The 80,996-nt window shown below is 56.4% G+C and carries 62 protein-coding genes; 32 read left to right on the top strand and 30 right to left on the bottom strand.

From position 1 onward, the window contains the following. Positions 1-86: 86 nt before the first annotated feature. The 5 genes from H8B15_RS18605 to thrA all read right to left on the bottom strand — a co-directional run bounded on the left by H8B15_RS18605 (position 87) and on the right by thrA (position 6,721). Positions 87-758, bottom strand: coding sequence for a phosphoribosylanthranilate isomerase (locus H8B15_RS18605; RefSeq protein WP_187321158.1), 672 nt, complete (start codon positions 756-758; stop codon positions 87-89). A gap of 219 nt (positions 759-977) precedes the next feature. Further along, positions 978-1,610 carry a c-type heme family protein gene (locus H8B15_RS18610; RefSeq protein ID WP_187321159.1) on the bottom strand — a complete coding sequence of 211 codons (633 nt, stop codon included), beginning with the start codon at positions 1,608-1,610 and terminating at the stop codon, positions 978-980. Positions 1,611-1,667: 57 nt separating this feature from the next. Next, positions 1,668-2,966 (bottom strand): threonine synthase, encoded by a 1,299-nt coding sequence (gene thrC, locus H8B15_RS18615; RefSeq protein ID WP_187321160.1) that lies wholly within the window; start codon positions 2,964-2,966, stop codon positions 1,668-1,670. A gap of 174 nt (positions 2,967-3,140) precedes the next feature. Continuing rightward, a complete protein-coding gene (locus tag H8B15_RS18620) occupies positions 3,141-4,097 on the bottom strand; it encodes a homoserine kinase (RefSeq protein ID WP_187321161.1) in 957 nt (318 codons plus the stop codon). A gap of 179 nt (positions 4,098-4,276) precedes the next feature. Continuing rightward, entirely contained in the window at positions 4,277-6,721 is a 2,445-nt protein-coding gene (thrA, locus tag H8B15_RS18625) for a bifunctional aspartate kinase/homoserine dehydrogenase I (protein WP_187321162.1), read from the bottom strand. A gap of 586 nt (positions 6,722-7,307) precedes the next feature. On the opposite strand from thrA, the gene prfA reads away from it, so the two are divergent. Both prfA and H8B15_RS18635 read left to right on the top strand, forming a co-directional pair. Then, on the top strand, positions 7,308-8,378 hold the full coding sequence (prfA, locus tag H8B15_RS18630) for a peptide chain release factor 1 (RefSeq protein WP_187321163.1): 1,071 nt from the start codon (positions 7,308-7,310) through the stop codon (positions 8,376-8,378). Positions 8,379-8,554: 176 nt separating this feature from the next. Further along, entirely contained in the window at positions 8,555-9,829 is a 1,275-nt protein-coding gene (locus H8B15_RS18635) for a protoporphyrinogen/coproporphyrinogen oxidase (protein ID WP_187321164.1), read from the top strand. Positions 9,830-9,965: 136 nt separating this feature from the next. Here the strand turns inward: H8B15_RS18635 and H8B15_RS18640 are convergent, their stop codons facing one another. Continuing rightward, positions 9,966-11,678: a CotH family protein gene (locus H8B15_RS18640; RefSeq protein ID WP_187321165.1), complete on the bottom strand. Its 1,713-nt coding sequence runs from the start codon at positions 11,676-11,678 to the stop codon at positions 9,966-9,968. Positions 11,679-12,325: 647 nt separating this feature from the next. On the opposite strand from H8B15_RS18640, the gene H8B15_RS18645 reads away from it, so the two are divergent. After that, complete coding sequence (locus H8B15_RS18645; protein ID WP_187321166.1) at positions 12,326-13,414, top strand: metallophosphoesterase; 1,089 nt, start codon at positions 12,326-12,328, stop codon at positions 13,412-13,414. A 38-nt stretch (positions 13,415-13,452) separates the two neighbouring features. Here the strand turns inward: H8B15_RS18645 and H8B15_RS18650 are convergent, their stop codons facing one another. Then, complete coding sequence (locus H8B15_RS18650) at positions 13,453-14,247, bottom strand: SDR family oxidoreductase (protein WP_187321167.1); 795 nt, start codon at positions 14,245-14,247, stop codon at positions 13,453-13,455. Positions 14,248-14,452: 205 nt separating this feature from the next. Here H8B15_RS18650 and H8B15_RS18655 point away from each other — a divergent pair, with 205 nt between their 5' ends. The 4 genes from H8B15_RS18655 to H8B15_RS18670 all read left to right on the top strand — a co-directional run bounded on the left by H8B15_RS18655 (position 14,453) and on the right by H8B15_RS18670 (position 17,744). Continuing rightward, on the top strand, positions 14,453-14,980 hold the full coding sequence (locus H8B15_RS18655; RefSeq protein WP_187321168.1) for a 3-hydroxyanthranilate 3,4-dioxygenase: 528 nt from the start codon (positions 14,453-14,455) through the stop codon (positions 14,978-14,980). A 44-nt stretch (positions 14,981-15,024) separates the two neighbouring features. Next, on the top strand, positions 15,025-16,302 hold the full coding sequence (gene kynU, locus H8B15_RS18660) for a kynureninase (protein ID WP_187321213.1): 1,278 nt from the start codon (positions 15,025-15,027) through the stop codon (positions 16,300-16,302). A 157-nt stretch (positions 16,303-16,459) separates the two neighbouring features. After that, the gene (locus tag H8B15_RS18665) at positions 16,460-17,116 is read left to right on the top strand and encodes a hypothetical protein (RefSeq protein WP_187321169.1); all 657 of its coding nucleotides are present in this window, start codon (positions 16,460-16,462) and stop codon (positions 17,114-17,116) included. A 10-nt stretch (positions 17,117-17,126) separates the two neighbouring features. Beyond that, positions 17,127-17,744, top strand: a complete 618-nt coding sequence (locus tag H8B15_RS18670; RefSeq protein WP_187321170.1) for an alpha-ketoglutarate-dependent dioxygenase AlkB family protein — start codon at positions 17,127-17,129, stop codon at positions 17,742-17,744. Here the strand turns inward: H8B15_RS18670 and H8B15_RS18675 are convergent. Next, the gene (locus H8B15_RS18675) at positions 17,741-17,998 is read right to left on the bottom strand and encodes a hypothetical protein (protein WP_187321171.1); all 258 of its coding nucleotides are present in this window, start codon (positions 17,996-17,998) and stop codon (positions 17,741-17,743) included. The genes H8B15_RS18670 and H8B15_RS18675 overlap by 4 nt on opposite strands. 176 nt (positions 17,999-18,174) lie before the next feature. Between H8B15_RS18675 and H8B15_RS18680 the strand changes: the two genes are divergently transcribed. After that, on the top strand, positions 18,175-19,548 hold the full coding sequence (locus tag H8B15_RS18680) for an FAD-dependent oxidoreductase (protein WP_187321172.1): 1,374 nt from the start codon (positions 18,175-18,177) through the stop codon (positions 19,546-19,548). 264 nt (positions 19,549-19,812) lie between these two features. After that, positions 19,813-20,541 carry a LytR/AlgR family response regulator transcription factor gene (locus H8B15_RS18685; RefSeq protein ID WP_187321173.1) on the top strand — a complete coding sequence of 243 codons (729 nt, stop codon included), beginning with the start codon at positions 19,813-19,815 and terminating at the stop codon, positions 20,539-20,541. A 78-nt stretch (positions 20,542-20,619) separates the two neighbouring features. Here the strand turns inward: H8B15_RS18685 and H8B15_RS18690 are convergent, their stop codons facing one another. From H8B15_RS18690 to rpoN, 3 genes are all read right to left on the bottom strand, one after another. Then, positions 20,620-23,790: a PAS domain-containing hybrid sensor histidine kinase/response regulator gene (locus tag H8B15_RS18690; protein ID WP_187321174.1), complete on the bottom strand. Its 3,171-nt coding sequence runs from the start codon at positions 23,788-23,790 to the stop codon at positions 20,620-20,622. Between the two features lie 180 nt (positions 23,791-23,970). Further along, positions 23,971-24,504 carry a hypothetical protein gene (locus H8B15_RS18695; protein WP_187321175.1) on the bottom strand — a complete coding sequence of 178 codons (534 nt, stop codon included), beginning with the start codon at positions 24,502-24,504 and terminating at the stop codon, positions 23,971-23,973. Positions 24,505-24,791: 287 nt separating this feature from the next. Beyond that, positions 24,792-26,363, bottom strand: a complete 1,572-nt coding sequence (gene rpoN / locus H8B15_RS18700; RefSeq protein ID WP_187321176.1) for an RNA polymerase factor sigma-54 — start codon at positions 26,361-26,363, stop codon at positions 24,792-24,794. 262 nt (positions 26,364-26,625) lie between these two features. On the opposite strand from rpoN, the gene asnS reads away from it, so the two are divergent. The 3 genes from asnS to H8B15_RS18715 all read left to right on the top strand — a co-directional run bounded on the left by asnS (position 26,626) and on the right by H8B15_RS18715 (position 30,808). Continuing rightward, a complete protein-coding gene (gene asnS, locus H8B15_RS18705) occupies positions 26,626-28,023 on the top strand; it encodes an asparagine--tRNA ligase (protein WP_187321177.1) in 1,398 nt (465 codons plus the stop codon). Positions 28,024-28,215: 192 nt separating this feature from the next. Continuing rightward, positions 28,216-29,934 (top strand): DUF8201 family protein, encoded by a 1,719-nt coding sequence (locus H8B15_RS18710; protein WP_187321178.1) that lies wholly within the window; start codon positions 28,216-28,218, stop codon positions 29,932-29,934. Positions 29,935-30,217: 283 nt separating this feature from the next. Beyond that, positions 30,218-30,808 (top strand): arylesterase, encoded by a 591-nt coding sequence (locus H8B15_RS18715; RefSeq protein WP_246455705.1) that lies wholly within the window; start codon positions 30,218-30,220, stop codon positions 30,806-30,808. A gap of 202 nt (positions 30,809-31,010) precedes the next feature. Here H8B15_RS18715 and glgP read toward each other — a convergent pair whose 3' ends face one another. After that, positions 31,011-32,660 (bottom strand): alpha-glucan family phosphorylase, encoded by a 1,650-nt coding sequence (gene glgP, locus H8B15_RS18720; RefSeq protein WP_187321179.1) that lies wholly within the window; start codon positions 32,658-32,660, stop codon positions 31,011-31,013. 295 nt (positions 32,661-32,955) lie between these two features. On the opposite strand from glgP, the gene H8B15_RS18725 reads away from it, so the two are divergent. From H8B15_RS18725 to H8B15_RS18760, 8 genes are all read left to right on the top strand, one after another. Further along, entirely contained in the window at positions 32,956-34,833 is a 1,878-nt protein-coding gene (locus H8B15_RS18725; RefSeq protein WP_187321180.1) for a glycoside hydrolase family 13 protein, read from the top strand. A 60-nt stretch (positions 34,834-34,893) separates the two neighbouring features. After that, positions 34,894-35,271 (top strand): GxxExxY protein, encoded by a 378-nt coding sequence (locus H8B15_RS18730; protein ID WP_187321215.1) that lies wholly within the window; start codon positions 34,894-34,896, stop codon positions 35,269-35,271. Between the two features lie 80 nt (positions 35,272-35,351). After that, the gene (locus tag H8B15_RS18735; protein ID WP_187321181.1) at positions 35,352-37,181 is read left to right on the top strand and encodes an alpha-amylase family glycosyl hydrolase; all 1,830 of its coding nucleotides are present in this window, start codon (positions 35,352-35,354) and stop codon (positions 37,179-37,181) included. Between the two features lie 136 nt (positions 37,182-37,317). Next, positions 37,318-38,946: an MFS transporter gene (locus H8B15_RS18740; protein ID WP_216859210.1), complete on the top strand. Its 1,629-nt coding sequence runs from the start codon at positions 37,318-37,320 to the stop codon at positions 38,944-38,946. A 168-nt stretch (positions 38,947-39,114) separates the two neighbouring features. Further along, on the top strand, positions 39,115-42,189 hold the full coding sequence (locus H8B15_RS18745; RefSeq protein ID WP_187321182.1) for a M16 family metallopeptidase: 3,075 nt from the start codon (positions 39,115-39,117) through the stop codon (positions 42,187-42,189). 194 nt (positions 42,190-42,383) lie between these two features. Continuing rightward, complete coding sequence (locus H8B15_RS18750; protein WP_187321183.1) at positions 42,384-43,376, top strand: glycosyltransferase family 2 protein; 993 nt, start codon at positions 42,384-42,386, stop codon at positions 43,374-43,376. A 148-nt stretch (positions 43,377-43,524) separates the two neighbouring features. Continuing rightward, positions 43,525-45,867 (top strand): DUF6311 domain-containing protein, encoded by a 2,343-nt coding sequence (locus tag H8B15_RS18755; protein ID WP_484496853.1) that lies wholly within the window; start codon positions 43,525-43,527, stop codon positions 45,865-45,867. 186 nt (positions 45,868-46,053) lie between these two features. Continuing rightward, entirely contained in the window at positions 46,054-47,037 is a 984-nt protein-coding gene (locus H8B15_RS18760; protein ID WP_187321185.1) for a glycosyltransferase family 2 protein, read from the top strand. A gap of 19 nt (positions 47,038-47,056) precedes the next feature. Here the strand turns inward: H8B15_RS18760 and H8B15_RS18765 are convergent, their stop codons facing one another. Continuing rightward, positions 47,057-48,499: an energy transducer TonB gene (locus H8B15_RS18765; protein ID WP_187321186.1), complete on the bottom strand. Its 1,443-nt coding sequence runs from the start codon at positions 48,497-48,499 to the stop codon at positions 47,057-47,059. A gap of 235 nt (positions 48,500-48,734) precedes the next feature. On the opposite strand from H8B15_RS18765, the gene H8B15_RS18770 reads away from it, so the two are divergent. The 3 genes from H8B15_RS18770 (at position 48,735) to H8B15_RS18780 (ending at position 51,676) form a co-directional block, all read left to right on the top strand. Further along, positions 48,735-49,127, top strand: a complete 393-nt coding sequence (locus tag H8B15_RS18770; protein ID WP_187321187.1) for a BlaI/MecI/CopY family transcriptional regulator — start codon at positions 48,735-48,737, stop codon at positions 49,125-49,127. Beyond that, a complete protein-coding gene (locus H8B15_RS18775) occupies positions 49,114-50,577 on the top strand; it encodes a POTRA domain-containing protein (RefSeq protein ID WP_187321188.1) in 1,464 nt (487 codons plus the stop codon). The genes H8B15_RS18770 and H8B15_RS18775 overlap by 14 nt, the downstream gene beginning before the upstream one ends. A 109-nt stretch (positions 50,578-50,686) precedes the next feature. Beyond that, entirely contained in the window at positions 50,687-51,676 is a 990-nt protein-coding gene (locus tag H8B15_RS18780) for a hypothetical protein (RefSeq protein WP_187321189.1), read from the top strand. Positions 51,677-51,758: 82 nt separating this feature from the next. On the opposite strand, the gene H8B15_RS18785 is transcribed toward H8B15_RS18780, so the two are convergent. Next, a complete protein-coding gene (locus H8B15_RS18785) occupies positions 51,759-53,270 on the bottom strand; it encodes an OmpP1/FadL family transporter (protein WP_187321190.1) in 1,512 nt (503 codons plus the stop codon). A gap of 58 nt (positions 53,271-53,328) precedes the next feature. Next, positions 53,329-54,522, bottom strand: coding sequence for a hypothetical protein (locus tag H8B15_RS18790; RefSeq protein ID WP_187321191.1), 1,194 nt, complete (start codon positions 54,520-54,522; stop codon positions 53,329-53,331). Positions 54,523-54,720: 198 nt separating this feature from the next. Here H8B15_RS18790 and proS point away from each other — a divergent pair, with 198 nt between their 5' ends. The 3 genes from proS (at position 54,721) to floA (ending at position 57,847) form a co-directional block, all read left to right on the top strand. After that, positions 54,721-56,196 carry a proline--tRNA ligase gene (gene proS / locus H8B15_RS18795; RefSeq protein ID WP_187321192.1) on the top strand — a complete coding sequence of 492 codons (1,476 nt, stop codon included), beginning with the start codon at positions 54,721-54,723 and terminating at the stop codon, positions 56,194-56,196. A gap of 152 nt (positions 56,197-56,348) precedes the next feature. Beyond that, on the top strand, positions 56,349-56,813 hold the full coding sequence (locus H8B15_RS18800; RefSeq protein WP_187321193.1) for an NfeD family protein: 465 nt from the start codon (positions 56,349-56,351) through the stop codon (positions 56,811-56,813). Positions 56,814-56,878: 65 nt separating this feature from the next. Then, the gene (floA, locus tag H8B15_RS18805) at positions 56,879-57,847 is read left to right on the top strand and encodes a flotillin-like protein FloA (RefSeq protein WP_187321194.1); all 969 of its coding nucleotides are present in this window, start codon (positions 56,879-56,881) and stop codon (positions 57,845-57,847) included. A 182-nt stretch (positions 57,848-58,029) separates the two neighbouring features. Here floA and H8B15_RS18810 read toward each other — a convergent pair whose 3' ends face one another. Beyond that, a complete protein-coding gene (locus H8B15_RS18810; RefSeq protein ID WP_187321195.1) occupies positions 58,030-60,072 on the bottom strand; it encodes an OmpA family protein in 2,043 nt (680 codons plus the stop codon). Between the two features lie 278 nt (positions 60,073-60,350). Then, positions 60,351-61,178, bottom strand: a complete 828-nt coding sequence (locus H8B15_RS18815) for a hypothetical protein (RefSeq protein ID WP_187321196.1) — start codon at positions 61,176-61,178, stop codon at positions 60,351-60,353. A 135-nt stretch (positions 61,179-61,313) separates the two neighbouring features. On the opposite strand from H8B15_RS18815, the gene H8B15_RS18820 reads away from it, so the two are divergent. Both H8B15_RS18820 and chrA read left to right on the top strand, forming a co-directional pair. Continuing rightward, positions 61,314-62,291, top strand: coding sequence for an isopenicillin N synthase family dioxygenase (locus H8B15_RS18820; RefSeq protein ID WP_187321197.1), 978 nt, complete (start codon positions 61,314-61,316; stop codon positions 62,289-62,291). Positions 62,292-62,436: 145 nt separating this feature from the next. Next, positions 62,437-63,657, top strand: coding sequence for a chromate efflux transporter (chrA, locus tag H8B15_RS18825; protein WP_246455714.1), 1,221 nt, complete (start codon positions 62,437-62,439; stop codon positions 63,655-63,657). Here the strand turns inward: chrA and H8B15_RS18830 are convergent. The 8 genes from H8B15_RS18830 to prmC all read right to left on the bottom strand — a co-directional run bounded on the left by H8B15_RS18830 (position 63,650) and on the right by prmC (position 71,351). Further along, entirely contained in the window at positions 63,650-64,012 is a 363-nt protein-coding gene (locus H8B15_RS18830; protein ID WP_187321198.1) for a hypothetical protein, read from the bottom strand. The genes chrA and H8B15_RS18830 overlap by 8 nt on opposite strands. A gap of 103 nt (positions 64,013-64,115) precedes the next feature. Next, positions 64,116-64,982: a glucose-1-phosphate thymidylyltransferase RfbA gene (rfbA, locus tag H8B15_RS18835; RefSeq protein ID WP_187321199.1), complete on the bottom strand. Its 867-nt coding sequence runs from the start codon at positions 64,980-64,982 to the stop codon at positions 64,116-64,118. Positions 64,983-65,078: 96 nt separating this feature from the next. Next, positions 65,079-66,086, bottom strand: a complete 1,008-nt coding sequence (locus H8B15_RS18840; RefSeq protein WP_187321200.1) for an SDR family oxidoreductase — start codon at positions 66,084-66,086, stop codon at positions 65,079-65,081. Positions 66,087-66,184: 98 nt separating this feature from the next. Next, entirely contained in the window at positions 66,185-67,237 is a 1,053-nt protein-coding gene (gene rfbB / locus H8B15_RS18845) for a dTDP-glucose 4,6-dehydratase (protein ID WP_187321201.1), read from the bottom strand. Between the two features lie 88 nt (positions 67,238-67,325). Continuing rightward, on the bottom strand, positions 67,326-68,348 hold the full coding sequence (galE, locus tag H8B15_RS18850) for a UDP-glucose 4-epimerase GalE (protein ID WP_187321202.1): 1,023 nt from the start codon (positions 68,346-68,348) through the stop codon (positions 67,326-67,328). Between the two features lie 132 nt (positions 68,349-68,480). Then, positions 68,481-69,776 (bottom strand): nucleotide sugar dehydrogenase, encoded by a 1,296-nt coding sequence (locus tag H8B15_RS18855; protein WP_187321203.1) that lies wholly within the window; start codon positions 69,774-69,776, stop codon positions 68,481-68,483. 24 nt (positions 69,777-69,800) lie between these two features. Continuing rightward, on the bottom strand, positions 69,801-70,406 hold the full coding sequence (locus H8B15_RS18860) for an acyltransferase (protein WP_187321204.1): 606 nt from the start codon (positions 70,404-70,406) through the stop codon (positions 69,801-69,803). A gap of 60 nt (positions 70,407-70,466) precedes the next feature. Further along, positions 70,467-71,351, bottom strand: coding sequence for a peptide chain release factor N(5)-glutamine methyltransferase (gene prmC, locus H8B15_RS18865; RefSeq protein ID WP_343069182.1), 885 nt, complete (start codon positions 71,349-71,351; stop codon positions 70,467-70,469). A 119-nt stretch (positions 71,352-71,470) separates the two neighbouring features. Here prmC and ribD point away from each other — a divergent pair, with 119 nt between their 5' ends. Together ribD and H8B15_RS18875 are read left to right on the top strand one after the other, a co-directional pair. Further along, positions 71,471-72,562: a bifunctional diaminohydroxyphosphoribosylaminopyrimidine deaminase/5-amino-6-(5-phosphoribosylamino)uracil reductase RibD gene (ribD, locus tag H8B15_RS18870; RefSeq protein ID WP_343069183.1), complete on the top strand. Its 1,092-nt coding sequence runs from the start codon at positions 71,471-71,473 to the stop codon at positions 72,560-72,562. Between the two features lie 107 nt (positions 72,563-72,669). Then, positions 72,670-73,152, top strand: coding sequence for a GAF domain-containing protein (locus tag H8B15_RS18875; RefSeq protein ID WP_187321206.1), 483 nt, complete (start codon positions 72,670-72,672; stop codon positions 73,150-73,152). A 57-nt stretch (positions 73,153-73,209) separates the two neighbouring features. Here the strand turns inward: H8B15_RS18875 and H8B15_RS18880 are convergent, their stop codons facing one another. The 5 genes from H8B15_RS18880 to H8B15_RS18900 form a co-directional block, all read right to left on the bottom strand. After that, positions 73,210-73,896, bottom strand: a complete 687-nt coding sequence (locus tag H8B15_RS18880; protein WP_187321207.1) for a hypothetical protein — start codon at positions 73,894-73,896, stop codon at positions 73,210-73,212. Between the two features lie 144 nt (positions 73,897-74,040). After that, positions 74,041-74,724: a phosphatidylserine decarboxylase family protein gene (locus H8B15_RS18885; protein WP_185281929.1), complete on the bottom strand. Its 684-nt coding sequence runs from the start codon at positions 74,722-74,724 to the stop codon at positions 74,041-74,043. A 372-nt stretch (positions 74,725-75,096) separates the two neighbouring features. Further along, positions 75,097-76,386 (bottom strand): Glu/Leu/Phe/Val family dehydrogenase, encoded by a 1,290-nt coding sequence (locus tag H8B15_RS18890; RefSeq protein ID WP_187321208.1) that lies wholly within the window; start codon positions 76,384-76,386, stop codon positions 75,097-75,099. Between the two features lie 184 nt (positions 76,387-76,570). Further along, entirely contained in the window at positions 76,571-77,512 is a 942-nt protein-coding gene (locus H8B15_RS18895) for a phosphatidate cytidylyltransferase (protein WP_187321209.1), read from the bottom strand. Between the two features lie 88 nt (positions 77,513-77,600). Next, positions 77,601-78,650 carry a CPBP family intramembrane glutamic endopeptidase gene (locus tag H8B15_RS18900; RefSeq protein ID WP_187321210.1) on the bottom strand — a complete coding sequence of 350 codons (1,050 nt, stop codon included), beginning with the start codon at positions 78,648-78,650 and terminating at the stop codon, positions 77,601-77,603. Positions 78,651-78,807: 157 nt separating this feature from the next. Here H8B15_RS18900 and dusB point away from each other — a divergent pair, with 157 nt between their 5' ends. After that, complete coding sequence (gene dusB, locus H8B15_RS18905; RefSeq protein WP_187321211.1) at positions 78,808-79,797, top strand: tRNA dihydrouridine synthase DusB; 990 nt, start codon at positions 78,808-78,810, stop codon at positions 79,795-79,797. A 160-nt stretch (positions 79,798-79,957) separates the two neighbouring features. Then, positions 79,958-80,914 carry a DMT family transporter gene (locus tag H8B15_RS18910; RefSeq protein WP_187321212.1) on the top strand — a complete coding sequence of 319 codons (957 nt, stop codon included), beginning with the start codon at positions 79,958-79,960 and terminating at the stop codon, positions 80,912-80,914. The last annotated feature ends 82 nt before the right edge of the window (positions 80,915-80,996 follow it).

Genomic DNA, 80,996 nt, shown 5'->3' on the forward strand with positions numbered 1-80,996 from the left:
ATAAGGTCCTTCGCAAGCTCAGGATGACACACTTCCTACCCTCCTACCCCCACACCCTCCTACCCTAAAAAACACCTCCCTATCCCTTACGGCACATACTGCCGTACCACGTCCACAAATCGGTGCAGCTTCTGGCTATCCAGGTGCCCGTCGGTGCGGACGCCGCTGCACACATCTACCCCAAACGGGCGCACGGTTTCAATGGCTTCGCGCACGTTCTCGGCGTTCAGGCCGCCGGCCAGAAACACCGGAATATCCAGCGCCTCGCGGATGCGGCGGCTGATGTCCCAGTTGTGCACCCGACCGGTACCGCCCAGCTCCTTCACGGGCAGCTTGGGGTTGCCCGAGTCGAGCAGGACGCCATCTACGTGCGGGGCCACGCGCTTGGCTTCGTCAAACGCCTCGGGGCCGTTTACGTGAATCACTTGCACCAGGCTGATGCCGGGTAGGGCCGTGCGTAGGTCTTTATAGGTACCGTCGCTCAGGGCATCCACAATTTGTAGCGTGTCGGCGCCGGTACGGCACTGGTGCGCAATGATGGCCTGGGTGGTCGTTTCGCTGGTCAGTAGGAAAGATGCCACCGAGGGCGGCGTGCGGCGGGCTAGCTCCCGCACTAAGTCATCGGGGATGATGCCGGGGCCGCTGGGCATACGGGCCACCAGCCCCAGGGCATCTACGCCTAGCCCTACGGCTGTTTCCAGTTCCTGCCGCGTGCTGATGCAGCAAATTTTGATGCGCGGACGCAAAGTAGGGTTCATACCCTGAGTTAGCGTATCTATTCGATATTAGAAAGAAACAGGGCTGTTTTTTATGGAAAAGCGGTCCTATTAACCTACTTTCTGTCTGTCATCCTGAGCGCAGCGAAGGACCTTATCACGGTAAGACGACTAACGTTCAGTGATAATCCAGACGTGATAAGGTCCTTCACTGCGCTCAGGATGACAGATAGGGAAACGAATAAAAGACAGATAATTCTTCTAAAACCGCCGTTTAAATATCTTCCGGGTTTTCATGGTGTAAAACTCAGCAATGCCCTGGCGCGTGAACTGCGCACGCCACGTGCCCATGGCCTCGCCTACCCGGTAGCCCAGCGGCACCTGGGGGTAGCGCTGCCGAATAAGAGTTAGATCGGCTGGCGCTACGTCCGTTTCGGTGCCGTGACAGCGCAGGCAAGCCGCGTCCGTGACCAGCAGCGCCCGCTCATAGGTGAATACCTCGCCCGAAGGCCGCTTCACCGTCCGGCTGGTATCGGCGGCCTGGTTGATGCCTCCGGGGGCGCGGCGCGTATGGCTAAGCGTACCCTGAAGCACCCGCGCCACCGAATCGGTAGCGGCAAAGGCGGCAGTGTGGCCGGCTGGGAGAGCCTCAGCCACGGTACCAGCTTGCAGCAAGGCGGCTACTTGCTGGCGCAGGGCGCGGTCGGCGGTGCGGGTGAGCGAGTCGCCGGCCCAGCGGGTGGCGCGCAATAAATCGGCGGGCAGGATGCGCTTTACCTGATGGTTTTCGGCCTCCACGGCTAGTTCTTTCGTGTTCGAGAGGTGCTCTACCTGGTCGGGGCGGCAAGCCGAGAGCAGGAGCAGCCCTACCCCACCCCACATTTGCAAACGCATACGGATTAGGCTAAAAGAATCTACTGCAAGATACGAAGCCACAACCGCTACCCTACCCTATCGGTTCAGTAAGAACTCGCGTAGCGCCGCGTACTCGGCTGGCAACGGTACCCGCTCGATGGGGCGCTGCATCAGCGGCTCCAGGGCAGTAGGCAGCGGCACGGCCTCGCCCAGCAGCGGCTCCACCACTTCCCGAAACTTCACCGGATGGGCCGTTTCGAGTAGGAAGCCGCCCTGGGGCGTGGGGTTTTCGCTGAGATACTGCTCCATAGCCCGGTAGGCCACGGCCCCGTGGGGGTCCAGTAGGTAGCCGGTTTCGGCGTGCACCTGCTGGATAGTTTGCTCCGTTTCGGCATCTGTGATGGAGTAGCCGGTCATCAGGCCCGTGATGCGCGTATGCTCTGCCTCGAACAGCGCCAGAATACGGCCAAAGTTACTGGGGTTGCCCACGTCCATGGCGTTGGAGATAGTGGCCACGGCCGTTTTGGCGGCGTACTCGCCGCTGAGCAGGTAGGCGGGCACGGCGTCGTTGGCGTTGCAAGCGGCCACAAAATGCGCCACCGGCAGCCCCGATACGTGCGCCAGCAGCCCGGCGCACAGGTTGCCGAAGTTGCCGCTGGGCACCGCCACCACCGGCGGCAGCTGGTGCTGCCACTGCTGCCAGGCCAGGCAGTAGTAGATCTGCTGGGGCAGCCAGCGCGCCACGTTGATGGAGTTGGCCGAAGTGAGGCGCTGCTGCTGCATCAAGTCCACATCGGCAAAGGCCTGCTTCACGAGGCGCTGGCAGTCATCGAAATTGCCCTGAATTTCGAGGGCCGTGATGTTCTGGCCCAGCGTGGTGAGCTGGCGCTCCTGCAAGGGGCTCACCTTGCCGGCGGGGTAGAGAATGACCACTTGCACGCCCTCCACACCCAGAAAACCATCGGCCACGGCCCCGCCCGTGTCGCCGGAGGTGGCCACCAGCACCGTAACGGGCGCCGTTTCCTGCCGCGAGAAGTACCCCAGGCACCGGCTCATAAACCGCGCCCCCACGTCCTTAAAGGCAAGGGTAGGCCCATGAAACAGCTCCAGCGCCGCTACCTGCTCCGTGATGGGTGCCAGCGGAAATGGGAAATTGACCGTTTCCGCGCAGATGCGGCGCAGCTCGTCTTCCGGAATCGTGTCACCCACGTAGGGCGCCATCACCTGGTAGGCCACCTCGGCGGCGGGCAGGGTCTTCAGCTGAAGCAGAAAATCGGCTGAGAAACGCGGAATGGTTTCCGGGAAATACAAGCCGCCGTCGGGCGCCTGCCCTTGTATGGTTGCCGTGCGGAAATCAACGGCCGGCGACTGGTGGTTGAGACTATGGTAGAGCATTTTTTAATTCAACGTTCAAAATAGTAGGATTTCTACCTCTGCGATGGACCTCACCCCCCGGCCCCCTCTCCTCGGGGAGAGGGGGAGCCTGACGTTAGAGTAAGAGGTTGTGGGGGAAAGAAGGTAAGAAGGACCATTCCCTCCCTCTCACACTCATACCCTCTTTCCCTCTTTTCATCTGGCTCCCCCTCTCCCCGAGGAGAGGGGGTCGGGGGGTGAGGTCACCACCCGCACGCCTTCGGTGTTCATGCGGGTCACGTAGGTGAACTGCTCGATGCCCAGCCGGTCGTACACATCTTGCATGGCGGCAGCCACGGCGCGGGCGGTGGCTTCTTCCCGGCTCAGCATGAAGATAGACGGCCCCGAGCCCGAGATGCCGCCGCCCAGTGCTCCGGCCTCGTGGCTGGCGGACTTCACCTCAGCAAAGCCCGGAATCAAGATACTGCGCACGGGCTCAATGATGTGGTCTTCCAGGGAGCGGCCGATCAGGTCGTAGTCTTGCAGGCAGAGGCCGGCCACCAGTCCGCCCACGTTGCCCCACTGCCGGATGGCGGCGGGTAGGGCCACCTGACGCTTGAGAATGGCGCGGGCGTCGGCAGTTTTTACCTCAATTTGGGGGTGCACCACCGTTACCCACAAAGGCGGGGTAGGCAGCGGCACAATGTCGAGGGGAGTGGTGCTGCGGATAAGCGTGACGCCCCCGTACAGACACGGCGCGATGTTGTCGGCGTGTTGCACGCCCGAGGCCACTTCCTCCCCAAACATAGCAAATCGCACCAGATCTTCTTTATTGAACCGATTGCCCAACAGCGCGTTAGCGCCTACCACCGCACCCGCCGCGCTGGCTGCGCTGGACCCAATGCCACTCCCCGGCCGGATGGCCTTGTTGATGCGCACCTCTATCCCTACCCCCGGCGCCTCGCGCAGCAAGGCCAGCAGCGCCCCGCCAGCCACGTTGCGCGTGGGCTCGGTAGGCAGGTCGAATTCGTCCTCGTTGATGATGGTGACGCCGGGCGTGTCGGTCAGGCGCAGGTGCATGGTATCGGCGGGCTCGGCCAGCGCAAAGCCCAGCACATCAAACCCACAGACCATATTGGCCACGGTGGCTGGAGCCAGAACGGTAACGGACATCTTTTTGAAGTGTTAAAGGTTGGGTTGTGAGGGTTAGAGTGAATTATGCAGAACGTCATTTCGACCAGCGGGAGAAATCTCGCGTGCAGCGGTAATCTCAATTGATAGAATTAGCGGGAGCACGCGAGATTTCTCCCGCTGGTCGAAATGACGTTCTGCTGTCTCAGTGCTTAAAATTTCTACTGCCGCGTAGCTCGCATAATGTCAGCGAAGACGCCGGAGGCGGTTACGTCGGCGCCGGCGCCTGCTCCCTTCACCACCAGCGGCTGCTCGGGGTAGCGGGCGGTGTAGAACAGCACGGCGTTGTCCTTGCCTTGCAGGGAGTAGAAATCGTGGTCGGGGCCGACGGCTTGCAGGCCCACGGCGGCGGCGGCATCGGCGTAGCGAGCCACGAAGCGCAGTTGCTTGCCGGCATCGGCGGCCTCGCGGTAGAGGCGCTGGAAGTGTGATTCCTGGCGGGCCATTTCCTGGTAGAAATCCTCCACGCTACCCTCCATGCAGGAAGCGGGTAGGAACGCCTCGTTCTCGATGTCGCTCATTTCCAGCTCCTGCCCGGCCTCGCGAGCCAGAATCAGGATTTTGCGGGCCACGTCTACCCCACTCAGGTCGAGGCGCGGGTCGGGCTCGGTGTAGCCCTCGGCCTGGGCCTGGCGCACCACCTCGGCAAAGGGCACGGAGGCGTCGTAGTGGTTGAACACGAAGTTGAGCGTACCCGACAGCACAGCTTCGATGCGGTGCACCTCATCGCCGCTACGCGTGAGGTCATTGAGCGTGCCGATAATGGGTAGGCCCGCGCCCACGTTGGTTTCAAACAGAAACGCCGCCCCAAACTCCCGCGACAACCGCTTGAGCTGCTGGTAGTAGCTCAGCTCGGCCGAGCCGGCAATTTTGTTGCATGCCACTACGGCTGCACCTCGGCTCAGCAACTCGGGGTAGCAGCGGGCTACCTCGCCGCTGGCCGTCACGTCCACAAAAATGGTGTTGCGCAGGTTTTTGCTTTTGATAACCTGTAAGAAATCCGCCAGCGTGCCTTCCTCGCTCTGGGCCAGGGTGCCGCGCCAGTCGCCCAGCTCTAGGCCCTGCTCGGCAAAGGCAAACCGGCGGCTGTTGGCCACACCCACCACCCGCACTTGCAGGCGCAAGTGGCGCAGCAGGTAGGCCCGCTGCCGCGAGAGTTGCTCCAGCAGCTTGCCGCCCACGTTGCCGGCTCCTACCACAAACAGGTTCACCTGCTTGGTTTGCACCTCAAAAAACGACTCATGCAGCACGTTGATGGCCTTGCGCACGTCCTGCGCCCGCACCACCACCGAAATGTTCTTCTCCGACGAGCCCTGCGCAATGGCCCGGATGTTTACCCCATTGTTACCCAGCGCGTTAAACAACCGACCGCTCACGTTGGGGTGGTCCTTCATCTTCTCGCCTACCAGCGCCACAATGGCCAGATCGGCCTCCACCACCAGCGGATCTACCTTACCGGAGCCGATTTCAAAGGCAAATTCGTCGTCGGTGGCGGCTTTGGCGCGCACGGCGTCGGCGGTGCGCACGGCCACGCAGATGCTGTACTCCGAGGAGCTTTGGGTGATGAGAATAACGTTGACTTTCTCCCGCGCCAGCGCGGCAAACAGCCGCATCGAGAAGCCCGGTATGCCTACCATACCGCCGCCTTCCAGCCGCAGCAGCGTCACCTGCCCAATGCTGGACAGGCCGCGCACCACCTCGCCGGTAGCGGGCGGCGCTACTTCCACGCGGGTGCCTTCGTCGGCTGGGGCAAAGGTGTTCTTGATGAGCAGCGGAATGCCGCGCTGCCGAACTGGCTGAATGGTAGGCGGGTACAGCACCTTGGCCCCAAAGTGCGACAACTCCATGGCCTCCTGGTAGCTGATGCGCGGGATGGGCCGGGCCTGGCGCACCAGGCGCGGGTCGGCCGTCATCATACCGCTCACATCGGTCCAGATTTCCAGCACCTCGGCGTCCAGCGCGCCGGCAAAAATGGCGGCGGTGTAGTCAGAGCCGCCGCGGCCGAGGGTAGTGGTGGCGCCCTGCGCATCGGCGGCAATGAAACCCGGCACCACATACACAGCGTGCGGGTGGTTGCGTACATAGGTCTGAATCTGCCGGTTGGTGGTCTGAAAATCCACCAGTGCATTGCCGAAATTGCTGTTGGTACGGATAAGCTCGCGGCTGTCGTGGCAAACGTGGTCGATACCGCGCACCAGCAGATTGGCCGCCAGCAGCCGCGCCGACAGCAGCTCCCCGAAGCTCATGAGGCGGTCCAGCGTCCGCACCGACAGCTCGCCCAGCGCAAACACGCTGTCGCAGAGCGTTTCCAGGTCGTTGCACTCCTGCTTCACCCGGCTTAGCAAGCTGCTTTGGCTGGTGACGGGGGCCAGCTCCTTGGCCGCGTCCAGGTGACGCTGCTCAATGGTTTGCAGCAGCTGCCGGTAGCTTTCCTGCCCGGCCGCGGCCTGCTGCCCAGCCATAATTAGCGCATCGGTAGTGCCGCCCAGCGCCGATACGACTACCACGGTAGGGCCGCGCTGCGCGGCCTGGGCTACCAACTCGCCTACTTGTTGGATGGTCGCCGCCGTGGCTACTGAAGAACCACCAAATTTCAGAATCTGCATGTTGTGTAAGGGTCTTGGGAGCTTGGGGTCTTGGGTTTCTAAGACGGCCGGAGTGGAAGAGTATGAATGCGAAAAAGCAGCGCTTCGGTCTGGTAGCAACCTCTTGTCAGGAGGGTGATACCGGCGAAGGCTGCTCGGAAGATGGTAGAAAATGAGAGGTAGAGCAGCCCCGCTAACCGGTAATAATACCGGTAGTGGCTGTCGGTGTCATGGTAATGACCGTCAGGGTAGGGAAAAGCGGACCGGTAGCGGCAAAGGGGCGCATACGTGCTCTAAGGTTCGGGGCCAAAGCTAGAAAAGATTTGTTACCAACCAAATTCACGATTTGCCCCCGCTACATTTTCCACGCGCCTACCGGTCCGACGCCTGCGGCGTCGGACCGGTATCGTTGCTGAGGTTGAACGAGCTTCGTGCTGATGCCTGCTCCAAACGGCGCGAACACTAGCAACGATACCGGTCGGACGCCTGCGGCGTCCGACCGGCAGGCGCTACATTTTCCAACAAACCACGAAGGGAACGAGCCCGCTGGTTCCGCGTGTTAGTTTATGTACCTTTGTGTATATAAATATAATTCTCTGACAGGCAGATGCTAGATAAACTGGAGGCCATCCAACAGCGCTTCAACGACGTGAGCGAGCAGCTCACGCAACCTGAAGCCATGAGCGACATGAAACGCTTCAAGGCCCTCAATAAAGAATACAAGGACTTGGGCAAAATCGTGACGGAGTACAAAGCCTACCAGCAGGTACTCAGCAACATCGACAATGCCAAGGAGGTGATTTCCACCGAAAAGGACCAGGACTTCCGCGAAATGGCGAAGGCTGAGCTAGATGAGCTAATGCCCGAGCAGGAGCGCCTAGAAGCCGTGATCAAGGAGCTGCTGATTCCAAAAGACCCCAACGACTCCAAGGACGTGATTATGGAAATCCGGGCCGGGGCCGGGGGCGACGAGGCCGCTATCTTTGCCGGCGACTTGCAGCGCATGTACATGCGCTTCGCCGAAAAGCAGGGCCTGCGCATGGACCTGATTGATGCCACCGAGGGCACCTCGGGCGGTTACAAGGAAATTGTGCTTTCGCTGAAAGGCGAGGACGTGTACGGTAAGCTCAAGTTCGAATCGGGCGTGCACCGCGTGCAACGCGTGCCAGCCACCGAAACTCAGGGTCGTATCCACACGTCGGTAGCTTCTATTGTGGTAATGCCGGAAGCTGAGGAATTGGATATTGAACTGGATATGAACGACATCCGCAAGGACTTATTCATGTCGAGCGGCCCCGGTGGACAGTCGGTAAACACTACTTACTCGGCCGTGCGCCTCACCCACTTGCCTACCGGCATTGTGGCTCAGTGCCAAGACCAGAAGTCGCAGCTCAAGAACTTCGATAAGGCGTTGCAGGTACTCCGCTCGCGCATCTATGAGATTGAGCTAGCCAAGAAAAACGAAGCCGAAGGCGCCGCCCGCAAGAGCATGATTGGCGGCGGCGACCGTTCCGATAAGATTCGCACGTATAACTACCCGCAAGGCCGCGTAACCGACCACCGCATTGGTTTTACGGTGTACAACCTGCCCAGCGTAATGGACGGTAATATCGATGATTTCGTGGAGCAGTTGCGTCTGGCCGAAAGTGCCGAGCGCCTGAAAGAAGGCGTGGTGTAGGGTTAACCCCTATTCAGAACGTCATACTGAGCGGAGTCAACGAAGCCGAAGCATCTCTACTGATAGTAATTACTAACGGTAGAGATGCTTCGGCTTCGTTGCACTCCGCTCAGCATGGCGGGCTATTTTTATTATTCAGCGCCAACCTTGCAGCGCCTTTTGGAGTTTGCCGGGATATGGCTACTTCTGCATCCTCCCTACCCGTTATTATTATTGGCGCCGGCATGGCCGGCCTCACCTGCGCCAACTACCTGCACCGGGCCGGCAAACCCGTGCTGGTGCTGGAAGCCGCCGACGCCGTAGGCGGCCGCGTGCGCACCGACGTGACGCCCGAAGGCTTCCGGCTGGACCGCGGCTTTCAGATTCTGCTCACGCGCTACCCCGAGGTGCAGCGCCTCATGGACTACGGCGCCCTCGACTTGCGTGCTTTTCAGTCAGGAGCTGTTATTCAGCTAGCCAATGGCAAGGAAACCACGCTGCAAAACCCGTTGCAGCAACCACTGGCAGCCTTTTCGGCGCTGGCGTCCCCTATCGGCTCCTTCACCGATAAGCTGCGGATTTTGAACCTGGTGCGGCATGTGAGCAAGTACACGGCCGGCCAGCTCCTCAGCCGCAATTCTTCCAATGAAGAAGACACGCTTGCCTACCTGCGTCGCAACGGCTTTAGCGAACGGATTATTGAAACGTTCTTCCGCCCATTCTTCAGCGGCGTCTTCCTGGACCGGCAGCTGCGCACGGCGGCCAATTTCTTCGAATTTGTGTTTCAGCAGTTTGTGGTGGGCGATGCGGCGCTGCCGAACCTGGGCATACAAGCCATTCCAGAGCAGTTGGCCGCCCGCTTGCCAGCCGGCACGGTGCGCCTTGGCTCGCCCGTATCAACTATCGAGGGTAACCGCGTGCGCCTTTGGACGGATGAGGTGCTAGAGGCCGCCGCCGTAGTAGTAGCCACCGATGGCACGACGCAGCAACAGCTGCTACCGGCTCAGTCTCTCAACCCGCCGGCCTCCGAGTGGCGTAAAACCACCTGCACCTATTTTGCAGCCCCCTACTCTCCCGGCCACGGCGATAAGCTTCTGCGCCTCAATGCTATGCCGGGCGCCTTGGCACACAACGTAGTTTTTCCTAGTGATGCTGCCCCCGGCTACGCCCCTGCTGGCCAAACGCTGGTTTCGGTGAATACGCACGGCGCGCACGGCCTCCCGGAAGAAAAACTGACCAACCGGTTACGGGCCGAGTTGGCCACCTGGTTTGGTCCTGCTACCGCCCAGTGGCAGCACTTGCGCACCTACGAAATTGCGCACGCCCTACCCGCCTACCTCGCAGGGCAGCCCTACCGCCAGAGCCTACGCGTAGCAGATGGCCTCTACCGTTGCGGCGACTACACCTCATATCCGTCGCTGAATGCTGCCATGGCTACCGGCCGCGAGGTAGCGGAAATGCTGCTAGTGTAGTGGTTGCACAATTGAGCGCAGTGAATGAGAACTCATTGAAAATAATGACGCACCGTATATAAAGTTATTTCCCTAATCAAAAGCCTATAACGACGAGCTTTTGATTAGGGAAATGATTATCGTCCACACTAACTTACTATCTCAATATAACTTTTTTCTTAATTGTCTCTTTATTATTTTTTAAAGTAGCTATATACATTCCTTTCGGCATATCGCTTACATCCACTGTATTCTCTCTACCTGTTAGTGTATAAGCCTTTACTACTCTGCCATTGATATCTTGCATACAAAGTTCATACGATTGGCTACCGCAATCTACGAGTAAATAGCTGCTGGCCGGATTAGGATATATCTTCAGCAAATCATTCTGGCTAGTTTTCGCGCTTAGCACAGATTCATATTGACCGAAAGTTTTATCCAGATAAGCAAGTCTATTCTTTAACCAAACTTGTATATATAACATTCCGGAATCTTTGTAAGTATATTCATCCCAGGCTATCATTTCTCTTTCATAAGCATTACTATTTTTAAGGTACTCATTATCTCTTTTAAACTTCGCCATAATATATTCTTCTGTAATTACAGAACCACGTAACTCACGCCAACGTGTAGCTAGTTTCGAGCAGAATCCAGTAGCAGATCTATCTTTCAGCAGACGATCGTAAAAACCGTTGCTCAAAATATCTTCTGTATAGCTAGAATTGCCGCCTGTCCAATCGGTTCCAAATACACCATCTAAGTCCCAAGGCACATAATAGTATGGCTCACCTACCTTGTATTTAGCTATATATAGATTTTTCCCAGTATTATCACCAGCTCTTAATAGATTTAATAATATAAAATAGTCAACCGCATTATCAATATTAAACTTCTTCGCGTATTCTTCATTAAATTTTTGGTCGTCACTATTTATTACGAAATCAACAAAGCTGTAAATATTAGACCAATCTGTCTTTTCATCCGGATGCTTATATTCAAAACCACCCCAATCCAGCTTACTATTATTGAAATCATACAGTCCAGAATACACAACCGGCTTATCCCAGTAACTCCCTTTGTATAGCTCACCAGTAATGCTATTAGAATATTTTTTAAGCTTAAGCTGCTTTCTATCAACACGTTCACTCAAGGCATACACTCCTTTATACTCATTATTCACGAATACCTCTGTGTACGCCATGCTGATACCACATTTGGCTTCCGGCTCTTTGTCTTTATAGTATAATGAGTGCATATCCAACCACAGCTCATTCGATACTTTGCTTCTGGTTCGGAGTGGTTCATTATATAATGCCTGCAAATTCCATTTGTTATCGTTGCGCATACCCAGAAAGCTTACATCCCGACTAGCTGCACTGAGCGTATCCGTTAAGAAGCTTAGCTCGTACGACTTTTTAGGTCGACTCTGAGAAGTACCTCCTCTGTACTCAATACCAACAGCATAGTTCGACACATTTCCATTCGTTTCTGAAATAGAGAAATCAGCGAATACGCTTGGCGCATCAACTATAGTATTCCTGGTATTTATATTTATGATAGGCAATTCCGTGAAGTACAGCGTGTAGCTCACATTATCAAACTTAACAATATATGATTTAGTTTGATCAAAATAGTTAGTAGGCTCTCCTAATTCATACGTTTTATCAAGCAATATTTTACTTTTATACTCATTCAATCCCGAGTTTTCATTATTGATTTTTTGATTGACAACAATAATTCGCTTTTTATCATCTATATGATAAAAATTATCGCTCACTTTAATAACTTCATTCGCAAATGATTTACCGGTAACCAATACTAGTAGTAGCATTAGTATAACACTTGACTTCTCTGTAAAAACTTTACTCATATTTTGTTTTTTATTTTTTTGATCAGAATCTATTGGATTTTATATTTATTGCAGTGTGGCTACTGCTTAGCCAGTGACTATTTAATTTACTGACAAGAAATTCTCTTATCTATTGGGCTATTACACACCAGTTCAAGGTAGGCCGTTGTTTTACAGGGCTACTTAAGAGCTTAGACGATAGACTGACATGCACAAGGCAACTCGCTTGCTCTATTTTTCTAATAGCTATTTGCACAGACGCTGCTACCTTAGTAGCACTTGTTTTTTTATCTCAACACTAGTTACTATTCAGCCAAATAAGACCTATATCCCTACTTTACATTATTAAACTATTCCAATACAGCGCACCCAACAAAAACAAGGCCTTTTTTAATAAAAATTGGCTTTTTTAAACCGAGCAAAATTTTACAAAATTAAATTTTGCACCACACCACATATGCATAAAGCTATTTTATCCTTAATTTATTCAAAAAAAATTTATCTTAGAGCGAGCTATTACACCCCATATTATTGTAAATAAGGCACAGTTTTATAGGCACTTACAATATAACTTATCCTTGTGTTCGCAACATTCCAACTGTTCTGCTTCTCACAAAGCCAATCTCATGACATTTCTTTTTCGCTTCTACTTGCGTTGCTTCATAGGTATGCTCTGTTGCCTTGCAGCGCAGCACTTGGCTTATGGGCAGCGCTTTGCAGCCATCGGCGATTATGGCTTTGCAGGGCCAGCAGAGCAGGCAGTGGCAGATTTGGTGAAGAGTTGGAACCCGGAGTTTATCATTACACTGGGCGACAACAACTACGATGTGGGTGACTCAACGACTATCGACCAGAATATTGGCCAGTATTATCACGCTTACATCTATAAATACAAGGGGCATTATGGCCCCAGTGCTTCTACCAACCGCTTCTTTCCCTCCCTCGGCAACCACGATTACTACACCCGCAATGGGCAGGCATACCGAGATTATTTTACCTTACCTGGCAATGGTCGCTACTATGATTTTGTGCGGGGCAATGTTCACTTCTTTGCCCTCAATAGCGACAACGCTGAGCCGGACGGTATAACGGCTACCTCAAAGCAAGCGCAATGGCTGCGCGAGAAGCTGGCATCTTCTACGGCCCGTTGGAAGGTAGTGTACATGCACCATGCTCCCTATTCGTCTGGTAGGCATGGCAATACAAAGGAAATGCAATGGCCTTTTCGCGAGTGGGGCGCCTCGGTGGTGTTGGCAGGGCACGACCACGTATATGAGCGCCTATCGGTAGAGGGCATACCCTACTTTGTTAATGGCTTGGGTGGGCGCAATATCTACACCATTCGGCCACAACTGGCACCAGAGAGTCAGTTCACATATCAGGGAGACTATGGTGCCATGCTGATCGACGCCTTTCCCGATAGCCTGGTACTACAGTTTTTCAACCGTCGTCGCGTACTTATTGATTCATATGTGCTACATAGCCAGCTAAGCCAGGAGCCAAAGCTGTACGCTCCGATGCCGAATCCGTTTCACACAGAAACCGCCATCACCTTTTCTCTACCAAACCAGCGAAGCGTTTCGTTGCGGGTGCTGAATACGCTAGGCCAGGAGGTAGCTACGCTACATGAAGGAATAGCAAACGCAGGCTGGCACCGCTTTCCGCTGAATCGTGGCTCCCTGCCCGCTGGTCTGTATTATGTGCAATTAGTAGGCAAAGGGTTTTCGCAAGTCTCCCGAATGATAGCCTTGGAGTGATTACTGATTCATCTTCTAGTACTTACCAACGTCCAGAATCACAAACTACCTGTGCGGCCACCGTCTACGGCCAAGTTGGTGCCCGTGACGTAACCCGCCGCTGGCGAGGCGAAGAATACAGCTGCGGCGGCTATTTCCTCTGCTTCGCCAAAGCGACGGGCGGGAATTTGCTGTTTGGCGGCAGTTTCTACCTCGGCTAGCGACTTTCCAGCCGTGGCGGCCTGCTTTTCCAACAGGCTTTCTAGGCGCTGGGTTTGCGTCATACCGGGTAGCACATTGTTGACGGTGATACCATCGGCGGCCAGCTCGTTGGCCAGCGTTTTGGACCAGTTGGCCACTGCCGCCCGAATGGTATTGGACACGCCCAGCCCCGGCAATGGCACCTTCACGGAGGTACTGATGATGTTGATGATACGCCCGTACTGTCGCGCCCGCATGGCCGGCACCACGGCTTGCACCAACAGGTGGTTGCACACCACATGCTGCTCAAAAGCTGCCCGAAAGGCATCGACGGACGCCTCAATAATAGGGCCGCCGGGCGGGCCACCCGTGTTGTTGACGAGTACGTGAAAACCCGCCGAGTGCGTTTTGAGGTAGTCGGCCACGCGTGTAGCTACTTGGTCAGGCTGGGTGAAATCAGCTACGATGTAGTCGTGCTGTTGATTAGTGGGCCTGGGTAGGGCAGCGGCGGTTTCGCGCAGCGTGGTTTCGTTGCGGGCCAGCAACGTAACGGTGGCGCCTTGCCGGGCCAATTCTTCTGCAATGGCGTGCCCAATGCCTTGGGTACTGCCGCTCACCAGTGCTTTTTGATCGGAGAAAGGGGTAGGACTCATAGAAGTAGAAACCGGTACGGAAGCCGATGTTTTGAGATATTTGTTGAAATCATGAGTCAATAGCGCACAGGTCGTTATGTTATGCCTAGCCAAAGCATGTTGCTCGCATTGTTGGGTTAGCTACGCAACACCAGCACGCGAGATACATTGGCTGCGCTCAGCATAACGAGCGAACAGTTCCTTCTTTCCTTCAAAACCAACCTCTATGAATCGACCTATCAACTTGCAAAAATGGGTGGATGAGCATCGCCATCTGCTGAAGCCGCCCGTGGGCAACCAACAGATTTTCAAAGACAATAAAGATTTTATTGTGATGGTAGTAGGCGGCCCCAACTCCCGCAAAGACTACCATGTGGACGAAAGCGAGGAGTTGTTCTGGCAGCTGGAAGGCGACATCGTCGTGAAAATTATCGAGAACGGGAAGCCAGTAGATATTGAAATCAAGGCCGGCGAGATGTACCTGCTACCCGCCGGTGTGCCGCACTCGCCGCGCCGGCCGGCCAATACCATTGGGCTGGTGGTGGAACGCTACCGCACGGCCGGCGAGCTAGATGGCTTTCAGTGGTACTGCGAAAACTGCGGCCACAAGCTCTATGAGGAGTTTGCCGAGATTACCGACATCGTGGCGCAGCTGCCGCCCATTATGAGCCGCTTCTGGCAGGACGAGCATAAGCGTACCTGTACCGTGTGCGGCACCGTGATGGCGCCACCCGCCCCGGCCTCTGCTCCGTAAGTACTTCCTGGCGGCCCTCGCCTTCGCCCCCTACCTTTGCCCGCATGACCTTTGAACCCACCCCCGCCTTTGCCGCCCACCTCGATGCCCAGGATCCGCTGCGCGAATTCCGCAGCCGCTTCCTGATTCCGCCCGCACCGGGTGGCGGCGAGAGCCTCTACCTGTGCGGTAACTCGCTGGGCCTGCAACCCCGTGCCGTGCGCGCCGCCCTGGATCAGGAGCTGAATACCTGGGCCGAACTGGCCGTAGATGGGCACTTCGATGGTCCTTCTCCTTGGATGCACTACCACGAAACCCTGGCTGAAACCGAGGCCCTGGTGGTAGGCGCCAAGCCCATAGAAGTGGTGGTGATGAACAACCTGACCACCAACCTGCACCTGCTGCTCACATCGTTCTACCGCCCTACCCCTACCCGCTACAAGGTATTGATGGAAGGCGGAGCGTTTCCTTCGGACCAGTACGCCTTGGAAACCCAAACCAAACTGCATGGTTTTGACCCCGAAGACGCCATTGTGGAGCTAGTGCCCCGCCCCGGTGAGCACACGTTGCGCACCGAGGATATAGAGGCGAAAATTGCTGAGCTAGGCGATTCGTTGGCTACTATCATCATGGGCGGCATCAACTACTACACCGGGCAGGTATTTGATATGCAAGCCATTACGCGAGCCGGACACGCGGTGGGCGCTATGGTAGGCTTCGATTTGGCCCACGCGGCCGGCAACGTGGAGCTGCACCTGCACGACTGGGACGTAGACTTTGCCTGCTGGTGCACCTATAAGTACATGAACTCGGGGCCGGGCAGCGTGGGCGGTGCTTTCGTGCACGAGCGGTTTGCTCATCGCCCCGATTTGCTGCGCCTGGCCGGCTGGTGGGGCCACGATGCCGATGAGCGTTTCAAAATGCAAAAAGGCTTTAAACCTATGGCGGGAGCCGCCGGCTGGCAGCTCGCTAACGGCAACGTGCTGACGCTGGCAGCGCACCGGGCGGCGCTGGCGCTGTTTGCGGAGGTAGGCGGCATGGGCCCGCTGCGCCGCAAGAGCGAGCAGCTCACGGCCTATCTGGAGTTCCTCATCAACCGCTTGGAGCTGCCTGCTTCGCGCCTCGAAATCATTACGCCCGTTGATCCGGCGGCGCGAGGCTGCCAGCTTTCCTTGCTGGTGCACCAGGGCGGGCGCGAGCTGTTCGACCACCTCACGCAGGCTGGCGTAGTGGGCGACTGGCGCGAGCCCAACGTAATTCGGCTGGCGCCGGTGCCCTTCTACAACTCCTTTGCCGACGTGCAACGGGTAGGCGAAGTGCTGGCTGCCTGGGCCGGACAGTAGCACAAGCGCAAGAAAATTTGGGCATTTGTTACCTATTCAGCCCAACTTGCGTTCAGTCTACTAGCAACTTAGCAGCTGCTTTCATGCCTGGTTTGGCTTTGCAACTCAGCTACACCTTTTTGAGTCTAATTTTCAATTACCCGTTTTCACTATCCCAATGGCTGAAGACTACGCGGCCAAGATGGGCCGCAAAACCGACGCCGAACTGCGCCAGTACGTCGACCATTATCCCAATTATCTGGAAGAAGCCGTGTTGGCTGCTCTTGACGAGCTAGAACGCCGGGGCAAGGTAGTGGCTGAAGCCAGTGCTATTCGCACGGACGTGCAGCCCGTGGTGGCGCAGCGTGCCGCCGAAGCGGCCACTGTTCGCGCCGCTGAAGCCGCTGCCGTGGCGGAACCGGAACAAGCGGCTGGCCCTGAGCTCTACTCGCCGGCTACCATTGCCATCTTCTCCGTCATATTTTCTTTTCTGGCGGGTGGCGTGCTGATGGTTATCAACCTGTTCAAGCTGGACAAGCAAAGCAAGGCACTACGCCTGCTGCTGTTTATTGTGCTGTACCTTTTGGGCAGCACCTACCTGCTGCAATGGGCTGTATTGCAGTTTGGCGAGAGTGCCAAATGGATCAGTGCAGCCGTCAACTTGGGGGCTGTGGTGGCGTACTTGTGGTTTTTCTGGCCGCGCTACGTGGGGCAGCGCTCCTATCTCAGCCGGGGCTGGCTGCCGGCCTTAGTGGTCTGTTTGCTGATCTTTGGAATTATGTACTGGCTTATGCTGCCAATGCTGGGGCAAATGGGTGGTGCCGCGCTGCCGTAGCAGTCACTACATGCCGCTCACGCTGCTGCCTCTACCCCACGCCGAAATCTGGCTCGACGAGCACTTCTTGCCGCTTGAGGCTGCCTCTATGCTGCTACACGAGTTGGAGCAAACCATTAGGTGGCGCCAGGAAGCCATCCGGCTCTATGGGCGCGAGGTGCTACAGCCGCGCCTCACAGCCTGGCACGGCGACTCGGCCGCTACTTACCGTTACTCAGGTCTTCAACTCACGCCCCAGCCTTGGACACCCGCGCTGCAAGAATTGCGCAAACAAGTAGAAACCGCTACCGGCGCCGCTTTCAACAGTGTACTACTCAACCTCTACCGCTATGGGCAGGATAGTATGGGATGGCACGCCGACGATGAGCCAGAACTAGGCCCCGCACCCGTTATTGCTTCTCTGAGCCTGGGTGCTACCCGTCGTTTTCGGTTGCGCCCCCGCGATGCCCGCGAAATACCGCACGCTCCTCTTTCGCTCGATTTGCCCTCCGGCAGTTTGCTGGTGATGCGCGGCCCTACCCAACAACACTGGCTGCATGCCGTGCCGAAAACCGCCCGGCCCACGGACGCTCGCCTCAACCTGACCTTCCGGCTGATTGTAGATGCCGCGCAGACTCCGGCGGTTTAGTAGCGGATTTCCGGGTGGCCGAAGAGGTTGACGTCTACATCTTCGCCAATGCTATAGGTGCCAACTTGTAGCTGGTCGCTTGCTAACTGCAAGCGCGCAGATGGCGTTTTTGAGGTGGAAGACTGCTGGTCTTCTGCGAGTAGGGCGGTCCAGATCATAGCTGACCACGTGAGGTACGTAGCAGCCAGCGACGAGTAGCCGTGTTGCACGGGGCGATAAGCAGTCTTGGAAACACAGAGAGTAGAAACGAGCATAGAAGTAGGGCAAGAAGAGCATCGTATAATGCAACCTTACGATGCACCCTAAGAACCTGGATTTTGTGCAAGCCTAAATAAATTGCCCTGCTCGACAGACAGCGTTTCTTAGCCGACGAACAACGCTATTCCGTAACCGTTTACCTTCGCTACTTCATTCTTTTTTTGTCGTGTCTATGTTTGCTCCCGCTCCTGCCACCCCCTCCGAGCCGCTCACCATCATGGGCGGAGGTCTGGTAGGCTCCCTACTTGCCCTCTACCTGGCGCGGCGGGGCCATCAGGTGGCTATTTACGAGCGTCGGCCCGACCCACGCTACCAGGAAGCGGCCGAGGGGCGCTCTATCAACCTGGCTCTCTCAGACCGGGGCTGGCGGGCACTGGAAGGCATCGGCGTACAGGAAGCGGTGCGCCAGGTAGCCCTACCCCTCTACAAACGCGCTATGCACAGCGTGGAGGGCAAGCTCACCTACCAGGCCTACGGGCAGGAAAATCAAGCTATTTACTCCGTTTCGCGCGATGGTCTTAATCGCACCCTGCTCGATCTGGCCGAGGCGCACCCCAATATCAGCCTGCACTTCAACCAGCGGTGCCTGGAGGTAGACCTGCGCCGGCGCCAGCTTACCCTGCGCGATACCACCACCCAACAGACGCACGTGCTCACCTACCATCGCCTGTTTGGCACCGATGGAGCTTTTTCGGCGGTGCGCGGGGCCATGCAGAAAACGGACCGCTTCAATTACGCGCAGAGCTACCTGGAGTACGGCTACAAGGAATTGCAGATTGCGGCCGACGCAGCCGGCAACTGGCAGCTCGATAAAGAAGCACTCCACATCTGGCCGCGCGGGCAGTACATGATGATTGCCCTGCCCAACCTCGACGGCTCATTCAACTGCACTCTATTTTTTCCCTACGAAGGCGAAACTTCCTTTGCTTCCCTGCAAACGCCTACCCAGGTGCAGGACTTTTTTGAGCGTGTATTTCCCGATGCGGTACCGCTTATGCCGGATCTGCTGACCGAGTTTGCCCAGCACCCTACCAGCTCGCTCGTGACGGTGCGCTGCTACCCGTGGTCGTACCAGGGCGAAGTGGTGCTAATCGGGGATGCCTCGCACGCCATTGTGCCGTTTTACGGCCAAGGCATGAACGCCGGTTTCGAGGATTGCACCGTGCTCGACCAATTGCTGACGGAGTTTGAGAGTGACTGGAACACGGTCTTTGCCGAGTTTGAGCGCCGCCGCAAGCCCGATGCCGACGCTATGGCCGACCTGGCGGTGTATAACTTCCAGGAGATGCGCGACCGGGTAGCCGACCCGCGCTTTCTGCTGCAAAAGAAAATCGAGAGCAAAATATCCGCGCAGTACCCCGATCAGTGGCTGCCGCTGTACTCGCAGGTTACGTTCTCGCACACGCCCTATGCCGAGGCCCTGGCCAACGGCACCCGCCAGGAGCGCATCATGCAGCGCCTGATGCCGCTCATTCAAACAGAGGCCGACTACGATACGCCCGCCGTGCAAGCGCTGGTACAGCAGGAAATGGCTCGCTTAGTATAGTCGCTCTTTTTCAGGAGCTGTTCGGAAAATCGTCAGAATCCTGCCAGACCGTTCTATCATCTTCCCAGTAGGCAGCAAAACAAATAGGATTTTTTTCTTCCTAGAAGCTGTACCGCGCCATATAATTTTGGCCGGTTAATTGCAACTATGTTTGTGATTGACAATCAGTTTTCTCGCTGAAACGTCCTCTTTTCTAGGTGAAGCGTACCTTTACCCAGCCAATTGTTTATTGACTGCTACTCCTACGTGTAGTTTATTTGCCATATGCCCACTACCCCCACATTCTCCTGCCTCATTGTGGATGACGACCCCATCAACCGCCTGACGCTGGAGCATTACATTTCCCTCACGGATTCGCTCTCACTCACAGCCTCACTCACTGATGGTCTGGAGGGGCTGACCTTCTTTCGCAATGGTAATCAGGTAGATATTCTATTTCTGGACGTGCAGATGCCCCAGCTTAGTGGCCTGGAGTTGCTGCGCGTGCTCCCCAATCCTCCCTTGGTTATCCTAACCACTGCGCACGAAGATTTTGCCGTCGACGCCTTCAATCTGCAAGTGACCGATTACCTGGTGAAGCCCTTCGACTACGCCCGTTTCAGCCGGGCCGTGCAGCGGGCGCAGCTGCAAGCCGGCGCCCTAGCCCAAGCCACGGCTACGCAGGCACCATCCCTCCCCGATTCCGACCTGTTTGTGAAGGTCAACAACAAGATGGTGCGCATCAATTTCGATGATGTGCTCTACGTAGAAGCGCTATCTGACTACGTTATCATCGTGACCGACAAGCAGAAGCACATTGTATATACCACACTCAAGGCCTTCGTAGAGCGCCTACCCTTCGACCATTTTGTGCGCGTGCACCGCTCCTATATCCTGAATCTACGGCGGGTAGAGGCTATCGAAAACAACATGGCGCTGATGCCCGGCGGCCAGGAAGTGCCCATCAGCAAATCCTATCAGGACATCGTTTTCCGGAAAATCAACCGCATCTAGCACTACAAGGCTATAGCAAAAAGGGCCGTCTCAGTATATTGAGACGGCCCTTTTTGCTAGGTAGTACTCCTTGCTTACCTAATACCCGGCAGCCTGCAACTCGGCTACCACCGCTGCGGTAGTAGTCAGGAGTGTGGTAGCCGCAGCCTGCAAAGTTACTTCTGCGGGGCGGTTGGTGGGAGATGCGTGGGGGTAGGACTCCAGCAAGCGCACCGGTTCCTCGGCGGCTGTCACGGCCAGCAACTTCAGCGTAGGTTTCAGGCGGTGCGCTATCTCGGCGGCCGTGGTCCAGTCGGATACGGTGGCGGCTGTCTGCAGCTGGTCGAGGGCAGGCGGGGTATGTTGCAGGAAAGTTGTGAGGATCTTGCGCACGAAGTTCTCACTGCCGTGCGCCGCTTCCTGCAACTGCGCCAGGTGGTAGAGCGGCGCAACGGGCGCACTGCGCACGGCCGCTACCTCAGCCGCGGCCTCCACCGTACGGCCCAGCTGCGCTGCAATCTTCAAAAATAAGTCGCGCTCCTCGAAGGGCTTGAGCAGGTAGTCGTTGATGCCAGCCTTTTGGTACACCTCGTGGTCGGAGCGCATGGCATTAGCCGTGAGCGCAATAACGGGTAGCACGGCTTTCAGTGGGTCGGCGTGCTGCCGGAGCAGGCGGGTGGCATCCAGGCCACTCATGCCGGGCATCTGAATGTCCATCAGCACCACGTCGTACATGTGCTGGTCCAGGAGTGCCAGGGCTTCTGGGCCACTGTCGGCGGCATCTACCTCGAAGCCCCAGCCTTGCAGAATCAGCAGGGCCAGTTGCTGGTTCACGGGGTGGTCTTCTACCAGCAGCACCCGCGTGCCGCGTAGCGTGGCATAGTCGGGTAGGGCGGGCTCGGCGGCCAGGGCCGTTTGCTGGGCTTTGGGCAGCGTGAGCACCAAAAAGAACGTGCTGCCGCGGCCGGGTGTACTCTCCACCCACAGGCGCCCACCCAGTTGTTCCGACAAGCGCCGGCTGATGGTGAGGCCCAGCCCCGTGCCCCCAAAGCGGCGGGTGGTATCGGTATAGGCCTGCCGGAAGCTCTCAAAAATGGCTTCCTGCTTTTCGGCCGGAATGCCAATACCGGTGTCGGTCACCTGAAACTCAATGCTGAGCTTCTCGGGAGAGTCGTGCAGCACGCGGCCGGTCAGCTCCACAAAGCCCCGGTCCGTGAACTTGATAGCGTTGCTGAGCAGATTCAGCAACACCTGATTCAGACGGAAGGGGTCGCCTATTACCACGGGCTCCGGGAGGGTAGGCGGCTCTATAAAGAAGCGAATGCGCTTTTCCTCGGCCTTGTATGCCAGCGTTTGGGCAGCCCCGCGAATCGACTCGATGATATCAAAGGGAATTTCTTCCAAATGCAGCTGCCCCGACTCAATTTTGGCAATATCCAGCACATCATTGATAACCGCCAGCAAGTGCCGCCCGGAGCTTTGGATGATGTTGAGGTGGTTGCGCTGCGCCTCCTGCAACTCCGTTTTGGCCAGCAGCCCGGCCATACCCAGAATCCCGTTGATAGGCGTGCGAATCTCGTGGCTCATGTTGGCCAGGAAATTTTCCTTGGCCTGCGCCGATTCCTCGGCCGCCTCTTTGGCCCGCTTCAACTCCTTTTCCATCAGGATGCGGTCCGTTACGTCTTGCCCGTAGGCAATTACGTAGGGTTCCTGGCCGGCCTCGTCTACCAAGGAGTTGTTATAGAGAATAAAGCGCCGCTCTCCTGTGCGCGAAACCAGCGTCATCACGCCTCCCAGCTCGCGTTGTTGCGCAATAGTAGTGAGGTAGGCGCCCATATCGGCGTGTAGCTCAGCCGGCGACACCAAGTGCAGCGACTGCCCGATTATCTCCTCGGCCGGGTAGCCCACTACGGCCGCCGCCGTGGGGTTAATGGTCAGAATCCGGCCCTGTAAGTCGTGCGTGCAGATGAGCGCCTGGCTGAACTGCATCAAGTCGCGGTATTGTTTTTCGCTACGTATCAGCGTTTCGCGGGCTGTGCGTGCTTCCGTAATATCCGTACTGACGCCTAAAACGCTCACTGTGCCATCGGCACGGCGCAAAGGACGCTTCACAGAGCGTAGCCAACGGATTTCGCCGTTCCGCAGCGTTACGGATACCTCCACGGTTTGCTCTTGCTCCGTTGTAATAATCTGAAGGTCATCTTGCACCACACGTTGCAGCTCGCGCCAGATGGCTAGGTCTTCGGGGGCTACCTCTGCCTCCGCTAAACCCACCAGCTCAATGTGCTTGGTGTTCTGCACGAAATCCCTCATTGATTGATTCATGAAGGAAATCTTTGTGTTGATATCGCGCACGAAGATGTAGTCGGGCACCGTGTTTACTACCTGTTGCACAAAGGCTTGCTCCTCTTGCAGGCGGGCTTCGCTTTCCCGCAATCGGTTTTCGGCTAGGTAGCGCTCCGTGATATCGAGGCCATAGCCCAGCATGAGGCGCAGAGAACCGTCGGGATTGTATACGGGCAGCATGTTGCGCAGTGCCCGGCGCTGGCCCTGCGGACTCTCCAACGACTCCTCCCACTGCACAGCCTGCCCGGTAGCCAACGCTTGCTCGAAACGAGCGTGGCGCACTTTGGCCAGCTCCACGGGGCGCTGCCGATACTCACAGAACTCGAAGTCGTTGCGGCCAATAATCCATTCGCGCACTTCCTGGCTGGCAATAGCCGCCGGATTCAGGAACAGGTAGCGATGCTCGGGGTCGAACACGGCCACATCTACCGGCAACAGGTTCAGAACCGTTTCGTAGAACTCGCGTTGCTGTTGCAGCCGCCGTTCGGCATCTTTGCCCTGGGTGATGTCGGTGAGGTAAACATCAGCGTACTGCTCGTTGCAGGAAGGCACCACAAACAGCAGGTAGTGGTTGAGCTTCAATGCTATTTCCTGCTGCACTACCTTGTCGCTCGCCAGGGCCTGCCCGATGGCTTGCTGCACCAGCTCCTCCAATTGCGGTAGCACACCTGCCTCTTCTTCACGTTGCCGCAGATTTTCGGCCGCTTGGTTTAGGAAGAGTGTTTCGGCGGTAGCGCTCAGGCGCCACACCGGGTTGGGGTTACGTCTGGGAAGCTGCCCCAGGTCGAGGGTAGGAGAAGTGGGGGCGCAAAGCTGCTCCAGCTCTGCTATACGCTGCTCGGCAAGCTGCCGAGCGGCGCGTTCCTGCTGCAATTGCGCCAGCAGCTCGGCCGTTGTAAGATCAGAAGTAGAGGAAGAAGCCATGGCTACAAGCAGACAAATACCGCGCCCGGAAGCAGGGCAGAAAATCGAATTTCAAGGATGATTTATTCGTTGAAGCGCAGGCAAAGTCATGTGTACCAACAGCCGCGCTACCCTCGATAAAGCTATAATACCAATGCTATTCTCCTGCTTTCTACAATCGCACAGTTCCGCTCCTACCCGCTAGGCCAGCGCCACCCCTACGCCTACCCCCGCTACCAAACTCACGCCCAGAACCAGCCCAGCCCATACCTGGGCCGGCGTGTGAGACTGTAGCTGCAATCGGGCACTGAGCACAGCCCCCGCTAGCAAAAGGCTACCCAGCAGCCACCACAGTGCCTCTTGATCGGCAAGGCCGCTGAGCTGCAATAGAGCCAGCAGCCCCACGGCACCCCCCACACCCACGGCATGGGCACTTATTTTCCAGCGCAATGAGATGAATAGCGTCAGCAGCACCGCCATGGCCATGCCTACCATCATATAGCGCAACAGGGCATCCAAGGCAAAGTCGGTATGCAAAAAAAACCAAGCCGCTACCCCAAAACTGATGGCCGCCGCCAGAAAAGGTAGAGTGCGCTGCCGCCTGTCGTATAGCTCCAGCGAGTCGATAACCCCGGCCCAGTATAGCCCACCCGTGCAGAGGGTAGGCAGCAAGAAGGTAAACCCGAAAGCAACCGCTACTACCAGCCATCGGTCGGGCGGCAACGGGTAGAGCACTACGCCCGGCAATTGGTAGCAAACAATATAATAAAGATATGATGGGACCAGCAGCGGGTGAAAAATCACCGATAACGCCAAAGCCAGGGAGTTTTTCAACGGAACCGGATTAAAGCCGAACACGAATATAGGGCTCGAATCCTAAAAAAACAGGATAAAGTACAGATATCGAAATAGTGAGATGGTGAAATGGTGAGATAGTGAGTTGATGTTCTGATGGTGCATTCTGCGCAAGCAGTGCAGCTAGAACGTCAATTCACTATCTCACCATTTCACCACTCACCATTTTACAGTTCCTTCCGCAGGCGGGCTACGGGGATGTTGAGCTGCTCGCGGTACTTGGCTACGGTGCGGCGGGCAATGTTGTAGCCGCGGGCGTTGAGCATCTTTTCCAGCTTGTCGTCGGAGAGAGGCCGGCCTTTGCTTTCGCCGTCGATGATTTCTTTCAGAATATGCTTCACCTCGCGCGAGCTGGCGTCCTCGCCCGAGTCGGTGGCAATGCCTTCGGAGAAGAAATATTTGAGGGGGTAAATGCCGAATTCCGTCTGCACGGCCTTGGAGTTCACTACCCGGCTCACGGTGGAAATATCCATCCCAATTTCTTGGGCTATGTCCTTCAGAATCATCGGGCGCAGGCGGCCCTCGTCACCCTCCGCGAAGAAGTCCTGCTGGTAGCGCACAATGGCATCCATGGTGCGCAGCAGGGTTTGCTGACGCTGCCGGATAGCGTCAATAAACCACTTAGCCGAGTCGAGCTTCTGCTTCACGAACGTCACGGCCTCCTTCATCTTCTTGTCTTTCTTCGAGGCCTTATCATAAGCCTGAAACATCTCCGTGTATGCCGGCGACACGCGCAAATCCGGCGCGTTGCGGGCATTCAGCGACAAGTGAAATTGGCCGTTGTCGTTGGTCAGGATGAAGTCGGGGATGATGTACTGCACCTTGCCCATGCCTACCGGACCAGAGCCGCCGGGCTTGGGGTTCAGCTTCAGAATCAAAGCAATAGCATCCCGTATTTCCTCGTCCTCCAAGTCTAGCCGCTGCTGAATGCGAGCGTAGTGCTTTTTGGTGAACTCCTCGTAGGTTTCGGCCAAAATACGCTCGGCATTTTCCACGTCGGGGTCGGCGGGGCGGCGCTCCAGCTGCAACAGCAGGCACTCCTGCAAGTCGCGCGCGCCAATGCCGGGCGGGTCAAACGACTGAATCAGGCGTAGCACGGTTTCAATTTCTTCGGTCGTGGCCTCCACGTTTTGGGAGAAAGCCAGGTCGTTGGCAATGGCCGACAAGTCGCGCCGGATGTAGCCGTCGCTGTCGATGGAGCCAATGAGTTGGGTGCCAATGATGCGCTGCTTATCTGACACGGCCACAAAGCCCAGCTGGTCCAGCAGGTTATCCACTAGCGAAGCGCCGTTGTCGGCCAGGGGCATTTCGCGGTCCTCGTCGGCGTCGCCGGGACCGTCGCCCTGCATTTTATAACCGGCTATTTCGTCGTCGTTGAGGTAGTCGCCCAAGTCCAGGTCGTCGCTGCTTTCCTTTTCGGCCGTGGATTCTTCGATTTGTGGCAGCTCCAGCTCAGGCTGTTCTTCGGCACGGTCAAAGTCCTCGTCGAGGGTGTTGTCGTCGTTGTCGAACTCGGCGTCGGGGTCGTCGAAGTCGTCATCGGCGTCGTCCTCATCCCGGTCCTGCTCCTCAAAGTCGTCATCGGCATCGTCGCCCTCTTCCAGCGCCGGATTCACTTCCAGCTCTTCTTTGATGCGGGCTTCCAGCTCGGCAGTCGGAATCTGCAGCAGCTTGATAAACTGTATCTGTTGGGGTGACAGCTTCTGCGAAAGAAGCTGCTTCATATCCAGTCGTTGCATACTATCTAGGCGCTTTCTAAATCCTCGGCACAATGCTTGTGGCAGCTCTCAAATATATGCCTTTCTGTACTTTGGCATAGCCAAAAAAGTTGTGTTAGTGGCTGCTATAGGATCATTCGGATTCTGCTCAGGACTTTGAGTAGAAAGCCTACCGATAAGCCAAAATTTTACACAACAGCAGCGAATATGCTGCGTGGTACTGCTACCCCTGCTAAAACTTCTACCTTTGCGGCTCAGAACTTTAACCTGAATCTGAGTCCCAATGTCTTTAAGAAGAACGAGCGTGCAGGCGCTGCTCGGCAGCCAGGAGCTGGAGCGCGAAGTAGTGGTGAACGGCTGGGTGCGTACGCGCCGCGGCAATAAATATGTACAGTTCATCGCCGTGAATGACGGCTCTTCAATCCACAACATCCAGGTAGTAGCCGACGCCGAAAAATTTCCGGAGGAGTCGCTCAAGGACGTGACCACGGGCTCGTGCGTGGCTGTGCGCGGCCAGCTGGTAGCCTCGCAGGGCAAAGGACAAAGCGTAGAAATTCAGGCCGCAGAAATTACCGTGTTGGGCAAAGCGGACCCCGAAGAATATCCATTGCAGAAGAAAGGGCATTCGCTGGAATTCCTGCGCGAAATAGCTCATCTGCGTCCCCGCACCAACACGTTTGGGGCGGTGCTACGCGTGCGCCACGCGCTGGCCTTTGCCGTGCACCAGTACTTCAACGACCACGGCTTCTATTACATCCACACACCCATTATCACGGGTTCCGACGCCGAGGGCGCGGGCCAGATGTTCCGGGTGACTACCCTACCTGACCAAAACCCGCCTCTCACGGAGGACAAAGCCGGCGTAGACTACAAGCAGGATTTCTTCGGCAAGCAAACCAACCTCACCGTATCGGGGCAACTGGAGGGCGAGGTGGCGGCCATGGCGCTGGGCAAGGTGTACACCTTCGGGCCTACCTTCCGGGCCGAAAACTCCAACACGGCCCGCCACCTGGCCGAGTTCTGGATGATTGAGCCGGAAGTGGCGTTCAACGATTTGCAGGACAACATGGAGCTGGCCGAGGACTTCTTGAAGTACCTCGTGCGCTACGCCCTGGACAAATGCGCTGATGACCTGCAATTCCTCAACGACCAATACGACAAGGAGTTGCTGGAGCGCCTACGCTTCGTGGTCGACAATGATTTCCAGCGCCTGACCTACACGGAGGCCGTAGAAATCCTGAAATCTGCCAAGAAGAAGTTCGAGTTTCCCGTAGACTGGGGCACCGATTTGCAGTCGGAGCACGAGCGCTACCTGGTAGAAAAGCACTTCAAGAAGCCCGTTATCCTCACCGACTACCCCAAGGATATCAAGGCATTCTACATGAAGCTGAACGACGACGACAAAACCGTGCGGGCCATGGACGTGCTGTTCCCCGGCATCGGCGAAATCATCGGTGGCTCGCAGCGCGAGGAGGATCTGGAGAAGCTGCGCGCCCGCATGGCCGCTATGCACGTGCCCGAAGACGAATTGTGGTGGTATATGGAGCTGCGCAAGTTCGGTACGGCGCCGCACGCCGGCTTCGGTTTAGGCTTCGAGCGTCTGATTTTGTTTGTGACGGGTATGGCCAACATTCGGGATGTGATTCCCTTCCCACGCTTCCCGAAAAACGCGGAATTCTAGACCACGGATTTGCTCGAATTATAGCGAATTTCACGGATTTCGTGAATGATTTATGGCGGGCGGCTTCTTTGTGGAGCCGCCCGCTTTGTGATAGTGCAAGCCTGTTGTGCTGGGCCTGCGAGTTGTGCGATACAGCATTACCTTATCTTTCATCCTCCGGTTGGTAGCGTAAAAGCCAGCTGCTTGTTACGTATGCTTCTTATTATCGTGTTTTGGGCGTGGGCTGCCGGGGTAGGCCTGGGATTTGGTCTGGGTCTGGAAAAATTGCTGAAACGGATTTGGGGACCTCTACCTCGCGTGCTAACAGACAGTCCGGAATTATTGATAATTGGAGGTTTAGCAATACTGGCGTGGCTGGTGGCAATCCTTAGCTTCTCGCTACCAGTCGCTTTACCCGTGCAACTGGGGATAAGCGCTTTAGCTATTATACTGCTAGTCGCAAACCGCGCCCGGCTACGCCTACTACTGCTCAGCTATGGTGGCAGCTGGCAAGAAGCTGGCCCCCTTGCTGGCCTGCTGGCTGGCGCTTTGGTAGCGCTGCTCCTGACGCACGCTACCCAACCGCCCACGTTTCCCGATTCAGCCTTATACCATGCACAGTTTGTTCAGTGGATGCATGGCTACCCGCTGGTGCCAGGACTAGGCAATTTGCGCGGACAGTTGGCTTTCAACTCCCACGCTCATTTATTGACGGCCTTTTTCAGCCCGGCCACTCCACTTAGCCAAGCCCCAGCGTTTCAGCAAACCGTGAGTAGTCTGGGCTTTTTGCTGCTAACGCTCCACCACGTACGCCGGGCCGGCAGGCATCTACGGGTGGGCCAGCGGCCCTGGTTGGCGAGCTTCTACCTCGGCAGCGTGGTTTTCCTACTGATGACGATGCGCCCCTGGATTTCTTCTCCCTTGGCAGATAGTACCGCAGCCATACTGGGCTTGCTGCTGCTGGGACTCTTGCTCGAAACGCCCCGGTTGCTATCTGCTGGCCTGCTTTGGGTAGGGATAGTGGCAGCTACGGCCGTTACGGTGAAGTCCTCAGCCGGCGCAATGCTGCTGTGGCCGTTGGTGGCGGCCTGGTGGCCTGCCCAAGGGCGTTGGCGACGTTTGGGGTTGCTACTGGGTGTGATAGGGCTGGTGCTGCTCCCCTGGGTAGGCCGCAACGTCGTGCTGTCAGGCTACCTTGTCTATCCGCTGGCGGGCCAAGTGGGCCCCGTTGTACGCGATTGGGCTGTACCGCCTGCCCAACTAGCCGCCGATTTAGCAGAGATTCGCCTTTTTGCCCGCCGGCCCTTGGGCGACTGGCCTCTTGCAGCGAAGCAACCACTAGGCCAGTGGCTACCGCTATGGTGGCTGCAACAGGAACCAGCCGATAAGCTGCTGCTGCTAGTAGCTGTGGCTGGCATCGGGCTGATGCTAGGCTGGCTGATGTGGCAACTGGTAGTGAAGAGAACTGCCTACAGCGCTCTGATAAAACGCCCTGACTTAACGCTGTATTTGCTGCTCCTACTCGGTTGCGGTAGTTGGTTTGTGGCGGCCCCCGCCATGCGCTTTGCCTATGCCTATCTCATTGGGGCTGCTCTACTGAGCCCATTGATTATCGCTCGTGGGTTGCCCATTCGGTGGGGCCGGGTAGGTGGCTGGAGCTTGTGTGCTCTCAGTCTTTTCTATGCTCTGAATGGCCTGCGCCATGAGCTGGCGAAACCAGACACGCTGACCACCCGCCTCACTTGGCCAGCCGACTACCCGGCAGTACGCACGCGGGTGGCCGGCCACGCAGGCTCCTACCCTGTGCGAATGGGCGCATGGCCCAACAGCCGCTGCGGCAACGCCCTGCTGCCTTGTACTGATTCGCTGTCGCCAGGTCTGCAATTGCGTGGTACTACACTGTGTCAGGGCTTCCGAATGGTGCAAGATTAACTCTGTGCTTCAGGATAGTTTTTCAATAACAACTATTCTCCCTCGAGGTATCATTTGCTTTAAGCGTCTCGTTCCTCTGCGCACCAAGACTATAAATCAACACAGTTAAGCACAACAACATACCAGGAAGCCGGTCGGTATTCGCTGCTTCAGTAGGATATACTACTTCCCTTCCCACGCTTCCCGAAAAACGCGGAATTTTAAGTTGCGCACAACTGTTTATTTCTTACCAACCGGCCAAATTTAGTTGCCCATGGGGGCATCTGAATTTGGCCGGTGGCGTATGGAGATACTCGTTATGCAGAACATTATTTTCTTTGGCGACAGCCTCACGGCGGGTTACCAGTTGCCTGGTAGCGCCGCATTCCCTTCACTTATTCAACAGCGCCTTGATACGCTTTCCCTACCCTACAAAACCTTCAACTACGGCGTGAGTGGCGAAACCTCTGCCGGGGGCCGGCAGCGTATTGGCAGCGTGTTGGCACGGCAACCCGTCGATGTATTTGTGCTGGCGCTGGGCGCCAACGATGGCCTGCGCGGTATTCCGCCCCGCGATACCATGCAGAACCTGCAGTTCATTTTGGACGAAGTGAGCCGCCGCTACCCACAGGCGCGGCGAGTGCTCGCCGGCCTAGAGTTTCCTTTTGATTTGGGGCCGCTGGGCGGACATCATCTGGGCGTGTACGCCACGGAGTTTAAGGCCCTGTTTCGTACGCTGGCCGAGCGCAATCAGCTCCCTTTCATTCCTTTCTTATTGCAGGGAGTATTAGGCCACCGCAATCTCAACCTCCCCGATGGCGTGCACCCTAACGCGCAAGGCCAGAAAATACTGGCTGAGAACGTGTGGGAAGTGCTGGAGGAAGTGGTGAGATGATGAAATAGTGAGATGGTGAGTTTGTGAGGTGGTGAGTTACAAAAGAAGGGTATCATCCTGAGCTTGCGAAGAACCTTTTTCCGTGAGAACGGCAGACGTACCAACGACTCGTTCTACCGGCATAAGGTCCTTCGCAAGCTCAGGATGATACCCTTCTTTTGTAACTCACCACCTCACAAACTCACCATCTCACTATTTCACCTTATACAGCATACAGCTTCTCGTAATACTCTGTAGCCATGCGGTTTGAGCCGAAGGCGGGCTCTACCTCCCGCATGGCAGTTTTTACGATTTGCAGGAATTTTTTGGGCTCCTGATAGTACGTGGGTAGGGCTTCCTGCTCCAGCACGTCGAGCAGGGCGGTAGCTTCCTGATCGTCTTTCACCTTCTCCTCATTCTGCATGTCGGCGTGGGGAATCACAAAGCCGTTTTCGCCGTGACGGATGAACTCGGGAATCCAGCCATCGGCAATGCTCAGGTTCACGGAGCCGTTCATGGCGGCCGTCATGCCGCTGGTGCCGCTGGCCTCGCGAGGGTAGCGCGGGGTATTCAGCCACAAATCCGAACCCTTTTTCAGCGCCGCCGACAGGCCAAGCTCGTAGCCCGTGAGCACCGCGCAGTTCTTGAACTGGCGGGTGGTTTTGATGATGTTGTTGAAGATGCCAATGGCCCCAAAATCCTTAGGGTAGGGCTTGCCCGCCCAAATCACCTGGATAGGCTGGTCGGTATTCTCGATGATAGCACGGAACCGTTCGAAGTCGCGCAGAATCAGGTCGGCGCGCTTGTAGCCGGCAAAGCGGCGGGCCCACACCAACGTCAGCACTTCGGGGTCGAAGAGGTTGCCGGTCTGGTCGGCCACTATTTTAAACAGCTCCTGTTTCAGCTCTTTTTTGCGAGCCAACAGCGCCTCGTCGTTATCAGCTTCTAGAGCAGCGTGCAGCGCCTTGTCGCGCCAGTAAGTACCGTTTTGAGCGTTGGTGATGGACGTGATGGGGCAAATACCCTCGTAATGTCCCCACATTTCGTTGGCTACGTCGCCGTGCACTTTCGATACGCCGTTGGCAATGCGTGAGAAGCGCAGGGCCGTGAGCGTGTAGTTGAGCTGACCGTTTTCGACGCCCGCCACGCGCACCACTTCCTCGGTGGGCACGGGGCCAAAGAAGCTCATCTTGGAAAGCAACGCTACGGGGTGCTCCTCGTTACCGGCCAGCTCGGGCGTGTGCGTGGTGAACACGAGGTGCTTCTGCACTTCCTCCAAGCTGCGGCCAAATTTTTCATAGAGGTAAAACGCCAGCGGCAGGCCGTGTCCCTCGTTGAGGTGATATACATCTACTTTACGCTCAATGATATCCAGCAGCTTGCCACCGCCTACCCCCAGCAGAATGCTTTGGGCTACGCGGGCAGCCGTATCCGGGTCGTAGAGGTGGTGGGAGATAGTGCGCGAGAGGTAGTCGTTTTCCTCAATATCGGTAGTGAGGAAGAACATGGGCGCCGTGCCAAACGTGTCGGGTGCCAGGTAGTAGGCCTTCACGTGCACATCGGCATCGTGAATGGTGATGGGGAACACGATGCCCGTATCCTGCAGGAAGGAGTAGTACTTGTGGCGGAACTCAGCTTGCATCAGCTGATTACCGTCGCGGGTTTGGTCGTAGTAGCCATCGGTCCATAGGATGGCGATGCCTACCAGGTTCTGCTTCAGCTCATACACCGAGCGCATGTGTGAGCCAGCTAGGAAGCCCAGGCCACCAGAGTAGGTTTTCAGCGCCTGATCGAGCGCGAATTCCATGGAAAAATACGCCGCCGAGGTGCTGAATTCGGGGTTGATGGGGTACATGTTTAAATCAAAAGCCATGTAAGAAAAAGTCAGGGTGAAACAACGCCCCGGCAGACCTTGCCGGAGCAACGGGTTAGGGTTGCAAGTCTAGCAAAAAAATGAGGGCACTACCGCCCAAACGGCAAGCAGGCCGGAAGGTTTGGGGCGGAGTGGCGACATCGCAGCGTAGTGTTGAGCTTCCAAAGATTTCATTCTTACCTTATCTGGAGCAAAGCAGCGGCTGTTGCGTGGCCGCATCGTTGTGGTGCGGGCAGCCTAGCAGCGCCCTGTGCGGGCAGCAAGCAGTATCTTGCATTCTAATTTCCCACACTACATGAAAATTCCCCACCTCCTCCTGGCCGCCCTACTCTGTGGTAGCGCTGCCCCAGTGGCCACCGCGGCCCCTACTCCCGTGGAAGCTGCCAAGAAGGCCGCTCCCATTGCCCGCATCGACCCTACTTTTTGGTGGGTAGGGATGAAGAATCCCAAGCTACAACTACTGGTGCACGGCCCCGGCATTGCCGACAGTAAAGTGAACCTGGCCGCCTACCCCGGCGTGACGATGGATGGCTTCCAACGCCTCGAAAGCCCGAATTATCTGCTCGTCAACCTCACCATCAGCCCCGAGGCCAAGTCTGGCAAGCTGAAATTAAGCTTTGATGGCAAGAGCAAAACCAAGTACGAGTACGAATTGCGTGCCCGCGAAACCGGCAAAGACCGCGTGCAGGGCGTGAATAGCTCCGATTTCATCTATTTTCTGATGCCGGACCGCTTCGCCAACGGCGACCCGAAAAACGACATCATCAAGACGGAGCGCGCCCGCACCATCGCCCGCGACTCGATGTACGCCCGCCACGGCGGCGACCTGAAGGGTATTGAGCAGCATTTCGACTACCTGAAATCCATGGGCGTGACGGCCATTTGGCCTACCCCGGTGGTGGAAAACGACATGCCCAAGGCCAGCTATCATGGCTACGCCCTCACCGACTACTACCAGGTAGACCCGCGCTACGGCACCAACGAGGAGTACCGGCAGTTTGTGCGCAACGCCCACCAAAACGGCCTGAAGGTGATTCACGACGTGGTGCTCAACCACGTGGGCAGCTACAATTACCTGTTCCTCGACCAGCCCGCCAAGGACTGGTTTAACCGGTGGCCCAGCTTCACGCGCAGCAACTACAACTCGCAGGCTCTCAACGACCCCTACGGCTCGAAGCGCGACCTGGACCTGTACAACCGCGGCTGGTTTGATACCACCATGCCCGATGTGAACCAGAGCAACCCGCTGGTAGCCACTTACATCATCCAGAATTTTCTGTGGTGGCTGGAGTACACGGGCCTCGACAGCTACCGCATCGACACCTACCCCTACTCCGACCCGCAATTCCTGATGGCCTGGAATAAGGCGTTGCTGGACGAGTATCCGCAGTTGGGCATGTTTGGTGAGGCGTGGGTGGGCAGCACGGCTCAGCAGGCGTTTTTTGCCCAGAATATTTTCGAGCCGGTGGATGGGTTTAAGTCCAACCTGCCGGGCGTGCTGGATTTTCAGTCGCAGGGCGCCATTTGGGACGCGCTCAAGGAGAAAGGCAACGTGACTAAGCTCTACGACGCGTTGCAGGGCGACTGGATGTACCAGGATGCCACCCGCAACGTGGTGTTTATGGACAACCACGACATGAGCCGCGTCTATTCCGTCATCGGCGAAAGCCTACCCCGCCTGAAGATGGGCTTTGCCTGGCTGCTCACCACGCGCGGCATTCCGCAGCTCTACTACGGCACCGAGATTCTGATGAAGAACTTCTCGAACCCCGACGGCCTGGTGCGCTCCGACTTCCCCGGCGGCTGGAAGAAAGATAAGCGCAACGCCTTTACGCAGGCCGGTCGCACGCCCCAGGAGCAGGAGGCGTTTGCTTACGTGAGCAAGCTCGGCACCTACCGCAAAGCGCACCCCGTGCTGCAAACCGGCAAGCTGATGCAGTTCATCCCGCAGGACAACATCTACACCTACTTCCGCTACGACGACCAGGGCAACACCGTGATGGTGATGCTGAACGGCAACGACAGCGAGAAATCCGTGGATCTGACGCGGTTTGCGGAACGGCTCAATGGCTATTCTGCTGCCTCGGATGTGCTTTCTGGTGCTACCGTGTCGGATTTGAAAGCAGTGAAGGTGCCGGGGTATACGGCGCTGGTGTGGGAGTTGAAGAAGTAGATTTCAACCTGGAGCTTTTAGCCCGCAGAGGGCGCAGAGGGAAACGCAGAAGACGCTGTGATGCACGAAAATGATATTTCGTTTGAAATTCGGAAGGCCGCTTTTGCTATTCATACGGCATTAGGGCCGGGGCTTTTAGAATCGGTGTATGAGACGCTGATGCACCACGAGCTGCGTAAGGTTGGGTTGGATGTAAAAACGCAGGTGGCCCTACCCGTACTTTACAATGGCCTCAAGCTGGAAAACGGTTTTCGGATGGACCTGTTAGTGGAAAATAAAGTAGTGGTGGAGCTAAAGTCAGTGGAAACGCTTTTAGAAGTCTACCATATGCAGCTACTCACCTATCTGAAACTGTCTGGCCACAAGCTTGGCCTACTCATCAACTTCAACGTACCCCTCATCAAAGCTGGCATCTTCCGCAAAGTGAATGGCCTGTAAGCACACTGCGTCCTCCGCGTTTCCTTCTGCGCCCTCTGCGGGCTAAAAACATCGAAACAACAGATCTGAAAGCACTTAATATGAAAACCCTCCTGCCAGCCCTGACCCTTGCCCTCAGCCTGGCCGCCTGCTCCACTTCCCAATCGCCCCAAGTTACCGAGCCCGTGTCTGCAACCATTGACCCCAACACCACCAACGAAACGCCCCAGGACCACAAGCTGATCATCTACCAGATGATGACGCGCCTGTTTGGCAACAAAAACACCACCAACAAGTTCTATGGCTCGGTGGAGGAAAACGGGGTTGGCAAGTTTAACGACGTGACCAACACCGCCCTGCAAGCCATCAAGCAGCTGGGCGTGACGCACGTGTGGTACACCGGCATCATCGAGCACGCCACCATGACCGACTACACCCGCTACGGCATCCCCCTGGACGATGCCGATGTGGTGAAGGGTAGGGCCGGCTCACCCTACGCCATCCGCGACTACTACGATGTGGCCCCCGACCTGGCCGTGAACGTACCGCGGCGCATGCAGGAGTTCGAGGCCCTGGTGCAGCGCACCCACCAAAACGGCCTCAAGGTTCTCATCGACTTCATCCCAAATCATGTGGCACGCAGCTACAAGTCGGATGTGCGGCCTGCGGGGGTAGTAGACCTGGGCGAGCACGACGATAAAACGCAGGCGTTCAGCCCCGGCAACAACTTCTATTACATTCCGGGCCAGGCGTTTCGGGTGCCAGCGGGCTACAACCCATTGGGCGACTTGAAAGGCCCCGGCGAGGATAAGAAGTACCAGGAAGTACCCGCCAAAGCTACCGGCAACGACGTGTTTTCGGCCACGCCGACCATCGACGACTGGTTTGAAACCATCAAGCTGAACTACGGCGTCGACTACGCGAATAACCGCCAGACGCACTTCGAGCCCATACCGGATACGTGGCTGAAAATGCGCGACATTCTGCTGTACTGGGCCAAAAAAGACGTGGACGGCTTCCGGTGCGACATGGCCGAGATGGTGCCGGTGGAGTTCTGGGGCTGGGTGATTCCGGAGGTGAAAAAGGTGAAGCCCGGCATCATCTTCGCCGCCGAGATTTACAACCCCAAGCAATACCAGCACTACATTGAAACCGGCAAGTTCGACTACCTCTACGACAAGGTAGGGCTCTATGACGGCCTGCGCCGCCTGATGGCCGGCCAGGGCACCACCGACGACATCACCCACGTATGGCGCGAGGAAAGCCGCGGCTTTGCCGGCAACATGCTGCGTTTTCTGGAAAACCACGACGAGCAGCGCATTGCCGCTCGCGAGTTTGCTGGCAACCCCCGCGCCGCCATTCCGGCCATGACCGTGACGGCCACCCTCGCCAACGGCCCCGTGATGCTCTATATGGGCCAGGAGGTAGGCGAGCCGGGCCGCGGCGCCAGCGGCTTCAGCTCCGACGATGGCCGCACCACCATCTTCGACTATTGGGGCGTGCCCGAGCACCAGAAATGGATGAACGGCGGCAAGTTCGACGGTGGGCAGCTCAGCGAAAGCCAGCGCCAGTTGCGCGGCTTCTACCAGCGCCTACTCACGCTCACCAACCAAAGCGACGCCATTCGGCGGGGCCGCTTCTACGAGTTGCAGCAGGCCAACCAGAGCAGCCCCGGCTACAACCCGCAGCAGCTCTACGCCTATCTGCGCTACACTGATAAGCAGAAGCTGCTGATTGTGGTGAACTTCAGCTCCAGCCAGAGTGCCCAAACGCAGTTGCAGATTCCGGCAGCTGCTATGCAGGCCATGGGGCTGGATGCCAGCAAGTCGTACACCTACACGGACCTGCTTAACCAGGCACCACCCATCGACAACCTGGCGCTAACCATAGCTCCGCAGAGCGCCTGCGTGCTGGAAATCAAACCAAAATAACAACTTGCTCCTCCCCTGAACCGTATGCCGGCTTCCTGTATCAATGGCAGGAAGCCGGCATTTTTGCGTAAAGTGTGTACCTTCAAAGTTGCGTTTGCAAACGATTTCGCGCGACTTTTCAACCCGTTCAATTTTTATGGCAGGTAGCACCGTGGCGGCCCCTTCCGCTACCCACAACAAACCCCGGCTCTCCTTCTGGCAGATCTGGAACATGAGCTTCGGCTTCTTGGGCATTCAGTTTGGCTTTGAACTGCAAAACTCCAACGTAAGCCGAATTTTCGAAACGCTAGGAGCTAACAAAGATGACATTCCAATTCTGTGGATTGCTGCACCGCTAACGGGTTTATTGGTGCAGCCCATCATCGGGTATTTCTCCGACCGTACGTGGCACCCGTACTGGGGGCGGCGGCGTCCTTATTTCCTCGTTGGGGCAGTACTGGCGACGCTGGCCTTATTTCTAATGCCGAACTCGTCAGCGCTGTGGATGGCTGGCGGGATGCTCTGGATTCTGGATGCCAGCATCAACATCAGCATGGAGCCATTTCGGGCGTTCGTGGGCGACAAGCTGCCGGGCTCCCAACGCACCAGTGGTTTTGCCATGCAGAGCTTTTTTATCGGGGTAGGCTCGGTGGTAGCAGCAGCGTTGCCGTGGGTGTTCAATAAATGGCTGCACCTAAGCAATACTGCTCCAGCCGGTGAGATTCCACCGTCCGTGAAATGGTCATTCTATGCAGGTGGTCTAGCTTTTATTCTAGCAGTGATGTACACTGTATTCACTAGCAAGGAAACACCGCCCGAAGACATGGAGGAGTTTCGGCGAGAGAATGCGCAGGCCGGTATCTGGGACGGAATGCGTGAGTCGTTTGCCGGACTGTTCAATATGCCCACGGCTATGCGACAGTTGGCTTTTGTGCAGTTCTTTACCTGGTTTGCGCTGTTTTCAATGTGGATTTATGCCACTAACGCCGTCACCAGCAATATCTACAACATGAAGGTGAATAGTAGTCTGTATAATACGATTTCCTCTTTTATTGATAATGCTGCACGCCAAGCCACCGACAACAAAACTCAAAACGAACTGCGTGCTCTGCAGAACGACCTCAAAGAAATCAACGAGTTTCAGGCTAGTAGCACGGAGAAAACCCTCACCCTGAACTTAGCTAACTACTACTTAGCGCACGCACCCGCCACACCTACAGCTCGGCAGGAGTTACAACGAGTGCAACAGCAATACAACGATGGGGCTGACAAGCTGAGCTTAGCTTCATCGGTACGTAACGGGGTAGCAGCCATCTTTGCCTTTGTGCTACCTGTTATTGCAGCTCGCACCAGCCGTCGCCGCACTCATATGCTCTGCCTGCTGCTTGGCGGCATAGGGTTATTGTCACTGAAATTTATTCCCGGCCCCGATTGGATTATGCTTTCTATGTCGTTGGTAGGCATAGCCTGGGCCAGCATCTTATCAATGCCTTACGCTATTCTGGCAGGGTCGCTACCAGCCAACAAGATGGGTTACTACATGGGCGTGTTCAACTTCTTCATTGTAATTCCACAGATTGTGGCCGCTACACTGCTGGGGTTTTTCACTATGCATTTGTTCCAAGGCAATACGATGAGCACTATTGCACTGGGTGGAGCATCTATGATTCTGGCAGGACTACTCACACTTCGAGTAAAGGATACCGACGAGCCCGAAGCACCCGCTACACTAGATACACCCGCACCAGCATACGATACGCCCATAGTGACGGTACCACGTACGTAATCGTTTATTTATCAAATCTTTTGTACCTAACAGAAAAGGTCTTTCAGTTGCTGAAAGACCTTTTCTGTTGAAATACGAAGCCTTTGCAGCCCTGCGGGGTAGGATGTGTCTGTTTACCTTGTACCTTCCAACTGGTTTTTAGGATACTTCATTCTTTATTTTTCCTACATGATTCGCAAACAGCTTTGGCTATTGGGCTTGGGAACTACACTGGCTATGCAGCCGGCCGTAGCTCAGAAAAAGACACCCGTTACGACGCCCAAACCGCCTACCGTGAAAGCGCCCGCCAAGGCTACTGCTGGCGGCGCTAAACTGGTAGAAAAAGTGACCCGCAAAGGCTCCGAGCTGGTAATTCCCTACGAAAAGTACGTGCTGCCCAACGGCCTCACGGTGGTAGTGGCCGAAGACCACTCCGACCCACTGGTACACGTGGACGTGACCTACCACGTGGGCTCAGCCCGGGAGCAGATTGGCAAATCGGGCTTTGCGCACTTCTTCGAGCACATGATGTTTCAGGGCTCCGACCACGTGGGCGACCAGCAGCACTTCAAGCTAGTGACGGCTGCCGGTGGTACCCTCAACGGCTCCACCAACCGCGACCGGACCAACTACTACGAAACCGTACCCAGCAACCAGCTGGAAACCGCGCTGTGGCTGGAGGCCGACCGCATGGGCTTTCTGCTGGATGCCGTGTCGCAGAAAAAGTTTGAGATTCAGCGCGCTACCGTGAAAAACGAGCGCGGCCAGAACTACGACAACCGCCCCTACGGCCTGGCCCAGGAGTACATTGCCAAAACGCTCTACCCCTACGGCCACCCCTACTCCTGGCTCACCATCGGCTACCTCGAAGACCTGGACCGGTCGGACGTGAACGACCTGAAGAACTTCTTCCTGCGCTGGTATGGCCCCAACAACGCGACCCTAACGGTAGGCGGCGACGTGAAAGCCGCCGAGGTGGTGAAGCTGGCCGAGAAATACTTCGGCCCCATCAAGCGCGGCCCCGAAGTGAAGGAGCAAAAGCTGCCTGCGCCCGTGCTCAACCAGGACCGCTACGTGAGCTACGAGGACAACGTGCGCTTCCCGATGCTGCAAATGGTGTTCCCCGCCGTGCCCCAAAACCATCCCGACGAGATTCCGCTGGATGCGCTGGCTGAGATTATCGGGCAGGGCAAGACCTCTTTGCTCTACAAAAACCTGGTGAAGGCGCAGAAAGCCGTGCAGGCGCAGGCGTACAACAGTACCTCGGAGCTAGGCGGCGAGTTTATCATGCTGGCCATTAGCTACCCCGGCAAAGGTCTGGACAGCACCCAAACGGTATTCCGTAAAACGCTGGCGGAGTTCGAGAAAACCGGCGTTACGGACGAGCAGCTAACGCGCTTCAAAAACAGCGCCGAGGCCCAGGCCGTGAATAGCCTGAGCAGCGTATCTGGTAAGGTCAGTCAGTTGGCCGCTTACCAGACCTACGAGGGCAACCCCAACCAACTCCCCGAGCAGCTACGTCGCCTGCGTGCCCTCTCCAAAGCCGATGTGCAGCGTGTGTACGACAAGTACATCCGCGGCAAGCACGCCGTAATTCTGAGCGTATTGCCGAAAGGCCAAATGGCGCTGGCTGCTGCCAAAGACAACTACACTGTGTCGCAAGCGGGCTACAAGGCGCCTAACTACGGCTACGAGGGCCTGAAATACGTGAAGGCCACCGATACATTTGACCGTAGCAAGCAGCCCGGCTCTGGCGCCAACCCTGTGGTGAAAGTGCCCGCTATCTGGCAGGACCAGTTTGATAACGGCCTGCGCCTGATCGGCACCAAAAACACGGAAATCCCAACCGTGACCATGCTAATGACCATCCGTGGCGGACACCGCCTAGAGCAACAGAACCGCAACAAAGCCGGGGTAGCAGCTCTCACAGCCCAAATGCTGAACGAAGGCTCGGAGAAATACACCAGCGAGGAGTTCTCAGCCGCTCTAGACCGCCTGGGGAGCACCGTGAGCGTAAATTCCGGCGACGATAACACCACGGTATACGTGCAGTCGCTCACCAAAAACCTGCCCGCTACCATGGCCCTGCTGGAGCAGCGCCTGCTGCACCCACGCTTCGACCAGGCCGATTTTGACCGCCTGAAAAAGCAGACGCTGGAAGGTATTGCGAATCAGACCACCCAGCCCGTAGTCATTGCCAACAATGCCTATTCGCGCCTGCTTTACAGCCCCGGCGATATTATGTCGGTGCCGGCGAGCGGCACCACGGCTACCGTATCGGAGCTGACGCTGGACGACGTGAAGCAGTTTTATCAGCAGAACTACGCGCCCAACGTGAGCTACGTGACGGCCGTGGGTGATGTGGATGAAGCCACCGTGGAGAAGTCGCTGGCCTTCCTGAAATCCTGGCCGCGCAAAGGCGTAACCATTCCGCCGGGCGAAAGAACGCAGCAGCCCGACAAAACCCGCATCTACTTTATCAATAAAGATGGCGCGGCACAGTCGGAAATCCGGGTGGGCTACCTCACGCCCCTCACTTACGACGCCACCGGCGACTACTATCGCGCCTACCTGGCCAACTACCTGTTGGGCGGCGCCTTCAACTCGCGCATCAACCTGAACCTGCGCGAAGACAAGGGCTACACCTACGGCGCCCGCTCGGGCTTCTCGGGCACGCGCTATATTGGTCCCTACACGGCCTCGGCCGGGGTGCGCGCCGATGCTACAGCGGCTTCGGTGAAGGAGTTTATGAAGGAAATTACCAACTACCGCAACGGTATTACCGACGAGGAGCTAGCGTTCCTGCAATCCTCGGTGGGCCAAAGCGATGCCCTGCGCTACGAAACCGGCCAGCAGAAAGCCGGCTTCCTGTCGCGCCTGGTAGAGTACGACCTAGCGCCCGACTACGTGACCAAGCAGAGCGACATCCTGAAAAACCTGACGAAGGAAGACGTGCTGGCCTCGGCCCAGAAATACCTACCCGCCGACAAGATGTACATCGTAGTGGTAGGCGACCGGACCAAGGCCTTCCCCGGCTTGGCTGAGCTGGGCTACGACGTAGTGGAGTTGGATGCCAACGGCCAGCGTGTGACGCCTACCGCTACCCCCGCTCCTACTGCTGAGGCCCCCACCGCCGCCCCGGCCGTCGATACAGACGTGACCGTGAAAGAAGGCCGGCGCAAAGCCAAAGCCAAGGACGAGAAAGGCCGTAAGATCAAAGTGAAGCACAAAGCCGGCGACGAGAAAACAGACGCCGGGCAATAGATTGCCTGTGGTTGATTAGAAAAAGCGCCCGGCTTCTAAGAAGCCGGGCGCTTTCGTTTGCAGCTCGGTTGCCCCTCTCAGCTGCTGGATGGCAACATGGCATCCATCAATATCTCGTAGCTTTGACGCTAAAGAGGCGCTTGACTGCCCGTCTGCTATTTCTGTTCTGCCCTTTGTTTGTGTTGAGCTGCGCTATGAAAATTTCTATCGTTATCCCCGCTTACAATGAAGAAGAAAACCTATCGGAGGTAGCAGCACGCATCAAGGAAAACCTAACGGGCCGCTACGAACGGGAACTGATTTTTGTGGACGATGGTAGCCACGACAATACCCAACACGTGTTACGCGAGTTGCACAGGCAAGACCCAGAAATTCACTATGTAGCCCTCTCCCGCAATTTCGGGCACCAAAGCGCCCTACGCGCTGGCTTGGATTATGCCACCGGCGACTGTATCATCTCCTTGGACGCCGATATGCAGCACCCCCCGCAGCTGCTACCCGAACTGATTGGGCACTGGCTGGCCGGTTATGATATTGTATATACGCAACGGGAAGATGATGAGAAGTTGTCGTGGTTTAAACGGAGTACGTCGAATGCTTTCTACGGCCTAATGAACTCGCTGTCGAGCGTGAGCTTCGAGCCGGGAACAGCCGACTACCGCCTCATCGACCGGCGCGTGGCCGACGTAGTGCGCAACAGCCCCGATGTGGAGCTTTTTCTGCGCGGTTTTATTCACTGGGTGGGCTTTCGGCAGAAAAAAGTAGCGTACACGCCGGCGGCCCGCTTCCGGGGTAAAACCAAGTATACCCTGCGCAAGATGGTGAAACTAGCCTTCAACGGGGTGACTTCCTTCAGCGTTCGGCCCCTGCACCTTGCTACCCTGGCCGGCGCAGTGGTATCGGCACTGGCTTTCAGCTACGCGCTCTACGCACTGTATATCTTGCTGTTCACTAATGACGCCGTACCGGGCTGGACCTCTACCCTAGTAAGTGTGCTGTTTATTGGCGGTATCCAGCTTCTGGTGTTAGGCATTATGGGTGAGTACTTAGGCCGTTTATTTGTGCAGTCCAAACAGCGTCCGCCCTACCTCGTGAGCGAAACGGATGGCGGTTTACCCGTGCCGCCACCTCGTGGCTCCCTGATGCCCGATACGGCACCCCGAACTCCGCACATTCCTCCTGCTTAGTTCTCTCCGGCTGCCCTTAACCTTTAGCCAACAAGGAGGCGTGGCCTTACCTGCAATCCATTTTTAGCCTTGCAAGCTGAGTATCAACGCCTGATTACCCTATGGGGTATGATACGACGCTACTTGCCTCGTTTTACTTCTCTACTTGATGACTGTGCCGCGACAATCAACGACGATTGCATTATCTGACCGTTTGGTACTAGGCGGACTTTTACTGGTTCATTTGCTCTTACTCTGGGCGCGTGTCGGGCAAGTTTTGTGGCACCCCACAGAGTATCTGCTGTCGCCTGCCGGTGATGGCATTAAATCGTATTTCGCCCTACTCTACTACGTGCAGATCGACCACGGCCAGCAGTTTACGGGCATGCTTTATCCGTACGGAGAGCTGCTAACCTACACGGATGGTTTTCCGTTGCTGGCTTGGGCATTGAAAACCTGGGAAAGTGTATTTGGCCTGAGCAAAGCCAGCGTGGTAGGCGCCCTGAACCTGACCATACTCCTGTCGTCGCTACCTGCCACGGCTTTGCTTTACGCTATTATGCGCCGCTACCGGGTTGGCCAACTCCTAGCGGCCTGTGCGGCGCTTCTCATCGTGTTTTTGTCGCCGCAATGGTTTCGTATTACAGGGGGGCATCTCACGCTGGCCTTGTTTTTTGCCGTACCATTGCTATGGTATTTGCAATTGCGGCTGATGCACGCCACCACTACCCGGCAGCGGGCACGCTGGTTAGCTGGCTACCTTCTTTCAGCGTTGCTATTAGCGCTGGCTCACCCCTACTACCTCCTGCATGCCCTACTGCTACCCCTTGCTACTGCCGCCGTGCAGCTGGTGCAGCAGCTAGGCCGCCGCGCTCAGCCCTGGCGCATGCCGCTTTGGTTGGTGCTAAGCGGTACGTTGCCGGTTCTGCTGTTTCGTCTGTGGATTGGCCTGATTGATTCTATGGCAGACCGCCCGGTGAATCCCTATGGTTTCTTTGTCTATCACACCAATATTGCCAGCGTGTTCGGTCCTGTGATAGAGCCTTTTGCAGCCGTTTTTGCTTTCATTTTCCATACCAATGCCCCCATTTGGGAAGGGTATGCCTATATAGGCCTACCCGCTGTGCTGGGTATTGGGCTGTTAGTAGTGCGGGGGATAGATCATCTGGTACGGAAACGTTGGCTGTGGATACTAGCCCCCACCTTGCCTAACTCTCTTGGAACTAGCCTGTGGGCCGCTACCCTGGTACTGCTATTTGCGGCCGGCTGGCCTTTCATCCTACCCTCTTTCAGCGGATTAATTGATTGGCTGCCGGGCCTCAAGCAATTTCGCTCACTGGGGCGCTTCGCCTGGATATTTTACTATGTTATAGGAGTCGTTACGGTGGTGCAGCTGTGGCAGCTGTACCGCATGTTGCAGCAGCGCCGGGTAGGGCGCCTTGGCGTTGTACTGCTCAGCCTGCTGCTGCTGCTTTGGGGGCTAGAGGCTAAGTACCAAGTGGAAGCAGCTACCCACCCTTTACGGGATGCCCAAGTAGCCACCCACTTCCTGAGTCCTGACGACAACTATGCTGAATTGCTTTCCAAAGCAGGCCACGACCCAGCGCGCTTTCAGGCGCTGCTGCCACTGCCGTACTATTCGCTGGGGTCCGAAAAGTTTGATTTGGGCGGCTCCGAAATCAGCGTTGTCGAAGGCTTTCGGGCCGCGCTTAATCTGCGTTTACCCATCATCGCCGGTATGATGTCGCGGACGTCTACCACGCAGGCCCTCAGCTTGCTTCAGCTTTTTTCTTCCGATTTAACTCCTAAAAGCCTACCGGCACAATTACCCTCCCAACGCCCCCTGCTGGTAGTAGCTTCCCGACAGGATGCTCTACGCCCCGCTGAAACCGCTTTGCTGCAAAGGGGCGCCCAGCAACTGCTGCAAACAGATCGAGTAACGCTCTACGAGCTACCCTTGACGGCCTTCGCTACCGCTCGTCCGGCTAAAGAACGGGCTTGGTTTGCAGCGCATCAAGCGTCTTTACTTAAAGAAGGGCCTATCTGGCGTACAGCACCAGGGCCAGCTGTTATTTGGCGCACCTTTTCTGAAAATTCCGCCTCAGCTTCTTTCACACAGCCCGGCGCTGCTCATCGTAGCAAAGGCCTGCTCACACTGTATGAAGGGCCCCTACCCGGCGCCACCGATACAACTAGCTACGAGCTAAGTATTTGGGCCTACGCAAAGACTTCTGACTGGCTGCCAGTGCTACGCTACCGTCAGCTTGACCCCAGTGGCAATGAGGTAGAGCGGCGGGAAGAATCAATGAAAACCAGCACAGAAATTCATGGCGACTGGGTTCGATTTGCCTACGTCATTCAGCTAAAATCTCCGCAAAACCGGGTAGAAGTGGCAATGGATGGTGCCGATATCCTGGTTGATGACCTGTTGATTCGACCTCGCTCCACACAAGTATATTGGCTGGACTCGCGCGGACAACCTGTCCTCAATGGCTACCCACTGGCGTGGTAGCCATCTACTGCGCATCACTGCGTCAGTCCCATGCTACGCTAGGCCCCTTTCCCTTGCTGTTGCTCAAAAAACTCAACCGCTTCGTTTTTAAACTGCTCATGTATTGAGCGCAAAAAGGGTATAGGGGCTGTAGGTTTATCCTCCTACCTATCTTTGCAGCCTACCTCCGCTATCCTACTACGCTGCATGGATCTTTCGATTATCATTCCCATCTATAATGAGGAAGCCAATATTCAGACTCTATACGACCGGCTGAGTGGCGTGCTGGCCCCGCTTGGCCGTTCCTACGAGCTTATCTTTGTCAACGACGGCTCCCGCGACCAGTCGCTGCGCCTGGTTAAAGCTCTCACAGAGCGCGACGCGCGCGTGCGCTACATTGATTTCAGCCGTAATTTTGGGCACCAGATTGCCGTTACGGCTGGGCTGGACTTATCGCATGGTGAGGCGGTAGTGATTATCGACGCCGATTTGCAAGACCCGCCGGAGCTGATTCCGCAGCTCTACCAGAAGCTGCACGAAGGCTACGAGGTAGTGTATGCCCGTCGCCGCTCGCGCCAGGGCGAAAGCGTCGCTAAGAAGTTCACTGCCAAGCTGTTTTACCGTATTCTAGCCAACATCACTAACATATCAATCCCCGTAGATACGGGCGATTTCCGTATTGTGTCCCGCAAGGTGGTAGATGCGCTCAAGCAAATGCCAGAGCAAAATAAGTTTATCCGCGGGCAGATTTCCTGGATTGGCTACCGTCAGACCTACCTCGAATACGACCGGGCCGAACGAGCCGGTGGTGCCACCGGCTACACATACAGTAAAATGATTCGGCTGGCGCTGGACGGCATCACGGGCTTCTCTGATGCGCCCCTTAAGTTTGCTACCATTAGCGGGTTTGTGGTATCGGGCATTTCCTTCCTGGTTGTGCTTTACACGCTCTACGAGCGATTTATAGCACATGACTACCAGCCAGGTTGGGCTTCCCTGATGGTAAGCATTTTATTCCTGGGGGGCATTCAGCTAATTGCGGTCGGTATCATTGGTGAGTATTTGTCGCGGTTGTCGGCCAACGTGCGTCAGCGCCCCCTCTACATCATTTCCGACACCAATATTCCGGTTACCAGCGTTGCGCCTGCCGCTAGTCCTGCTACCCACCCAGGTCCTGTTTTCCCGACGTAACCGGTGGCGTTGTGCCGCCTTATTCCAACTCCTGCACCAGCTGTTCTAGCTCGGCCAGCGTGGTTTCGCGGAAGCTGAGCGGCTCGCTGCTGTGGCGCCCCGTAGTGATTTCGCGCACGGCCACGTAGGGTGTGCCGCTCATGTAGCGAATACCGAGCAGCACGGCCTTTTTGTTGGCCGGCACGTCCACAAAGTCGTAGCCCGTTTCGGTGGGCTGGCCTAGCACAATGGTAGCGGCATCGTGCAGCACCAGGCGTACGCTGGTGTGCGTGTCGGGCTCTACGGCGGCCGTGAGGGTAGTCACGGCTTCGGCCGCGGGGCGCGGACGGGCAGCCGCTATCCACCCCAGTTGCCCTACCCGGAAAGCCTGCCGATCAGTGGCCGGCGCTTCTGCGGCGGCTACTGATGGTGCTGGTGCCGACACGATAGTTGAGTCAGTATCAGCCAGTAGGTCGGGGGCTTCGGGTAAGGTGAAGCGGATGGGTACCAGTATTTTCACCTTCACAAAACGCCCTTCGCGCTGGCCGGGCGTCCAGCGGCCCGAGCTTTGCCGCAGCACCCGCAGGGCTTCCGCATCGAAGCTGCTACCCAGGCCGCGCAGCACTTTGGGCGTTAGCACCCGCCCCGCTTCGTCAATCACCGCCGACACGTAGACGGTACCCTGCGTGTGGCTACCGGCCGCTGCGGTGGGGTAGCGCACGAGTTTGTTCAGGGTGGCCGGGCCACTCTCATATACAGGCATGGGGTGCGCCTCATTGTATATCTGGTCGTCTACTACCGTCTCAGAGCCAGCCACCACCCACCTAACCGGCTGCCGGCGCCCGCTTAGCCCATAATACAGCGGCATTCCCGACCGGGCCGAAGCCGGAAGCTCCACCTGCACGGCGCGGCCCGCGGCTATGCGCAGGAACTGGCCGTTGCCCGTGGCCCGCACCAGCACGGCGCCGCCCGGTATCAGCAGTTGATCATCGGTGGTTTCGGACACAATATTGGAGAGCAGTACATCAGCCAGCCCGTAGCACTCCTTCAATTCCACAAACACAGGGCCGGTTGCGGGCTCCCTGCGCGCGTCGACCAGCGTGCCCGCCGGAATGCGTACCACGGTGCCCTCCCTACCCCGCACCTCGGCTAGTTGGGTAGGGTCTATCTTGTGGTACTCGCTGGCTTTCAGGGTGAGGTCGTAAAGACGTGCTTCGGCGGGCGGTGGGGCAGCGGTGTCGCGGGGTGCTATGGCGCGGCGCCCGGCCCCCGGCCTGATGAGTGGGGCATTGGCTTGGGTAGGGCGCTCTACCCGGTGCCAGGTTAGGGTATCGGGGCGGCGAGGCGTGGGGGCAGGCAGCGTGTCAACGGGCAGCTCGGTTTCAGCGCCTGCTACCTCTGTTTGAGCGGGCGTGTCGGACTGACAGCTGTAGAACAGGAAAGAGGCTAGGCCACTGAGCAGCAAAAGGCGAAGGGTAGGCATTGGACAAAATAACGGCTTCGGCAGCTATTCTGGTACAAATGGGGCAAAAGCCTCAGCAGTACAGCCAGGATAGGTTGTATGCACCTTCCACTTTGCTTCACCAAAAAAATTAAATTAATAATAATTACTTAATAATCAATTATTTGGTGCATCAAACAGTCTATAGTATCACTTTTAATTCTCGATTAAACGTATTTATACGTTATATAACTTATAAATACGTTATACTTGCCTTATGGAAGAGTTAACAAAAACAGAGGAGCGCATCATGCACGTGCTCTGGAAGCTGAAACGAGCTTTTGTTAAAGACATTATTCAGCATCTGGATGAAGACCCTGCGCCACCTTACACCACTATTTCTTCGGTGGTGCGCATTCTGGAGCGCAAGGGCTATGTGAGTTTCAAGGCCTATGGCAAGACGTATGAGTACTCGCCTGCCATCAGTAAGCTGGAATACCGCGCGGCTTCTCTTAAGCGCATGCTGACGCAGTATTTCGACAATTCGCCGGCGGCGCTGGTGTCTTTTATGGTAGCGGAAGAAAGCCTGAGCCCCGAGGAAGTGCAGCGCCTCCGCCAGCTGCTGGACCAAGCCTCTCCCGATACCTCCCCTACCGATGACACCCACTAGCCTGCTGCTCTACCTGGCCGAGGTTAGCTTCGGCACGGTTGTCTTCGCGCTACTCTACCGGCTGGTATTTACCCAGCTGCCCACGTTCCGTTGGAACCGTTGGTACTTGCTGGTTAGCCTGGTTGCCAGTTTTGCCCTGCCGTTGCTGGTCGGTTTCACGCCGTGGTTGGCGCCTGCCGCTGCTGACGATCCAACCGGACCTCTCCCTGCCCTACCCTTGCGCTGGGCGCTGGCAGCTACCCCAACATCTCCACTTCTCGACACTCCCGATTATCTGCACAGACTGGGTTGGGTGGTGCTGGGAGTATATGTTGCGGGCGTCTGCTACCGGGCATGGCGTACGGGCCGCAGTTTGTGGCAACTATACATGCTGGTGACTGCGCACGCCAGCGTTCGTCTGCCAACGGGCCGACTGGTGCACTTGCCTACGCAGGCGCTGCCAGCGTTTTCCTTTGGGCCGTTCATTTTTCTTTCGTCGCTGCACCAGTCGCTTAGTGAGGCAGAGCGGCAGTTGCTACTTCTGCACGAACAGGTGCACGTGCGCCAGTATCACACGCTGGATTTGCTGGGCTACGAGGTAGCCGGTTGGCTACTCTGGTTTAACCCGGCAGTGCGCTACCTGGGCCGGCAGGTGCGGCAGGTGCACGAATACTTGGCCGATACCACTGTAGCGCAACTACCCGGCATCGGGATTCGCCAGTACGGCAGCCTGCTGCTGAAGCTGGTGGCGCAGCAGCCTCCCTTCCGTTTGACGCATACTTTTTCTTCTTCCACTTTAACGCAACGTATTTTTATGCTTACCACCTCTGTTCCTACCCGCTGGCAAAAACTTCGTTTTCTGCTTGTTATACCTGTGGCCGCTACGGCATGGGCTGTTAGTTCCTACGCGGGCTCTCCATTGCCGCCTACCCCAACAGAGCCTGCTACAGCTTCAGCTTCGCTCACAGCCACTCAAGCAGGCCCTACCATCCGGCGCATCACGTGGCAAGGCAACACGGTGCTATCGGCGGCTCGTCTCACACAAGCACTAGGGCTGAAACCCGGCGCTGTATATGACTCGGTAGCCCTCGGCCAGCGCCTGCAATCCGATGTCACATCTCTGTACATGGATCAGGGTTACTTGTTTTTTTCGATTGAGCCCAGCGTCGTTCCGCAATCCAATGGCACTGTAGATTTGATTTTTACCATTTCGGAAGGAAAGCCTGCCCGCCTGGGAACCGTTACGCTACAGGATGCGCGTGCCCCTGCGGTAGCTACTGCGCCGCTGCTGGCCCAACTTCCCCTGCATAGCGGTGACCTATTCAGCCGTAAGAAGCTCGTAGAAAGTCAGACACTATTGGCACAAGCCAGCAACATACCTTTGGCAGCAGTGCAAGTAAACCCCATACCCGTAATGCAGCTCAATGGATCGGCAGTGGTGAATATAGAATTTGTGTTGCAGCCGAAGTAAGCGCTCCTGAAAAGACTACCCGGCCGCTTCGTGCGTTAAGGTCGGCAGGCTGGCTTCTTGTGCTAGGGTAGCACAAGTCTGCGCTCGTCTGCCGATCTTTATACCCGCTATGCTTCTACGTTTTTCTTTGTGGCTGATGCTGGGCACGCTGGTGCTCACTGCCTGCCAGCCCGATCTGGAATCTGGACCGTTGCTCGATTTTGTGGGGGGCTCACGCTACACGGCCTACACGCGCATCATCAACACGCCAGCAGATACGCTGACATATAAAATATTCGCAGCCACAACCAAAGCCCAAGGCAGCGACACGGCCGACGCGCCCAACCTGACCAACATGCGTGTTACGGTAACGTATACTCCGCGCCTAAATCCTGTTGACTACATTGGGTTGTCAGTTCCAGACCTCTACACCAGAGGAGACACGCTGGTCGTATTCAACCAGAAGATGAGGCGGAAGACCTTTGCTTTTCAGAACACCTTCAGTACACGCTCTACCAGCGGCCGCGAAACCTGGAAATTTGAGGCTACAGATGAAGATGGTAACACAAGCACCACCAGCTTTCGGATTACGCTCCGCAATGCCGACTCTACGCTTGCCTACCATCGCTACACAGTAGGTTTGCAGGCACCGCGCACGTTCACCAGCCGTTCGTATATAGCACTCCTGCCAGGCCTAACGTTTCCGCGCTACATAGGCTCCCAAACCGATTCGCCCGGGGTTCCCTATTCGGATGTGTATGGGCTGATTGATTTGGTCTACCTCCCTGGCGCCGCAAACTCAATTGTGCTGGCGTCGCCTTCAGATTCTACTCTAAGCCTAAGCACGCTGTGGCCAAGGGATTCTACTAAGCGCCGTACCACGCTCCTGCGCTCAACAAACCTCAACGCTAGCACCTTTGCTGCGGCATCCTCTCCAAATGACTTAACTACTGCATATAACAATGGTACTACTCCCACCGCTGTCCGCACCGAAACACTGGTGAAAGGCCGCGTGTATGCCTTCCGGACGCAGGACGCCAAGTTTGGGCTTATTTACGTGGAAAACATAATCACAACGCCTATTCCGGCGGCTAAACTGCAAGTACATATTACCAAGTAACAGCCTATATAGCGTACATAAAAAAACGCCGCTACGAATATCGTAGCGGCGTTTTTGCTGCATTCAGGTTTTTATTCTATCCTTAGAAAGTCGTCCCAATGGTGAGGGAGGTGGTGAAGCGGTTAGCATCAATGCTTACTACGGGTTGGTCGCCGGCATTGAGCACGTAGGGCGAGTAGTAGGTATTGGCTGACTTATATACGCCAGCTACGTCCAGGAAGAAGTTCTGCTGACGCAAGCCCAAGCCCACCGTGTAGTATGTTTGGGTGCGGTCGAAATCATTAGCGCGATAAGGGTCGCCGTAGCGGGCATACCCAAGCCGGAATCGGAAGGCCTCGTAACGTGCCTCGCCACCAAAACGCAGGTTGACGGTAGAGCGGTAAAGGTCGCTGATGTATTGGTTTGTGCTGGAGTAATCGTATCCAGCAGTCGTGCCGTTGGCAGTGGCGTTATCGCGGAAGCGCGGCTGAGAATAATCAACGTACTCCACATCGCCTGTCAGGAAACCATACTTCCCTAACAATACGGCGATGCCACCATTTGCCCGGAAGGGAGTGGTCAGGTTGTAGGAGAACTGCTGGCTACCCGTTTGCGCATCCCCTCCGTTAATTGTCTGGATTATTTGCCCCGCATCGTTTCGTATATACCTGGGCGGGGTAAACGTAGAGCTGAGCTGTGTGCTGTATGTATCTGTTAGTCGGTACCAAGTGGGTGTTTGCACAGAAGCACCAAGGCGCACATTATCCGTAGCACGATAAATAGCTCCAATACGAGCATTGAACCCTGTACCACGTGTTTGCAGGTAGTCGCGCAAATGCACATCCACATCACTGGTCGTCTCATAGAAATCACGCGTCATCTCGTAGCGCGCACCCACAACGCCAATGGCACCGCCTATATACAGCTTGTCGCGGTAGCTAGCCCCGTAGGCAAAGTCGTACTGCGACTGCGACCCGGTATTTAGCGTGCTTTCCCGCTGCGTAATAGGTCCGTTGCGACTAATAGTAGATACTTGGTTGCCGCCATCCAGGTTATTCAAATAAGCACCATAGGCCAGCGCGTCTAAGTCAACGTAGGCATTATCGGCATACTGATCATCTATTTCCTGATTAGTAAGACGCGGCTCCCGCAAACGCTGAAACAACGACTGCTGCTCGCCCACCGTCCCAGAATAGACGGAGTTCTGATTGAAATCGTTGATGCGCGTAACGCCTATTCCAAAGGAGCCTGCGCGCCAGTCCGATGTGTTGTCGCTATCGGGCCGACGGTTGGTAAAGATTAGCCCTACGTTTCCAATGTGCAGGCTGTTTCGGGAATCGGTGAGGCTGCCACTACCCTGCAAAGAGCTGTTGGTATTACCAACGCCAAAGCCGGGCGTAAAACTCACCTCCGAACGCTGGAATAAGCCCAGACCAGCTGGGTTGCTGCTTAAGTTACCAGCATCTGCCCCTAGCGCTACGTTGGCTCCGCCAATTCCTAACGTACGGGCTCCGCCGCCAAATTGTAGTTGAGAGTACCGCAAAGCATCTAGCTCACTTTGGGCAAAAGCGTGGCTGGCCCAACCCATAAGGGCCAAGCCTAGCCAATATTTCATGTTTTTCATTCAGGAAAGAAAGGAAAATGAGACATCTACGAGCGTAAGCCCGGATGCATTAGCGCACGCGTCCACGGCTACCACCGCCGCCACCTACCGAGCTAGCACCGGAAGAACCTCCGAAAGAGCTACGCGAAGGCTCACTGAACGAGCGCGAGGGTTGCTGCTGCTCATACGAGCGAGTAGGTTGGCTGTATACCTGGCGTTGCGTTGCCTGACCATCGCCACTGAACAATCGGTTACGACGGGGCTGTACTACATTGCCCTGGTTGCTATACCCTTGACTACCAGCATCGGCGCTGCGCCACCGGCGTCCTCCCGAGCGGGTATCCAGATTGGGCTGATCGGCGGGCACATTCACAGTGTTCTGGCGCTGGGGGTTGCCAGCCACGCCACCATCCACAACCCGTCCACGGCTCCAGCCACCATTACCATTGTTTCCATTCACGACTGTACCACCCGAGCCATTAGACAGAACAGCATTGCCACTGGAGCGGCCACCGCGTATGCCAGTATTGGGGGCCGACGACAACGCAGCAGCACTCCGCTCACGACGCGGCTGGTAGTTAACGCGGCTACGTACATCACCGGCATAGCCATAGCTACCGCCATAGTAAGGATAACCATACCCCAGGCCGCCGTAGCCCAAGCCACCATAGCCTAAGCCGTAGCCGTACCCAAGCCCTGGCCCATAGCCCAAACCACCGTAGAAGGGGTCATACAAGCCACCATATCCCAATCCTCCATAGCCTAAGCCATACGGACGATAGAGGGAGCCAAAGCCCAATCCTAAGCCAATGCTCAAGCCAGAGCCGTAATAAGGCGAGTAGAAGGGACTGTAAAGCGAGCCAAAGCCGTAGGGGCTATAGCCACCATACCAAAAGGGGTCGGTATAGGCGAGACTGGAATAACCCAGGCCGCTATAGGTAGAGCTGTTGAAACGACGCAAGCGAGAGGCATAGCCATAGTCATCATCGTAGTACTCTGTAGTGCCAGTGGCATCTTGCATAGTACCATCGCCAGAGTATTCGGGGTTTACATCACCTGATACGGCGTAGCCACCGTTGCTTTGCCCCTGCCCGTAGCGGGCGTCCAGTGCTTCCTGGGCAGCAGGCGTCAGCGTAGTCTTATCCTTTGAGGTATAATACACTCCATCGTCTTCGGTAGAGGTAGTAAGGGCCGATGTGCCCGCGCACCCGCCAAGCGCTAGCGCACTCAGGGCAGATAAAATGAAGGTGGAATATCTTTTCATGATTATGTAGAGAAAGGAGCTATGGAAATGAGAATCAGGCGAAGTTAGAGGGCATTTGCTACCCGCTTCACCTGCCGGGCGGAATGCTTCGTTTTAATAACGTAATTTGAGGCCGAAACGGTGCCTTAGTGGGCGACAAATGTTATACCACTATTTCGGACTTTTTTTGCACTTCTACTTTCAAAGATACTCCAAAACATGAGCAAAAGTTTGCCGAAGCGCAGCGAAGATTACTCTTTATGGTACAATGAGTTAGTAAAGCGCGCGGGCCTGGCCGAAAATGCCGCCGTACGGGGTTGCATGGTCATCAAGCCGTACGGCTACGCCATCTGGGAAAAAATGCAGCAAACGCTGGATGGTATGTTCAAGCGTACCGGCCATCAGAACGCTTATTTCCCCCTGTTTGTCCCCAAAAGCTTATTCGAGGCGGAAGAGAAAAACGCGGAGGGCTTTGCCAAGGAGTGTGCCGTGGTAACACACTACCGACTCCAAACAGACCCCGAAAAACCGGGCAAGTTGCGCGTCGACCCCAACGCTAAACTGGAAGAAGAGCTAGTGGTGCGCCCTACCTCCGAAGCCATCATCTGGAGCACCTACAAAAATTGGATTCAGAGCTACCGCGACCTGCCACTGCTTATTAACCAGTGGGCTAACGTGGTACGCTGGGAAATGCGTACGCGCCTGTTCCTGCGCACAGCCGAGTTCCTGTGGCAGGAAGGCCACACTGCCCACGCCACCGCCGAAGAAGCCCTAGCCGAAACCCGCCAGATGCTGGACGTGTACGCCGAGTTTGCCGAGGAATGGATGGCTCTACCCGTGGTGAAAGGCGTAAAGTCGGAGAACGAGCGGTTTGCCGGTGCCTTGGAAACCTATTGCATCGAGGCGCTCATGCAGGATGGCAAAGCGTTGCAGGCCGGCACGTCGCACTTCCTGGGGCAGAATTTCGCCAAGGCGTTCGATGTGCAATTCCAGAGCAAGGAAGGCACACTGGAGCACGTATGGGGCACTAGCTGGGGCGTGAGCACCCGCCTGATGGGCGCGTTGGTGATGGCGCACTCCGATGACGAAGGATTGGTGCTACCTCCCAAATTGGCGCCAATTCAGGTGGTGATTGTACCTATCTACAAAACTGGTCAGCTCGACGAGCTGCTGGAGCGCATCCGGCCCATGCAGCAGGGCTTGATAGAGCGCGGTATCTCGGTGAAGGTAGACGACCGCGACACCGAGCGGCCCGGCTTCAAGTTTGCCGAGTGGGAAATGAAGGGCGTGCCCGTACGCCTAGCTGTGGGCATGCGCGACCTGGATGCCGGCACCGTGGAGGTAGCCCGCCGCGACACCAAGGAGAAAATGAACCTACCGCTGGCCGACATCGTGCAGAGCGTAGACCAGTTGCTCCAGGATATCCAGACCAACATCTATAACAAGGCCCTGCGCTACCGCGAGCAGCATACTACCCGCGTAACCACCTACGAGGAGTTTAAGCAAGTGCTCGATACTACCGCCGGCTTCGTGCTGGCTCCCTGGGACGGCACCCCCGAAACGGAGGAGCGCATCAAGGAGGAAACCAAAGCCACCATCCGCTGCCTAGCCCTCAACGAGCCCGACGAAGATGGGGTAGACATGCTAACGGGTAAGCCCTCGGCACGCTACGCCTACTTTGCACGGGCATATTAATGCCTTGAAGCAAGCCAATTACAGAAAAAGGCGACTACTAGTAGTCGCCTTTTTCTGTTCCTGCTAGGTAGGAACCCGTTGCGGTTTTTGCGCTATGTACTTCCCTAAACTTTCTGCGTATCTTTCCTTATCACCTTCTATACTTTTCTACCATGGACTGGCTCACGATTGCTACCCTTCTCCTGTTCGGCTTGCTATTCGTGGCGGCCGAGGTTATTTTTATTCCGGGCACCACGTTTGTGGGCTTTGTGGGCTTCATGTTGCTGGCGGTAGGCATCTGGTTCAGCTACCGCGACTTAGGTACACCTACCAGTCACTTCATTTTGGGTGGTTCGGTGCTTCTCACGGCTGTGTTGGTATATGTTGGTTTGAAGCCTAAAAACCTAAATAAATTTGCCCTCACGGAGGTGCATAATAACTACGTGCACGATGCCCGTCGCCCCGACGTGCAGCCGGGCACTGCTGGCCGTACCATCTCGGCGCTACGGCCGGCCGGTACGGTACTGTTTGAGAACGACCGGCGTGAGGCCACTACCCGCGGCGAGTTTATTGCGGCTGGCACGCCCGTACGGGTTCTACGCATCGAGCAAAACCGTATTGTAGTAGAGCAAGCCTGAGCGACCGTGTCAGTTTTTAGTTGTTAGTTACACGGCCTTTCGCTTTCATCCCCTTATCCTACCCCATGAATTTTCCAATTCTACCGATTGCCGTGGTGGCCATTGTGCTGCTGGTGCTCTTGTACTTCTTCCCGATTAACCTTTGGATAACGGCCATTTTCTCCGGTGTCCGCATCAGCCTGTTGCAGCTCGTATTTATGCGCGTCCGCAAGGTGCCGCCGTCGCTGATTGTGAATTCTCTGATTACGTCTTCCAAAGCGGGCCTGCAAATCACGCCCAACGAGCTAGAAACGCACTATCTCGCTGGTGGCAATGTACCAAGTGTGATTAAAGCGCTGATTTCGGCCGATAAAGCGAACATCCCACTTGATTTCAAGCAAGCTACCGCTATTGACTTGGCTGGCCGCGACGTGTTTGAAGCCGTTACAACTTCCGTGAATCCTAAAGTCATCAACACACCCAACGTAGCTGCTGTAGCACAGGATGGTATTCAGCTCATTGCAAAGGCCCGTGTGACGGTGCGCGCCAACATCACGCAGTTGGTGGGCGGGGCTGGGGAGGAAACTATTCTGGCCAGGGTAGGCGAAGGCATTGTCACCAGTATCGGCTCGTCGCTGTCGCACAAAGAAGTGCTCGAAAACCCCGATAAAATCTCAAAACTGGTATTACAGAAAGGCTTGGATGCAGGTACTGCCTTCGAAATTCTGAGTATTGATATTGCGGATATTGACATCGGCGAGAACATTGGGGCCAAATTGCAAACTGACCAGGCCTCTGCCGACCTGAAGGTAGCCGAAGCCCGCGCCGAAGAACGTCGTGCCATGGCTGTTGCTATGGAGCAGGAATATCGCGCCAAAACCCAGGAAGCAAAGGCCCGTGTAGTTGATGCCGAAGCCGAAATTCCGAAAGCTATGGCCGAGGCCTTCCGCTCCGGCAACCTGGGCATTATGGATTACTATAAGATGCGCAACATTCAGTCCGACACCGACATGCGCGACTCCATCGCCAACCCCGACGGACCGAAGTCCAACTAATGAATAGTGAGGTTGTGAAATGGTGAGCTACAAGAGAGCGTGTCATCCTGAGCGAGGCGAAGGACCTTCTCACAGCAGAACGAGCCGTCATTACGTCCTTCGTTCTTCGGGCATAAGGTCCTTCGCAAGCTCAGGATGACACGCTCTCTTGTAACTCACCATTTCACAACCTCACTACTTCACTACTTCTTCGTCACTCGGAACTCTACGCGGCGGTTGAGCTTGCGGGTTTCTTCCTCGTCGTTGCTGGCTATGGGTTTGGTGTCGCCGTAGCCCTCGGTGGTGATGCGGTTTCCCGCTATACCCTTGGATACCAGGTATTTCTTCACCTCATTCACGCGGTCCTGGCTCAGCTTTAGATTCAGGGCCGGGTCGCCTTGGTTGTCGGTATGGCCTTCCACCTTGATTTCCACCTCGGGGTAGTCCTTCAAAATACGCACTAAGCGCAACAACTCGGGATAGGAGTTTTCGCGCAGGTAGTACTTGCTCTGGGCAAAGAAGATATTGTTGAGCTTGATGGTAGAGCCTACTGCAAAGGGCACCAGAAACAAATCCTGGGTCACCTCGGAGTAGTTCTGCCGGTCGGTCACGTCCAGGTTATCGCTTTCTGCCAGATAGTTAGTAGCCTCGGCGCGGTAGCCATACTGCACACCCGAGGGTAGTACAATAGTATAGGAGCCATCCTGCGGATTCACTTCAGCTACTCCTAGCTCCTCACCGGTGAGCAGGTTTTCGTAATGAATAACGGCGGCAATGGGCTTTTTGGTCACAGCGTCCAGCACCTGCCCACGCACCAGCGTCACGGTTTCGGGCTTGAAACGGGGTGTGAGGGCAATCCGGAAGATATCCTTGGAGCCGCCCGTGCCATTGCGCGCCGATACCAAGTAGGCATCTTCACCGGCCGCCGATACGGTGTAGTAGGCGTCGAAATCAGGCGAGTTGACGTTCGGGCCCAGGTTGCGCGGCTGGCTCCACTTGGTCCAGCTGTCATCTAAGCGCTTGCTATAGAAAATGTCGCTCTTGCCATAGCCACCGTGGCCTTCTGAGGCGAAGTAGAGCGTTTTGCCATCGGCGGCCAGGAAGGGGGCAAACTCCGCTTTCTTCGTGTTCACCGTGGGTCCTAGGTTGCGCGGGCGGCTCCAGCTCTTGCCGTCTTCGTTCAGAAAGCTGACGTAGATATCCTGGCTACCCTGACCGTCTTTGCGCTGCACAGCCATCATCATCACCTTGCCTGAAGTACCCAGGCAATAGTCCACGTTTTCGGGGTCGTCGTTGTAATAATCTTCAATCACCACCGGCACGGGCTTGCTCCAGCCCGTTACGGTGCGGCGCGTGGTGCTAGGGCCTTTGGGCTCCAGCGTGCCATCGGGGCGGTACACGCCAATGACCAGCAACTGCTGCCCGTTGGCCGATACAGCCGCTACCCCATTGGGATCCTTGGGGGTATTTACAGGTCCGCCCAGGTTTTTGGCCGGGTTCCAGGCTTTGGTGTTGGCATTATTGAGGGTAGCATACCATACATCCTGTGCATCGCTGGCACCACCGGTATTCTGGGGGCTTTCCTGCCGGGCAAAGTACAACGTACGGCCGTCGGGGGAGATAATAGGGTGGGTATCAACATACTTGGAGTTGACGTTCGGCCCCAGATTTACCATCGTCGAGTCGAACTTGGCAGCGTTGGGGTCGGCCTTGAACTGCTGCTTCACCATCGTTTCGGCCACGTCGGCAATACCGATGGCGTCAATCTGGTTCACGCCGTTCACGTCCTTGGTGTTCATCGTTACCACTACCCCAATGGTACGGTAGGTGCCCGGTGAAAACGTTACCTGTAACGAGCGAAAGGCTTCGCCCAATGTGCCCGGCTTGTTGTTTTCGTATACTTGGTGCCGGCCACCGCGCGTATCAACCAGCTCAATCTTCGTTACAGAGCCCGGATTAAAGTTTTCAACGACCGTCACCTGCTTCGCCACCAACGACTTCGAGAACTTCACCTCGATATATTCGTCTTTGCCTTCTTTTTTAGGAATCCAAGCTTCGTTGCTGATCTGGCCGAGCGGTAGGGCATTGGGCTCACCCAGCACTTTCTCAGGGGAGAAGGCCTCTTTGCCGCTCGATTTCTGCGACGATACGGCCACTACCTTCGAAGCCCACACAGCGTGCTGTGCTTGTGCTACGCTACCAATTCCTATCAGCAACCCCAAGGAAAGAAAGAGTTTCCTCATCATTCTTGTACTAAATCTGCGAATAAAGATGTGTCGGCTTGCCGACTGATCAACCCATTGCCTCACCAACCCCCACAGATGCCTATACAGGCTGGGTAGTAGCCCCGGCGCCCCGCGAAAGCCGCGCCAAATTACTACCGAACACGGAGTTGACCGGTTATTTTTGAATAAAACCCAGAAGAGTGTTGTAGGCAACAAAGCCTATTACCACCTACTGGCAAATGGCAAAAGCCCGGTCGCACTGGTTGCAGCCGGGCTTTTGCCATGTTTCGTTGTGCTGCTTAGGGCTGCAGCGTAAACGTGCGCGTAACGGAGTTAAATGGACCCGGTATCAAATTTCCGTTGTTATCCACTAGCTCCAGCTTCACGGTATTTTGTCCCATTGGCAAACCCTCCATTGTGTAGGGTAGCCACTCGCTTAGCATAAACTCGGAGCCGTTGATGGTAGCACGTACTTTGTTGCCTTCCGGCGAGAGGGTCGTATTCACCAGGTAGAAGTCCAGCATCACCTTCTTGGTATCATTGCCGGAGTACGTGTCCTTCGGGCGGCTATAGAACATGTGTGGCGCCGATAGGTCGGCGTTCAGCGGCTGCACCGGTGCCGAACCTACATTGACAATGCGCAGATCATAGGCTCCGCGATGCTTCAGGCTCTCGTGGTAGGAGCGCGACAGAAACGACAGCACAACGTGCTGACCATCCGCTATGTTCTTGGTGAACTCCGTGGTGTAGTGTGCCGTGTAGGGCTGGTTATCCACAATGTTGTGAATGTGCTGTCCTTTTTCCGAAACGGCCATTTCGTTGCCGGTCATGCCGCTGCTCATCTTCGTGAGCACAAAGTTGGTCAGGTCGTAGTCGAATGCTACGGCACCGGAAGGCGATGTGGAGCCCGAGGGGGGCGTTTTCAGGCGCAATTGTGCTTCGGGGTATTTCGGGGAGTCGTCGAACGGAGTTAGGCGGATGCCGTTTTTCTCCATCGCCGCCATGGTCGGGGAAGTAACCGTTTCGGCTGTGCTCTGCGAAGTACCCTCCGTTTGCTGGCGAGTCGTGTCGCAGGCGCCCAGTGCGAGTAACAGGGAACCGCCTAGTAGAAAAGCAGATGCTTTCATAGGTGAAATGGTGATGATATTAAAAACTACCGAATCGGATATCCGGCTGCGCCCCACCCCGGGACGACGTGCGATTTTTTTGAGTACTTTGCGCAAGTACGTAACGATTGCTCAAAAGTATATCAATTTTCCGCTATGGACCCAACATTGCTGGAAGAAATTCCATCGCTCGACCTGGCTGATTTCCGTTCCGGCGACCCGGAACGCAAGGCCCGCTTTGTGCAGCAGCTCGGCGAAGCCTACCAGAACATCGGCTTCGTTGCCCTGAAAAACCATGGCCTGACCGACGACCAGACCACCAAGCTGTACGACGATGTACAGGCTTTCTTTTCCCTACCCGACGAGGTGAAGCAGCGCTACGAAAAGCCAGAATTGGCTGGGCAGCGAGGCTACATCGGCAAAGGAAAAGAGCACGCCAAAGGCCGCAACACCGGCGACCTAAAGGAGTTTTTCCACGTGGGCCAGGAGGTAGACGACCCCACCGACCCAGTAGCGCAGGAGTACCCCGACAACATTTGGCCGGCCGAAGTTCCCGGCTTTGCCCAGCACACCACCGCTGCCTACAAAACGCTGGAAGCAGCGGGCAAGGATGTGCTGCGTGCCATTGCGCTCTATCTGGAGCTGCCCGAGAACTACTTCGACGACAAAGTGAAGAACGGCAACAGCATTCTGCGCCAGATTCACTATTTCCCCATCGAGAACCCCGACGCGGTGCCCGCTGATGCGGTGCGCGCCGCCGAGCACGGCGACATCAACCTGATTACCTTGTTGATGGGTGCCTCAGCCGACGGCTTGCAAGTGCTACGCCGCGATGGAAAGTGGATTCCTATCACAGCCCTACCCGACCAGATTGTGGTGAACGTGGGCGACATGCTGCAACGTCTCACCAACGGCGTACTCCGGAGCACCATTCACCGCGTGGTGAACCCGCCCCGCGAGAAGATGAACTCCTCGCGCTACTCGGTGCCCTTCTTTATGCATCCACGCTCTGAGATGAGCCTGGCTGCGCTGGAAAGCTGCGTTACCCCCGATAACCCCAAACAGCAGCCCGACGTGACAGCCGGTGAGTTCCTGAACGAACGCCTAATTGAGTTGGGCCTGAAGAAGAAATAAACCCTTCAGGTTAGCAGATAGTACAGTTGCCAGTGAGCAGAGGGTTGCCCGCCTACTCACTGGCAACTGTTTTTTGGATCTGGGTAACTTTCCCTACCTCCTACCCGAATACTGCACCACGTGTAACGCATAACCCGGCACTGCATTGGAAGAGGTACAGCTGGCACCGCCCCCGCGCCGCGGCCAACGCACCCGGCGGGTACGCGGCCTTATTTTTCTGAAAGACGTGGCCGCGCTCAGCCTGTCGTCGTTTGGCGGGCCGCAGGCGCACATTGCCATGATGATGCGCCTATTGGTGGAGAAACGCCGCTACCTCACCACCGCCGAACTACTCGAAATATCGGCCTTGTGCCAGATTTTGCCGGGGCCGGCCTCTACGCAGACCATCACGGCCATTGGTTTTCGGCTGGGAGGTCCTAACCTGGCCTACCTCACGGCTCTGATTTGGGTGCTGCCTTCCGTTATTATCATGACGGTAGCCGGTATTAGCATCAGTTATCTAGATAAGAGTCTGGTCACTAGATTGATGCAGTATATTCAGCCGGTGGCCGTGGGCTTTGTCTTTTACTCGGCCTATAAGATTGGCCGTAAGGTAGTCCAAACCAAGACCTCTACGGCCCTCATTGTGGCCTCCGCACTAATAGCGTATTTCTTTCAGCTGCCGTGGGTACTACCCCTGCTTTTGCTTATCGGTGGGCTGATTACCACCTTTCGCTACCGCAAGCTACCCCAACAAGAAAAAAAGCCGCTGCAAATAGAATGGGCCAATGGTATTCTATGGCTAGGTGTGTTGTTGGTAGCGGCTGTAGTGGGCTCATACACCCAGCTGCTACCCGTGCGGCTATTCGAGAACTTTTACCGCAACAGCAGCCTGGTTTTTGGCGGCGGGCAGGTGCTGGCCCCGCTTTTCTATGCCGAGTTCGTTGAGTTCAAGCACTACCTGAGTGGCCCCGAATTTCTTTCAGGCTATGGTCTGACCCAGGCACTACCTGGCCCCAATTTCTCGCTGGCTTCCTACATTGGCGCTTTGGCTATGCACACAGGAGGATACGGCCTGAGCGGCCAGTTGCTGGGGGCGGCCGTGGGGGCCGTGGGCATCTTCCTACCCGGTACTCTACTGATTTTCTTTGCTATCCGCTTCTGGGACCACCTGAAGCAGTATCGCGTGGTGCAGGCCTCGCTGGAGGGCATCAATGCCGTAGCGGCAGGACTGGTATGGGCAGCGGCTTTGCTCCTCTACCATCCTCTACCCGATACTACCACCAACATCGTGCTAGTGGTAGCTACTTTTCTGGTACTGCTTTGGGAGAAGATTCCTTCCTACGTGCTAGTAGGCGCCGCACTGGTAGCGGGGGTAATTATTTGAGCTTACTCAGAATCAAATCCAGCTTCTCATTGGTGCTGATCTGCCCGGCTTTCAAACCGGCCATATCCGCCTTCAAACCGGCCACATCCGTCTTCAGCCCAGCCACGTCCGTCTTCAAACCGGCTACGTCCGTCTTCAAACCGGCTACGTCAGCTTTTAGCTCTGCGATATCTGCTTTCATCACTATCTGCTCACGCAGGATAAAGCTGATATTGCTGCTTTGCAGCGTAACCACTTCGGTCAGTTGGCCTACGGCAGAGCTAAGCTGTTTGAGTTGGGCCGTGTGGCGGTCCAGGATGGTCATGGCCTCCGCTATCATGGGTTCAAGCTGATCTAGGCGCTGGTCGGGAGTCATAGTAAATTGATGGGGTAGGATATGTACTAGAAAGCAGATACAGCTCCCTCAGCCGAAAGTACGCAACTTCCAGCTGAGGGAAAAGAGGCCGACGGATACAGAACTACAACAACTCGGGTAGGTTCAGAAGGTAGTCACCGTATCCGCTCTTGCGTAGCGGCGTAGCAATAGCACGCAGTTGCTCCGCATCAATGAAGCCCTGACGGTAGGCCACTTCTTCAATAGCACCCACCTTCAGGCCTTGGCGCTGCTCAATCACGCGCACAAACTCGCCGGCCTGCATCAGGCTCTCAAACGTACCTGTGTCGAGCCAGGCAGTGCCGCGGCCCAGAATGCCTACCTTCAGCTTGCCGCGGCGCAGGTATTCCTGGTTTACGTCGGTAATTTCGTACTCACCACGGGGACTAGGCTTCAGGTTTTTGGCAATCTCCACTACCTCGTTGTCGTAGAAGTAGAGGCCAGGCACAGCGTAATTGCTCTTTGGGCTGGCTGGCTTTTCCTCAATGCTGAGGGCCTTTTTATTCTCGTCGAACTCCACCACGCCGTAGCGCTCGGGGTCGTGCACGTGGTAGGCGTACACCACGCCGCCATTGGGGTTGTTGTTTGATTTCAACAGCTCTTCCATGCCCTCGCCATAGAAGATATTGTCGCCCAGCACCAACGCTACCTTGTCCTGCCCGATGAAATCAGCTCCCAGCACAAACGCCTGCGCTAAGCCGTTGGGTACTTCCTGCACCACATACTCAAATCGGCAGCCAATGCTCTGACCGTCGCCGAGCAGCTTCTTGAATTGCGCCTGGTCGTGCGGTGTGGTAATAATCAGGATTTCCCGAATGCCTGCCATCATCAGCACCGACAGCGGGTAGTAAATCATGGGTTTATCGTACACGGGCATGAGCTGTTTGGAAACAGCCAGCGTGAGCGGGTGCAGACGAGTGCCGGAGCCACCGGCGAGGATAATGCCTTTCATTTGGAACGGTTAAATTGTTGAACAACTGAACGATTAGCCGCTCTGCTATACAGTCGAGTAAACGACTAACTGTTCAGCTGTTCAACCATTTAGCAATTAATTTCTTTCTGCAATAAATTCTTGATGCTTCTTAAACCAATCTAGCGTCTGCTGCAAGCCTTCCCGAATACGGATTTGCGGATCGTAGCCGAGTAGAGTCTGGGCCTTGCTGATATCGGCCAGCGAGTCGCGGATGTCACCGATGCGGTCAGGGCCGTACTCGGGCGTGATATCGGAGCCGGCTTCTTCTTTGAGGATGTTGAATAGATCGTTTAGGGATGTTCTGTCCGCCACGGCAATGTTATACACCTGGTTTACAGCCTCTTTCTTATCGACCAGCGCGGCCTTGATGTTGGCCTGCACGCAGTTTTCCACAAAAGTGAAGTCGCGGGTCTGGCCACCGTCGCCGTTCATGCGGGGCGGACGACCTTCCAGCACAGCATCAATAAACAACGGAATTACCGCCGCATAGGCACCGTTGGGGTCCTGGCGAGGGCCGAAGATGTTGAAGTAGCGCAAGCCAATCAGCTCCATGCCGTAGGTTTTACCGAATACGTCGGCGTATAGCTCGTTCACGTATTTAGTCACAGCGTAGGGCGAGAGGGGTTTGCCAATACGGTCCTCTACCTTGGGAAGAGCCTTATGGTCACCATAGGTCGACGACGATGCCGCGTACACAAAGCGCTTCACATTAGCATCTTTGGCAGCCACTAGCATATTTACGAAACCGCCCACGTTCACGTCGTTACTCGTGATGGGGTCGTTGATGGAGCGCGGCACCGAACCCAGTGCCGCCTGGTGCAGCACAATGTCAACGCCTTGGCAGGCGTCGTGGCAGGCTTGCGGGTCGCGGATGTCGCCTTCGATGACGCGCAGGGTAGGGTTGTCCTGGAACAGCGCTACATTCTTGCGGAAGCCGTTGGAAAAGTTGTCGAGCACACGCACCTCTTTAGCGCCGTACTTCAACAAGTATTCTACCAGGTTAGAGCCAATAAAGCCAGCGCCGCCCGTTACGAGGAAAGCCAGATTATCGAGCGGCTGCTCGTGGAAAGGAGTATTGTACATATGGTCGTAGGGGCGCCTTGCAGGCGCCCATCGTTGAACGATAAGGTAGGGCGTCGCTCAACGGGAATCGTTCAACGACGGGCGCCTGCAAGGCGCCCCTACCGGGTATACTGTTTCAGGTAGTAATCCTGATACGCGCCGCTGGTCACGTTGTCGAGCCAGCTCTGGTTTTCGAGGTACCAATCCACAGTCTGGCTCAGGCCTTGCTCGAAGGTTACAGAGGGTTTCCAGCCCAGCTCATTCATGATTTTGGAGCTGTCGATGGCGTAGCGCAAGTCATGGCCAGCGCGGTCGGTTACGAAGGTGATGAGTTGGCGCGAGGTGCCTTGCGGCTTGCCGGTTTTCTCATCCAGCGTGTCGCAGAGCAGATTAATTAGCTCGATGTTCTGCCACTCGTTCACGCCGCCAATATTGTAGGTCTCGCCTACCTTCCCTTGGTGGAATACAGCGTCGATGGCCGTGGCGTGGTCTTTTACAAACAGCCAGTCGCGCACATTTTCGCCTTTGCCATACACCGGCACCGGCTGCCCGGTACGGATGCGGTGAATAGCCAGCGGAATCAGCTTCTCGGGGAAGTGATTAGGGCCATAGTTGTTGGAGCAGTTGCTCAGCTTCACGGGCATATGGTAGGTGTGGTGCCAGGCCCGCACAAAGTGATCCGACGATGCCTTGCTGGCCGAGTAGGGCGAGCGAGGGTCGTACGAAGTCTCTTCGGTGAACATCTCCGGGCCCATCTCCAGCGAACCGTACACCTCGTCGGTGCTCACGTGGTAGAACACGTTGCCTTCGTAGCCTTTGGGTTTCCAGAGGTTTTTGGCTGCATTCAGCAAATGCACCGTACCCAGCACGTTGGTCTTCACAAAGGCCAGCGGATCGGTGATGCTGCGGTCCACGTGGCTTTCCGCAGCCAAGTGAATCACAGCGTCAGGCTCTTCGGTAGCAAATAAATGATCTACAAACGCTTGGTCCGTGATATCGCCTTTCACCAGACGATAATTAGGCTTGTCCTCGATGTCGCGCAGATTTTCCAGGTTGCCGGCGTAGGTCAACGCGTCCAGGTTCAGAATCTGATACTCCGGGTACTTGTTTACGAACAGCCGTACCACATGCGACCCAATGAATCCGGCCCCGCCGGTGATAATGATTTTCATCTAGTAAGTTGTTGAATTGTTTGATGGTTGAATGGTTAGTTGCTCTATGTTTCTTATAGGACAACTAACCAGTCAACCTCAGAACCATTTAGCCATTCAAACTCTGCTGCCACTTCCAGGAGCTAGCCAGGGCCTCCGCCAGGGTAGCGGTGGTCTGGAAGCCTAGTTCGTTGGTGGCTTTCGTTACGTCGGCGTAGATGGCGGGCACGTCGCCGGCGCGGGCGGGGCCAATGATGTAGTTCAGCTTCACGCCGGTAGCCTCTTCAAACGTCTTCACCACCTCCAGCACCGAGTTGCCGTGGCCGGTGCCTACGTTAAAGGTTTCTACCTTCTCGCCGGTGCCATCCAGCAGGCGCTGCACAGCCACCACGTGGGCTTTGGCCAAGTCTACCACATGCACGTAGTCGCGGATGTTGGTGCCGTCGGGCGTATCGTAGGTGTCGCCGAAAATCGTGAGCTTCTCGCGGATGCCGGCAGCGGTTTGGGTGATGAAGGGCACCAGGTTATTGGGCACGCCCAGCGGCAGCTCTCCAATCTTGGCCGACTCGTGCGCACCAATGGGGTTGAAGTAGCGCAGCAGAATGGTGCGCAGCGTGCTACCCGGCGCAGCCGCGGTATCGGTCAGGATGTCTTCGCAAATCTTCTTGGTATTGCCATAGGGCGAAGTAGCTGGCTTGGTGGGCGTTTGCTCCGTTACTGGCAGTTCGTCGGGGATACCATACACGGTGCATGACGAGGAGAATACCAGGTTGCTCAGCCCAAACTCCGCCATTACCTGCAACAATGTCACCAAGGAGCCCACGTTATTGTGGTAATAAGCCAAGGGCTTTTGCACCGACTCGCCTACGGCTTTGAACGCCGCAAAGTGAATGATGCCTTGCACATCCTTCTCCCGGTTGAACACGTCGCGCAGGGAGTCAGCGTCGCCACAGTCGATACGGTAGCTGGGAATGGCTACCCCCAGAATCGACTGGATGCCATCCAGCACCGACTCCTGCGAATTGCTGAAATCATCGATAATAATCGGCTGATATCCAGCATTGTGTAACTCAACTACCGCGTGCGAGCCAATGTAGCCCGCGCCGCCCGTTACGAGAATTTTGGCGCGCATATAATGGTGAAATGGTGAGTAGTGAAATGGTGCGTTTGATGTTCTGGTGAATAGTCTCTGTTGGCAAGACTAGCCGTTTAACTTACATAAGCAAAACGTCAAACTCACCATTTCACTACTCACCATCTCACCTTAAAGGCTCCAGTAAGTGAGTTCCTGAATTTTGTTGCGGTAGAGGCCTTTGATGTCAACCAGCACAGCGTTATCGGCGGTGATGGACTGGAAGTAGGCTTCGTCTTTGGTGAGGTAGGGCTTGTGGCTCACGGCTACCAACACGGCATCGTAGTCCTGGCGTACATCGGCTTCGGGCGTGAGGCGGAAGCCGTACTCGTGGTTCAGCTCCTCGGAGTCGGCATGCGGGTCTACGATATCCACATTCACCGAGAAGTTTTTCAGCTCATTGATAACGTCGGCTACCTTGGAGTTGCGGATGTCCTCCACGTTTTCTTTGAAGGTAGCGCCCATCACCAGCACCCGGCTTTTCGACACGTCCTTGCCCTGCTTGATCATCATCTGCACGGTTTTGCGCGCGATGTAGGCACCCATTGTATCGTTGGTCGTGCGGCCGCTCAGGATAACCTTGGCGTCGTAGCCCAGTTCTTTTGCTTTGTAGGTCAGGTAGTAGGGGTCCACGCCGATGCAGTGGCCGCCTACCAGGCCGGGGAAAAACTTCAGGAAATTCCACTTGGTACCGGCCGCTTCCAGCACCTCATAGGTGTTGATGTTCATGCGGTCGAAAATCATCGACAGCTCGTTCATCAATGCAATGTTCACGTCGCGCTGGGTGTTTTCGATGATCTTGGCGGCCTCGGCTACCTTGATGCTGCTGGCGCGGTGCACGCCGGCCGTTACCACCAGCTCGTAGAGCTTGGCAATCGTATCCAGCGACTCTGCATCGCAGCCTGATACCACCTTCACAATGCGAGCCAGGGTGTGCTCCTTGTCGCCGGGGTTGATGCGCTCGGGCGAGTAGCCCACCTTGAAATCCTGGGGAAACGACAGGCCCGACAGCTTTTCCATCACCGGAATGCAGTCTTCCTCGGTGCAGCCGGGGTACACGGTGCTTTCAAACACCACGTAATCACCCTTCTTCAGCACTTTGCCTACCGAGGTAGAAGCACCCAGCAGCGGCTTGAGGTCGGGTTGAGCGTGCTCGTCGATGGGGGTAGGCACGGCCACGATAAAGAAGCGGGCCTCACGCAGCACGTCCAGCGAATCGGTGAAGGTGATGTCGCAGCCTTCAAAATCCTGCGCCTCCAACTCCCCGCTGGGGTCGATGCCGTTGCGCATCATCTCCACGCGGCCAGCATTAATATCAAAGCCAATGACGCTGAGCTTGCGGGCAAATTCCAGCGCGATGGGCAGCCCTACGTAGCCGAGGCCAATAACAGCCAGCTTGGCTTCTTTCCGGAGTAGTTCGTCGTACACTCTTGGAGAATATTAAGTAGTGAATTAGTCGGAATAGTCTTCGGCCCAAACTTCGGTTTTAGCCTCATTCAACTCATAGCCCTGAAACGACTCGGGGCACCGTGCAAAACCGCTTTGATCAAAATACAGCCGGTGGCCGTGGGCGCTCATCCAGCCGTGTTGCCAGGCCGGATTACCATACACCAGGGCAAAAGCCGGCACGTTGTGCGTCACAACGCTACCTGCACCCACAAAGGCATAGCGGCCCAGTCGCACGCCGCACACAATCGTGCTGTTGGCGCCTACCGTTACGCCACGCTCCAGCACAGTAGGCAGGTAGTGCGCGTCGCCGCGGCGGGGTACGGCGCTTCGGGGGTTCTTCACGTTGGTAAACACCACCGACGGTCCCAGAAACACATCATCTTCGCACTGCACGCCGGTGTAGAGGCTCACATTGTTCTGCACCTTCACGTTTCGACCCAGCGTCACGTCATCGGCCACAAATACGTTCTGGCCCAGGCTGCACTCCTCGCCCAGCACGGCCCCCGCCGATACGTGCGTGAAGTGCCAGATGCGGCAGCCGGCGCCCACACGACATCCGGCATCGAGGACGGCGGTAGGGTGGGCGTAGTAGGCGGGCTGATCGGTCATGCCAGGTGGAAAGGGAAGGGCGGGTAGCAGGCGGCAAAGGTAGCGGTTTTCGCGGGGCGCTCAGCACAAACCGGGCCACGTGGCTGGCGCTACGGCACTCACAAAGCGGTCTTTGCCAAACAAATCGGCGTGTACGTGGGCTTGCTGATAGCCCACTTCGGCCAGGGCCGCGGCCACGGCGTGCATATACTGCTCGTTGCCTTCTACATAGAGCATACCGCCGGGCCGGAGGAGTTGGCGCCCTACCTCGGCCAGGCGGTGGTAGAACAGCAGCGGGTCGTGGTCGGGCACGAACAGGGCCGTGGCGGGCTCGTGCGCCAGCACGTTGGGCCGCATCAGTGCTTTTTCCTTCTCTAATACATAAGGCGGATTGCTGACCAGCACATCCAGAGAGTGTGCCTCAACTTCCGGCAGACTATTCAATATATCAACCTGCTGAAAGTCGATAGTGACCTGGTACTTGGCCGCATTCTGGCGCGCTACCGCCAGGGCTTCCGCCGAAATATCTACTGCCGTGAGCCGGGCACCGGGCAGGTGCTGACTGAGCGCCACGGGAATGCAGCCGCTACCCGTGCCCACGTCCAGAATCCGCAAACCGGGCTGCCGCTGATGCGCCCGGATGATGAGCTGCACCAGCTCCTCCGTTTCGGGGCGTGGGATGAGCGTGGCGGGCGTCACGACCAACTCCAGATCGTAGAAGTGCGCCTGGCCCAGCACGTACTGCACGGGCTCGTGGCGAAGCAGGCGAGCCAGCAGGGTAGGCACCTGCTCAGCTACGGCGGCGGGCACTTGCGCCTCGGCTTGCATCCGGCGTTGCAAGGCGCTTAGGTGCAGCAGGTTTTCCACTACCAGCGCGGCCATTGCCTCGGCTTCAGGCGTGGGGTACAGGGCCGAGAGCTGGGCCGTGAGGTCGAGGGTGAGTTGGCGAATGGTGGGGGTAGGCACGGGTAGCATACGTAGCGGGACGAGCGCAAATATCTGAAATCAAACCGGGAGACGACCAAGCCCAACGGTAGCATCTCAGACCGGATCTGCCTACCTTGCTTGTCTTCTCTTCGCCCTGTTTGCTACCACCCACCCTGTTGCTCATGACCACTCAGGCCTTACCTACCCCCTCGCCATCGTTCACCGAATTTGACCACCTGATGATGCGCCGGGCGCTGGACCTGGCGCGCCTGGGCACCGGCTACACGCGTCCAAATCCGCTGGTAGGCTGCGTTATCACCCACAACGGCCGCATTATTGGGGAGGGCTGGCACCGGCAATACGGCGGGCCGCACGCCGAGGTAAACGCGGTGGCCTCCGTCACGGAGCCACATCTGCTCCCCCAGAGCCGCGCCTACGTCACGCTGGAGCCCTGTTCGCATTTCGGCAAAACACCGCCCTGCGCCGATTTGCTCATTGCCAAAGGCATTCCGGAGGTAGTCGTTTGCAACCTCGACCCCAACCCGTTGGTGGCAGGCCAGGGCGTGGCCAAGCTGGAAGCGGCTGGCATCCACGTTAGCTCGGACTTGCTGGCCGAGCAGGGGCGCTGGCTGAACCGGCGTTTTTTTACGTTTCAGGAGCAGAAACGGCCTTATGTAGTGCTGAAATGGGCCGAAACGGCCGACGGTTTCCTGGCCGGGCGCTTTCACCAGCCCGTGCAGATTAGTGGGGAGCTGGCGGGACTGGCCGTGCATCAGTGGCGGGCCGAGGAGCAGGCCATTTTGGTGGGCACCCGTACGGCCCTGCACGACAACCCCCAGTTGAGCGTGCGCCACTGGCCCGGCCAGAACCCGCTGCGCATTGTCATCGACAAAAACCTGAGCCTCCCCCCTACCCATCATTTGCTTGACTGCCAGCAGTCTACCCTGGTATACACCTACCGCCACCGCGACACCCGCGGTAACCTCGGCTACGTGACACTCTCCGAGGCCGACGACCTGTTTCCGCAGATTATGCAGAACCTGTACCAGCGCAACGTACAATCGATGCTGGTGGAAGGTGGTCCTACGGTGCTGGAATCGTTGCTGCAAGATGGGCTGTGGGACGAAATCCGGGTGATACGCAGCCCGAAGCAGTTGGGGGCCGGCGTGGCGGCTCCGCGCCTGGGGTTTGTGGGGCTGCACGAGCAGTTTCGGCTGGGCGACGATGAAGTGTTTGTTTATTTGCGGTAACCAATAGCCTCCTGACGAGGTTTCTCGCAGAGGTTCGCGGAGGTAGGCGCTGAGGCTCGCAGATCATGACCCTACTCATTCCTATTCAACATTCAACACTTCCAACCGTGGCCGAAGAACTTCACCTTGACACTACCCTCAACAAAGCCGAGCAATACCGCCAGCTCCTACCCCAGATTGAAGCCCTGACCACCGGCGAGCCGGACCTGACGGCCAACCTTGCCAATACGGCCGCCGCCCTACACCAGGCCTTCGGGTTTTTCTGGGTAGGGTTCTACCTAGTCAAAGGCGACGAGCTGGTGTTAGGTCCGTTTCAGGGGCCAATTGCCTGCACGCGCATCCGGCGCGGCAAGGGCGTGTGCGGCAGCAGCTGGGCCGAAGCCCGCACCTTGTTAGTACCTGATGTGGAGCAGTTTCCCGGCCACATCGCGTGCAGCTCCGACTCTAAATCCGAAATTGTGGTGCCCGTACTGAAAGACGGCCAGGTAGTAGCCGTACTCGATGTAGACAGCGACCAGCTCAACGACTTCGACCACGACGACCAAGCAGCGCTGGAGCAATTGATGACACTGGCTGCGGGGTGGTTTTAGGCTGTCATTCCGGACATTCTGCGCAGCAGGCAGGGAATCAAGAATCCGGGTAGGCGCCTATTTCCAGAACTGCCACCACTTCCTGCTTTTAATTGATTTCATATTGGTAGCACTTGCTGATGAAGGAGTAGAAGAAGGTACCCTTCCCGGAATAAACCATTTCGCCCCAATGTCTTGAATAAATAGGGCTTCACGCTCCGTTGGACTACGGTCGTCGGCATAGCTCGCTTCTTGCCAATTCACGCGGATTTTTCCGGTTTCCAGCCAACCTAAAATAGTCATAGCCGCTTGCCCTACGCCAGGATAATATTGATTGATATAGCGTTGTTTCTGGTCTTCCGAGGTAGAGGACCATACACTAGAAGAAGTCCAGCTAAAATGAGTATCGGCTAGAAAACCATAGTCTGCCGCCACATTTTCCAGAAAATAATAGCCTCCACAGTACCAGTTATAGCTGGTTATCAGCGCCTCTAATACATCATCGAGACTTATTCTATTAGTCAGATTTCGAAGCGTTTGGCGCAATTCATCGTCGCGTATTTGCTGCCAATCAACATATTTATCCAATAGAGCTTCTAGATTGAAGCGGGCCCTTTTGTCCTTGTAATTCAAACTGATTAGCTCGAAGTAATCATTAGAGTCAAGAAACTTTTCCAGTTCTGGAGTAGCATACACCCAAGCTTCAAAATCAGCTATGGATAACTTCTTCGCTAATACTTGGTGAAATGCAGCTTGTATTTCCATGCCTTTAAAATAACCAAAAAGCGCCGCAGCTTCCTGAAGAAGCTGCGGCGCTTATGTTACACAGAAAAGCTACTGTGGCTATTCAGTTGCTAGCATATGAAGCGGTAGAGATGCTTCAACAGACTTAGCATGATGTTCTATGCGTTAGCTAAACAAGCCCGGCTGCGCTACCTTCAACTGTGCAATAACCGTTTGGCCACCTTTCACCTTTTCGCCTAGCCCTACCTTCAGCTCTGTGTCCAGCGGCACGAAGATGTCGACGCGGGAGCCGAACTTGATGAAGCCGAACTCCTCGCCCTGGTTTACCTCGTCGCCTTCGTTTACATACCACACAATGCGGCGGGCCATGGCGCCGGCAATCTGCCGGAACAGCACAAACGGCCCCGCATCAGACTCTACTACTACCGTGGTACGCTCGTTTTTGGTGCTGCTCTTGGGGTGCCACGCCACCAGGTAGTTGCCGGGGTGGTAGCGGAAGTAGCGCACAATACCCGAAATAGGATTGCGGGTGATGTGCACGTTGATGGGCGACATGAAAATGCTGATCTGCTTGCGCATATCATCGAAATACTCGCCTTCGTGCACGTCTTCAATCACCACTACCTTACCATCGGCGGGGGCAATGAGCAGGTCTTCGTGGGTGAGCAGGTTGCGGAAGGGGCTGCGGAAGAATTGCAGCAGCAGCAGGAAAACAATAACGGAGATACCCGCAAAAATCTGGTTGAACAGCAGGTGCCGCTCATTCACGCGGAAGAGCAACAGGTTGACGGCCAGCAAGGCCAGCAACGTAAAGAATAGAATACGTCGTCCTTCTTTGTGAATCTTCATAATATCACAGATTGTGCAGAGTGGGCTGATTTCGCAGCGTTAGCGTTGGCAGACCAAGGCAGCAGGGCAGCGGGCGTTTGGGGTAGGAAATGGAGAGAGGGGCAAAATAGGCTAAATCCTTCACAAAGATAGCCCGGCCGAAACGGTCCGGGCTATTCTTACACACAAATATAAACGTATGGCTATAGGGACGGCAGCACGCCGTCGAAGGTTGCGTCACCCTTTTAAAGCTTATTTGAACAAGCCAGAAGGGAAAACCAGAACGTCATGCTGAGCCTGTCGAAGCATCTCGCGTGCTGATGGCAGATACTATCTATCGTCAGCACGCGAGATGCTTCGACAGGCTCAGCATGACGTTCTGGATAGCACCTTTTAGTACGCGCCGCGGAATTTGTACGTCTGAGCTACCTTGTCGATGGCCACCACGTAGGCGGCAATGCGCATGGGCACTTCGTGCTTTTGGGCTACGGCGTATACCTTCTCGAAGGCTTCGGTCATGATGCGGCTGGCGCGCTCAATCACCATCTGCTCGCTCCACTTATAGCCCTGGCGGTTCTGAATCCACTCGAAGTAGGAAACCGTCACGCCGCCGGAGTTGGCCAGGATATCGGGCACCACCAAAATTCCCTTCTCATTGATGATGGGGTCGGCGGAGGCGGAGGTAGGGCCGTTGGCGCCTTCCACAATCAGCTTGGCCTTGATATCGTGGGCGTTGTGCTCGGTGATGACGTCCTCCACGGCGGCGGGCACCAGCATGTCTACGTCCGAAATCAGCAGATCGTCGGGGTCCATGGGGGTAGCGCCCGTGAAGCCTTCCAGGCGGCCTTTGTGCGCGTTTTTGTAGGCAATGGCCTCGTCGATGTCAATGCCGTCTTCGTTCCAATAGGCGCCGCTGATGTCGCTTACGCCTTTAATTTTCACGCCTTTCTCGTTGAGCAGCTTTGCGGCCCATGAGCCTACATTGCCAAAGCCCTGCACCACGGCGGTGGTGTTTTCGGGCTTCATGCCCAGCTTAGCCAGCGCCGCAATGGCCGATACCATCACGCCGCGGCCGGTGGCCTCTACCCTACCCAGCGAACCGCCCAGTACTAGGGGCTTGCCCGTTACCACAGCCGGCGACGTCTTACCGGAGGTCTTGGAGTATTCGTCCATCAGCCAGGCCATTTCGCGGGGACCGGTGCCCATGTCGGGGGCAGGAATGTCTTTGTCGGGGCCGAACACGTCTTTCAGGGCCAGCGTGTAGCCGCGGGTGAGGCGCTCAATTTCGCCGGCGCTCATGGTGGTCGGGTCGCAGATGATGCCGCCCTTGGCGCCACCATACGGAATGTCGACTACGGCGCATTTCCAGGTCATCCAAGCGGCCAGGGCTTTCACCTCGTCGAGGTGCACGTGGGTGTCGTAGCGGATGCCGCCTTTGCTGGGGCCCAGGATGGTGTTGTGCACCACGCGGTAGCCTTCAAATACGCGCACCTGCCCGTTGTCCATCGTGACAGGGATACTGACAATCACCTGCTTATCAGGCGCTTTCAGCACGTTATAAGTTTGTTCGTCGAGCCCGAGGATGTTGGCCGCTACGTTGAAGCGCGACATCATGGACTCAAGCGGGTTTTCGCGGTCCACAATCGGGGCCGGCTCTTTGTACACCGTGGTCAGAACTGCCATGGAAGTAAGAAAAAAAGGTGGGTGGGTAGGAAAACGCGGCGCCTCGTTGCTGGGGGCTGAGGCGACACGGGGCAACAATAAGGCCGCAAAGGTAGCGGAATGATGAAGCTGTAAAAGACATACGCAAAGCGCCGGGCGGAGGGGCTATATACCCCCTCCGCCCGGCGCTTTATATCACGGACTCTTATCCGAATAGAAGCTGCACTACCACCAGCACCGGCACCACAAACAGAAAGGCATCGAACCGGTCGAGCAGGCCGCCGTGGCCGGGCATGATGCGCCCGGAGTCCTTCACATCCACGCTGCGCTTGAGCATGGACTCGGCCAAGTCGCCCAGCGGCCCGAACACAGCTACTACGGCGGCGGCTACCAGGCGGGTAGTCAGCGACATTTCGGGCAGCAGAAAGCCCAGTGCCCAGCCCATGCCCAGTGTCAGCAGAAAGCCGCCCGCGGCACCTTCCCAGGTTTTGCCGGGCGAGATTTTGGGTGCCAGCTTGTGCTTACCGAAGGTTTTGCCAGCGGCATAGGCGCCGATATCGGAGCACCATACCAGCAGCAGCAGGCCGAAAATGCGGCGGTAGTCATAGCCGCTGTCCGTAAAAGCCAAGGCATTCAACAAGCTCATGGGTAGACTCACGTAGAGCAGGCCTAACAGGGCTACCCCTACATTGGCAAACGGCGCCAAGCCCTTGTTCTCGCGGGGCCATGCAACCATTTCGCGCAGAATGAGGATGACGGGTAAGACAATCAGGACTGCAACAACACCAGCAGACATGTTTTTCAACAGATCAAACCCCTCTCCTACCACTACGTTGAACTCTACCCCTAATGATCCAACTACATTACCTGCCGCCACTACCCCTAGTACACCCGCAAAAATTACTATGCTAATGCCACCGCATAAAAGAGCCGCCGGCTTGTAGCCCGCTTTGCGCATCATGCGGTAAAACTCCCACAGCATCCGCATCTGCACCAGCCCGAAGAAAACGGCAAACGTCCAGGCGCTGTACCAGATACTGAACAGCAGCGCCACAGCGCCCAGCACACCGTAGAGGATGCGCTGCGTTAGGTTGGACATCGGTTTTTTACCGGTAGGATTGGTGGGAGAAGGAGTAGCGTCGGCCAAGGGTAGGAAGAGATAAGGGAGAGAATAGCCGTCGGCTAAGCAAGAATAATGCGCGAGAATAGCCCGTAGCGAATATCCGGAAGATGTCCTAGTCGCGGTAGCGGCCCACGTCTACGCCGTCGCGGCCCAGGGTGCGGGCAGCGGCCGGAGTCGGCGCCGCTTCTGGCGATGCCACCGTCACGCCTTTGCCCCCCAGCGTACGCAGTTGGGTAGGGCCGGTTTCATCGGTGAGGTGCTCGTGCAGCCAGTACAGCAGGCCGGCCGTAACGAGTAAAGAGGCCAGCACCCAGGGCCAGGGCATGGCCTCGTTGGCGTCGGGGTCGAGCTCGGGGCTCACCCATTGGCGCTGTTGCCAATAGAGCAGGAGTAGCTGACTGAAGTTTTGGGTGAAGTGCGCTGCCATCGGCACCAAAATATTGCCGCTCCACTCATACAAATAGCCCAGCAGCAGCCCCAACACAAAACGAGGCACAAACCCAAAGAACTGTAAGTGAATGGCGCTGAAAATGAAGGCCGCCAGCCACACGCCCACGTGCCGCGATGCGAAGCTTTGCACCAGATTGCGCTGTATCACCCCCCGAAACACCAGCTCTTCGCTGATGGCCGGCACTATGGCAATAACCAGCACGCCTATCCAGAAGCGCAGCGGCGAGTTGAAATTGGTGAGGGCTTTGGTGAGGGCTTGCGCCTGATCTTCCTTCTCCTTTGCCCATACCTCTACGCCGTGCAGCGCGTCGGGCAGGTGTGCCTGGGCATTCCAGGCAATGAGGGTCGTCATGAGGGGTAAGCTGGCGATGACCAGCAGAGCCGCCATCAGCAGCCACAGGCCAGGCACCGGGCGGCGCGGGGCAAAGTACTCGGCAACATGATAACCGGTGAGCTTCACCAGCATCAGCGCCGCTCCTCCAAAGCTCAGGAAGAGCACCAGCCCTTGAGCAAACATCGACAATGCCCACCCCTGCGGGTAACGCTCGGGCTGCTGCATCACGTTGCCGATCTGCTGAAAGTTGATGCCAAAGGCCAGGTTGCTGACGGAGGCAATGAAAAACCACGCCACGCAAAAGCCCACAAACAACAGGACGACCAGCAGAATCAGGTTGGCAATGGGCGGCAAACGGTTGGGTAGGAAACCTTTCATAGCAGTTGGGGGTCTGAGGTAGAGTCTTGGGGTCTTGGGAGCTTAGGGTCTTGGTTGTTCTGCAATTGTTTGTGAGAACATCAACCAAGACCCTAAGCTCCCAAGACCCCAAGACCCTAATAGTTGTAAATTTGCGCAAAATCCTGTTATAGCTGCCGTGGTACACATTCGCGACCTTGCCCTTCCTGATTTCCCCCTACTGCTCGCCCCCATGGAGGACGTATCGGACCCGCCGTTTCGGGCCGTGTGCAAGGCCAATGGGGCCGATTTGATGTATACGGAGTTTATCTCGTCGGAAGGCCTGATACGCGACGCGGCCAAGAGCCGGCAGAAGCTGGACGTGTTCGACTACGAGCGACCCATTGGCATTCAGCTGTTTGGCTCCGATGTGGATACCATGGGCGAGTGCGCCCGCATCAGCACCCACGCCGGCCCTGATCTTATCGACATCAACTACGGCTGCCCCGTGAAGCAGGTAGCCTGCCGCGGTGCCGGCGCCGCCCTCCTCCGCGACATCCCCAAAATGGTGGAAATGACGGCCGCCGTGGTGCGCAACACGCCCCTACCCGTGACGGTGAAAACCCGCCTCGGCTGGGACGACACCACCAAAAACGTGGAGGATGTGGCCGAGCGCCTGCAAGACATTGGCATTGAAGCCCTCACCATCCACGGCCGCACCCGCGTGCAGATGTACAAGGGCGAGGCCGATTGGGAGCTGATTGGCAAAATCAAGAACAATCCGCGCATCAAAATCCCGATTTTTGGCAACGGCGACATCGACTCGCCCCAGAAAGCCGTGGAGTACAAAAACCGCTACGGCGTAGACGGCGTGATGATTGGCCGCGCCAGCATCGGCTACCCCTGGATTTTTCGCGAAATCAAGCACTACGTGGCCACCGGCGAGCTACTGGCGCCGCCCACCGTGGAGGAGCGCGTGGCCATGTGCCGCATGCACTTCGAGAAAAGCCTGGAATGGAAGGGCCAGCGGGCCGGCATCTTCGAGATGCGCCGCCACTACGCCCAGTATTTCCGCGGCCTGGAAGGCGCCAAGCAGTGGCGCACCCGCCTGGTAGACACCAACGAGCCCGACGAAGTGCGCGCCATCATGGACGAAATCATTGCCGCCGAGCCGGTTTTGGTGGGGTAGTGTTTTTACTTCTGTCATCCTGAGCGCAACGCAGTGGAGCGAAGGACCTTATCACGCTAGAACGGCTCGCAGCAGATAGTATCTAACGCCTGCTTGTTCTACTGTCATAAGGTCCTTCGCTCCACTGCGTTGCACTCAGGATGACACTCTTTTCTTCCTCATGCCTTCCCCTACCCCACCCGCCACTATAGCCGCCCCGGCTCCACCTGCCACCCAATCGCCGGAGCCGCCTATTCCGCTTTCGGCGTGGGTGCTGTTGCTGGTGCTGGCTACGATTTGGGGCACTTCGTTTATCTTGATGAAGAAGGGTTTAGCGGTGTTTTCGCCGCTGGAGCTGGGCGCCACGCGCGTGACAGTGGCGGCGCTGTTGCTACTGCCGTTTGCGTTGCGGCATGTGGGCAAGGTAGAGAAGTCGCGCTTCAAGTGGTTGCTGCTGAGTGGGGTAGTAGGCACGCTGATTCCGGCCTTCCTATTTGCCTACGCCGAAACGCGTCTGGCCTCAGGGCTGGCGGGCGTGCTCAATGCCCTCACGGCGGTGTTCACGCTGGTGGTAGGCGCACTGTTTTTCGGGCAGCGCCTCACGGGGCTGCGGGTACTGGGCATCGGGCTGGGCCTTGCGGGCACAGTGGTGCTGATGGTGCTGGGCGGCAGCGGCGGTGCGGCTACTCCGGCCGGGGAAGGCAACGCGTGGTACGGGCTTTATATCGTGCTGGCTACCATTGGCTACGGGGTGAGCGTCAACGTGATTAAGCACCATTTGCAAGGCATTCCGCCGGTGGCCGTTACGGGGCTGTTGCTGCTGTTCATCGGTGGGCCTGCCGTGGTATTTCTACTACTGGGCACCGATTTTCTGCATAAGCTAGCCACGGCACTAGGTGCCTGGACTGCCTTTGGCTATATCGCTCTACTTGCTACCCTCAGCACGGCCGTAGCCATGGTGTTGTTTAACAAGCTTATTCATCAATCCACGGCGCTCTTCGCATCCTCTAACACCTACCTGATACCCGTTGTAGCGTTGGGCTGGGGCGTACTCGATGGCGAATCATTCAACCTGTGGCACGTGCTGGGCATGGTGATTATTCTGGTAAGCGTGGCAATTATCCACCGGGCGAGGTAAAGAGGTGAAATGGTGAAGTTGTGAGTTTGTGAATGGTAGAAAAGTGCGTGTCATCCTGAGCGGAGCGAAGGACCTTATCACG

Source organism: Hymenobacter citatus (genome assembly GCF_014333615.1).
In the GTDB taxonomy this organism is placed as follows: domain Bacteria; phylum Bacteroidota; class Bacteroidia; order Cytophagales; family Hymenobacteraceae; genus Hymenobacter; species Hymenobacter citatus.

Coding starts and splice junctions, on each gene's coding strand:
- H8B15_RS18670 (WP_187321170.1), top strand. CDS start 17,127: ATGCCGCTCACGCTGCTGCCTCTACCCCACGCCGAAATCTGGCTCGAC.
- H8B15_RS18900 (WP_187321210.1), bottom strand. CDS start 78,650: ATGAAAGGTTTCCTACCCAACCGTTTGCCGCCCATTGCCAACCTGATT.
- H8B15_RS18830 (WP_187321198.1), bottom strand. CDS start 64,012: ATGACTCCCGACCAGCGCCTAGATCAGCTTGAACCCATGATAGCGGAG.
- H8B15_RS18725 (WP_187321180.1), top strand. CDS start 32,956: ATGAAAATTCCCCACCTCCTCCTGGCCGCCCTACTCTGTGGTAGCGCT.
- floA (WP_187321194.1), top strand. CDS start 56,879: ATGAATTTTCCAATTCTACCGATTGCCGTGGTGGCCATTGTGCTGCTG.
- H8B15_RS18880 (WP_187321207.1), bottom strand. CDS start 73,896: ATGGAAATACAAGCTGCATTTCACCAAGTATTAGCGAAGAAGTTATCC.
- glgP (WP_187321179.1), bottom strand. CDS start 32,660: ATGGCTTTTGATTTAAACATGTACCCCATCAACCCCGAATTCAGCACC.
- rfbA (WP_187321199.1), bottom strand. CDS start 64,982: ATGAAAGGCATTATCCTCGCCGGTGGCTCCGGCACTCGTCTGCACCCG.
- H8B15_RS18885 (WP_185281929.1), bottom strand. CDS start 74,724: ATGAAGATTCACAAAGAAGGACGACGTATTCTATTCTTTACGTTGCTG.
- H8B15_RS18790 (WP_187321191.1), bottom strand. CDS start 54,522: ATGAAAAGATATTCCACCTTCATTTTATCTGCCCTGAGTGCGCTAGCG.
- H8B15_RS18640 (WP_187321165.1), bottom strand. CDS start 11,678: ATGAGTAAAGTTTTTACAGAGAAGTCAAGTGTTATACTAATGCTACTA.
- rfbB (WP_187321201.1), bottom strand. CDS start 67,237: ATGAAAATCATTATCACCGGCGGGGCCGGATTCATTGGGTCGCATGTG.
- H8B15_RS18735 (WP_187321181.1), top strand. CDS start 35,352: ATGAAAACCCTCCTGCCAGCCCTGACCCTTGCCCTCAGCCTGGCCGCC.
- H8B15_RS18665 (WP_187321169.1), top strand. CDS start 16,460: ATGGCTGAAGACTACGCGGCCAAGATGGGCCGCAAAACCGACGCCGAA.
- H8B15_RS18760 (WP_187321185.1), top strand. CDS start 46,054: ATGGATCTTTCGATTATCATTCCCATCTATAATGAGGAAGCCAATATT.
- H8B15_RS18605 (WP_187321158.1), bottom strand. CDS start 758: ATGAACCCTACTTTGCGTCCGCGCATCAAAATTTGCTGCATCAGCACG.
- thrC (WP_187321160.1), bottom strand. CDS start 2,966: ATGCTCTACCATAGTCTCAACCACCAGTCGCCGGCCGTTGATTTCCGC.
- galE (WP_187321202.1), bottom strand. CDS start 68,348: ATGCGCGCCAAAATTCTCGTAACGGGCGGCGCGGGCTACATTGGCTCG.
- H8B15_RS18820 (WP_187321197.1), top strand. CDS start 61,314: ATGGACCCAACATTGCTGGAAGAAATTCCATCGCTCGACCTGGCTGAT.
- H8B15_RS18710 (WP_187321178.1), top strand. CDS start 28,216: ATGCTTCTTATTATCGTGTTTTGGGCGTGGGCTGCCGGGGTAGGCCTG.
- H8B15_RS18785 (WP_187321190.1), bottom strand. CDS start 53,270: ATGAAATATTGGCTAGGCTTGGCCCTTATGGGTTGGGCCAGCCACGCT.
- H8B15_RS18690 (WP_187321174.1), bottom strand. CDS start 23,790: ATGGCTTCTTCCTCTACTTCTGATCTTACAACGGCCGAGCTGCTGGCG.
- H8B15_RS18860 (WP_187321204.1), bottom strand. CDS start 70,406: ATGACCGATCAGCCCGCCTACTACGCCCACCCTACCGCCGTCCTCGAT.
- H8B15_RS18810 (WP_187321195.1), bottom strand. CDS start 60,072: ATGATGAGGAAACTCTTTCTTTCCTTGGGGTTGCTGATAGGAATTGGT.
- H8B15_RS18675 (WP_187321171.1), bottom strand. CDS start 17,998: ATGCTCGTTTCTACTCTCTGTGTTTCCAAGACTGCTTATCGCCCCGTG.
- asnS (WP_187321177.1), top strand. CDS start 26,626: ATGTCTTTAAGAAGAACGAGCGTGCAGGCGCTGCTCGGCAGCCAGGAG.
- H8B15_RS18650 (WP_187321167.1), bottom strand. CDS start 14,247: ATGAGTCCTACCCCTTTCTCCGATCAAAAAGCACTGGTGAGCGGCAGT.
- H8B15_RS18775 (WP_187321188.1), top strand. CDS start 49,114: ATGACACCCACTAGCCTGCTGCTCTACCTGGCCGAGGTTAGCTTCGGC.
- H8B15_RS18910 (WP_187321212.1), top strand. CDS start 79,958: ATGCCTTCCCCTACCCCACCCGCCACTATAGCCGCCCCGGCTCCACCT.
- H8B15_RS18890 (WP_187321208.1), bottom strand. CDS start 76,386: ATGGCAGTTCTGACCACGGTGTACAAAGAGCCGGCCCCGATTGTGGAC.
- thrA (WP_187321162.1), bottom strand. CDS start 6,721: ATGCAGATTCTGAAATTTGGTGGTTCTTCAGTAGCCACGGCGGCGACC.
- prfA (WP_187321163.1), top strand. CDS start 7,308: ATGCTAGATAAACTGGAGGCCATCCAACAGCGCTTCAACGACGTGAGC.
- H8B15_RS18755 (WP_484496853.1), top strand. CDS start 43,525: ATGACTGTGCCGCGACAATCAACGACGATTGCATTATCTGACCGTTTG.
- kynU (WP_187321213.1), top strand. CDS start 15,025: ATGACCTTTGAACCCACCCCCGCCTTTGCCGCCCACCTCGATGCCCAG.
- H8B15_RS18685 (WP_187321173.1), top strand. CDS start 19,813: ATGCCCACTACCCCCACATTCTCCTGCCTCATTGTGGATGACGACCCC.
- H8B15_RS18680 (WP_187321172.1), top strand. CDS start 18,175: ATGTTTGCTCCCGCTCCTGCCACCCCCTCCGAGCCGCTCACCATCATG.
- H8B15_RS18730 (WP_187321215.1), top strand. CDS start 34,894: ATGCACGAAAATGATATTTCGTTTGAAATTCGGAAGGCCGCTTTTGCT.
- rpoN (WP_187321176.1), bottom strand. CDS start 26,363: ATGCAACGACTGGATATGAAGCAGCTTCTTTCGCAGAAGCTGTCACCC.
- H8B15_RS18635 (WP_187321164.1), top strand. CDS start 8,555: ATGGCTACTTCTGCATCCTCCCTACCCGTTATTATTATTGGCGCCGGC.
- H8B15_RS18840 (WP_187321200.1), bottom strand. CDS start 66,086: ATGTACAATACTCCTTTCCACGAGCAGCCGCTCGATAATCTGGCTTTC.
- H8B15_RS18715 (WP_246455705.1), top strand. CDS start 30,218: ATGGAGATACTCGTTATGCAGAACATTATTTTCTTTGGCGACAGCCTC.
- H8B15_RS18620 (WP_187321161.1), bottom strand. CDS start 4,097: ATGTCCGTTACCGTTCTGGCTCCAGCCACCGTGGCCAATATGGTCTGT.
- H8B15_RS18745 (WP_187321182.1), top strand. CDS start 39,115: ATGATTCGCAAACAGCTTTGGCTATTGGGCTTGGGAACTACACTGGCT.
- H8B15_RS18815 (WP_187321196.1), bottom strand. CDS start 61,178: ATGAAAGCATCTGCTTTTCTACTAGGCGGTTCCCTGTTACTCGCACTG.
- H8B15_RS18780 (WP_187321189.1), top strand. CDS start 50,687: ATGCTTCTACGTTTTTCTTTGTGGCTGATGCTGGGCACGCTGGTGCTC.
- H8B15_RS18765 (WP_187321186.1), bottom strand. CDS start 48,499: ATGCCTACCCTTCGCCTTTTGCTGCTCAGTGGCCTAGCCTCTTTCCTG.
- H8B15_RS18645 (WP_187321166.1), top strand. CDS start 12,326: ATGCTCTGTTGCCTTGCAGCGCAGCACTTGGCTTATGGGCAGCGCTTT.
- H8B15_RS18610 (WP_187321159.1), bottom strand. CDS start 1,610: ATGCGTTTGCAAATGTGGGGTGGGGTAGGGCTGCTCCTGCTCTCGGCT.
- H8B15_RS18770 (WP_187321187.1), top strand. CDS start 48,735: ATGGAAGAGTTAACAAAAACAGAGGAGCGCATCATGCACGTGCTCTGG.
- H8B15_RS18655 (WP_187321168.1), top strand. CDS start 14,453: ATGAATCGACCTATCAACTTGCAAAAATGGGTGGATGAGCATCGCCAT.
- H8B15_RS18750 (WP_187321183.1), top strand. CDS start 42,384: ATGAAAATTTCTATCGTTATCCCCGCTTACAATGAAGAAGAAAACCTA.
- H8B15_RS18740 (WP_216859210.1), top strand. CDS start 37,318: ATGGCAGGTAGCACCGTGGCGGCCCCTTCCGCTACCCACAACAAACCC.
- H8B15_RS18800 (WP_187321193.1), top strand. CDS start 56,349: ATGGACTGGCTCACGATTGCTACCCTTCTCCTGTTCGGCTTGCTATTC.
- proS (WP_187321192.1), top strand. CDS start 54,721: ATGAGCAAAAGTTTGCCGAAGCGCAGCGAAGATTACTCTTTATGGTAC.